General features: G+C 37.9%; 107 protein-coding genes, 4 tRNA genes and 1 riboswitch (2 of these 112 cut by a window edge). Of the genes, 44 read left to right on the forward strand and 67 right to left on the reverse strand.

The annotated features are described in order from the left end of the window. The 3 genes from ASE74_RS11285 to typA form a co-directional block, all read right to left on the reverse strand. On the reverse strand, window positions 1–476 hold the 5' portion of the coding sequence (locus ASE74_RS11285; protein WP_055908707.1) for a lysophospholipid acyltransferase family protein. 439 nt of this gene lie to the left of the window's left edge; the window shows 476 of its 915 coding nt (coding positions 1–476); the start codon lies at window positions 474–476; its stop codon lies beyond the left edge, outside the window. Window positions 477–567: 91 nt separating this feature from the next. After that, on the reverse strand, window positions 568–1,494 hold the full coding sequence (locus ASE74_RS11290) for a lysophospholipid acyltransferase family protein (RefSeq protein ID WP_055908710.1): 927 nt from the start codon (window positions 1,492–1,494) through the stop codon (window positions 568–570). A gap of 468 nt (window positions 1,495–1,962) precedes the next feature. After that, window positions 1,963–3,768 (reverse strand): translational GTPase TypA, encoded by a 1,806-nt coding sequence (typA, locus tag ASE74_RS11295; protein ID WP_055908713.1) that lies wholly within the window; start codon window positions 3,766–3,768, stop codon window positions 1,963–1,965. Between the two features lie 219 nt (window positions 3,769–3,987). On the opposite strand from typA, the gene ASE74_RS11300 reads away from it, so the two are divergent. Beyond that, the gene (locus tag ASE74_RS11300) at window positions 3,988–4,347 is read left to right on the forward strand and encodes a DUF4180 domain-containing protein (protein WP_055908715.1); all 360 of its coding nucleotides are present in this window, start codon (window positions 3,988–3,990) and stop codon (window positions 4,345–4,347) included. On the opposite strand, the gene ASE74_RS11305 is transcribed toward ASE74_RS11300, so the two are convergent. Then, window positions 4,344–4,799: a VOC family protein gene (locus tag ASE74_RS11305; protein ID WP_055908718.1), complete on the reverse strand. Its 456-nt coding sequence runs from the start codon at window positions 4,797–4,799 to the stop codon at window positions 4,344–4,346. The genes ASE74_RS11300 and ASE74_RS11305 overlap by 4 nt on opposite strands. 144 nt (window positions 4,800–4,943) lie before the next feature. Here ASE74_RS11305 and ASE74_RS11310 point away from each other — a divergent pair, with 144 nt between their 5' ends. The 4 genes from ASE74_RS11310 (at window position 4,944) to ASE74_RS11325 (ending at window position 8,579) form a co-directional block, all read left to right on the forward strand. After that, window positions 4,944–5,360, forward strand: a complete 417-nt coding sequence (locus tag ASE74_RS11310) for a hypothetical protein (protein WP_055908723.1) — start codon at window positions 4,944–4,946, stop codon at window positions 5,358–5,360. A gap of 59 nt (window positions 5,361–5,419) precedes the next feature. Next, the gene (locus ASE74_RS11315) at window positions 5,420–6,115 is read left to right on the forward strand and encodes a TIGR02117 family protein (protein WP_055908726.1); all 696 of its coding nucleotides are present in this window, start codon (window positions 5,420–5,422) and stop codon (window positions 6,113–6,115) included. A 114-nt stretch (window positions 6,116–6,229) separates the two neighbouring features. Next, window positions 6,230–7,666 (forward strand): MBOAT family protein, encoded by a 1,437-nt coding sequence (locus tag ASE74_RS11320; protein ID WP_055908729.1) that lies wholly within the window; start codon window positions 6,230–6,232, stop codon window positions 7,664–7,666. A 4-nt stretch (window positions 7,667–7,670) separates the two neighbouring features. Further along, window positions 7,671–8,579 carry a hypothetical protein gene (locus ASE74_RS11325; protein WP_157255405.1) on the forward strand — a complete coding sequence of 303 codons (909 nt, stop codon included), beginning with the start codon at window positions 7,671–7,673 and terminating at the stop codon, window positions 8,577–8,579. A 7-nt stretch (window positions 8,580–8,586) separates the two neighbouring features. On the opposite strand, the gene ASE74_RS11330 is transcribed toward ASE74_RS11325, so the two are convergent. After that, window positions 8,587–9,399 carry an esterase family protein gene (locus tag ASE74_RS11330; RefSeq protein ID WP_055908735.1) on the reverse strand — a complete coding sequence of 271 codons (813 nt, stop codon included), beginning with the start codon at window positions 9,397–9,399 and terminating at the stop codon, window positions 8,587–8,589. A 181-nt stretch (window positions 9,400–9,580) separates the two neighbouring features. Here ASE74_RS11330 and ASE74_RS11335 point away from each other — a divergent pair, with 181 nt between their 5' ends. From ASE74_RS11335 to ASE74_RS11375, 10 genes are all read left to right on the forward strand, one after another. Further along, on the forward strand, window positions 9,581–10,288 hold the full coding sequence (locus ASE74_RS11335; RefSeq protein WP_055908738.1) for an esterase family protein: 708 nt from the start codon (window positions 9,581–9,583) through the stop codon (window positions 10,286–10,288). A 101-nt stretch (window positions 10,289–10,389) separates the two neighbouring features. Continuing rightward, window positions 10,390–11,445 (forward strand): RimK family alpha-L-glutamate ligase, encoded by a 1,056-nt coding sequence (locus ASE74_RS11340; protein WP_055908741.1) that lies wholly within the window; start codon window positions 10,390–10,392, stop codon window positions 11,443–11,445. 29 nt (window positions 11,446–11,474) lie between these two features. Continuing rightward, window positions 11,475–12,575, forward strand: coding sequence for a carboxylate-amine ligase (locus ASE74_RS11345; RefSeq protein ID WP_055908745.1), 1,101 nt, complete (start codon window positions 11,475–11,477; stop codon window positions 12,573–12,575). Between the two features lie 7 nt (window positions 12,576–12,582). Further along, window positions 12,583–13,410: a type 1 glutamine amidotransferase gene (locus tag ASE74_RS11350; RefSeq protein WP_055908747.1), complete on the forward strand. Its 828-nt coding sequence runs from the start codon at window positions 12,583–12,585 to the stop codon at window positions 13,408–13,410. 141 nt (window positions 13,411–13,551) lie between these two features. Beyond that, window positions 13,552–14,739 (forward strand): hypothetical protein, encoded by a 1,188-nt coding sequence (locus ASE74_RS11355; RefSeq protein ID WP_055908750.1) that lies wholly within the window; start codon window positions 13,552–13,554, stop codon window positions 14,737–14,739. A gap of 789 nt (window positions 14,740–15,528) precedes the next feature. Continuing rightward, a complete protein-coding gene (locus ASE74_RS24395) occupies window positions 15,529–15,687 on the forward strand; it encodes a FeoB-associated Cys-rich membrane protein (RefSeq protein WP_082458743.1) in 159 nt (52 codons plus the stop codon). 11 nt (window positions 15,688–15,698) lie between these two features. Next, a complete protein-coding gene (locus tag ASE74_RS11360; RefSeq protein ID WP_055908753.1) occupies window positions 15,699–16,286 on the forward strand; it encodes a Crp/Fnr family transcriptional regulator in 588 nt (195 codons plus the stop codon). A gap of 201 nt (window positions 16,287–16,487) precedes the next feature. Continuing rightward, window positions 16,488–17,018 carry a YceI family protein gene (locus ASE74_RS11365; protein ID WP_055908755.1) on the forward strand — a complete coding sequence of 177 codons (531 nt, stop codon included), beginning with the start codon at window positions 16,488–16,490 and terminating at the stop codon, window positions 17,016–17,018. A gap of 67 nt (window positions 17,019–17,085) precedes the next feature. After that, the gene (locus ASE74_RS11370) at window positions 17,086–17,955 is read left to right on the forward strand and encodes a pirin family protein (protein WP_055908757.1); all 870 of its coding nucleotides are present in this window, start codon (window positions 17,086–17,088) and stop codon (window positions 17,953–17,955) included. A gap of 284 nt (window positions 17,956–18,239) precedes the next feature. After that, the gene (locus ASE74_RS11375) at window positions 18,240–21,644 is read left to right on the forward strand and encodes a glycosyltransferase (protein WP_055908760.1); all 3,405 of its coding nucleotides are present in this window, start codon (window positions 18,240–18,242) and stop codon (window positions 21,642–21,644) included. Window positions 21,645–21,895: 251 nt separating this feature from the next. Here ASE74_RS11375 and ispF read toward each other — a convergent pair whose 3' ends face one another. Together ispF and porV are read right to left on the reverse strand one after the other, a co-directional pair. Continuing rightward, window positions 21,896–22,375 (reverse strand): 2-C-methyl-D-erythritol 2,4-cyclodiphosphate synthase, encoded by a 480-nt coding sequence (gene ispF / locus ASE74_RS11380; protein WP_055908763.1) that lies wholly within the window; start codon window positions 22,373–22,375, stop codon window positions 21,896–21,898. A gap of 21 nt (window positions 22,376–22,396) precedes the next feature. Further along, window positions 22,397–23,584 (reverse strand): type IX secretion system outer membrane channel protein PorV, encoded by a 1,188-nt coding sequence (porV, locus tag ASE74_RS11385; RefSeq protein ID WP_055908766.1) that lies wholly within the window; start codon window positions 23,582–23,584, stop codon window positions 22,397–22,399. A 663-nt stretch (window positions 23,585–24,247) separates the two neighbouring features. Between porV and ASE74_RS11390 the strand changes: the two genes are divergently transcribed. Further along, a complete protein-coding gene (locus ASE74_RS11390; protein ID WP_055908769.1) occupies window positions 24,248–25,933 on the forward strand; it encodes an SUMF1/EgtB/PvdO family nonheme iron enzyme in 1,686 nt (561 codons plus the stop codon). Between the two features lie 115 nt (window positions 25,934–26,048). Here the strand turns inward: ASE74_RS11390 and ASE74_RS11395 are convergent, their stop codons facing one another. The 28 genes from ASE74_RS11395 to pckA all read right to left on the reverse strand — a co-directional run bounded on the left by ASE74_RS11395 (window position 26,049) and on the right by pckA (window position 52,280). Continuing rightward, window positions 26,049–26,549: an acetyl-CoA carboxylase biotin carboxyl carrier protein subunit gene (locus ASE74_RS11395; RefSeq protein ID WP_055908773.1), complete on the reverse strand. Its 501-nt coding sequence runs from the start codon at window positions 26,547–26,549 to the stop codon at window positions 26,049–26,051. A 3-nt stretch (window positions 26,550–26,552) separates the two neighbouring features. Beyond that, window positions 26,553–27,170, reverse strand: a complete 618-nt coding sequence (locus ASE74_RS11400) for a DUF4159 domain-containing protein (RefSeq protein WP_055909489.1) — start codon at window positions 27,168–27,170, stop codon at window positions 26,553–26,555. 86 nt (window positions 27,171–27,256) lie between these two features. Further along, window positions 27,257–27,961, reverse strand: a complete 705-nt coding sequence (locus tag ASE74_RS11405) for a 16S rRNA (uracil(1498)-N(3))-methyltransferase (RefSeq protein ID WP_055908776.1) — start codon at window positions 27,959–27,961, stop codon at window positions 27,257–27,259. An 8-nt stretch (window positions 27,962–27,969) separates the two neighbouring features. Further along, the gene (locus ASE74_RS11410; protein ID WP_082458745.1) at window positions 27,970–29,394 is read right to left on the reverse strand and encodes a hemolysin family protein; all 1,425 of its coding nucleotides are present in this window, start codon (window positions 29,392–29,394) and stop codon (window positions 27,970–27,972) included. Then, window positions 29,394–29,945, reverse strand: coding sequence for an inorganic diphosphatase (locus tag ASE74_RS11415; RefSeq protein ID WP_055908779.1), 552 nt, complete (start codon window positions 29,943–29,945; stop codon window positions 29,394–29,396). Before ASE74_RS11415 ends, ASE74_RS11410 begins: the two co-directional genes overlap by 1 nt. 2 nt (window positions 29,946–29,947) lie before the next feature. Beyond that, the gene (locus tag ASE74_RS11420) at window positions 29,948–30,607 is read right to left on the reverse strand and encodes a DedA family protein (protein WP_055908782.1); all 660 of its coding nucleotides are present in this window, start codon (window positions 30,605–30,607) and stop codon (window positions 29,948–29,950) included. 47 nt (window positions 30,608–30,654) lie between these two features. Next, window positions 30,655–32,028: an NADH-quinone oxidoreductase subunit N gene (locus ASE74_RS11425; RefSeq protein ID WP_055908785.1), complete on the reverse strand. Its 1,374-nt coding sequence runs from the start codon at window positions 32,026–32,028 to the stop codon at window positions 30,655–30,657. Between the two features lie 3 nt (window positions 32,029–32,031). Then, entirely contained in the window at window positions 32,032–33,495 is a 1,464-nt protein-coding gene (locus tag ASE74_RS11430) for a NuoM family protein (RefSeq protein ID WP_055908788.1), read from the reverse strand. Between the two features lie 20 nt (window positions 33,496–33,515). Then, window positions 33,516–35,417 carry an NADH-quinone oxidoreductase subunit L gene (nuoL, locus tag ASE74_RS11435; protein WP_055908790.1) on the reverse strand — a complete coding sequence of 634 codons (1,902 nt, stop codon included), beginning with the start codon at window positions 35,415–35,417 and terminating at the stop codon, window positions 33,516–33,518. Between the two features lie 13 nt (window positions 35,418–35,430). Further along, window positions 35,431–35,760: an NADH-quinone oxidoreductase subunit NuoK gene (gene nuoK / locus ASE74_RS11440; protein WP_055908793.1), complete on the reverse strand. Its 330-nt coding sequence runs from the start codon at window positions 35,758–35,760 to the stop codon at window positions 35,431–35,433. Beyond that, window positions 35,760–36,263 (reverse strand): NADH-quinone oxidoreductase subunit J, encoded by a 504-nt coding sequence (locus tag ASE74_RS11445; RefSeq protein WP_055908796.1) that lies wholly within the window; start codon window positions 36,261–36,263, stop codon window positions 35,760–35,762. Before ASE74_RS11445 ends, nuoK begins: the two co-directional genes overlap by 1 nt. A 98-nt stretch (window positions 36,264–36,361) precedes the next feature. After that, on the reverse strand, window positions 36,362–36,865 hold the full coding sequence (locus ASE74_RS11450) for an NADH-quinone oxidoreductase subunit I (RefSeq protein WP_025146332.1): 504 nt from the start codon (window positions 36,863–36,865) through the stop codon (window positions 36,362–36,364). Between the two features lie 2 nt (window positions 36,866–36,867). Further along, entirely contained in the window at window positions 36,868–37,905 is a 1,038-nt protein-coding gene (gene nuoH / locus ASE74_RS11455) for an NADH-quinone oxidoreductase subunit NuoH (RefSeq protein ID WP_055908799.1), read from the reverse strand. Beyond that, on the reverse strand, window positions 37,905–38,915 hold the full coding sequence (locus ASE74_RS11460) for a 2Fe-2S iron-sulfur cluster-binding protein (protein ID WP_029274750.1): 1,011 nt from the start codon (window positions 38,913–38,915) through the stop codon (window positions 37,905–37,907). Before ASE74_RS11460 ends, nuoH begins: the two co-directional genes overlap by 1 nt. Window positions 38,916–38,991: 76 nt before the next feature. Next, window positions 38,992–39,528, reverse strand: coding sequence for an ORF6N domain-containing protein (locus ASE74_RS11465; protein WP_055908802.1), 537 nt, complete (start codon window positions 39,526–39,528; stop codon window positions 38,992–38,994). Window positions 39,529–39,673: 145 nt separating this feature from the next. After that, a complete protein-coding gene (gene nuoF, locus ASE74_RS11470; protein WP_055908805.1) occupies window positions 39,674–41,041 on the reverse strand; it encodes an NADH-quinone oxidoreductase subunit NuoF in 1,368 nt (455 codons plus the stop codon). Window positions 41,042–41,116: 75 nt separating this feature from the next. Beyond that, on the reverse strand, window positions 41,117–41,632 hold the full coding sequence (gene nuoE, locus ASE74_RS11475) for an NAD(P)H-dependent oxidoreductase subunit E (RefSeq protein WP_055908809.1): 516 nt from the start codon (window positions 41,630–41,632) through the stop codon (window positions 41,117–41,119). Then, a complete protein-coding gene (locus tag ASE74_RS11480) occupies window positions 41,625–42,839 on the reverse strand; it encodes an NADH-quinone oxidoreductase subunit D (protein WP_055908811.1) in 1,215 nt (404 codons plus the stop codon). The genes nuoE and ASE74_RS11480 overlap by 8 nt, the downstream gene beginning before the upstream one ends. Before the next feature lie 3 nt (window positions 42,840–42,842). Further along, window positions 42,843–43,343, reverse strand: coding sequence for an NADH-quinone oxidoreductase subunit C (locus tag ASE74_RS11485; protein WP_055908814.1), 501 nt, complete (start codon window positions 43,341–43,343; stop codon window positions 42,843–42,845). Next, window positions 43,343–43,885 carry an NADH-quinone oxidoreductase subunit B gene (locus tag ASE74_RS11490; protein WP_055908818.1) on the reverse strand — a complete coding sequence of 181 codons (543 nt, stop codon included), beginning with the start codon at window positions 43,883–43,885 and terminating at the stop codon, window positions 43,343–43,345. Before ASE74_RS11490 ends, ASE74_RS11485 begins: the two co-directional genes overlap by 1 nt. Window positions 43,886–44,115: 230 nt before the next feature. Beyond that, window positions 44,116–44,487 (reverse strand): NADH-quinone oxidoreductase subunit A, encoded by a 372-nt coding sequence (locus tag ASE74_RS11495; RefSeq protein ID WP_055908820.1) that lies wholly within the window; start codon window positions 44,485–44,487, stop codon window positions 44,116–44,118. Window positions 44,488–44,571: 84 nt separating this feature from the next. Beyond that, window positions 44,572–46,293, reverse strand: a complete 1,722-nt coding sequence (locus tag ASE74_RS11500; protein ID WP_055908824.1) for a tetratricopeptide repeat protein — start codon at window positions 46,291–46,293, stop codon at window positions 44,572–44,574. 86 nt (window positions 46,294–46,379) lie between these two features. After that, entirely contained in the window at window positions 46,380–47,276 is an 897-nt protein-coding gene (locus ASE74_RS11505; protein ID WP_055908826.1) for a PstS family phosphate ABC transporter substrate-binding protein, read from the reverse strand. A 237-nt stretch (window positions 47,277–47,513) separates the two neighbouring features. After that, entirely contained in the window at window positions 47,514–48,332 is an 819-nt protein-coding gene (locus ASE74_RS11515; protein ID WP_055908833.1) for an energy transducer TonB, read from the reverse strand. A gap of 18 nt (window positions 48,333–48,350) precedes the next feature. After that, on the reverse strand, window positions 48,351–48,857 hold the full coding sequence (locus tag ASE74_RS11520) for a biopolymer transporter ExbD (RefSeq protein ID WP_055908835.1): 507 nt from the start codon (window positions 48,855–48,857) through the stop codon (window positions 48,351–48,353). Between the two features lie 3 nt (window positions 48,858–48,860). Then, the gene (locus ASE74_RS11525; protein WP_055908838.1) at window positions 48,861–49,475 is read right to left on the reverse strand and encodes a biopolymer transporter ExbD; all 615 of its coding nucleotides are present in this window, start codon (window positions 49,473–49,475) and stop codon (window positions 48,861–48,863) included. 79 nt (window positions 49,476–49,554) lie between these two features. Continuing rightward, complete coding sequence (locus ASE74_RS11530) at window positions 49,555–50,385, reverse strand: MotA/TolQ/ExbB proton channel family protein (RefSeq protein WP_055908841.1); 831 nt, start codon at window positions 50,383–50,385, stop codon at window positions 49,555–49,557. Window positions 50,386–50,684: 299 nt separating this feature from the next. Further along, on the reverse strand, window positions 50,685–52,280 hold the full coding sequence (gene pckA / locus ASE74_RS11535; RefSeq protein ID WP_055908844.1) for a phosphoenolpyruvate carboxykinase (ATP): 1,596 nt from the start codon (window positions 52,278–52,280) through the stop codon (window positions 50,685–50,687). An 850-nt stretch (window positions 52,281–53,130) separates the two neighbouring features. Between pckA and thrA the strand changes: the two genes are divergently transcribed. The 3 genes from thrA (at window position 53,131) to thrC (ending at window position 57,937) form a co-directional block, all read left to right on the forward strand. Then, window positions 53,131–55,584 carry a bifunctional aspartate kinase/homoserine dehydrogenase I gene (gene thrA / locus ASE74_RS11550; RefSeq protein ID WP_055908855.1) on the forward strand — a complete coding sequence of 818 codons (2,454 nt, stop codon included), beginning with the start codon at window positions 53,131–53,133 and terminating at the stop codon, window positions 55,582–55,584. 17 nt (window positions 55,585–55,601) lie between these two features. Further along, window positions 55,602–56,534 carry a homoserine kinase gene (locus tag ASE74_RS11555; RefSeq protein ID WP_055908857.1) on the forward strand — a complete coding sequence of 311 codons (933 nt, stop codon included), beginning with the start codon at window positions 55,602–55,604 and terminating at the stop codon, window positions 56,532–56,534. Between the two features lie 86 nt (window positions 56,535–56,620). After that, on the forward strand, window positions 56,621–57,937 hold the full coding sequence (gene thrC / locus ASE74_RS11560; protein ID WP_055908860.1) for a threonine synthase: 1,317 nt from the start codon (window positions 56,621–56,623) through the stop codon (window positions 57,935–57,937). A gap of 104 nt (window positions 57,938–58,041) precedes the next feature. Here the strand turns inward: thrC and ASE74_RS11565 are convergent, their stop codons facing one another. The 9 genes from ASE74_RS11565 to murQ form a co-directional block, all read right to left on the reverse strand. Beyond that, complete coding sequence (locus tag ASE74_RS11565; RefSeq protein WP_055908863.1) at window positions 58,042–59,466, reverse strand: sugar MFS transporter; 1,425 nt, start codon at window positions 59,464–59,466, stop codon at window positions 58,042–58,044. A 133-nt stretch (window positions 59,467–59,599) separates the two neighbouring features. Then, the gene (locus ASE74_RS11570; RefSeq protein WP_055908866.1) at window positions 59,600–60,013 is read right to left on the reverse strand and encodes a tail fiber domain-containing protein; all 414 of its coding nucleotides are present in this window, start codon (window positions 60,011–60,013) and stop codon (window positions 59,600–59,602) included. Window positions 60,014–60,090: 77 nt separating this feature from the next. After that, the gene (locus ASE74_RS11575) at window positions 60,091–60,390 is read right to left on the reverse strand and encodes a hypothetical protein (protein ID WP_055908867.1); all 300 of its coding nucleotides are present in this window, start codon (window positions 60,388–60,390) and stop codon (window positions 60,091–60,093) included. A 45-nt stretch (window positions 60,391–60,435) separates the two neighbouring features. Beyond that, window positions 60,436–61,827 carry a pyridoxal-dependent decarboxylase gene (locus ASE74_RS11580; RefSeq protein ID WP_055908871.1) on the reverse strand — a complete coding sequence of 464 codons (1,392 nt, stop codon included), beginning with the start codon at window positions 61,825–61,827 and terminating at the stop codon, window positions 60,436–60,438. Between the two features lie 64 nt (window positions 61,828–61,891). Further along, complete coding sequence (gene metF, locus ASE74_RS11585; RefSeq protein WP_055908873.1) at window positions 61,892–62,845, reverse strand: methylenetetrahydrofolate reductase [NAD(P)H]; 954 nt, start codon at window positions 62,843–62,845, stop codon at window positions 61,892–61,894. Between the two features lie 73 nt (window positions 62,846–62,918). Then, window positions 62,919–66,620, reverse strand: coding sequence for a methionine synthase (gene metH, locus ASE74_RS11590; protein ID WP_055908876.1), 3,702 nt, complete (start codon window positions 66,618–66,620; stop codon window positions 62,919–62,921). Between the two features lie 218 nt (window positions 66,621–66,838). After that, a riboswitch (SAM riboswitch) is annotated at window positions 66,839–66,943 on the reverse strand. A 113-nt stretch (window positions 66,944–67,056) separates the two neighbouring features. After that, window positions 67,057–67,800, reverse strand: coding sequence for a Bax inhibitor-1/YccA family protein (locus tag ASE74_RS11595; protein WP_055908879.1), 744 nt, complete (start codon window positions 67,798–67,800; stop codon window positions 67,057–67,059). Between the two features lie 38 nt (window positions 67,801–67,838). After that, the gene (locus tag ASE74_RS11600) at window positions 67,839–68,405 is read right to left on the reverse strand and encodes a hypothetical protein (protein WP_055908881.1); all 567 of its coding nucleotides are present in this window, start codon (window positions 68,403–68,405) and stop codon (window positions 67,839–67,841) included. 68 nt (window positions 68,406–68,473) lie between these two features. Next, window positions 68,474–69,277, reverse strand: a complete 804-nt coding sequence (murQ, locus tag ASE74_RS11605; RefSeq protein WP_055908884.1) for an N-acetylmuramic acid 6-phosphate etherase — start codon at window positions 69,275–69,277, stop codon at window positions 68,474–68,476. Window positions 69,278–69,467: 190 nt separating this feature from the next. Between murQ and ASE74_RS11610 the strand changes: the two genes are divergently transcribed. The 3 genes from ASE74_RS11610 to ASE74_RS11620 all read left to right on the forward strand — a co-directional run bounded on the left by ASE74_RS11610 (window position 69,468) and on the right by ASE74_RS11620 (window position 72,464). Then, window positions 69,468–71,075 (forward strand): S41 family peptidase, encoded by a 1,608-nt coding sequence (locus ASE74_RS11610; RefSeq protein WP_055908887.1) that lies wholly within the window; start codon window positions 69,468–69,470, stop codon window positions 71,073–71,075. A 152-nt stretch (window positions 71,076–71,227) separates the two neighbouring features. Next, window positions 71,228–71,824: a short chain dehydrogenase gene (locus ASE74_RS11615; protein ID WP_055908889.1), complete on the forward strand. Its 597-nt coding sequence runs from the start codon at window positions 71,228–71,230 to the stop codon at window positions 71,822–71,824. Window positions 71,825–71,957: 133 nt separating this feature from the next. Continuing rightward, on the forward strand, window positions 71,958–72,464 hold the full coding sequence (locus tag ASE74_RS11620) for a GNAT family N-acetyltransferase (protein WP_055908893.1): 507 nt from the start codon (window positions 71,958–71,960) through the stop codon (window positions 72,462–72,464). 144 nt (window positions 72,465–72,608) lie between these two features. On the opposite strand, the gene ASE74_RS11625 is transcribed toward ASE74_RS11620, so the two are convergent. The 4 genes from ASE74_RS11625 to era form a co-directional block, all read right to left on the reverse strand. Then, the gene (locus ASE74_RS11625) at window positions 72,609–73,118 is read right to left on the reverse strand and encodes an N-acetyltransferase (RefSeq protein ID WP_200912297.1); all 510 of its coding nucleotides are present in this window, start codon (window positions 73,116–73,118) and stop codon (window positions 72,609–72,611) included. 264 nt (window positions 73,119–73,382) lie between these two features. Continuing rightward, the gene (der, locus tag ASE74_RS11630) at window positions 73,383–74,684 is read right to left on the reverse strand and encodes a ribosome biogenesis GTPase Der (RefSeq protein ID WP_055908896.1); all 1,302 of its coding nucleotides are present in this window, start codon (window positions 74,682–74,684) and stop codon (window positions 73,383–73,385) included. A gap of 156 nt (window positions 74,685–74,840) precedes the next feature. Next, entirely contained in the window at window positions 74,841–75,347 is a 507-nt protein-coding gene (locus ASE74_RS11635) for a thioredoxin family protein (RefSeq protein WP_055908899.1), read from the reverse strand. 16 nt (window positions 75,348–75,363) lie between these two features. Further along, the gene (gene era / locus ASE74_RS11640; RefSeq protein ID WP_055908902.1) at window positions 75,364–76,260 is read right to left on the reverse strand and encodes a GTPase Era; all 897 of its coding nucleotides are present in this window, start codon (window positions 76,258–76,260) and stop codon (window positions 75,364–75,366) included. Window positions 76,261–76,374: 114 nt separating this feature from the next. Here era and ASE74_RS11645 point away from each other — a divergent pair. From ASE74_RS11645 to ASE74_RS11660, 4 genes are all read left to right on the forward strand, one after another. Next, window positions 76,375–76,450: transfer RNA gene (locus tag ASE74_RS11645), tRNA-Met, on the forward strand. A 68-nt stretch (window positions 76,451–76,518) separates the two neighbouring features. Further along, window positions 76,519–76,590: transfer RNA gene (locus ASE74_RS11650), tRNA-Glu, on the forward strand. 91 nt (window positions 76,591–76,681) lie between these two features. Next, window positions 76,682–76,757: transfer RNA gene (locus tag ASE74_RS11655), tRNA-Met, on the forward strand. Between the two features lie 67 nt (window positions 76,758–76,824). Beyond that, window positions 76,825–76,896: transfer RNA gene (locus tag ASE74_RS11660), tRNA-Glu, on the forward strand. Between the two features lie 109 nt (window positions 76,897–77,005). On the opposite strand, the gene ASE74_RS11665 is transcribed toward ASE74_RS11660, so the two are convergent. From ASE74_RS11665 to ASE74_RS11695, 7 genes are all read right to left on the reverse strand, one after another. Continuing rightward, window positions 77,006–77,581 (reverse strand): YdeI family protein, encoded by a 576-nt coding sequence (locus ASE74_RS11665; protein ID WP_055909497.1) that lies wholly within the window; start codon window positions 77,579–77,581, stop codon window positions 77,006–77,008. Window positions 77,582–77,593: 12 nt separating this feature from the next. Continuing rightward, a complete protein-coding gene (locus tag ASE74_RS11670) occupies window positions 77,594–78,046 on the reverse strand; it encodes a DUF1569 domain-containing protein (protein ID WP_055908905.1) in 453 nt (150 codons plus the stop codon). A gap of 72 nt (window positions 78,047–78,118) precedes the next feature. Then, complete coding sequence (locus ASE74_RS11675) at window positions 78,119–78,826, reverse strand: YafY family protein (protein WP_235526067.1); 708 nt, start codon at window positions 78,824–78,826, stop codon at window positions 78,119–78,121. A 153-nt stretch (window positions 78,827–78,979) separates the two neighbouring features. Continuing rightward, a complete protein-coding gene (locus ASE74_RS11680) occupies window positions 78,980–80,065 on the reverse strand; it encodes a Gfo/Idh/MocA family protein (protein ID WP_055908908.1) in 1,086 nt (361 codons plus the stop codon). Between the two features lie 8 nt (window positions 80,066–80,073). Then, window positions 80,074–81,528, reverse strand: a complete 1,455-nt coding sequence (locus ASE74_RS11685; protein ID WP_055908911.1) for a Gfo/Idh/MocA family protein — start codon at window positions 81,526–81,528, stop codon at window positions 80,074–80,076. Window positions 81,529–81,559: 31 nt separating this feature from the next. Continuing rightward, window positions 81,560–85,018 carry a family 16 glycoside hydrolase gene (locus ASE74_RS11690; RefSeq protein ID WP_055908914.1) on the reverse strand — a complete coding sequence of 1,153 codons (3,459 nt, stop codon included), beginning with the start codon at window positions 85,016–85,018 and terminating at the stop codon, window positions 81,560–81,562. 21 nt (window positions 85,019–85,039) lie between these two features. Next, a complete protein-coding gene (locus ASE74_RS11695) occupies window positions 85,040–86,326 on the reverse strand; it encodes a Gfo/Idh/MocA family oxidoreductase (protein WP_055908918.1) in 1,287 nt (428 codons plus the stop codon). 190 nt (window positions 86,327–86,516) lie between these two features. Here ASE74_RS11695 and ASE74_RS11700 point away from each other — a divergent pair, with 190 nt between their 5' ends. The 4 genes from ASE74_RS11700 (at window position 86,517) to ASE74_RS11715 (ending at window position 89,706) form a co-directional block, all read left to right on the forward strand. Then, on the forward strand, window positions 86,517–87,779 hold the full coding sequence (locus ASE74_RS11700) for an ROK family protein (RefSeq protein ID WP_055908921.1): 1,263 nt from the start codon (window positions 86,517–86,519) through the stop codon (window positions 87,777–87,779). An 88-nt stretch (window positions 87,780–87,867) separates the two neighbouring features. Next, the gene (locus ASE74_RS11705) at window positions 87,868–88,659 is read left to right on the forward strand and encodes an alpha/beta fold hydrolase (protein WP_055908924.1); all 792 of its coding nucleotides are present in this window, start codon (window positions 87,868–87,870) and stop codon (window positions 88,657–88,659) included. A gap of 54 nt (window positions 88,660–88,713) precedes the next feature. Next, window positions 88,714–89,397, forward strand: coding sequence for a GNAT family N-acetyltransferase (locus tag ASE74_RS11710; protein ID WP_055908927.1), 684 nt, complete (start codon window positions 88,714–88,716; stop codon window positions 89,395–89,397). An 84-nt stretch (window positions 89,398–89,481) separates the two neighbouring features. Then, entirely contained in the window at window positions 89,482–89,706 is a 225-nt protein-coding gene (locus tag ASE74_RS11715; RefSeq protein WP_055908930.1) for a CDGSH iron-sulfur domain-containing protein, read from the forward strand. A 120-nt stretch (window positions 89,707–89,826) separates the two neighbouring features. Here ASE74_RS11715 and ASE74_RS11720 read toward each other — a convergent pair whose 3' ends face one another. After that, entirely contained in the window at window positions 89,827–90,630 is an 804-nt protein-coding gene (locus ASE74_RS11720; RefSeq protein WP_055908933.1) for an AraC family transcriptional regulator, read from the reverse strand. A gap of 67 nt (window positions 90,631–90,697) precedes the next feature. Continuing rightward, complete coding sequence (locus ASE74_RS11725) at window positions 90,698–91,576, reverse strand: oxidoreductase (protein ID WP_055908936.1); 879 nt, start codon at window positions 91,574–91,576, stop codon at window positions 90,698–90,700. 149 nt (window positions 91,577–91,725) lie between these two features. On the opposite strand from ASE74_RS11725, the gene ASE74_RS11730 reads away from it, so the two are divergent. Further along, window positions 91,726–91,920, forward strand: a complete 195-nt coding sequence (locus tag ASE74_RS11730) for a hypothetical protein (protein WP_055908939.1) — start codon at window positions 91,726–91,728, stop codon at window positions 91,918–91,920. Between the two features lie 45 nt (window positions 91,921–91,965). On the opposite strand, the gene ASE74_RS11735 is transcribed toward ASE74_RS11730, so the two are convergent. Both ASE74_RS11735 and ASE74_RS11740 read right to left on the reverse strand, forming a co-directional pair. After that, window positions 91,966–93,621 (reverse strand): arylsulfatase, encoded by a 1,656-nt coding sequence (locus ASE74_RS11735; RefSeq protein WP_055908942.1) that lies wholly within the window; start codon window positions 93,619–93,621, stop codon window positions 91,966–91,968. A 146-nt stretch (window positions 93,622–93,767) separates the two neighbouring features. Continuing rightward, window positions 93,768–94,142: a DoxX family protein gene (locus ASE74_RS11740; protein WP_157255406.1), complete on the reverse strand. Its 375-nt coding sequence runs from the start codon at window positions 94,140–94,142 to the stop codon at window positions 93,768–93,770. Between the two features lie 101 nt (window positions 94,143–94,243). On the opposite strand from ASE74_RS11740, the gene ASE74_RS11745 reads away from it, so the two are divergent. The 5 genes from ASE74_RS11745 (at window position 94,244) to ASE74_RS11770 (ending at window position 98,608) form a co-directional block, all read left to right on the forward strand. Then, on the forward strand, window positions 94,244–94,627 hold the full coding sequence (locus ASE74_RS11745; RefSeq protein WP_055908945.1) for a helix-turn-helix domain-containing protein: 384 nt from the start codon (window positions 94,244–94,246) through the stop codon (window positions 94,625–94,627). Between the two features lie 107 nt (window positions 94,628–94,734). Further along, entirely contained in the window at window positions 94,735–95,283 is a 549-nt protein-coding gene (locus tag ASE74_RS25005) for a hypothetical protein (protein WP_200912300.1), read from the forward strand. A gap of 593 nt (window positions 95,284–95,876) precedes the next feature. Beyond that, window positions 95,877–96,179, forward strand: coding sequence for a helix-turn-helix transcriptional regulator (locus ASE74_RS11755; RefSeq protein WP_055908947.1), 303 nt, complete (start codon window positions 95,877–95,879; stop codon window positions 96,177–96,179). A gap of 12 nt (window positions 96,180–96,191) precedes the next feature. Next, entirely contained in the window at window positions 96,192–97,292 is a 1,101-nt protein-coding gene (locus ASE74_RS11760; RefSeq protein WP_055908950.1) for an NADH:flavin oxidoreductase, read from the forward strand. Window positions 97,293–97,717: 425 nt separating this feature from the next. Beyond that, window positions 97,718–98,608: a pirin family protein gene (locus ASE74_RS11770; protein ID WP_055908957.1), complete on the forward strand. Its 891-nt coding sequence runs from the start codon at window positions 97,718–97,720 to the stop codon at window positions 98,606–98,608. Here the strand turns inward: ASE74_RS11770 and ASE74_RS11775 are convergent. Beyond that, on the reverse strand, window positions 98,605–99,783 hold the full coding sequence (locus ASE74_RS11775; RefSeq protein WP_055908959.1) for a hypothetical protein: 1,179 nt from the start codon (window positions 99,781–99,783) through the stop codon (window positions 98,605–98,607). The two genes, ASE74_RS11770 and ASE74_RS11775, sit on opposite strands and share 4 nt — an antisense overlap. After that, window positions 99,780–100,418 carry an RNA polymerase sigma factor gene (locus ASE74_RS11780; RefSeq protein WP_235526069.1) on the reverse strand — a complete coding sequence of 213 codons (639 nt, stop codon included), beginning with the start codon at window positions 100,416–100,418 and terminating at the stop codon, window positions 99,780–99,782. Before ASE74_RS11780 ends, ASE74_RS11775 begins: the two co-directional genes overlap by 4 nt. A gap of 174 nt (window positions 100,419–100,592) precedes the next feature. Between ASE74_RS11780 and ASE74_RS11785 the strand changes: the two genes are divergently transcribed. Continuing rightward, on the forward strand, window positions 100,593–101,465 hold the full coding sequence (locus ASE74_RS11785; protein WP_082458747.1) for a hypothetical protein: 873 nt from the start codon (window positions 100,593–100,595) through the stop codon (window positions 101,463–101,465). A 57-nt stretch (window positions 101,466–101,522) separates the two neighbouring features. Here the strand turns inward: ASE74_RS11785 and ASE74_RS11790 are convergent, their stop codons facing one another. Together ASE74_RS11790 and greA are read right to left on the reverse strand one after the other, a co-directional pair. Continuing rightward, complete coding sequence (locus tag ASE74_RS11790; protein ID WP_055908964.1) at window positions 101,523–101,921, reverse strand: HIT family protein; 399 nt, start codon at window positions 101,919–101,921, stop codon at window positions 101,523–101,525. 97 nt (window positions 101,922–102,018) lie between these two features. Then, window positions 102,019–102,492 carry a transcription elongation factor GreA gene (gene greA, locus ASE74_RS11795; protein WP_029276724.1) on the reverse strand — a complete coding sequence of 158 codons (474 nt, stop codon included), beginning with the start codon at window positions 102,490–102,492 and terminating at the stop codon, window positions 102,019–102,021. A 293-nt stretch (window positions 102,493–102,785) separates the two neighbouring features. On the opposite strand from greA, the gene ASE74_RS11800 reads away from it, so the two are divergent. Next, entirely contained in the window at window positions 102,786–104,666 is a 1,881-nt protein-coding gene (locus ASE74_RS11800; protein ID WP_055908968.1) for a M1 family metallopeptidase, read from the forward strand. Between the two features lie 193 nt (window positions 104,667–104,859). Here ASE74_RS11800 and ASE74_RS11805 read toward each other — a convergent pair whose 3' ends face one another. Continuing rightward, window positions 104,860–105,336, reverse strand: coding sequence for an OsmC family protein (locus tag ASE74_RS11805; protein WP_055908970.1), 477 nt, complete (start codon window positions 105,334–105,336; stop codon window positions 104,860–104,862). A 287-nt stretch (window positions 105,337–105,623) separates the two neighbouring features. Beyond that, the gene (locus ASE74_RS11810; protein WP_082458748.1) at window positions 105,624–106,553 is read right to left on the reverse strand and encodes an NAD(P)-dependent oxidoreductase; all 930 of its coding nucleotides are present in this window, start codon (window positions 106,551–106,553) and stop codon (window positions 105,624–105,626) included. A 216-nt stretch (window positions 106,554–106,769) separates the two neighbouring features. Here ASE74_RS11810 and ASE74_RS11815 point away from each other — a divergent pair, with 216 nt between their 5' ends. The 4 genes from ASE74_RS11815 (at window position 106,770) to ASE74_RS11830 (ending at window position 112,165) form a co-directional block, all read left to right on the forward strand. After that, window positions 106,770–109,256, forward strand: a complete 2,487-nt coding sequence (locus ASE74_RS11815; RefSeq protein ID WP_055908973.1) for a TonB-dependent receptor domain-containing protein — start codon at window positions 106,770–106,772, stop codon at window positions 109,254–109,256. A 105-nt stretch (window positions 109,257–109,361) separates the two neighbouring features. Continuing rightward, window positions 109,362–109,916: an NUDIX hydrolase gene (locus ASE74_RS11820; protein ID WP_055908976.1), complete on the forward strand. Its 555-nt coding sequence runs from the start codon at window positions 109,362–109,364 to the stop codon at window positions 109,914–109,916. 992 nt (window positions 109,917–110,908) lie between these two features. Continuing rightward, window positions 110,909–111,370 (forward strand): IS200/IS605 family transposase, encoded by a 462-nt coding sequence (tnpA, locus tag ASE74_RS11825; protein ID WP_055908979.1) that lies wholly within the window; start codon window positions 110,909–110,911, stop codon window positions 111,368–111,370. A 36-nt stretch (window positions 111,371–111,406) separates the two neighbouring features. Beyond that, the gene (locus ASE74_RS11830) at window positions 111,407–112,165 is read left to right on the forward strand and encodes a 1-acyl-sn-glycerol-3-phosphate acyltransferase (RefSeq protein WP_055908983.1); all 759 of its coding nucleotides are present in this window, start codon (window positions 111,407–111,409) and stop codon (window positions 112,163–112,165) included. Between the two features lie 314 nt (window positions 112,166–112,479). Here ASE74_RS11830 and ASE74_RS11835 read toward each other — a convergent pair whose 3' ends face one another. Further along, a complete protein-coding gene (locus ASE74_RS11835) occupies window positions 112,480–113,229 on the reverse strand; it encodes a LytTR family DNA-binding domain-containing protein (protein ID WP_055908986.1) in 750 nt (249 codons plus the stop codon). Between the two features lie 49 nt (window positions 113,230–113,278). Beyond that, the gene (locus tag ASE74_RS11840; RefSeq protein ID WP_235526070.1) at window positions 113,279–114,313 is read right to left on the reverse strand and encodes a sensor histidine kinase; all 1,035 of its coding nucleotides are present in this window, start codon (window positions 114,311–114,313) and stop codon (window positions 113,279–113,281) included. A 262-nt stretch (window positions 114,314–114,575) separates the two neighbouring features. Here ASE74_RS11840 and ASE74_RS11845 point away from each other — a divergent pair, with 262 nt between their 5' ends. Then, window positions 114,576–114,833 carry a hypothetical protein gene (locus ASE74_RS11845; protein ID WP_055908989.1) on the forward strand — a complete coding sequence of 86 codons (258 nt, stop codon included), beginning with the start codon at window positions 114,576–114,578 and terminating at the stop codon, window positions 114,831–114,833. Between the two features lie 5 nt (window positions 114,834–114,838). Then, window positions 114,839–115,343, forward strand: the 5' portion of a protein-coding gene (locus ASE74_RS11850) for an ABC transporter ATP-binding protein (RefSeq protein ID WP_055908993.1). It continues 404 nt past the right edge of the window; the window shows 505 of its 909 coding nt (coding positions 1–505); it begins with the start codon at window positions 114,839–114,841; its stop codon lies off the right edge, out of view.

Raw genomic sequence — 115,343 nt, forward strand, 5'->3', positions numbered from 1 at the left:
CGCACTTTTTTAAACCAGTTGTCGAAAGTAGGATTAGTTAATGGCTTATAAATTGGATAATGATCTACATTAAAATTAAGTCCAATACCCAAAGTACCCCATTCCCAGTTGCCATAATGTGCAGCACAGATCAATACGCTTTGACCCCGATCCAAGTATTTTTGAACTTGCTCCTTGTTGTGAAATATAAAACGCTTTTCTATTTCCTCTTTCGAAATACTTTTCATCTTAATAACTTCGAAAACCAAAGAAGACAGATAGCGGTAAAAACGTTTTTCTATAGTGAAAATTTCCTTTAAGGCCTTATTAGGAAGTGCCTTTAATAAATTTGTTCTCACTACTTTGCGGCGATAGCCGAAAACAAAATACAGCAGTAAGTAAGCGCCATCAGCCAACACGTATAATACAGATAATGGAAGCAAAGATAATACGCCTAAAAAAAATATCCCCAGATGGGAAATCCCCTTTTTAATCATACCAGAATAAGTTGAAATGCTAATTTAAAAAGCAAGCCAAAAAATTATGCCATGAAAATGTTAGTTTTCCAGATAAGACAAAAAGATGAATTTACGCAATTGCATCCATCATATTTTCATCCTTTTGGATGATTGCAGAAATTTTTGGTTCAGGTTTGTACTTCCATCTGCGGTGGCTCCACAACCAATAAGCAGGCGCTTCTTTTATCATATCCTCTAAGAAATGTGTATGCATTTCGGTGATTTCGAATTCGGCAGTTTCAGAAGGATTTAAGCAGATCGGCACACAATCTACCTCATAATAACCTCTTTTTAAATGGTTTATCTTTAAATAAAAAACCGGACGATTGGTTTTCCTGGCGATTTTCTCTACCCCTAACTGAATCGATGATTCTTGATTTAAAAAAGTTGTCCAATAATTCGATTCCTCTCTTCCAGGGGCCTGGTCGCTACCAAAAGTAAACATGGTTGGTTTATTTTTGCTGGATTGAATAGCCCGTAACGTTTGACGCATGGATACCATATGGTTACCAAATTTACTCCTCATGGTCAAAAACCAATTATCAAAAACATCACTGCTCAGTGGCTTATAAATTGGGTAGTGTTCGCCCGAGAAGTTTAAGCCTATGGCCATACAAACCCACTCATAATTTCCATAATGGGAAGAGCAAAAAAGTACACTCTCGTTGTTTTTAAGATAAGCCTCTACCAGATCCTTATTTTTAAACCTTACTCTTTTATTCAGCTCATTTTTAGAAATACTTTTCATTTTGATCACTTCGATAAAAAGAGACGACAAAAATTTATAAAATCGCTTTTCTATTGCATAAATCTCAGCGGTATTTTTTTCGGGGAATGCATTATTGAGATTTTCTTTGACTACTTTTCTTCTATAACCAAAAACATAAAATATCAATACATAAAAAGCATCTGCCAGTAGGTATAAAATAAATAATGGCAATAGCGAGAGCATATTTAATAAAAATATACCCGCTTTGGATAACCCTTTATTAATCATGATGTGGGATAATTAGTTTGCTTTTATAAATGCAAAATTACAGTCACAGTTAAAATCAATTGCCATCAAACTGTTAGTTTTTTATTCCTACAAGTTTTATGAAAAAACCATGACAAAAAACGACTGTTTTGATTAAAAACTGCTTATTAACAGGCACTTATCTACTGTTATTGCTTAGCTTAATAGCATCCAAACTTATTTATCGGCCCACATTTTTATAACCTTCTTGTTATGGTATTCGCTGATTTATCAAAGGGGATTTAACGAAAGAAGAACCAAAATTAAAAAATCGACAGTAATTGATTTCCTAAATATTTATGCTGGTAGCTCAGAAATATTTAACCCCTATAATTAACAACCTCATCGCTGCTTTACTACAAATTATCAATGCCAAAACTATTAAACGCAAAAAAGCCCCGATTTACATCGAGGCTTTAATTAGCTATATTTTAAGTCTCCTTTAAGAGATTAAGCAAATTGCTTTCCTTTAACTTTACGTTCTTGCTCAGTTAAATAGATTTTACGTAAACGCATGCTGGCAGGTGTAACCTCGATATACTCATCAGCCTGGATGTACTCCATAGCCTCTTCTAAAGAGAATTTAATTGCTGGTGCAATACGGGTATTATCATCAGTACCAGAAGCACGCATGTTGGTTAAAGCTTTACCTTTTACCACGTTTACCACTAAATCGTTATCACGGATGTGCTCACCCATAATCTGACCTTCGTAAACATCAGTTCCCGGATCAACAAAGAAACGACCTCTATCCTGTAATTTATCAATTGAATAAGCAGTAGTTTGTCCTTTTTCCATTGAAACCAATACTCCGTTCAAACGACCAGGGATTGTACCTTTCCAAGGCTCGTAAGCTTTAAAACGGTGTGCCATAATTGCCTCACCAGCAGTAGCAGTTAATACGTTGTTACGCAAACCGATAATACCACGAGAAGGGATTTCGAATTCTAAGTGCTGTAAATCGCCTTTTGGCTCCATAATTAACAACTCACCTTTACGCTGAGTTACCAATTCAATTACTTTACCAGAAACTTCACCCGGAACATCAACAATTAGTGTTTCAATTGGCTCATGTTTTTTACCATCGATTTCTTTAACGATAACCTGTGGCTGACCAACCTGAATTTCGTAACCTTCACGACGCATGGTTTCGATTAGTACTGATAAGTGGAGAATACCACGACCGTAAACCAACCATGAATCTGGAGATGCTGTTTCAACAACTTTTAAAGCTAAGTTTTTCTCAGTTTCTTTGATCAAACGTTCTTTAATACGTTGAGAAGTTACCAATTTACCTTCTTTACCGAAAAATGGAGAGTTGTTAATGGTAAACAACATATTCATTGTAGGCTCATCGATGCTGATTACAGGTAGTTGTTCTGGTGCTTCAAAATCAGCGATAGTATCACCAATATCAAATCCATCAATACCTACAACTGCACAAATATCACCTGAACTTACTTCTGTGGTACGGATTTTTCCTAAGCCTTCGAATGTATATAGTTCTTTTACTCTTGTTTTTACAACTTTACCATCGCGTTTAATTAAAGTAACCGGTTGGTTTTCTTTAATTGTACCACGGTGAACACGACCAATTGCAATACGACCTACGAAAGATGAATAATCCAATGAGGTGATTTGCATCTGTAAAGTACCGTCGTTAATTGGTGCTGGTGGAATGTTAGCCACAACTGCATCTAATAAAGCAAAAATATCAGTAGTTGGTTTTTGCCAGTCGGTACTCATCCATCCTTGTTTAGATGAACCGTAAATTACAGGGAAGTCTAATTGCTCTTCTGTAGCTTCAAGGTTAAAGAACAATTCGAAAATCTGCTCATAAACCTCTTCTGGGCGACAGTTTTCTTTATCCACTTTGTTTACTACCACAATCGGTTTTAAACCAAGCGCTAAAGCTTTTTGCGTTACGAAACGCGTTTGAGGCATTGCACCTTCAAAAGCATCGCAAAGTAAAAGTACACCATCTGCCATTTTCAAAACACGCTCTACCTCACCGCCGAAATCCGCGTGACCAGGAGTGTCAATAATATTAATTTTTACGTCTTTGTATTGAACCGAAACGTTTTTAGATACAATCGTGATACCACGTTCGCGTTCTAAATCGTTGTTATCCAATATCAAATCTCCTGTTTGTTCGTTGTCACGAAAAATAGAACAAGAATGTAAAATCTTATCAACCAAAGTAGTTTTGCCGTGGTCAACGTGTGCTATAATAGCTATATTTCTAATCTTTTGCATAAAATGCGCCTCAAATTTGGCGCAAAGATAGTGTTTTGAAATGGATTTTCTACTATATCTCTCACTATTTAATATGATGATAATGTTGTAATTATCTCATTTTTAAATGGAACGAAAAGCAATACTTTTTTTATTTCCCAAATGATCTTTTGCAAAAACTTCTTCAAAATATTAAACTTAATTTAGCATAGCAAAACACCTATCCATATTCGAAAACAAATGAAAATTATACCCCATACCGTAAAAGATATTCAAATTGTTGAAGTAACTTCAGAAGAATTAATTATTAAGCACGCAGAAGATGGATTAGACTTATTGGGCAACCTATATTACCAGGGATTTGACAAAATAATTATCCATCAACAAAACATTATACCTGCTTTTTTTGATCTTAAAAACGGAATGGCAGGAGAAATTCTTCAGAAGTTTTCAAATTATCGGGTACGCTTAACCATTATTGGCGATTTTAGCGCATACCAGAGCAAAAGCATTAAAGATTTTATTTACGAAAGCAATAAAGGTAACCACATTAACTTTCTAAGTTCAACCGCCGAGGCTTTATCGAAACTTGCTGGTTAATCATTTGCTAATGCCAACCAATCCTTGTACGAAATTACACCCAAACCTGGCCTTGCCGCCCCTTCTAAAATGGCAATAAACTCCAATGCATGCCCGTCAGGATCATTAAAATAAATAGCCAAAGCTGGCATCCAGGCAAAAACCATCGGTTCGTGATTGCCATTGTTGAGAAAATTATAGGGCTTTAGGTTTTTAGATTCCAAAAAACCGACAGATTTGTTTAGCACATCATCCACATCGCAGCTAAAAGCAAAATGCCTGATATCAATCTCATTCTTTGGCTTTTCCCAAATCCCCAGCATAGCCTCTTTCGGCTTGCCGATCCAGAAAAAAGCAATTTTGCGTTTCTCTTCATAATGGCATTGCGTTAAACCCAAAACATTGCTGTAAAAATTTATCGATCTTGCCAAATCTTCAACATATATATGCGTTTCAAATAATCCTTTTATCATATTATGAAGGTAGATATAAGTTGTAGCCCCAAAAAATCATGTTTATCGATATACTTATCGACAAAATTGATAGCACCACATTAATTTTATTTCTAGCTTTATTGAATAAGCCAGCTGTTTATAGAAAGTTTTAATTTATGCCTGATGAAAGTTTTTAAAACCCTAGCATTTATAATTATTGCCAGTTTTATTTTAATAGTTTCTCCTGCTTACGTTTTCGCACAGAAAGCATTTGAATATGAATACTATGTAGGTAAAACCAAAGATATGACCATTAAGCTTTCCTTGGCAGATGGTTATATTGCAGCCAGCGAAATTAGAACCGTTGGTTTTAAAAGCAAAAAAACTTCCCTGTTTTTAACCGAAACAGGTTATGAACAAGCTGGCCTGAAAATGAAATTTTACCACGACTCCGCTTCACAAAAAGAATTTCCTGATTATTTTATCGTTGATAACATTAGAGATGCCTACGAGCAGTTGCCGAAAGAAATGCACGGCGAATATTATTTTAAAAACGAGGTAATTGCCTTTACCTTAAAAATTTCAGCAGGCCATCGTTAGGGAATCAATCAACATTGTGTATATTAATGGCATAGATTGAGAAGTTTATATTAAAAAGTATGCCTAAAAAGATTCTCCGCTATACCCGCAATTCGCTTTTTATACTGATAGGTTTTATCCTGTTTTACTTTCTCTGCGCCTTTTGTTTCTCCCGGATAACCATCAATAAAAACCCGGCAAACAAAAAGGAAATTGCCATTTATATCATGACGAATGGTGTACATACAGATATCATCGTTCCGGCAGTTACCCAAGAAATTAACTGGACAAAAGAAATCAGTTATAAGAATACGCTGGAAGCCGATAGCACGTACCAATACCTGGCTATGGGTTGGGGAGATAAAAAATTCTACCTCGAAACACCCGAGTTTTCGGATCTAAAACTCAGTAATGGGCTTAGGGCTATTTCTGGCTTAAGCACTTCTGCAATGCACACTACTTATTACCAAAATGTACAGATAGATGTGAACTGTAGAAAAATCCTAATCAGCAAAGCGCAATACAAACAGCTCATTAATTACATCTTAGCGAGTTTTAAAAAAAATGACGCTGGGCATTTAATCAATGTCAAATCAAACATCCATTACGATATCGGTGATGCTTTTTATGAAGCAAAAGGAAGTTATAGCATTTTTAAAACCTGTAATACCTGGGCAAATGCAGCATTAAAATCATGCGGACAAAAAAGTTGCCTGTGGACCATTTTTGACACCGGTATTTTTCTGAAATACAATGATAAAGATTACGTAAAATAGTTACACAGCATACTTTACACCTTTAAACAATTAGCCGTACAACTTTTAATAAGGTATTAACCAGATAGCTTAAAGCATTAATTTTATTCCTAAAAGAAGTATAATTTTAACGCCATGCTGTTTAACTCCTTTAGCTTTGCGGTTTTCTTACCAATTATTTTTGTGCTGTACTGGGCATTAGGAAAAGAACGCTTAAAAGCCCAGAACCTATTATTGTTGGCTGCAAGCTATTTCTTTTATACCTGCTGGGATTGGCGTTTCCTATTTCTGCTCATCTTCTCTACCCTATTGGATTATTTTACAGGTTTAAAGATGGCCGAAAGCAAAAATAGCAAGTCTAAAAAATTTTGGTTCTGGTTAAGCATCTCGATTAATCTGGGTTTTTTGGGTGTGTTTAAGTATTATAATTTCTTTGCAGATTCTTTTGCCGAAGCCATTGCCAATTTTGGCCTTCAGGTAAACCCATGGACGCTAAAAGTGATTTTGCCAGTCGGGATTTCTTTTTATACTTTTCATGGTTTATCTTACGTTATCGACATTTACAAAAACCGGATAACCGCAGAGAAAAACTTTGTTGATTATTCATTATTTGTGAGTTTTTTCCCTTTACTGGTAGCCGGGCCAATTGAACGGGCAACACATTTGCTTCCTCAAATAAAAAAGGAACGATCGTTTGATTACAGTAAAGCAATTGACGGTTTAAGACAGATTTTATGGGGATTATTTAAAAAAATTGTGATTGCAGATCAATGTGCCAATTATGCAAATTTAATTTTCAACCATTCTGCAGATTATTCAGGAAGTACATTATTGCTTGGTGCCATCTTTTTTGCCTTTCAGATTTATGGTGATTTTTCCGGTTATTCTGATATCGCCCTCGGTACAGCAAGGTTATTTGGGATAGAACTGCTGAGGAATTTTGCTTACCCTTATTTCTCCAGAGATATTGCCGAATTTTGGCGCAGGTGGCACATTTCACTATCTACATGGTTTAGAGATTATTTATATATCCCCCTGGGAGGAAGCAAAGGCGGCACCTGGATAAAAATACGGAACACTTTTATCATCTTTTTGGTAAGTGGTTTCTGGCATGGTGCAAACTGGACATTCATAATCTGGGGACTGCTGAACGCACTCTACATTATGCCTTCGATTATTTTTAATACCAACCGATCAAACCTTGATACTGTTGCGCAAGGGCGGACGTTTCCAAGCTTAAAAGAATTTATTTCAATGATATTAACATTTGCGTTAACTGTTTTTGCCTGGATATTTTTCAGGGCAAATTCAGTTCAACATGCATTTAATATCCTATCATCAATTGGTTCCGAATCATTTTTCAGCCTTCCAGAAATACTGCCTGTTAAATTATTCCTTTTACTGGCCTTATTTATCCTGATAGAATGGAATGGCAGGATGGAACAATACGCCATATCAAAATTTGCTTTATCGTGGCCAAAACCGATAAGATGGGGCATTTATTATGGCTTTGTATTGGCGATTTTCTTTTTTGCCGGAGCAGAACAGCAATTTATTTACTTTCAATTTTAACGTTATGAAAAAATTGATTAAATATATAAGCGTTTTCCTCCTTCCGATCATTTTAATGGGTTTTATTTTTGAACTACTGATCAGAAGAATTCCAAACGATTATGAATACAAAAAAAATTACCTCGATCACCATGCGGAGGAAGTAAATACCTTATTTCTGGGCAGTTCTCATGTTTATTATGGTATTGATCCTAAATATATCAAATCGAGTTTCAACGCGAGTTATATTTCACAGTCATTCGATTACGACCTCGAAATATTAAGGAAATATGAGCATAAGTGGAAAAGCTTGAAATATATTGTTATTCCGGTGGATTATTTTTCATTTTACGGCCGTTTAGAAAACAGCCCGGAAGCCTGGCGGGCAAAAAATTACCGCATTTATTACGATATCAACACCGATCATAAGATTTTCAATGGTACAGAAATGCTAAGCAACAAACTCGGCGTTAATCTAACTCATCTTTACAGTTATTACCTCAAAGGTGAAAATGATATCAGTTGCAGTAATTTAGGCTGGGGATGGAGCTATAAGGCAGTAAAACATAAAAATCTAATTAAAAGCGGTACAGCAGCAGCAGCAAGGCATACAGCAAAAAATAACCTTCAATATGCTGCCAACCTACATTTATTGGATGAAATAATTGCATTTGGTGAGCAAAAACACATCAAAATTTTATTATTTACAAGTCCGGCGTATAAATCTTATGTATCACATTTGAGTAAACAGCAATTAAATGCCACACTTTCTACCATCAAAAAATTAAACAGTGCGCATCAAACCATCAAATACTATAACCTATTGCAAGATAGCACGTTCCAGGCACAAGATTTTTACGATGGAGATCATTTGAATGAAATCGGCGCAAAAAAGCTGAGTTTAAAAATGAATGTTCTTTTGGGGAAAATCTAAATTATTATTAAACCTCAAAGGCCCAATCTAAAAAAGCAGGCATTACGCTTTCCCAGGTAGGAACATCGTGTTTACCTCCCACTTTTTCATAATAAAAAACATTTTCAGGTCTTTTATAACCTTTATTTAAAAGTATTTTAACAATATCTATAGTATCATCGATCGAATCGATAATCATATTTTTATTTCTGTCTGCCTTTTCATCCTCAGTACCTGTCATTAACCAGAATTTCATATCGGGTTTGGTAGATGAACTTTCTAGCTTGGCATGCATAATCCGATCGGCATCGGTATAACCTTCCGCAAGGTCTTTTTTCCTCCACCAAAATGCACCCGAAAAAACACCAACGGCATCAAAAGCAACAGGATTGTTCAACGCTATATCAAAAGCCGATAAACCACCTAAAGAAAATCCCGCAAAACCCGTTTTACCGGTAATTGGCATGGCAATTTTCTTTTTAACAAAAGGTAAAAGTTCTTTAATTACGAAATCGCTATATAAACCGGCTTTGGCACCACGGCCTTTAAAATCAGGCATACCTGCCACACCATACTCCATTACACGATCTTCTGATGCATTAATGGCTACAACAATTAATCTGTGGTTTCTTTTACCATGGTGGGCATCTTCTAAAATTCGCCTAAAATCCATTTTGGCCACATCCTGTCCATCATTCAATAAAAGGAGCTCTATTTTCTCATTCCCTAAAATACCTTCAGGTGTGTAAATATCTATTTCTACCTCGTGCTTTAAATAAGCAGATGGAATTTTAAAATTGCTTTTATTAACCTTTACCGATAAAATTGTTGTGTACATCATATTCAAAATCCCCTATCACATGGCTATCGCCTCAGAATTCGGGGCAAAGGTACATATCTTGCTAAACTATTAATTATCATAGGTTAATTTTTACAATACAGTTTTATTTGCTTCAATTTTAGCACTCAAACTGTTCGTTTTACAAATTTTAATTTATACCTTAAATCATTCAATTGTTATTATGGTTAAAGAAGAACATAAGAAATGGTACAGCCCGAATTTAAGTGGCGAAATCGACATGCTCATCTTTGGTCACGGTGGTATCCCTATCCTACTGTTCCCGACAAGCATGGGTCGATATTTTGAAAATAAGGATTTCAAACTGATAGATTCTGTTGAGGGATTTATCAATGAAGGAAAGATTAAAATCTATTGCCCTGATGGCGTTGATAAGCTGAGCTGGTATAATAAAAGTATTCATCCCGCAGATCGGGTAAAAAATCACATCTGGTACGACAAGTATTTACTGGAGGAAGTTGCACCATTGGCGCGGCAAGAAACCGGGCATAGCAAAATTATTACCGCTGGCTGTAGTTTTGGAGGCTATCATGCAGCAAACTTTGCTTTTCGGCACCCATGGCTGGTGAGCCACATGTTTAGCATGAGTGGTGCCTTCGATATATCCGGTCAGTTAGATGGTTTTTACAACGATGACGTTTATTTTAACAATCCGGTTGATTACCTTTTAAACAACAGCAATCCGGAGTTGCACTACATGAAAATTGTTTTGGGCACAACTGATCGCGACATGTGTAAACCTGATAACGAACGTTTATCAGAAATCCTTCATAAAAAAGGTATAGACCACTGGCTGGATATCCGCCAAAATGCCGATCACGACTGGCCAATCTGGAGAGAGATGTTTCCAAATTATATCGCACAGCTATAGGATGAGTACTGAGCCGTGAATTTGAAGTTTTGAGTTGATGACTATAATAATCAAACAATTAACCGATTAACCAGTTAAAGAATTAAACTTAATACTTACCAATGAAGAAAATAGGGATTTTATTCGGACAGGAGCGTTCTTTTCCTGAAGCCGTAATCGAAAGGATTAACCAAAAAGCAGAAAAAGGCATTACCGCCGAAGCTGTTAAAATCGACAAAATATTTCAGAACGCACCATTGGGTTATTCGGTAATTATCGACCGCATTTCACAAGATGTGCCTTTTTACCGTGCATCGTTAAAAAATGCGGCAATTACTGGTACCGCAGTGATCAATAATCCATTTTGGTGGAGTGCAGATGAGAAATTTTTTAATAATGCACTTGCAGAGCAAATTGGCGTACCCGTACCCAAAACAGCTTTAATTCCATCTAGAGAACATCCTACAGGAACAACTGGTGAAAGTTTTTCTAATTTAACCATGCCCTTAGATTGGGATGCCATTTTTGAATACACCGGTTTTCCGGCTTATATGAAACCTTATGATGGCGGTGGCTGGAGAGATGTTTATAAATTGCATGATAAGGAAGACTTTTTCGACAAACATAGCGGCACGCAACAACTCGTGATGCTTTTGCAGGAAGAAATTATTTTCGAAGAATATTTCAGGTGTTATTGCATTGGCGGTAAACACGTTCGTATTATGCAGTACGATCCGCGTAATCCACACCATTTGCGTTATGCCACCGAAGGCAAATCGCCGGATCCGAAACTGCTCAAAACCGTTGAGGAATATACATTGAAACTATGCAGATATTTAGGTTACGACTTTAATACCGTAGAATTTGCCGTTCGTGATGGTGTGCCAATCGCAATTGATTTTTGTAACCCCGCTCCCGATGCTGATATTAAAAGTGTTGGACAAGAAAATTTCGACTGGGTAGTAGAAACTACTGCTAATTATGCCATAGAAAGGGCTAAAGCCCAAAAAGACGGTCAGGATAATTTAACTTGGGGCGAATACATTAAATCTTCAGTTGGCGGCACGCCCTTAATAACCAAAACAGCACCGAAAGCAGCTAAAACCGCGGTTCCAAAAAAAGCCGCAGCAACCGAAAAAACACCAGCAAAACCTAAAAAAGCTGCAGCAAAAAAATAATTGGGATTCATATTTTAATCAAAATTAGGATGAACGAGTTTACGCTGGGCATAGAAGAAGAGTATATGGTGATTGATCCCGTTACCAGAGAGCTTACTTCTCACGACCAAAAAATTGTAGAGGCCGCACAAAAAATACATAAAGACCAGGTTAAAGCAGAAATGCACCAGGCCGTTGTGGAAGTGGGTACCGGAATCTGCAAAAATACAACCGAGGCACGTAAAGAAATTTCGCAGCTGCGTTATACCGTATCGCAGCTTGCCGGCGAGCAGGGTTTAAGAATTGGTGCATCTGGTACTCACCCATTTTCGCATTGGGAGAAGCAATTGATTACAGAACATCCGCGTTACAATGAAATTGTGAACGAGTTGCAGGAAGCTGCCCGTTCTAACCTAATTTTTGGTTTGCATGTACATGTAGGCTTTCAATCGCGCGAGTTGGCCATTCATATCGCCAACCAGGTGAGGTATTTTTTACCCCACGTTTTTGCCTTATCAACCAATTCTCCATTTTGGGAATCAAGAAACACAGGTTACAAATCGTTTAGAACTAAAATTTTTGATAAATTTCCACGTACAGGTATTCCAGATATTTTCAATAGCATAGAAGACTACGATAATTATGTAAAACTGCTCATCAAAACCAATTGCATGGATAATGCAAAAAAAATCTGGTGGGATATCCGCGTACATCCATTTTTTGATACTGTTGAATTCCGCATTTGCGATTGCCCAATGTTGATTGATGAAACAATGGCTTTTACAGCCTTATTTCAGGCACTTTGCGCCAAATTATATAAACTGCGCTTACAGAATATGGAATTTATCAGTTACTCCAGAGCATTGATAAACGAAAATAAATGGCGTGCTGCCCGCTATGGGATTGATGGAAACCTAATCGATTTTGGTAAGGAAATGGAAGTAAACTGCCGCAACCTTGTGCTGGAATTATTGGATTTTGTGGATGATGTAGTAGATGATTTAGGTTGCAGGGAAGACATTAATTATGTGCACAAAATTTTAGAGCATGGTACAGGGGCCGACAGACAGTTGGCGGTTTACCAACAAACTGGTAACTTTGAGGCAGTGGTAGATTACATTACTACTCAAACACTTATAGGCGCAAAGTAATTTTATAATGGATAAAAGTGGCTTAAAGGTAGCCGTTATCGACTTGAATAACGGTGCACCTAATCAGGGTATGCGAGGGATTCAGGAAATTTTATCCCGTTTCAAAAATGAAAATAATGTCAACCTAAGTTTCGATATTTTCGATTTAAGGCAGAAAGGCGAAATACCCAACATCGGGTATGATGCTTACATTTCTAGCGGTGGCCCTGGCAGTCCGATTGAAAGCAAAGGTGAAAAATGGGAAAATGATTTTTTTGATCTTTTAGATCAGATTGAAGCATATAATCAGCAGCATGAAGAAAGAAAAAAATACGCTTTCCTAATCTGTCATTCCTTTCAACTGGCCTGTAGAAAATATGGATTAGGCAATGTAACTGAAAGGCGTTCTAACGCTTTTGGAATTTTCCCGATTACTTTAACTGAGGATGGGGAAAAAGACGAAATTTTTAATGGCATAACTAATCCTTTCTTCTCTGTTGATAGTAGAGATTGGCAAGTGATTGAGCCAGATTTTGACGCTTTTGAGAAAAAGGGCGCAAAATTATTAGCCATTGAAAAAGAACGGAAACATGTTGATTTAGAACGCTGTATGATGTCGATCCGCATTACTGACGAAATTATCGGCACACAGTTTCATCCCGAAGCTGATCCGGTAGGCATGAAAATGTATTTACTTCAAGAGGAAAAGAAGAAAGCAATTGTTGATATGCATGGCGAACAAAAATACCTTGATATGTTAAACAGTTTAGACGATCCGGCAAGAATTGTGCTTACTCAAAGTGTTATTTTACCTAATTTCTTGCAAAAAGCAATTGGCAATTTGCAAGTGGTATAAGTCATTGCATTAAGTCGTCATTTCGACTGGCGCGTAGCGGAATGGAGAAATCTATAGAAATGCTAAAATATTAAGTTCAAAGATTTCTCCACTACGGTCGAAATGACGATATTTCTTAAGTATTGATTTAATACCCACCTTATGATACCTGCTCAACGCCAAAAATACAATCAGCAATTTACAGAAGAGAAATACCAAACTTTTTTAACAGAATTGCAACATGGTTATGCCGAAATTCCGTTCAGGGTTGCAGAAACGCCTGTATTTTTTCCCAAAGTGCTAAAAGAAAAGTTAATTGCAGCAGGAGAAGAAATCATAAATTTGATTAAACAGACCGATTTTAAAACGCTTACTCAACAGGCTATTCCATCAAATTGGAACGTGCCTAATGAAAATGAACAACCACACTTTCTGACGTTTGATTTTGGCATTTGCAAAAATGATGAGGGAGAACTTACACCTATGCTCATTGAAATGCAGGGTTTTCCATCACTATATGGCTTTCAGCACCATTTGGCCAAAACCTTTCGCGCTAATTTTGAGATCGACGGCTCCTTGAACCATTTATTAAATGGTTTTAATGAAGAGCGATATATTAATCTGCTAAGAGAAGTTATCATCGGCAATCATCAACCAAACGAAGTTGCCCTAATGGATTTAGATGCTCCAAATCAAAAAACAGCTATAGATTTCTTTGTTACCCAAAAATTGTTGGGCATTAAGATTTTAGGACTGGAAGACATCAGAAAGATAGGGAAGCAATTGTTTTATCAAGAAAACGGCCAACAGATTCAATTAAAAAGAATTTATAACCGCTTAATTTTTGATGAAGTTGCAAACAATACCGAAATATTTAATAATAGTTTTGATCCCCGCGAAGAACTGGATATAGAATGGGTAACACACCCTAATTGGTTCTACCGGATCAGCAAATATACCATGCCATTTTTAAAAAGCGAATTTGTACCCGAAACACGTTTTTTAAATGACTTAAATACAATCCCAAAAGATTTAGAAAACTATGTTTTAAAGCCATTGTTCTCCTTTGCCGGTATGGGGGTAATTATTGATGTAACTGAAACAGACATTATCAATATTAAAGATCCTGAAAACTGGATTTTGCAGAAAAAAGTAAATTACGAGCCAGCAGTACAGGCACCTGATGGTGGCGTAAAAGCTGAAATCAGGATGATGTATTTATGGCCCGATGGTGGTGAACCCCAGCTTTGCATTAACTTGGCTAGGTTGAGCAAAGGCAAAATGATTGGCGTGCGCTACAATGCCGATTTCGATTGGGTTGGTGGTACGATAGGTTTTATGGAGGAATGACTTTACTTTAATCGTAAAGACAGCGAAAGGAAGACCCAAATATTATTTATTTAACAACCGAGCGCACAGAGAAGAGGCACAGAGAACATAACAATTATTAACTCAATAATCATTCAGCCACGGAAACACGGATGTCACGGAAACTATGCTAAGTATCTCCGGTGTTCGCTTTTGCTGTGGTAAAATACACTAACCCCATTTCGATTATTAATATTTCTTTAAAAGTCTACCACAGACATTTTTGGTTCATAGCCGTCACCCTGAATTTATTTCAGGGTCTATTTAGCAATAAAGATGCTGAAATGAATTCAGCATGACGATGGCGGTAGTTTCACGGGTTTAAAATTAGTCAGTATTAATCAAAATGAGGGTACTAAAAAAAAAGGATAGTACACAGTGATACAATCCCTCCGTGTTTTCTGTGACTCCGTGGCAAAAACCGCACTAAAAACCCTCTCGGTGCCCTCCGTGTAAAACTCGGTTATCTCTGTGGTAAAATTTTAATGATTTCGTATAATCTAAGAAGTCGAAGATTAACCACCGAGTCACGAAGAAAATGGCACAAAGAAACACAGAGAAATAATTTTTCCGTGCTTTCTGTGCATCCGTAGCAAAAACCGCACTAAAAACCTCTCGGTGCCCTCCGTGTAAAACTCGGTTATCTCTGTGGTAAAACTTAATGTTTCTCTCCGAAATGCTTTGTGCACTTTGCAGTTAATTATACATAGCACTCCAATATATTTACATTCATCTGAACACCAAAATACTAAAAGCCTTTATATTTGTATTATGGATATTCAAACGATTTTAGTCTTTCTACTTTTTGCAGTAGCATTGGTATATGTTGGCCGTTTGGTTTTTAAATCTTTACAGGTAAAAAAAGATGGTTGTGGTGGAAATTGCAAATGTGGTGTAGATTTTTCCGATATTAAACCCGTAAAAAAATAACCTCACAATTTATGATTCATCAGTTCCAAAAATATTTACAGGAAAAAATTGAGATTACTGATGAACAGTTCGAAAGCATATCATCTGTTTTAAAGGTTAAAAAATTCGAAAAAAACGAAATACTTCAGTATACCGGCGATAATTTTAAACACGGATATTTTGTAGGTAAAGGTTTGCTGCGTGCTTATTCGATTGATGCGAAAGGAAAAGAACATATTTTGCAGTTTGCCCCAGAAAACTGGCTGGTATCCGACCGCAACAACATGAACAATGAGCCATCAATATTTTTTATCGATGCCATTGAAACCACAGAAGCTGTATTAATGCCCAATAATTTTATGGAAGAGGCAGCAAGGCAGGTACCTTGTTTACAACCCATGCAAATCAGGCTGTTAAATAATTCTATCCGCTTTATGCAAAAAAGAATTAATATGCTTTTGAGTGCGACTGCTGAAGAACGTTACCTCGATTTTATAAAACTATACCCCAATCTTACCCTTCGTGTACCACAATGGATGATTGCATCATACCTCGGCATTACTCCCGAATCGCTTAGCCGGGTTAGAAAAGAACTGGCAAATAAACATTTCAGGCCATAGCCAATTTTAAATGAGTGAATGGCATATTAAAAGTTGATCTGAAAATATTATCTTTCTATCCAGCCTTCAATCCTGCTTTCAATCTATCATTCAATCCTGCTTTCAATCTATCATTCCTTTCTTACCATACATCAATCTCTATTCAAAACCTGCGCTGTACTTTTGTGTTGTAAATATTAAACATCTCAAAAACAAAAAGATATGGCAACTACAAAATGGACATTAGATCCAACCCACAGCGAATTACAATTTAAAGTAAAACACTTAATGATTACCACAGTAACTGGTAATTTAAAATCTTTCTCTGCAGAGTTATCATCTGAAGGTGATGAATTCGAAAATGCAGAAATTTCTTTCAAAGGTGACATCGGTTCAATTGATACCGGAAATACTGATCGCGATAACCACTTAAAAAGCGGCGATTTCTTTGATGCTGAAAACTTTGCACACATCGAATTCAAATCCAATTCAGTAAAAAAAGATGGTGATGATTATATCGTTAGCGGTGATTTAACCATCAAAGGCGAAACCAAACCAGTAAAATTAACGGCAGAGTTTGGTGGTATAGCTACCGATCCTTGGGGAAATACCAAAGCAGGATTTACTTTAAGCGGAAAAATTAACCGTTCTGAATTTGGTTTAACCTGGAATGCTGCGTTAGAAACAGGTGGTGTAATGGTGAGTGAAGAAGTTCGCATTTTAGGCGAATTACAGTTTGTAAAACAAGTATAGCGCGTAGAGCTAAGCGTATAGCGACACTATACGCTTAGCCCCATGCCTTATTTAACTATAAAAGGTAATGGAAACAAAACAAATAGAAAAAGTATTAAAAGCCCCTGCCCCACATATGGTTGGCGATGGTTTTAGGGTACACAATTTTTTTCCAAGCGGATATGAACTCAATATGAGTCCGTTTTTTTTAATGGATTATGGCTCAAAAATCGAGTTTTCTGCAAGGAAAGAACCAAGAGGCGTTGGTGTACACCCGCACAGAGGCTTCGAAACCGTAACTATTGCTTATCATGGCGCAGTTGCACATCACGATAGCTCAGGAAACAGTGGCGTAATTTATTCAGGCGATGTACAATGGATGACTGCCGCAAGTGGTATACTACATAAAGAATATCATGAAGAACAATACAGCCTGAATGGTGGCCCGTTTCAAATGGTTCAGCTTTGGATTAATCTTCCTGCAAAGGATAAAATGGGTAAACCAAGATACCAGGCAATTAAGCAGGCAGATATGGCGCACTTCGATTTACCTGAAAATGGAGGTAAAATCGAAATTATTGCAGGCAATTATCAAGGTATAAAAGGCAATGCCAAAACGTTTACTCCGATTGAATTGTATAATGCAAGGTTAAATAAAGGAGGAAAAGCTTCTTTTAACTTTCCTGCAGATTTTAATACCGGATTTATGGTAATTGAGGGCTCAGTGATTATTAATGAGCAAGAAACAGCATCTGTTAACGATTTTATCCATTTCTCAAATAAAGGTGAAGAAATACAGCTCGAAGCTTTAGAAAACAGTGTAGTATTGATTTTAAGTGGACAACCTATTGACGAATCGGTTGTGCAATATGGCCCTTTTTTAATGAATACCGAAGCGGAGATTCACCAGGCCATTGAAGACTATAACCAAGGAAGATTTGGTTATTTAGAAGAGTAAACTGATAATTTTACGGCTGGAATAGTTTTCAGCATCTTAATATATAATCCCGATTTTTAAAAAGGGAAAAAAGCCGGCATTTTTTTTCAAAATCTGTCGGCTTTTTTATGTTTATAATTGCTGCATTCTTTTTGTTCAGCACTTTATAAACTGTTAAATAAACAGATAAAAACAGTATCTTAGGTAAGAACTAACGATCTATAATCTCAACCATATTCCTTTAAAATCATTCATCCAATCTTCATATTCGTTAGTGACATTTGATTATAAATCAGAACAGAAAAATGTCCGGAAAACAAATATTTCAAACTGAAACTAAAAGACGCTGGCACACTTTTACATGGGTAAGCCGCACATTCTTTTTAGTTTTTATAGGCGCAATAATCTGCGTGGTGTACACCCTTTCATCTGTACAGGAACCAAATTTGCCTTTCATTAATACTAATTCGCCGTTAACGCAAAAACAGCTTGATAAATTAAAGAAATCACAGCAGTACAAAGATTTTACCATCGAAAAATCGAAACTTCAAAAAATAAAGAAAGATCGTGAGCACCGCATTTTAACCCATCGGGGCAACAGCAAACGCATAAACATGGCTTTTTATGTAAGTTGGGCTTCAACCGTTGGCAAATCGCTTCCTGATCTTAAAAGAAATATCGGTCATCTGGATATGGTAGCTACAGAATCATTCTTTTTGAATGGCGATTCTATTGTGGATAAGGCTGATACCGCGGCTTTAAAAGTAATCCATACAGCAAAAAAATCAGCCATTGCCGTGGTATCAAATTACAATAAAGACCATTGGGATGGTGCTGCAGTAAGGAGATTATTAAGCGATCAGCCTGCGCAACAAAAGTTGATTTACGACCTCATCGCCATCACTAAAAAATATGGATACAATGGCATAAATATAGATTTTGAAGAACTTAACCTTCAAAATAGTGATAGCTTTAATGCTTTTATGAAAAATCTTTACAGCCAGTTTCATGCAGAAAAACTGATTGTTTCTCAGGATATTTCGCCGGAAAACGATGATTATAAACCCGAAATACTTCAAAAATATAACGATTACATTATTTTGATGGCTTATGACCAGCATACTGAACAGAGTAATGCCGGCGATATCTCTCATCAGGAATGGGTAGAAGAAAAACTGGATGACATTTGCAGTAAAGTAGATGCCGACAAGGTTATTTTGGCCCTGGCCTGTTATGGTTACGATTGGCCAAATAATAGCGTTGGCAAATCGGTAACCTACGAAGAAGCAATGACCACAGCTGTTAATTTCAAAAGTAAAATAAACTATAATCCTGCCTCAGCGAATTTAAATTACAGCTACAATGATGGTAGTGGCATTAAACATGAAGTTTATTTTACTGATGCAGCAACTTATTTTAACCTGATCCGTAAGGCTGATGATTGGGATATTGCTGGTGTGGCACTATGGCGCCTGGGTTCGGAAGATAAACGTTTATGGTCTTTTATTTCTAACGACCTAAGTCTTGATACCTTAAGGAAAAAGCCGTTCAATTTGCGAAAAATTGCCTCACTAAACATGGGTGGTATATCTTACATCGGTGATGGTGAAATATTAGACCTGATTTCTACACCAACACCAGGAAGTGTAAAATTCACTTTAAATAAAGACAACTTCTCTATCGCTGATCAAAAATATACCAGGCTCCCTGAGCAATATGTAATTAAAAGATTTGGAGAGGCTGACAAAAAAATTGCGCTCACATTTGATGATGGTCCAGATCCGGTATATACCCCACAGGTACTCAGTATTTTAAAACAGGAAAAAGTACCTGGCTGTTTTTTCGTCGTAGGGATTATGGCCGAAAAAAACATGGAATTGCTTAGGCAAGAATACAATGATGGCTACGAAATTGGAAATCACACCTTTTTCCACCCCGATATGTCTGCAATTGGTCCGAGGCGAGTAAAGTTCGAGCTAAATGCCACCCGCAGGTTAATTGAAGCGGTTACCGGCCATAGTACCATTTTATTTCGCGCACCTTTTAATGCTGATGCTGAGCCACAAAACATTTCAGAAATTTTACCCGTTGCCCAAAGCCGTAAAGAGAATTACATCAACATTGGAGAATATATTGATCCTGAAGACTGGGAACCTGGGAAAACTGCTGATCAGATTTTTAATGAAGTGGTAAAACAACAAGATAACGGCAATATTCTTTTATTGCATGATGCTGGCGGAAATCGTGAAGCTACCGTTGCTGCTTTGCCCAGGATAATTAAATTTTTTAAAGCAAAAGGTTACACTTTTACAACAGTTGGCGATTTAATGGGTAAAAAGAGGTCAGAATTGATGCCTGCAGTTAAATCTACAGCAAATAGTGGTTTTTCTGGCTCCGGAGATTATTTTTTTATTAATTTCTTCTATTATGGAAACATGATTTTAAACATCATATTTTCTGTCGCTATTGTTTTGGCTATTTTAAGGACAATCTTTATTGCATATTTAGCTATCAGACAACGAAAAAGAGCTAAAAGCAATGTTGGCAAATTAATCACAAATCCAATAGAAAAAGTAAGCATCATCATCCCCGCTTATAATGAAGAAGTTACCGCTGTGCAAACCATCAACAGCTTGCTAAAAACCACTTACCCCGATTTCGAGCTGATATTTGTTGATGATGGCTCAAAAGATAAAACCTTTGATATCATTAACGAACATTTTGGAAATCACCCGCAGGTAAAGGTTTTCAGAAAGGCAAATGGCGGCAAAGCATCGGCACTAAACTATGGTATATCAAAAGCAACTTCCGATTTTGTAGTTTGCATTGATGCCGATACCCAGCTAAAAGATGATGCAGTTACCGAGTTGATGTGCTATTTCTACAGTGATAAAATAGCTGCCGTAGCAGGAACGGTTAAAGTAGGCAATGCCAATAATATCATTACCAAATGGCAATCAATAGAATACATTACAGCTCAAAATATGGATAGGCGTGCTTTTGATCTGCTAAACACCATTACCGTTGTACCCGGTGCGATTGGTGCATTCAGAAAAAATGTAATTCTTGAAGTGGGTGGTTTTACCATTGATACCCTTGCAGAAGATTGCGATTTAACCATGCGCATTTTAAGGGCAGGTTACAAAGTTAAAAATTGTGATAGTGCAATTGCGTACACCGAAGCACCAGAAACCGTAAATATGCTGTTGAAACAGCGTTTCCGTTGGAGTTTTGGGGTAATGCAAAGTTTTTGGAAAAACAGGAAAACTTTACTTAATAAGAAATATGGCTACTTTGGAATGGTAGGAATGCCTAATATCTTAATTTATCAGATCATTTTACCGTTATTTTCACCGCTAGCCGATCTTTTCATGCTTATTTCGCTCATTAGCGGCTTGTTTTCATTAAGTGCGATCAATAATTTAACCTTAACAGGCTTTTCAGGTATATTAAGTTTACATAATGGTTTTGGCCAGGTACTTTTTTATTACATCATTTTTATTGTTGTGGATATGATTTTTGCCGCTATAGCTTTCCGGATGGAAAAAGAAAAATACACGAATTTACTCTACATCTTTCCGCAACGTTTTTTCTGGAGGCAATTGATGTATGTTGTGCTGTTTCGCTCTTTCAGAAAAGCCATAAAAGGTGAATTGGAAACTTGGGGAACAATAAAAAGAACAGGTAACGTTAAAGGGCAGCTAGTTTAATGGCTGCTAATGGATATCTGTTGCATAAAACAGATAATGATTGTCAACGTTGGTGTTAAGTTATAAAAATTGGGGTGCAAATAATATTTACACCCCATAACTTCATTCCCAAATCAATTGGATAGCTTGGTAACTTAAAGGGAAATAAGATTTTCTCTTTCGTGCGAGTTGTATACCATTAGTTAGCTTTATCCTGATTTTTGCGTCTACTTACCCATTTCAGACTTCAGCGGAAGAAAATTTCAACACCGTTATGATTTTTCAATCAGACAAACGGCATAGGCAACCACACCTTCTTCCCTACCAATAAAGCCCATTTGCTCGTTTGTAGTGGCCTTAATTGAAATATCTTCTGTAGATATGCCTATTGCATCGGCAATATGCTGTTGCATTGCAGGGATATGCGGATTAATTTTGGGAGCTTCAAGGCAAAGCATTGCATCGATATTTCCTATTTGCCACCCTTTTTCGGTCAATAACTTAACGGTTTCTTTCAATAAAATCAGGCTACTGATTCCTTTCCATCTATCATCGGTATTTTTAAAATGAAAGCCTATATCGCGAAGGTTCGCCGCACCTAATAGTGCATCGCAGATGGCGTGAAGTAATACATCAGCATCCGAATGCCCAAAAGCGCCCTTATGATGATCCAAAGTAACACCACCAACAACAAAAGGATGCTGATCTTTTAATTGATGTACATCGAATCCGAAACCTACTTTAATTTTCATGTATATTTTGCTTTAGTCTTATTATCTTTTGCCTTTATTTTCGCCAAAGTTAAACAATAGACCAAAACGAAGGGTATTTGCAAGCGGACTGCTTTGCGCATTTGCAATTAAATAAGAAAAATCGATATTAAAAATATTATACTTTAAGCCAAGGCCCAAGGTAAAATAACGGCTATCGCCCTTTTTAGGGCTTTGATAATTGTAACCTGCCCGAACAGCAAATTGCTGGTTATACCAGTATTCTAAACCAGTAGAAATTCCTACTTCTTTCAATTCTTCGCTAAAACCACCTGGTGCATCGCTAAAAGAACCAAAAATACCTGCAGGCACCGAACGGTTTGGATCTTTTCCGCTTACGATATTATTGTTCGAGTCATAAATCGGTTGTGTAGGTACCAAAAGCTTGTTAAAATCCAATGCAAAAGTGATCGTACTAAAATCATCTACGTTTACAGTAGATGCACCTCCAATCTTGAAATTGGTAGGTAGAAAGAAATTTTCGCCACCATCAGAATAACTCATTTTTGTCCCGATGTTCGAAATATTGGCACCAGCCGAAAGAATAGCCGGTTTACCAAATAATGTGGATGTTGTTTTGTACAATCCTGATACATCAACGGCAACAGCATTTCCTGAATGTACCTGACCCGAAGATGAAAATTGCCCGGAGGCCAAATTGGAATAAATATACCGTAGAGAAGTTCCGAGCGAAAACTCTTCACCAAAATTACGCGCAAAAGAAACATCAAAAGCCAGTTCATTTGGATTGGAAATCCCAAGATCCTGCTGGTTGATATCGGTAAGCTGAATTGATCCTAAAGAAAAATAACGCAATGATGCACCAATGGTATTGCGGTCGTCTAATTTATAAAACCCACTAAGATAAGCGAGGTTAATATCAGGAACCAAACTTTTTAACCACGGACTATAGGAAACAGAAAAACCGTAAGGTTTATCCAAAAAAGCAAGTTTAGCGGCATTTATACTGGCCGAATTTACATCACCTGCAACAGCTACGCCGGCATCACCCATTGCGCCAGCACGGGCATCGGGAGTAATAAGCAGAAATGGAACTGCCGTTACAATATTGTTTGCCTCGCTACCATTTGTTTGGGTATTGCCTATGGTTACCTGAGCATTTGTTTTACCAAATACCAAGGCCATTGAGAGTGCAGAAAAAGCAAGTTTACTGATGTACTTGAAATTCATCCTTTAAAGGTACGTAATTTTAGATTTTGGTATTTAGCAATAACTGGAGAATATATCCTTTAACGTAAAACCAAAACTTATATTTCACCAAATTACGAATTCTATGATTATTTACTAATTAAACCTACGATTTTTACATACCAGTGTGACTGTAGATAATGTAAGTACAAAGCCAGTAGCAGTTTAGCTAAATTATTGAATTCATATTTCTCAAATTTTATCTTTTAACCACTTGGGATATTGCCCTGATCTATAAAAACCAATAAATCAAATATGGTTAATTTATTGATAATCTCCATCAAATAATTATAACAGAACATTTAATTTTCAATTATTAAACCCATCAACAGCTCCATAGCCGAAATATATTAATAGATCCCTTTATTTTATTGAGGTTGATTTGTAGAATTTTTACACCACAACTTAAATTACTTTCTTTAAACAGACTACACAATTTTAAGATTAATTTATTTTATCTAGCTTATTTATAAATATTTAGCTAAATTTATACTTCAAAACTAAACAGACACAATACCACGTAAAATAATACGCTATGCCTTAAAAATATATTCAATATTTTATTCTCACATTATTTATATATTCATTTAAAATTGTTTAATTTTATCGGTTGAATCCCCGTAGGAACGACATCGAACGTATTATATGAAAAAACTATTACTATATTCTTTTACCTGTTTGTCATTAGCAGCTTTACTTTCGGGTTGTAGCTCAAAAAGTGCCAGCTCAAGCAAAACAGGTATTCCTTATGCCGATAGGAAAAGCAAAAACAACCAATCTGGTGCGTTTGCTGTAGCAACACAATACAAAAGGGCACCAGGACCGGGTTTAATTCCGATTGAAGGCGGAGTTTTGGTAGTAGGTGGCAGTGCCATTGAAGTACCTGGTGTAGAGCCAAATATTTATAATTATAAAAGGCAGGTAACGGTGCCGTCTTTTTATATGGATGAAACCGAAGTTTCGAATACCGACTGGTTAGAATACCTGCACTGGATCCGTTACAACTTTCCAGAAGATCGCGAATTTTACTACAATGAGCTGCCGGATACTTTAGTTTGGCGCCAGGCTTTATCTTATAACGAACCTTATGTAGACAATTACTTAAGACATCCGGCTTATCGCGATTATCCTGTTGTAGGTGTTTCGTGGGAACAGGCTTCACGGTATTGCGAATGGAGAACGTCCAGAGCAAATGAATTTATTTTACGTGAGAAAGGTATCTTAACAGATTACAGAACTTTAGCTGGCAACGGAAGAGGAAACAACAATGCAACCGCGGCGGCTACGCCAAAACCATCTAAACCTTTTAATACTGATGCTTATTTAAATAACCAGTATGATGATAAGGGTAAAAATGCACCGATTGATTACAATACTCAATCTGGAGCGGCTACTTCAACTGCTGGTGGTACAGCGGCTACAGGCGGAGGTAGAAACAATCAGCCAAGAAGAACTGCAACACTTGAAGATGGTGTAATTATGCAGCCTTACCGCCTACCAACAGAAGCCGAATGGGAATATGCTGCTTTGGGTTTAATTGGCAATACAGAATACGAAAACATCAACCAAAACAAAATTTACCCTTGGAACGGTTTGGGCGTGAGTTCTGCAAAAAAGAAAACCAGAGGTATGATTCAGGCCAACTTTAAAAGGGCTCCTGGAGATTATATGGGTGTTGGTGGTTCATTGAATGATAAAGGAGATTTAACTGTTCCTGTTATTCAATATACGCCAAATGATTTCGGTTTGTATAACATGGCCGGTAACGTAAATGAGTGGGTAAATGATGTTTACAGAACTGCTACTTTTACTGATGCTGATGCATTTAACCCATACCGTGGTAACTATTTCACCAATAAAAAATTAGAAGATTCGCAAAGCGGCAAAATTGCCCTTGATAAATATGGCAATCCGATTAAGGAAAATGCATATGCAGGCAGAAAACAAACCTGGGCAGAAAAACAAGCTCAGGCAAAACGTTCTGATTCAATTTCAAAATCGACAGATCCTCAAGCTACATCAGCTACTGCTTCAACAAGTTATCAGGCCGATCAGAGGGGTTACCGTGATAGACAAAACACTTTATTGAATGAAGAAGGCGTTACACTTGTGAACGATAAATCCAGAGTATATAAAGGCGGTTCATGGAACGATATGGCTTACTGGTTAAACCCTGCAACACGACGTTTTATGCAACAGGATGAATCATCTGCAGAAGTTGGATTCCGTTGTGCCATGACAATGCTTGGTGCGCCTGAGATTAGTACCGCAGGAAAAAGAAGTTTTAAAAACCCTCCACAAAAACCTTACAGGGTTAGCAGAGGTAAATAATAAAAAAGTCCCGATGAAAATCGGGACTTTTTTTATGTCTTATAGTTTGTAGTCTACTTCGACTAATTTAAATGAAACTCGTCATCTCGACTGAAGCGAAATGACGTATCTTGAATTACTTAAACTGAATCAAGATCTGATTTTTCTCTACCTTATCACCTTGTTTAATTAGTATTTTTTTAACTACTCCATCCGTTGAGGATTTTAATATATTTTCCATTTTCATGGCCTCAAGGATAAGCAGGTTGTCGCCTTTTATTACTTCGGCATTTTCTTCTACCAAAACTTTAAGTACCAAGCCAGGCATGGGGGCTTTAATTTCAGACACTTTATTTGTGGCTAAATTATCTAATCCAAGCTGCTTTAATAAAACATCAAACTGATCTTCGATACTAAGCTGGTAAATATTCCCATTGACTTTTATTTTACAGGTTTTATCTGTTTTATTAAGTTCTATAAGCTCAGTATTAAAAGATTTATGCTCATATAAAACATGGACATTATTATTTCCCAAGGTGCTTAAATCAAGCTGCACAGGTTGGCCATTAACCAAAAAAGCTGAATCTTTTTGCTCAACTTCAAATACAAATTGATCATTTACTTTTATTTTATGCATAGCTTATTGAGTTAAGGCGTACTGAACCAAATTCGCGCCCATTTTAAGCGCTTTAGTTCTCGTTTCTTGTGTATCTTCAGGGTAAGTACCAAAATCTTCCCAGCCGTTACCTAAATCGCACTCATAGGTGTAATAACAAACTACCCTTCCTTTATATACTAAAGCAAATCCTTGTGGCCTTTTATTATCATGTTCATGAATTTTCGGTAAGCCGCCCGGAAACTTAAATTTCTGGTTGTATATAGCATGATTTGCAGGCAATTCGACAAAATTCAGCTCAGGAAACACTTTTTTCATTTGTGGCCTAATAAATTTGTCCAAACCGTAGTTATCATCAATGTGCAAAAATCCTCCCCCGGTAAGATACTGTCTTAAATTTTTCACTTCCTGATCGCTAAAAACCACATTTCCATGCCCGGTCATATAAACAAAAGGATAATTGAAAATTTCTTTAGAGCCAACTTCAACTATGCTTTCTTCGGCATAAAAATTAGTTCTCAAATTAGCGTTACAGTATGCTATTAAATTTGGCAACGCGGTTCTGTCTGCATACCAATCGCCACCACCACTGTATTTTAATTTTGCCATCCGGTAGGTTGGTGGAGTAAAAGCGAAAAGCATAAAGCTAAAAGCTAAAAGACCAAAGCTGAAAGACCAAAGCTGAAACCTGGAAAACTGAAAATTAAAAATTGAAAACTTCAAATTGATTATCGGTTAAGGTAATTGATTTCAAAACAAACAGCTAACGCAGCAGTTTCAGTGCGTAATCTGTTATCACCTAAAGTTAATGCTTTAAAGCCTTTGTTCAAAGCTAAATTAACTTCATCAGGTGTGAAATCTCCTTCGGGACCAATAAGAACCAGATATTTTTGATTTGGGGTGATAAGATTGGAGATGTACTGCTTTTCACCACTATCAATGCAATGTGCAATTAACTGCTCTCCATCAAAAGGAATTTTTAAAAACGTATCGAAAGAAACAGCATCGTTTAATTTTGGATGATAAGCTTTTATCGACTGTTTTACGGCAGAAGTAATTACCTTGTTCAAGCGGTCTTCTTTAACCACTCTACGCTCTGATCGATCGGTAATAATTGGTGTAATTTCATCAATTCCCAATTCGGTGGCTTTTTCTAAAAACCATTCCATCCGATCGATATTTTTTGTGGGGGCAACGGCAATATGCAGATAATGGTTTCTTTTATGAAACTCGGTTTCTACACTTAATATTGATAAGGTAACTTTTTTTGGATTATCGGAAGTAATTTCAGCAGTGTAAAAACCACCCTTTCCATCAACCAGATTCACAATTGTACCAACGGCCAGCCGAAGTACCCTAACGCAATGCTTGCTTTCTTCTTCGTTAAGGGTATAGGTATTTTGGGTAATATCCGGTGTATAGAAAATATGCATAGTTGAAATTAGTGATTATCAACCATATCTTCTTTACTGATAACCAACTCTAATTTAATGGTTTCGATGTTCTGCTCTGTCTTTTTTAGAATAGTGAACAGATAACCATAAGATTCGTTGCTTTCGCCAACCTCTGGAATACGTTCAAAAACGTGGGAAACCAAGCCCCCGATAGTATCGAAATCTTCGTCTTCAGGCAAATCATGAGGCAGATATTCATTAACATCATAAACCGTAGCAAATGCATTCACGATAAATTCGTTATCGGATACTTTTTCTACCAATGGTTTCTCTTCATCGTATTCATCCTGAATTTCACCCACCAATTCTTCAACAATATCTTCCAAAGTAACCATACCTGCTGTACCACCAAATTCATCGAGCACAATAGCAATCTGAATGCGGTTGCTTTGCAATTCACTCATTAAATCGTTGATTTTTTTGGTTTCCGTTACAAAATAAGGTTTACGGATAATGTCATTTAATGTCCAATGTTGATTACCTGCTGCAACCAATGGCAAAATATCTTTTGCGTGGATAATCCCAACAATTTTGTCCATAATTTCATCGTAGACAGGTAATCGCGAATAGCCTTCCTTAATAATGGTATCAATTACTTCCTCTTTAGGCGAAGTAAGTTCAATGCCTGAAATTTTGGTTCTTGGCACCATAATATTCTTAACCACACGCTCATTAAAATCGAATACGTTTTTAATCAATTCATGTTCGTTATTGTCCAAAGCGCCGCTTTCCTTACCCTGATCGAGCAGGTATTGCAATTCTTCAGTGCTGTGGATTGATTCGTGCCCGCCTGAGGTATCGATACCAAAAGGTTTAAGGATTATTGCAGCCAAACTGTTCAACGTCCATATTGCGGGCCTTAATACTACGTAAAATATCTGTAGCGGAATGGCAACAAAAAGCGTTGTGGCTACCGGCCTTTGAATAGCAAACGATTTAGGGGCAAGCTCACCAAATACAATGTGCATGATGGTAATGAGCGAAAAAGCCACAATTGTTGATGCGGTATGGATGGACGCATCACTTAAGCCCCATTGTAAGCTATCGAAAAGATTTTTAAAGATGGTATGCATAACGCCTTCACCTACCCAACCCAGGCCAAGAGATGCAAGCGTTATACCTAACTGTGTGGCGGCCAGATATCCATCAAGATTGTGGATAATGCCTTTGGCCATTTTGCCGACACGGCTGCCTGTTTTTGCCTTAATCTCGATTTGTGATGCGCGGACTTTTACAATTGCAAACTCTGCAGCAACAAAAAAACCATTAAGTAACACCAAAAATAATGCAAAGAATAATCGCCAGCCAACAGAACCTGTATCGGGTTCTTGTAAAGCAACCAAAACTACGTTTGTGGGCAGGATTGCACTTAACTCAAAATTTAAAAACAAACATACCGTGGGTAAATCCATTAAGCCAATTCTCTAAATGTTGTGTTATAAAGTTCTATGCTTTCTTTAATTACTTTATGCGCATAACGAACACCAAGTAAATGTTCGATAGTTACATTTTTATCTTCTAATGCTTTATAATCCTGAAAGAAACGAACAATTTCTTTCATTTGATGCGGAGGTAATTCATCTAAATCGTTGATGTAGTTTACAGACATATCGTGAGCTGCAACTGCAATGATTTTATCATCCTGCTCTCCATTATCTACCATGTGCATTACACCTACTACTTTAGCCTCAATCAATGTCATAGGATATACATCCACTGAACAAAGCACTAAAATATCTAACGGATCTTTATCATCACAATATGTTTGTGGAATAAAGCCATAATTTGCAGGATACATTACTGACGAAAAAAGAACCCTATCCAATTTAATCAGACCTGATTCTTTATCTATTTCGTATTTTGCTTTTGAACCTTTTGGAATTTCAATAATTGCATTTACAACCTCTGGAAGGTTTGAACCAGGAGATACGCTATGCCACGCGTGATGATCGTCTTTTGCCATTTCTAATTTAAATCTGTTTTATCCTCTTCAGGGCCACTTACTACTTTACTTTTTACAAAGGTAATTAATAATGGTATAGTTGTAATAAGGATAAAGCCAATAATAATATATAATAAATAATCGTTAATTTCTTTTTCAAACTTTCTGCCCAAAAAATAACCGAGCAAAGTTAAGGAGCAGATCCAAAGTACGCCGCCAACAATATTGTACAAAGCGAACTTTTTAAAATCCAGCCGTACCACGCCTGCAAAAATCGGTGCAAAAGTTCTTACAATCGGCACAAACCTTCCCATGATGAGCGCAAAGGCACCTTGTTTATGGTAATAATCTTCTGCTGCCTTTAAATATTTCTTCTTAAAAAAGAAACTGTCTTTTCTGGTATACAGTACAGGACCTGTTTTACGCCCGAACCAATACCCGGTAAAATTACCTGAAATTGCAGCTACACACAATCCGGCTAAAAGTACAGCAATGTTAACATCCAGTTTACCTGTTGCAACAAACATTCCTGCTAAAAACAATAAATAATCGCCGGGAAGAAAAAAACCAAAGAACAGGCCCGTTTCTGCATAGATTACGAATATGACTAGATAGAAACCGCCCTCCCTCAATAATTTCTCGGGGTCAAGTAGTTGATGCAGGTTATTCCAAAAATCGTGCATATTCAATTATTCGTAAAACTACAAATAATTATTAAAGAACAGCATACCTATATCACGTTTAAAATAATTGCAGGGTAAATACCTAAAATAAGTGTGATTATTACTGATACGAGCAGCACAACTTTATATTGTGCAGGTGTAGAAAGCTCAGTTTCAGCACCATCTTTAAACCACATGGCAACAATTACCTTAAAATAGTAATAGAAACCAACCAACGCGTTTAAAATCGCAAATGCAACCAATAAGGTATTATACTCTGTCATTACATTGAGAAACATTAAATATTTCCCGATGAAACCTGCAGTTAACGGAATTCCGGCCAGAGAAAGCATTGAAATGGTTAGGCATAATGCCACCAGCGGATTTTTCTTTCCTAAGCCATTAAAACTCTCAAAGCTATCGCTACCAGTTTTTTGTTTAACCAGGATGAGCACAGCAAATGCGATAATTGATGCAAAAGTATAAGCCGCGGCATACACCAAAACATTGTTGCCTGAGTTTTTGGTTAACACAATAAGTGAAAACAATAGATAACCTGCATGTGATATACTGGAATAAGCCAGCATGCGCTTAAAATTCTTTTGGAAAAGGGCAGTTACATTTCCGATAAATAACGTTAAACAAACGATAACCATCAATGGTGCAACCCAGAAATCGTGTAATGGGGCAAGAGAACCAGCAAATAACCTTAAAAATGCCGCAAAACCAGCTGTTTTAACCACTGTACTCATGAAAGTAGTGATCAGGGATGGTGAACCTTCATATACATCGGGCGTCCAGAAGTGAAAAGGAGCAGCACCGATTTTAAAGCATAAACCGATCATCATTAAAATTACACCCGGATAAAAAATTGGCGAAATTGATGTGGTATTATCAACAAGATATGATTGGATTTTATCTAAATCGAACGAACCTGTTGCACCATAAATTAAAGTGATGCCAAACAATAAAAAGCCTGTTGAAAAAGCTCCCATTAAGAAATACTTCAGAGAGGCTTCGTTTGAGGCAAAATCTTTTTTACGGATACCTGCGAGGATATATAAGCTTACCGACATGATTTCCAGGCCTACAAACAACATGGCCATATTTTTATAAGATACCATCATGATCATTCCGGCAAGCGCAAAAAGGATCAAAGTATAATATTCGGCTATGTTATCGCTTTTGGCGTGAAAATAGTTTTGTGTGAGTAAGAAAATCAATAAGGTGCCAACAATACAAACCGCTGAAAATGCAAGGGCGAAATTATCAGTCTGCATCATTCCGAAATGAACTGCATTGCCATTCCATGCAGAAAACGTAAATCCTAGCGCAGTAAGTAAGCCAACAACGGTAAGTGGTAGTAATGCTTTATTTGCCTTAAACAAACCTGCATAAAGCACTATAAAAGCTGTTATACTAATGGTTATAATAATATTCATTGCTTAATTTACTGTGTTTAATTTTTGATTTACCTGTTCTAATAAATGTTGTACAGATGCCTCTGTTAAGTGCAAAACTGGTTTAGGATAAACTCCTAAAATAATAATTAATGCACATATGGTATAAAGAACCAATTTTTCGGTTCCTTTAATATCAGTGAAGGTGATGGTTAAACTATTGGTTTCGCCCAGCATTACATTTTGGTACATGCGCAACATATAAACCGCGCCAAAGATGATGGTTAATCCTGCAATTGCAGCTGCCCAGATGCCATAGTTATAAACGCCCATTAGCAATAAAAATTCGCCAATAAAGCCATTTGTACCTGGCAAAGCTACCGTTCCTAAAACTATGATTAAAAAGGTAATGGCCAATTGAGGTGCTACTTTAGCAATCCCACCCAATTCTTCTATTTTATTTGTTTTTACGCGGGAAAAAATAATATCCAAAACGAAGAATAATCCTACTACGTTAATACCATGACTTAACATTTGTACCATTGCACCTTGCATGCCTTGTTGGTTAAAAGCAAAGATACCAGCAGAAATTAATCCTACGTGGGCAATAGATGAGTAAGCCACTAAACGTTTTGCATCTTTTTGTGTAAATGCAATTATTGATGCATAAACAATACCTATAATGGATAAAATAATAGCTAGCTGACCCCAATCGTGAACTCCTGCCGGAACAATTGGTAATAACCATCTAATTACACCATAAATACCCATTTTTAACATGATACCCGATAATAACATGGTTCCTTGTGCAGGAGCTGCTGTATATGTATCTGGCTGCCAGGTGTGGAAAGGGAAAATTGGCATTTTTATCGCAAAAGCAATAAAGAAAGCCCAAAAAATCCATCCTTGTTGTGCACTGTCTAAATTTAAAGCGTAAAATGCCTGAATATCAAAATTGTGTGCCGGGTTTTGAAGGTATAGATAAATAATCCCCATCAACATAAACAATGATCCTGCGATGGTATACACAAAAAACTTCATGTTGATACGGACGCGGTCTTTTCCGCCCCAGATGGCACAGATAAAATATATCGGAATTAATGCTGCTTCCCATCCAATGTAAAATAGAAAAGCATCTAATGCAGTAAAAACCAACAAAAGACCACACTGCATGAATAGAATAAGGGCATAAAATGCAGCCGGGCTTTTATATTCATGGTTGTAGCTTGATAGAATGATAATTGGCACCAGTAAATTGGTGAGCAACACCACGAGCATGCTGATACCATCGATACCCGCATGAAAATTGATACCCAAATCAGCAATCCAAGGCAAATTAACCTCAAACTGAGTACTTGCATTTGGAATGAAATTGCAGGCGATAACCAAAGCCAGGCCTAAAGAAGCAACCGAAAATACGGTTGAAACTATTTTTGCCGACTTACCCGCAAATGCTGTGATAATTGCACCTGCCAGCGGAAGAAATATAAGTAGTAAAAGTTGTTCCATTATTTAATTTTGAACCCTTTTTATATGTAATAAAATGTATAAGCAAGCAATGCGATGATACCGAATACCATCATAAATATATAGAAACCTACGTTTCCACTCTGTAACAAACGGATTCCTTTACTGGCTTCATTAGTGCTCCACCCTAACCCGTTCACAATTCCATCGATAAACTTGTTATCGATAATTCTATAAAAGAATTTCGAAAGTGCATCCAAAGGTTTAGTGATGATGAAATCGTAAATTTCATCTAAATAAAATTTATTGTATGATAGTTTTGCCAGTGCAGAGCGCGGTGCTTCATCAGCAACAGGAACGCGAGCTCCTCTTACATATCTACCATAAGCATAAAATAAGGCTGCTACAGCGGCAGTTACAGATATTCCCATTAAACCTATTTCAGTTGAGTGACTTAAATCTAATTCGTGTTGTGCTACTCCAGCTCCTGATAACCAATGAGCCAACCACTCGTTTCCACCAAAAATATGAGGGAAGTTGATTGCACCACCAATTGCGGCAAGAATAGCCAAAATGATTAAAGGCAAAGTCATCGCTGTTGGCGATTCGTGTACATGACTTTCTTCATGGTGTGTTCCACGGTATTTGCCAGAGAAAGTTAAGAACATCATTCTGAACATATAAAAAGCGGTCAAAAAAGCTGTTAATACTCCAACTCCCCATAAAACCGGACTAGCCTGGAAAGCGTGTGCTAAAATTTCATCCTTTGAGAAGAAACCCGAAAACGGTGGTAAACCTGAAATGGCAATTGTACCGATCATCATGGTTAAAAATGTAACCGGAAGTTTCTTTCTCAATCCACCCATATGGCGCATATCCTGCTCATGATGCATGGCGTGGATAACCGAACCAGCACCTAAGAATAATAATGCTTTAAAGAATGCGTGGGTTAATACATGGAAGAACGAACCCGTGTAAGCACCAACACCTAAACCTAAAAACATATATCCCAATTGCGATACTGTTGAATAAGCCAATACTTTTTTGATATCTGTTTGCGTAAGCGCAATAATTGCTGCCACTAATGCTGTTGCTGCGCCTACAATTGCGATAATGTGTTGTGTTAGTGGCGCAAGATCGAACAATACACTCGAACGTGCAATCATATAAATACCAGCTGTAACCATGGTAGCTGCATGGATCAAAGCCGAAACCGGCGTCGGCCCGGCCATTGCATCTGGTAACCAGGTAAACAATGGCAACTGTGCAGATTTACCGCAAGCACCTATAAATAATAAGATGGTAATTAAAACCAAAGGATTATGGCCTGGTAACATGTTTGCCGCCTGAGGAAAAATTTTAGAGAATTCGACACTTCCGAAGAAATTGAAAATCAAGAATACACCAAGCAAAAATCCTAAATCGCCGATACGGTTCATTACAAAAGCTTTTTTTGCTGCCGATGCATAAGCCGTATTGGTGTACCAGAAACCGATTAAAAGGTAAGAGCATAAACCTACTCCTTCCCAACCGATAAACATTACGATATAGTTTGAACCCAATACCAATAAAAGCATGAAGAATACAAACAGGTTAAGGTAGCTAAAAAATTTACCAAAGCCAGCATCATCGTGCATGTAGCTGGTAGAATATAGGTGGATTAAAAAACCAATTCCGGTAATGATTAAAAGCATGATTGAGCTTAAAGGATCTACCAGAAAAGATAACGGAATGTGCAATTTACCAGCACTAATCCAATCAAATAAAAATACTTCGTGAGATTTTTGTGTGTCGCCTTGTAAACTAAAGAAAATAACTACGCTGATAATAAAAGAAGCCAGGATTACTCCACTTCCAATTATGCCAACAAGTCCTTTAGATAAAGAGTTTCTGCCCAGTCCATTAATTACAAACCCTAAAAGAGGCAGTAACGGAACCAACCAAATCAATTGTTCTATTGTCATTCTTATTATATATTTACCACTTAAGGCGATTTAAAACATTAATATCTATCGATTTCGTATTCCTGTATACCATTACGATAATCGCCAAACCTACTGCAACTTCTGCAGCGGCTAAAGCCATAATAAAGAATACGAAAACCTGTCCGGATGGATCGTTGCTATGAACCGAAAACGCAGTTAACAGTAAGTTTACAGCATTAAGCATCAGCTCAACGGACATAAAAATTACGATGGCATTTCTGCGTGTTAGTACACCTATTACGCCAATAGAAAAAATGATGGCACTTAAATAAATGTAGTGGTTTAGCGGAACGCCTTGAAGTTGTGATGTTAAATTTTCCATTATGCTTCTACTTCATCTCTTTTAGATAATAAAACGGCTCCAACCATTGCTGCCAACAGTAATAGAGATGATAATTCGAATGGTAATAAAAATGGGCCGAAAAGTTCTTTACCTAAATTTTCTACCAGTCCTAATCCTGGATTTTTTAAGATCAATGGACTTGTAATGCTTGCTGATTTTAGCGAACCGATTAAGGTTACTACCAAACAACCGCCTGCAATTACACCTACAATTTTAATTAGCGGTGATTTACTAGGCTCAGTTTCATTGTTCAGGTTAAGCAACATTAATACGAAAAGAAAGAGTACCATAATTGCCCCCATGTAAACAATAAAGTTTACCACTGCCAAGAATTGTGCATTTAAAAGCACATAGTGAACAGTGAAGGTAAAAAAGGTAAGAATTAAGTAGAGCACGCTGTGGATCGGATTTTTTGCAAAAATCACAAGCAGCGAAAAGATGATACTTAATGTGGCTACGAAATAGAATACTTGTGTACTCATTAATTGTTTATTTATTTATTTGTTTTCGTCACCCTGAATTTATTTCAGGGTCTTGCTTAAGAGATGCTGAAATAAATTCAGCATGACGATTCTATATACTATTTTTTCATTTCCAACGGAGCCTCTACCAACTTATCTTTCCCGTAAATAAAATCTTTACGTAAATAATCAGCCGGAACAATTGGTCCATCTAAATAAATTGCTTCTTTAGGGCAAGCTTCTTCACATAACCCACAAAAAATGCAACGCAACATATTGATTTCATAAGTTGCTGCATATTTTTCCTCACGGTATAAATCCTTCTCTTCAGGTTTACGTTCGGCTGCAATCATTGTAATGGCCTCTGCCGGACAAGATAAAGCGCATAAACCGCAAGCAGTACAACGCTCTTTACCGTTTTCATCACGTTTTAACGAGTGCATCCCTCTAAAGTTGGTAGAAAATTCGCGTTCTACCTCGGGATATCTTATTGTAGCCTCTTTTTTAAATAAGTGACTGATGGTAATGCCCATACCCTTAGCAATTGCCGGCAGGTACATACGCTCCATAAAGCTCAATGGCTTTTGTTCCAGTACTTTTTTCTTATTACTTAATGATTCCATAATTAAAACTTCTCAATAATCGCAATCACAACACCTGTTATTATAATATTGGCAATTGCCAAAGGTATTAAACCTTTCCAACCTAAATTCATCAATTGATCGTAACGGAAACGAGGGATTGTCCAACGTACCCACATGAAGAAAAAGATGAATATGCATATTTTAGCAAAGAAAACTGCTGTACCAAAAAGGGGTGCCCAGGTTGGTCCTAACCATACCGCCATAGAATCCATACCGGGATAATTGTAACCACCCCAATATAAGGCTGCCATAACAGCAGATGATACAAACATATTGATATACTCCGCAAATAGGTAAAAACCCAATTTCATTGAAGAATATTCGGTATGATAACCACCAATCAGCTCAGTTTCACACTCGGGTAAGTCGAACGGGGCACGATTGGTTTCTGCAAAAGAACACACCATAAAAATGATGAATCCAAGTGGCTGATATAACACATTCCATCTCCAACCATGTTGCTGATCAACAATTTCTTTTAAGCTTAGCGTATTCGTCATTAAAAGCAAAGCGATAATTGATAATCCCATTGCAATTTCATAACTGATGTTTTGTGATGCTGCACGGATTGCACTTAATAATGAGTACTTGTTATTTGATGCCCATCCACCGATCATTACACCATAAACACCTAGGGAAACCACTCCAAAAATATACAAAACACCTACATTGATATCAGCTACCTGTAAGGAAACCGTTTTGCCTGCAATTAAAACCGGGCTTCCCCAAGGAATTACTGCAGTACCAATACAGGCACAAAGCAATGCCAAACCCGGGCCGGCGATAAATAAAAATCTGTTTGATGATGTTGGAATAATTTCTTCTTTCATAAACATTTTAACACCATCTGCCAGCGGTTGTAAAATACCAAAGGGGCCAGCTCTGTCTGGTCCTAAACGATCTTGTAAATATGCGGCAACTTTACGTTCTGCATAAGTAGAATACATGGCAATAACTAAACTGATGCCGAAAATTACAGCTACCAGGATAAATTTTTCTATAACAAAAGCGCTATCCATTAGTATTTAACTGTTTTATGTAATTCAATTTCATTTGCAGCTTGTAGTGCCTCATTTGGCTGAATAACGTGCAAAGGTTTTAATGTTTCGTAGTGGTTTGATGCAATTACCGAAGTATCATCAATATGAGTAGGGTGTTCGATTACCCAATCAGCCGTTGCTTTTTTATCAAAGCGGCAAGTATTACAGATAAACTCTTCTACTTCTCCAAACTGATCTTTACGTGCAGTAACACGTAAAACATCTGCTCCTTTATACCAAAGGGTTACTTTACCATTGCATTTTTCGTGATCGCAATCGCGGTGTGCGTCAACAGGTTTGGTAAACCAAACACGATTTTTAAAACGGAAAGTTTTATCTGTTAAAGCACCTACAGGGCAAACATCAATTACATTTCCTGAGAAATCGTTATCAACTGCCTGGGTAATATATGTAGAAATTTCTGAGTGATCGCCACGGTTTAAAATACCGTGAACACGTTTATTTGTAATCTGATCAGCTGTGAAAACGCAACGGTAGCATAATATACAGCGGTTCATGTGCAACTGGATCTTATCACCGATATCGATTCGCTCAAAAGTACGGCGCTCAAACTCATAACGTGTTTTTTGCAAGCCGTGCTCGTAACCTAAATTCTGTAAATCGCACTCTCCTGCCTGGTCACAAACAGGGCAATCTAACGGGTGGTTAATCAATAAGATCTCTACAACTCCAGCACGCGCTTCCAAAACTTCTGGCGAAGTAATGTTAAGCACTTCCATCCCATCCATTACCGTTGTGCGGCAAGAAGCCACTAATTTAGGCATAGGGCGTGGATCTTTCTCCGAACCTTTAGTCACTTTTACAATGCAGGTACGGCATTTACCACCACTGCCTTGTAATTTAGAGTAATAGCACATTGCTGGCGGAACAATATCCCCTCCGATTTGCCTTGCAGCATTCAGAATGGTTGTTCCGTTATCAACCTCTACTGTTATCCCATCTATCGTAACCTTAACTTTTTCACTCATGGTTAATGATATTCTTTTTATTTTTTATGCTCATGCCGTCATTACGAAGCACGAAGCAATCTTTTTTTATAATTTATTACTTCTCTTTCGAGACTTTGTAACCAATTTGCTTTCTTGGTTCTGCTTTCTGTTCCAGTAATTCATCAAAATATCTGAATATGACTTCAATATTTTTATCTTGATTATCTACTTCCTTTTTAATCTTTTCTACTTCTAACCGTAATTCTGCATTGCTTAAAACCATTTTACGTAGTGCAACAAAAGCTCTCATAATAGAAATATTTATTTCTCTTGCTTTTTTACTTTTAAGAATACTTGATAGCATTGCCACACCAGTTTCTGTAAATGCAAAAGGATTCGCTCCTCCCAAACTTTGTCTTGAAGGTATCACATTTTGTGATACCATAATCTCAACTTCTATTTCTGACAAGATGAACATGAAATCATCTGGAAACAAATCTAAGTTTCTTCTTACAGCCTGTTTTAAAGCTCTATTTTCTATATTATAAAATTCGGCCAATTGAAAATCAAGCATCACTTTTTCCTCTCTGAGTAGAAATATCTTATTAAGAATCATTTCTGTTGGAATTAATGATATATCTTCTTTTGGCATATATTAATACTTTTATTTCTAAGATCAAAAATTGTGACCTTAGGTTTTAAATTTAAATATTCAAGGTGGTCGCAAATTGCGACCAGTTCAATACACCAAAATAACGAACTAAAATTCTAAAATCGCAAAATGCGCCCTTATGATTTTATTTCTCTTCAGTTACCGGAGCTTTCTCAATCGGATTTGCATAATTTGCAATACCATAATTCTGGCTCTGGCTCTTAACCGGCTCTTTAATGTGCCATTCAAATTCATCTCTGAAGTGACGGATTGCACTGGCTACTGGCCAGGCTGCAGCATCTCCTAATGGGCAGATGGTGTTTCCTTCAATTTTACGTTGGATATCCCACAATAAATCAACATCTTCCATTTTTCCATGGCCGTGTTCGATTTTGTGCAACACTTTCTCCATCCATCCAGTACCTTCACGGCAAGGTGAACACTGTCCACAGCTTTCGTGGTGATAGAAACGTGCGAAATTCCAGCTATTACGAACAATACACTGATCCTCGTCAAAAGCAATAAAACCACCAGATCCCATCATGGTACCAGTAGCAAATCCACCTTCTGATAACGATTCATAACTCATTAAACGAGGTTCACCGTTAGCATATTTTAAAGTTAAATTAGCTGGAAGGATAGGCACAGATGATCCACCTGCAACTGTTGCTTTTAAGCGTTTTCCATTGGCAATACCACCACAATATTCGTCAGAGTAAATAAACTCTTCAACTGGTAATCCCAATTCTATTTCATAAACGCCAGGTTTTACTAAATTACCTGATGCAGAAATTAACTTTGTGCCTGTACTTCTACCAATACCTATTTTTGCATATTCATCTCCACCATCATTGATAATCGGTACCACTGCAGCAATCGATTCAACATTGTTTACCACTGTAGGGCAACCGTACAAACCTGCAATTGCAGGGAAAGGCGGTTTAATGCGGGGATTACCCCTCTTGCCCTCTAGCGATTCTAACAAAGCAGTTTCTTCACCACAGATGTAAGCACCTCCACCTGGCTGAACATATAACTCTAAATCGTAACCTGATCCTAAAATGTTTTTACCCAACCATCCGGCAGCTTTAGCTTCAGCAATTGCTTTTTCTAAAATGCGGATCTGAGGCATCATCTCGCCACGTACGTAGATATAAGAAACCTTAGCACCTAATGCGAAACTCGACACGATCATTCCCTCAATTAATGCATGGGGAATATAAGTCATTAAATAACGGTCTTTAAAAGTTCCTGGTTCAGATTCGTCAGCATTACAAACTAAATAGCGCGCAACACCTTCTGGCTTGGCCAAAAAGCTCCATTTCATCCCCGTTGGGAAACCCGCACCTCCGCGACCGCGTAAGCCTGATTTCTTAACTTCTTCAACAATCTCTTCAGGAGTTAAAGTTTTAAGGGCTTTTTCCACAGCACGATACCCGCCTTTTTGACGGTAGACTTCAAGTGTATTGATGCCTGGTACGTTTATATGCTCAAGTAACAGTTTTCGAGACATTTTAATTAGTCTATAGTCTGTAGTCCATAGTCCATAGTCTTAAGTCATAACGACTCTCAACTTAAGACTCTCGACTTAAGACTTAATTTTCAAATCTTCAATCAATTTATCTACACTTGCCTCGGTAAGGTTTTCGTAGAAAGTATATTCCGGGCTAATTTGTAATACCGGACCAAAACCACAGGCAGCTAAACATTCAACTCCTCTAAAGCTGAACAAACCATCGGCAGTAACTTCACCTTCTTTAACACCTAACTTGTTTTCCAAGTGGTTTAATATTTTTTCGGCACCTACCAGGCAGCAAGGCCCTGTACGACAAACCTCCAAAGCATATTTACCTTGTGGCTTTAAAAAGTACATGGTATAAAACGTTGCCACTTCGTAAACTTCAATCGGCTGAATACATAAATACTCGGCAACTTTATCCATAGCCGATGTTGGTACCCAAAGAAATTCAGCCTGTACCAAATGCAAAAGTGGTAGTAAGGCCGATTTGCTCTTATCTGCCGGATAACGGCTTTTTACCTCATCAAATTTGGCTATCAATTCTGACGAAAACACTACAGGTGTTTGTTCTTCTACTTTAAGCATCTAATTCTCCTGCAATAATATTCATACTACTCATATTGATAATGGCATCAGACAATAACATGCCTTCGCTCATTGGTGCAAACATCTGGTAGTTTATAAAACTTGGTCTGCGGAAGTGCAAACGATATGGGGTACGGCCGCCATCATTAATAAGATAAAAACCTAACTCGCCATTTCCACCTTCAACAGCATGATAAACTTCAGCTTTTGGGGCATCAATTTCACCCATCACAATTTTAAAGTGATAGATCAATGCTTCCATATTGTTGTAAACTTCTTGTTTTGGAGGAAGATAAAACTCAGGAACATCTGCATGAAAAATACCTTTTGGCTCTGTTTTTAATTTCACAATTGCCTGTTCGATAATGCGCACACTTTGCCACATTTCTTCATTACGCACCAAATATCTGTCGTAAATATCACCACTTGTTCCTACAGGTACTTCAAAATCGAAATCCTGATAAGAAGAATATGGATCACTTACACGCACATCATAATCTACACCGGTTGCACGCAGAAGCGGGCCTGTCCAGCTGTATTCTAAAGCAGTTTCTTTGGTTACCTCTGCTACACCAGCCGTTCTATCAATAAAAATACGGTTACGGCTTAACAAGTTTTCGAACTCCTTTAAAGCCTTTGGAAATTCTTTTAAAAACTTATCAATTTTAGCAAATGCGATATCATTGAAATCTCTTTCAAAACCACCAATGCGGCCAATATTTGTAGTTAAACGTGCTCCGCAAACTTCTTCAAAAATCTCGTAAATATGTTCACGAAATTGGAAAAGATACAAGAAAGTGGTAGTTGCTCCGGTATCCTGACCAATAATGGTGTTACAGATAATGTGATCGGCAATACGCGAAAGCTCCATGATGATTACCCTAAGATAATCTACACGTTTCGGCATTTGAATATTTAACAATTTCTCAACCGTCATGTGCCACCCCATATTGTTAATAGGCGAAGAGCAATAATTTAAACGGTCAGTAAGTGGTGTAATTTGGTAAAATGGGCGATGCTCGGCAATCTTTTCGAAAGCACGGTGGATATACCCAATTGTAGAAACGCCGCTAACAATACGTTCGCCATCTAATTGCAAAACGTTTTGAAAAACGCCGTGTGTTGCAGGGTGAGTTGGACCTAAGTTTAGGGTTACCAGCTCACTTTGCGGATCGTTATCTGTAAATACCGGATGGTTATGATTCATAATTTACCTTCCAAAAAATTCGTCTTTTTTATCTACTCTGTTCGGATCTTCCAATGGATATTGTTTCAGCATCGGGTGTACGCCTAAATCGTCCATATTTAAAATACGGCGAAGATCAGGATGCCCTTCAAACTTAACTCCAAATAAATCGTAAGTTTCGCGCTCCATCCAATTGGCACCTTTCCAAACATTTGTTGCGGTTGGAATGGTTGGATTTTGTTCTGAAATAAAAACTTTAATCCTGATCCTTTGCTTCTCTACCATGTTGTGTAAATGATAAACAACGGCAATGCCATGTTCTTTACCTGGATAGTGAACTGCAGTAATATCAGTAAGGAAATTAAATTTTAATTCTTCTTTTAGATGTGAAAGCACATTGATGATAACATCTTTGTAGGTTACAAAGGTTAATAAACCATACGGCTCAGAAACAGCAGTAACTTTTTCGCCAAACTTTTCAGTTAGTTTTACGTGGATGTCGTTATTTAACGTCGTTTCTTCCATTATTTAATGCCGTATTGACCTAAAAGATCTTTGTAATAATCAGAATTTCTTCTTCTGCCAGATTCGTTTTTCACCAAATCCTGAATACGTTGAAAACCATCTAAAATGGCTTCTGGTCTTGGTGGGCAACCCGGAACATAAACATCCACAGGAATAACCTCATCAATACCTTGCAGAACGGAATACGTATCGAAAATACCACCACTACTTGCGCAAGCACCAACAGCCATAACCCAACGAGGCTCTGCCATTTGGATATAAACCTGCTTTAATACCGGAGCCATCTTTTTAGCGATAGTTCCCATAACCATTAAAACATCTGCCTGACGGGGAGAAAAACTCAAGCGTTCGGCACCGAAACGACCAAGATCGTAGTGAGAACCCATGGTTGCCATAAACTCAATTCCACAACAAGAGGTTGCGAAAGGCAATGGCCATAATGAATTTGAGCGAGCCAAACCGATCACTTTATCAAGAGAAGTGGCAAAGAAGCCAGATCCTTCTATTCCTGGAGGCGCATCAACTATATTAATTTCACTCATGTTTATAAACAAAAAATGCTCATCCCTTTGCAGAATGAGCAACAAATTTACAATATTTTAAAGGCAATTAAACTAGGATTACCAGATTTAGAACCTTTCTAAATAACTTGAAAACAGATACAGTTAGTGTTCAGGATACACATGCAGTTTTCGGTTCTTAATTTTCAGTTTACAGTTTCAAAACTGACAACCGTAAACTGCCCGCTGCAAACTGATAGTTGCCGACTGAACTAGTTCCAGTCTAAAACTTTTTTCTTAATTACGTAAATGAAACCAAGTAATAATGTACCCATAAAAATAAACATTTCGATCATGCCATCCATCTTTAATGCACGAAAATTAACTGCCCATGGATACATAAAGATTACCTCCACATCAAAAAGCACAAATAAGATCGCTACAACGAAATATTTGATGGAGAAAGGCTGACGGGCATTACCAACAGATTTAACACCAGCCTCAAAAGTTTCCAATTTATCGAGTGTTTTACGCTTTGGACCTAAAAAGTGTGTAGCAACCAATGTGGTTACCACGAAACCTAAAGCTACAATTACTTGAAATATAATTGGTAAAAAATCTATGGCCGAACTTTGCGCTTGCATATTATTTATTTTTTTGTTGCAAAAGTAAAAGAAAAAGGCAGAGTAACCAAACTCTGCCTTTTCTAAATTATTTAACTTTTTTAATTATTTACCTTTACCTTTTGCTTTTGGAGCAGAAGCAGGTGACTGCAGTTCTTTTAATCTAGCTGCTGCGTAAGTATCTGCAGGATCAAGTGCTAAACTTTTAGTGAATGCATCTATTGCTTTTGCCTTATCCTTATCAGAATACCAAGCACCAATATTGTTATATGATTCAGATAAATTTGTTTTGTTTGCTGCTACTTCCTCAGGCTTAACTAAACTCACATATTTTTCAAAATATGGGATACCAGTTCCTTTAGGATTAGTTTTATCATCAATTAAATTGGCTATTCTTCCTCTAGTGAAATAACCCAAAGCAAAGTCAGGAGAAACTTTAGCTAAGTGACTTAATGCAGAATCCGCTTCAACTAAAGCTGCTGTATTAAAAGGTTTTTTCTCTTTTTGAGCGATATAAGCTTCGTAAAACCTAGTTTGACCTAAATAGTAATAATTGGTAAGTGAACCTTTTCCGTTAGGATTATATTTAATAGCCATTTGGAAAATTTCAGCTGATTTAGCATATTTTTTAGCTTTCATCAAAGATAAACCAGCCTCAGCTAAAGCATCTGCATTTGTTGAGTCTATTTTAGCAGCCTCAATAATGTTCATTACAGCTAAACTATCCTGACCAGCTTGCAATTGAGATTTACCCAAATAAAGGTAATCATTACCTAAAATTTTAGACTTATCTTTTTCTTTGGCAAAAAACTCAGTCATGTAAGTTAGCGCTTGAGGATAATTTTTGTTTTCGTAAGCGGCCCAACCTTTTAATCTTGAAACAACAATTCCTTTAGGATCATTTGCTGGAACCTGTAAAGAAGTAGCTACTTGCTCAAGAGTTTTAAAATCTTTTGCATAAAATAAGAACTGAGCATAACGCAATTGAGATTCCAAAGATTTATCAGTTAAATCCATGTATTTTTTATAATTCTCGATGCCTTTTGCTGCTTTTTCTTTATCAACACCAAAGCTACTCCATTGTAAATATAACTCACCTAATTCGCGATAAGCCGGACCATAATTTGCGTCAGCAGCAATTACATCCAACAATTCTTTTTCTCCTTCAGGAAAGGCCCTTGATTCTTTATACATTTTACCAATCTGAGTTTTGGCTCTTCTGTTGTTTGGATCCACATCACCAACACGCATATACGGACCTAATGCTTCAGAATTTTTCTTTTGCAAAGCATAAGCATCTCCCAATGCCAAGAAAACTTCTGCATCCTTGTCTTTCGAATCTAACTCATCTGCTTTTGTAATATTAGCTAAAGCATTTGTAAAATCTGGTTTAGATACATCATCACTAGGTTTATCCTGAGCTAAATATGCTTTACCGATATACAAATAGGTTTTGTAGTCCTTTGCAGCTAATGCTACAGCTTTATCAAAATTAGTTTTAGCAGAAGTAGGGTTGTTAGACAACATATCTGCTTCACCTAAACCAATAAGGTTTAAGTTGTTTTTAGGATCAGCGGTAATACCTTTGGTAAATACGGCTCTTGCTGAGTCGATATAACCGGTTTTCAAATAAACCAAACCAAGATTGTAATAGTTATTACCATCTGATGCTTTTGAGCTCACCAATGATTTAAGCATTGATGATGCTTTCTGATACTGTTCAGCGTCAATGGCTTTTTTCGCGTCATTTAAATCTTGAGCAAAAACTGCAGAACCCATCAACACTAAACCTACATTTAAGGTTATTGCTTTCTTTAAAATTTTCATCGGATATTCTGTTTTTTTATTTAATAAAAATGAAGTGTCTCTTTAGATTTACTTCGTGGTTCAATTTATAGTTTTCTAATTTAATTCTATTTTGTCAGGTTAATTTGTCTTGGCATTAATTTATGTGGACCAAGTCCTGATTTAAGTACAATCAATTGCCCTCTCTGACTTCTTAACCATGTTGCAAATCCTGTGCCTAAACCATCTCTTCCTTCGCAATCTATGATATTTATATTTCTTAAGAAAGGATAAACGCCATTAATCAGATTATCCTGAGTTGGTTTATAATATTTATCATCACCTGGAGCACCTTTCACATTCTTTACACCTAACACTTTCACCTGCGAGAGGTATTCACTCACTTCAGTATTCTTATTGGTAATCCAATTTACGCCCAAAATACCAATAAAATTTTTATCTTCTGCAATAAGTTTGATCACTTCGTTGCTAGAATTTTTAGAGTAAACGCCTGTAGTAGGAAATTGACTGATTTTAGCCAGTTCTTTAAAATACTGAAAGGTACTTGAATAAGCGTTATCAAAGACCAATTTTTTATCTGATTTCTTCCCCTGTAATATATCAATCACATCTTTAACGTTTATTGTACTATCAATATTGCCCTGATTTGTAATTAAAGCAATACCATCTACAGCAAACCTTGAGGTATTTATTTTGATATTACGTTGGTTGTAATATTTTTCTTCAGCTTTAGTCAATAACCTTGGCAACACAATTACTCTTACGCTATCGTTTAAAAAGGCAGGCAGAAGTTTTTGTTCGGGTTTTACTGTGGTCTCAAATTTCGCTTGTGGGTAATCAAGACTAAATATATCAATCTGGTCTTTTACAATTGGCCCAACGCTTTCATCAACCAGCATTTTAAGTGTACCGCTTGTTCTGGTTTCTTTAATTGCTTCAGCTTTGTTTTTACGTTTGCAAGAAACAAGAGCCAGAATTAGAAATATAAATAGGAAGTTTCTCATTGATTAATCTCGCCTGCTCAGGCTTAAAAGTCTTACAAAAGCATAAATAATTAAAAAGATCCCTATTGCGATTCTACCCCATTGCGGAATCCCTGGTAAACGTAATGCTATCGGTTCCCAGAACATGAAGGCTAGCCCCAATACCACGTAAAAGACAAACATGACAAGGCCTAAAATGAGCAAAAACCGCTGTTTAGGCGATTTTTGCTTAAAAATATCAAAATTTAACATCTACTATTAGTTCAATGTAAAGTTAACGTTGATGTTGTATTTTACCCTTACCGGCTTACCATTTTGGATACCTGGGTTCCAACGTGGACTAGCTTTCAATACACGGATAGCTTCTTCATCAGTTCCGCTACCCAAACCACGGGTAACCTGGATATCTGTTAATTTACCATCTTTTTCTACAACGAAAGATAAAAATACTTTACCCTGTACGTTGTTTTCTTGTGCCATTGGTGGATATTTAATTGCTCCTCCTAAGTACTTATAGAATTTTGCAATACCTCCTGGATATTCTGGTTGTTTCTCGATACTAACAAAGTCATAAACTTTATTATCATCAACTGCAACAGCAGCTTCTCTTTTTGGTCCTTCACCTACTGGTTCAGCAATAACAATATCTGCTGTTGGGTCACCTTTGATATCTCTCTGACCTGGATCTGCTTCCTTCAATTTTTCTACCGTAGGTGGTTCATCACGAACCTCGATATCCGGTTTTACAATTGGAGGTGGCATTTTCACCTGGTCAACTTTGGGTGGCGGTGGCTCTACCGGTGGTGGAGGTGGTGTTTTAGGATCCACTGGTGGTGGCGGCGCTAAAATTACTTCCTGTGCTTTTAATTGCTCATCTTCATGCTCCATAGAACCTTTGATAAGGCTATAGATTTTCGGAGAGAAAAATAACACTAGAAATATTATAGAGCCAATAATTAATGCTTTTGAGGTATTTGCACCATTGGTTTTACGCAACTGGTACGCACCATAGGTTTTGTTTTTATCTGCAAAAACCACTTCAAGCCATTCTTTTCTGAATATATCTAACTTCGACATAACTATTGGTTTTATTGATTATAAAATTCCTTGCTCTTTCATGAAATTTTTCTCGCTATCAAGGATATTATCATCATCAATCTGACGAACCTTAATTTTAAGAATTTCCAGTTCATCCATAATGTCAACAAAGTTCTGGAAAGTTGATCCTGTAGTTGGTTTAACCAGTACTACGAAATCTCCCGGAACGCCTGATGCATCTGCTGTTTTTCTATTTTTAACAATAGCAGCTTCCACTTGTGAGCCTGATTCGATTGTTGGTGCTGTTTCACCTGCAACGCCCATGTACCAAGCTATCTTATCCTTTTTACCTAATAAGATAGTCATGGTTTTACTTGCTTTCAGCTCTAGTCTGTTTTCAGGTAACTTCTCATTCTTATCTGGTTTTGCAATATCCATCGCTTGTGGTGTAGATATTGATGTAGTTAAGATAAAGAATGTTACCAAAAGAAACATTAGATCCACCATCGGAGTCATATCAACCCTTGGTGTGGCTTTCTTCCCGCCTGTATTTAATTCTGCCATTTCTTATTTCTTTTTAGCTTCAGAGTTAGTAACCAATAAAAATTTGTTTACACTTTGTTTCTGAAGCACATCAATAATCTTTTTCACAACTGGATATTCTTCTTTAGCATCACCTTTGATACTAACGCGCATATCCTGATTATTTATTTCTTTAGTTGCTTTACGAGCATTTAAAACCCATGAGTTTAATTGGTTATCGGTAGAATCTGTAGGGATACCAGTTTGTACGCCTGGTTTCATACGATCCGATCCATTCATAGCGATAAATCCTTTTAAACTTGCAAACGGCACACCGAAAGTTGATATTACTGAGAAACGTTGAAGTTCATCAGGTGTAAACTTTACACTGTATTGCTCGCCCATTAGTTCTAATGTTCTTCTTCTTACATTATTTCCTGCTACTTCAAAGAAAACCTTACCCTGGCCGATGGTTAAAATCGCATTGTTTTCTGCCGGCACCTTAAATTCATATGTAGATGAAGGTGTAGAAACGGCTAGTGGTTCTGGTTGCCTTGCAGTAGCAGTTAAGATGAAGAAAGTAAGTAACAATGAGGCCACATCACACATGGCGGTCATATCTGTTACTGTACTTGTTCTTTTAACTTTAATTCTAGGCATAATATTTTTTACTAGTTTTTAATAATGATGATCTTTTTTCCGGTTTTCCATAAAGCCGGTAAAAATTTTTTCAAAATTCTTATTTATGCGAACTAGCGTATGTTTGAACGATGCTGAAACCAGCCTCATCGATTGCGTAAGTTAACTTGTCAATTTTAGAAGTTAATATGTTGTACATGATAATTGCTACAGTTGATACCAAGATACCTGTTGCAGTGTTGATCAATGCCTCAGAGATACCTACCGCTAATGCTGACTGATCTGGAGCACCAGAGTTTGCTAAACCGGCGAATGCACGGATCATACCTGTTACTGTACCCAATAAACCTACCAATGTACCGATTGATACCAAAGTTGCAATTACAGTTAAGTTTTGCTCTAACATTGGCATTTCTAAAGCTGTAGCTTCTTCAACCTCTTTTTGGATTGCAACGATTGATTGCTCAACATCCATGTTGGTATCTGCTTCAACTTCGCTGTATTTTTTCAAGCCTGATTTAATTACATTAGCAACTGAACCTTCTTGTTTATCACACTCAGCTTTTGCAGCTTCGATGTTACCTGCGCTTAATAAACCTTGTACTTTGCGGATGAAAGTATCTAAGCTAGATTTTCCACTTGCTTTACCAATAACGATGAAACGTTCGATAGAGAATACAATTACTACTAATAGTAATCCAACTAAGATGGCCACAATCGGGCCTCCTTTGTATGCTGTTCCAAGATAGTTACCAGGTAATGGTAATTTCTCTCTGTCGCCATCGATAAAGTTACTTCCTTCTCCGAATACGAATCTCCAAACACAGAATCCAATAACAATACAGATTGGAATAACGAATGTTGCAAATACATTTGAAGCACTAGAAGAGCTCTCTTTTTTAACAGTTGTTGGTTTTGGTGCGTTTGCCATTTTTTTTGAAATTTTAGTTTTAGTTCTTGTTTTTAATTTTTAGCTGTTTTTTTTCTTTTGTACTACACACAACGTTTCTTATCCGAAATTGTTGCGAAAAACAAATTTATAAATTGATTTTAAATTACAAATTAATAAATCAATAAGCAATTAAATCGTTACTTAGAATTTAGTTTCGGTAAACCACCAAGGGTGTATAACAAAAAAATTGCCCCAGCCGAGGCAATTCTTTCACAATAAAAACTAAAAAAAAATCGAATTGCAAATTTTTCTCTCAAAAAATGCATTTTAAAGTGCATTTAACATAATTTTAACGCTGCGTGTCTGCTTTTTGATACTTTTGTCAGTTCGAACTGCCTGAAATTTTCTGAAAAGGCATCTGCAAGTTGATAAGCCTTAAAATAATATTCTTCCTGATTATCCCATGTTTTGGAGGGGTCTAAAATATCATTCGGAACTCCCGGACAATTTAACGGCATCATTAATTTAAACACATGGTGCTGTTTATAATTATTGTGTTCGAGATCTCCGTTCAATGCCGCACTGATCATTGCCCTGGTATAACTCAACTTCATTCTTTTGCCCACGCCGTAAGCGCCTCCACTCCATCCTGTATTTACCAGCCAAACATTTACTTCGTGTTTCTTCATCTTTTCGCCCAATAAATTAGCGTATCTTGAAGGGTGTAATGGGAGGAACGCTTTACCGAAACAGGCTGAAAAAGTTAATTGTGGCTCGGTAACACCGGTTTCTGTTCCTGCAACTTTAGCGGTATACCCACTCATAAAGTGGAACATGGCTTGTTCTACATTCAGTTTAGAAATTGGTGGCAACACGCCGAATGCATCTGCTGTTAAAAAAAATATGTTTTTAGGAACTGAGGCTATGGAAGGTAAAATTGCATTGTCGATATAGTTTATCGGGTAAGCTACGCGGGTATTTTCCGTTTTGGAGATATTGCTATAATCAACGTTTTCAGTACCTGGGAAAAAATTGGTATTCTCTAATAAGGACCCAAATCTGATTGCCTTATATATCTGCGGTTCTTTCTCTTCCGTTAAATCAACACATTTGGCGTAGCAACCACCTTCAAAGTTAAAAACAGAATCATTGCCCCAACCATGTTCGTCGTCTCCGATAAGCCCTCTTTCGGGATCGGCAGACAAAGTTGTTTTCCCAGTGCCCGAGAGGCCAAAAAATACAGCGGTATCTCCATCTTTACCCACATTGGCTGAACAATGCATAGAAAGTGTATGCTTATATACTGGAAGAATAAAATTTAAAACTGAGAAAATCCCTTTTTTAATTTCGCCGGTATAACCTGTTCCACCGATCAAGATCATTTTCTTTGTAAAATTGATTATAGAAAAGTTTTCCTGCCTGGTGCCATCAATTGCAGGATCGGCCAAAAAGCCTGGTGCAGCAATGATGGTCCACTCTGGCGTTATACCAAGCTGATCTTCTTCAGGGCGGATAAATAAGTGATGGGCAAAAAGATTCTGGTAAGCGGTTTCTGTAATCACCCTGATGGAAATCGAATAATCCGGATTGGCACAGGCAGATGCATCGCGAACATAGATTTTTTTATCTTCAAGATAGCTGGTAAGCTTGTAAAACAGCTGGTCGAATTTTTCAGGACTGATTTTAATGTTTACATCTCCCCACCAAACCTCATCTTCTGTAACTTCGTCGCACACAATAAAGCGGTCTTTAGGCGATCGCCCGGTAAATTTTCCGGTATCAACCGCCAATGCTCCGGAAGAAGCCAGCGTACCTTCTTTATTTAATAAGGCGTCATCAATTAATTCCGTTGGAGATAATTGGTACTTTACAGCAATGTTTCCGCCTAGATTTAAATAGCTTAAATCCGGCGTTTGCAGTTTCTTTTTGCTCATAACAATAAGTTAGTTAGTACAGCAAAGGTAAAGACTTATCTTCCAGAAAAGCTAGTTTTAAAGCGTAAATTTTTACATATTGTAGCAAATACACTATTATGTAAATATTTTATTTACAGCTATTTACAACTGATTTTACAAGCATAAAAAATATTAAAAATTACACTAAGTACAATTTGGTAAATGGTTTTAGTTTGCTAAAATTTTGATGATAGCCGGAGAGCAATGTACTTATAGGTTGAAAATCTGCTTCGAGAGGAAGCTTGTATGTAGAAATGAATTAAAAGATTGTAAAGAGGTAATGTTAATTTCCAAAAATTATTTGAAGTACGATAAGGGTTCAATTGTTATTTGTGAAAATGGAATTGAGCTTGATTTTTTAGATTAAAACTGTTGAAAGCTAAACGTATATATTTCCGCTGTTTCCAAATAACAGATTTAGCATATCTAATGCCTAAAGTAGGCATCAAAAAAAGATCTTTTGGGCACCTTTCCATTATTAAAAAATAATTCGTCTATTTCATCTACTTAAACGTTTTAATAAAAATTTCGAAATAAAAATCAAAAAACATTTGCATTTTAAAAAAATAATCTCCTACTTTACGGTGTACAAAGTACACAAAGACAAGATGAATTTTAACACTTCGATTATTACAACGATTATTATTACCACCGGTATAAACCAGCGGGGCTAATTTGTTGTAAATTGAAAAAACATAAAACACAGAGAGCGTCCCGATGAAAATCGGGACGCTTTTTTTTTAACCCAAGCTGATTGAAAGCTGTACGAGCACCCTTAAACAATGAAAAAATTTACACAGTATCAAACAGTTAAAACCAATATAAACTAATGAAAGTACTTAAATTCGGCGGCACATCCGTAGGTTCGGCCGAGAACATTAAAACGCTCTTGCGCCTGGTTGGCGAAGAAAAACAGAAGAATAGCCCGGTAGTTGTATTATCGGCAATGAGTGGTGTAACCAATCTGCTTACCGATATGGCCGAAATGGCTGAGCGTGGCGAGGATTACGACACCCATTTAAAAGAAATTGAAGCAAAACATTTTGCTGTAATCCGCGCACTTTTACCAGCTGCTGCACAAAACCCGGTATTTACCCGCTTAAAGATCTTTTTTAACGAATTGGAAGATTTGTTGCAGGCGGTAACCAACTTGCGTGAACTAAGTTTGCAAACCAAAGATCAGATTTTAAGTTATGGCGAGCGCTGTTCTACTTTCATGATCAGCCATATCGCCTCGCAAAATATTGGCGACGCACTTTATGTTAATGGATCTGAGTTGATTAAAACTGACAGCAATTTTGGTCAGGCGAAAGTGGATACGGAATTAACCGAAATGCTCATCAACAATTTTTACCAGGAAAATAAAAATAAAGTACTTTTTGTTACTGGTTTTATTGCGAGTAATGCCGCAGGCAGGGTTACTACTTTAGGTCGCGGTGGTTCTGATTATACAGCAGCGGTTTGGGGTGCAGCTTTAAATGCGGAAGAAATAGAAATCTGGACAGATGTAAACGGCATGATGACGGCAGACCCACGCATTGTGAAAAAAGCATTTTCTTTGCCAGAGTTAAGTTATACCGAAGCCATGGAGCTGAGTTATTTTGGCGCGAAAGTTATTTATCCGCCTACAATGATTCCAGCTTTTATGAAGAAAATTCCGATTGTAATTAAAAATACTTTTGAGCCAGATTTTGCCGGAACAAATATTAAAAGTGATGTTAAAGCATCAAGTTTACCAATAAAAGGTATTTCATCTATTGATCATATCAGTATTATCAACTTAACCGGAAGCGGTATGGTGGGCAAGGCAGGCTTTAGCGGCAGGTTATTCTCGCTTCTATCGCGCGAGCAGATCAATGTGGTGTTGATAACTCAATCTTCATCAGAGCATAGCATTACTTTCGCAGTTAAACCAACAGATGCTTCGCAGGCAATTGCTTTAATCAAAAAAGAATTTGAGCTTGAACTGGACGCAAAGAAATTAGAGTTGCCTGAAGTTGAAAACAACCTGGCAGTTTTGGCAATAGTGGGCGAAAATATGAAACGTACACCAGGCATGAGCGGACGTTTGTTCAGTGCTTTAGGGCGTAACGGTATTAATGTGAGGGCCATTGCACAAGGTTCTTCTGAATATAATATCTCGGTAATTATTAGTAAAGATGATTTATCGAAAGCGGTTAATGCCGTCCATGATGCTTTTTTTACAGACCTGAAAAGAACATTGAACGTTTTTTGTTTAGGTACAGGTAATATTGGAAAAACATTGTTTAATCAGTTAAAAGAGCAGATGCCTTTCTTAGCAGCAAATAACGATTTACAGGTAAAAGTAGCTGGTATAAGCAACACCCGTAACATGATTTTCAATGCTGATGGCCTTTCACTGGAAAATTGGGAAACTGAATTAAACACGCAAGGTGAAACTGCGGATTTAGCAGGCTTTGTAGCCAAAATGAAAGCTTTGAATCTCCCAAATTGCGTATTTGTGGATAATACTGCTGCGGAATCGCCAATTGAATTTTACCAGGACATATTCGAAAGCAGCATTTCGGTGGTAACCTGTAATAAAAAAGGTAACTCAGCTGATTTTGCCCAGTATAAATCATTTAAAGATACAGCCCGTAAGTTTGGTGTCGATTTTTATTATGAAACCAATGTAGGTGCAGGTTTGCCGATTATCCGTACTCTGCGCGAGTTGATGATGAGCGGTGATAAGGTTGCACGCATTGAAGCCATTTTATCAGGAACCATTTCTTACATCTTCAATAATTTTAAAGGTGATGCGGGTTTTTACGAAACGGTAAAGGAAGCGCAGGAACTGGGTTATACTGAACCAGATCCACGTGATGACTTAAATGGAAAAGATTTTATGCGTAAAATGCTGATCCTGGCCCGTGATGCAGGTTATCCATTGGAAGCGAGCGATGTAAAAATCGACAACATTTTGCCTGAAGCTTGTTTAAATGCAACTTCAGTAGAGGATTTCTATTCGGAACTGAAGGCAAATGCAGCTTATTTTGAAAATTTAAAGAATACCGCAGCCAATGATGGAAAAGTTTTGCGCTACATCGGCAAGTTAGAAGATGGAAATGTAGAAATCAGCCTGCAAATGGTTGATGATAGTCATCCATTCTATATGTTATCAGGAAGCGATAATATTATCTCGTTCACTACTGATCGATATAAATCGCGGCCGTTGGTGGTAAAAGGCCCTGGTGCAGGTGCCGAAGTTACGGCTGCTGGTGTTTTTGCCGATATCATTAATGTAGGTACTTTAAATAAATAGATAAGCCAATAATAATAATGAAAAATAGTATAAAAGTTTTCGCTCCGGCAACTGTTGCAAATGTAGTTTGTGGCTTCGATGTACTGGGTTTCGCTGTAAACGAGCCTGGCGATGAAGTTGAAATGCGATTTATAGATACTCCTGGTGTAGTGATTAAAAAAATTACTGGCGATGATGGCCGTTTGCCTTTAGACGCAGCGAAAAATACCGTAAGTGCCAGTGTTCAACATTATTTACAGCATATCAACCGCTTAGATATTGGCGTAGAGATTGAACTCCATAAGAAAATGCCAATTGGTAGCGGATTGGGATCGAGCTCAGCCAGTACAGTTGCAGGACTTTTTGCCATTAACAAATTAATGGGCGATTTATTAACTGCAACTGAACTTGTTCCATTTGCGATGAAAGGTGAAGAACTGGCCTGTGGTTATGGCCATGCCGATAATGTTGCGCCTGCCCTATTGGGTGGTTTTGTACTGGTAAGAAGTTATGAACCATTAGATGTGATTTCTTTACCTACACCAGCTGGCATGTATGCCGCGATTGTATATCCGGAGGTGGATGTGCCAACCAAAGATGCACGCCAGATGATCCGCAGTAAAGTGGCCTTAAAAGATGCCGTTACACAATGGGGAAATGTGGCGGGTTTGGTAAGCGGATTGTTTATGAACGATTTCGACCTGATCGGACGAAGCATGAAAGATGTTCTGGTAGAGCCAACACGTTCGATCCTGATACCAGGTTTTGAAGAAATGAGGAAACTGGCGATGGAAAACGGCGCAATCGGTTTCGGAATTTCGGGTTCTGGTCCTTCTGTTTTTGCCTTAACTAAAGACGAAGAAACCGCCAGAAAAATAACCAAATCACAACAACAGCACTTACATAAAATAAATATTAACAGCAAAGCTTTTGTGTCTCCGGTTAATGCGGAAGGACCACGAGTGATGTAAATAAGGCTTAAGGAGAAAGCTTAAGGCGTAGGCTTGTACTCTGCGCCATAACCCTAAACCTTACACCCTAAACCCTAAACCTTAGAATGAAACTATACTCAACTAACAATAAAGATTTACGTGTTTCTTTCAAAGAAGCCGTTTTTAACAGCATGCCCCAGGACAAAGGCTTATATATGCCTGTAGAAATTCCGCAGCTTGATGCAGATTTTATCGAAAATATCGAGAAATATTCGCTACCAGAAATTGCTTACAAAATAGCTTCAACTTTATTAAAAGATGAAATTCCTTCTGAAGATTTAAAAGCTTTAATTGATGATGCCATTAACTTTGAAGCACCTGCAGTAAAATTGGATGATAAAACTTTTGTGCTCGAATTGTTCCACGGACCATCGTTAGCATTTAAAGATTTTGGCGCCCGTTTTATGAGTCGTGTGATGGCATATTTTTTAAAGGATGGCGAACAACTTTTAGATGTTCTGGTAGCTACATCAGGCGATACCGGTGGTGCTGTAGCATTGGGTTTCTTAGGTGTACCAAACACGAGGGTAACAATTCTTTACCCTGAAGGAAAAGTGAGCCCGATACAGGAATTACAGTTAACAACCAATGGCGAAAACATTAGGGCCGTGGAGGTAAAAGGAACTTTTGACGATTGCCAGGCTCTGGTTAAACAAGCATTTGCAGATACAGAACTGAATGCAAAATTCAGATTAACCTCTGCCAATTCGATTAACATCTCCCGATTGATCCCACAAACATTTTATTATTTCAATACGTATGCCCAACTGAAAAAGCAAGGTTTAACTGATGTAGTATTTTCGGTGCCAAGTGGCAATTTCGGAAATATTGGTGCTGGCTTATTGGCCTATAAGCTGGGTTTACCTGTTAAACAGTTTATAGCAGCCACTAATGTAAACGATACAGTACCACGCTTTTTAGAAAGTGGTGTTTATGAAACTAAACCATCAACACAAACTTACTCCAACGCCATGGATGTTGGTGCACCAAGTAATTGGGTACGCATTATGGATTTGTTTGATCAGGATATTGAAAGCATTAAAAAGGTGGTTACCTCATATCGCTTTACTGACGAAGAAACACTGGAAGGAATAAAAGTGCTAGATGGTAAACTCAATTATGTAGCCTGTCCGCATACTGCGATAGCTTATTTGGCTATTGAAAAATACAGAAATGAAAAACCAACTGATGAAAGTGCTGCTGTTTTCTTATCTACTGCACACGCTTGCAAGTTTCCTGATATATTTCCTGTGGGTATCGCTGCTAAAATTGAAATCCCTGAACAGGTAAAAGCTTTAGAAAATAAACCTAAACATGCTGATCAGTTGGGTGTGGATTTTGAAGGGTTTAAGAATTATTTGCTTAAAGGAATAGTCACCTAGACACATACCCAGAGAATCGTCATTCCCAACTTGATTGGGAATCTTAATGCCAGTTAATTATGCATTAAGATTCCCGCCTGCGCGGGAATGACGTAAATAGAATATTAATGTCCAGATTTTATACTTGTTTGCTCAATGCCTTTTAATCTTTTTGAGCAATAAATACCGAAATACAAAATAAAAAGGTAGCACACCAATGGCAGAATAAATGAATGGTGAACACCAATTTTATCGGCTACGGCACCTTGAATAAGCGGCATAATGGCACCGCCTAAAATGGCCATCACCAGTAAAGAAGAGCCCTGACTGGTATATGCACCCAATTTAGCAATTGATAGCGTATAAATGTTGGAGAACATAATGGAGTTGAAAATTCCGATACCTAAAACGCTGTACATCGCCAATTCACCTTTATTTACCATTGCTGATACTAACAACAACACATTAATGGCAGAGAAAATAGCCAAAGTTCTGGCTGGCGCTGATTTTCCGATTAAAAATCCAAGGAAATTTAGTGCGATAAATGCCAAAAAGAAACTGATCTGTGCAAAAGTTAAATCTACAATACCATAAATTAAGGCAAAAACCGAAATAGCTGTACCCAACATGTAAATGATTTTTTTTGACTGACTTAGGGTGTGGTTTAGAGAAATTGACCCTACAAAACGGCCAATCATTGCTCCACCCCAGTAAAGTGACAGGTAATTTTTACTCACCACCTCATCCAATCCGGTTATTTCAGGCAACCTTAAAAAGCTGATGATAAAGCTACCCACAGCCACCTCTGCACCAACATAGCAAAATAAAGCTACGATTCCCCTGGTTAAATGTGGAAATTTTAATACGCCCAAACCTTTTACTTGTTCCTCTTCTTCAGGCTGGAAAGATGGAAGTTTTACATAAAAAATAAGCAAACCCACAAGCAACAAGATGCCTGCAAATATTAAATAAGGAATACGTGTTGCGGAAGCACTGAAACTGCCATCAGCTTCAGAAAAGAATTCAAAAATAAGATGACCACCTAAGATTGGGGCAATTGTGGTTCCGAAAGCATTAAAAGCCTGTGTTAAATTTAAACGGCTGGATGCACTATCCTCAGGTCCTAATAAAGAAACATAAGCGTTGGCCGTAATCTGTAAAACAGTAAAACCCAATCCAAGTACAAATAACGCACCTAAAAACAGTGGATATACAGAGTAGGTAGCCGCAGGAAAAAATAAAGCACAACCGATTGCTGCAAGTACAATACCGAATAAAATTCCTTTTTTATAACCCACTTTATTAATTGGGTCGCCTTTGGTATAAGAAATTAGGAAATAAATTAATGATCCGACGAAATAAGCTCCAAAGAAACAAAATTGCACCAGCATAGATTCAAAAAAGCTCAATTTAAAAAGCTGCTTCAAGTATGGAATCAAAATATCGTTCATGCAGGTGATGAATCCCCACATGAAGAATAAAAGGGTAATGGTAACTAAGGGAACGGCGTAATTTGATCTAGACTGGCTTTCGGCAATTTTGTTATTCATTTATTTTTAATATTAATATGGTAAAGCTAGTCCAATAATAGCACTGGGTGGCTTTAACCACAGATTAGTTACCATTTTTTTACTTTCAGTAATTATTTTTAATAAAAAATCCCGATTTACATCGGGATTTTTTCTATTTGGCATTTTGTGATTTTAACGCTCTTAATTCATGCTGTAATTGTTCAATTTGCTGTTGTTGCTCTTTTATACTGGCCACCAAAAGCGGAACTAAATTTTCGTAATCAACCCTGGTTATGGTAGCGTTTTGAAAAGCATTTTTACCGGATGGATAACTTTTTGCCTGAACGGAAACAAGTTCAGGAACGGCAGCTTTAGCATCGGCCCCTACAAAACCATATTGTGGTCTGGCAGATAATTTCAATTTCTCTGCCCAAACTTTATCATAGGTAAAACTTACTGGTTGCAGCTTTGTAACCTGTGTTAGGGCATTTTCTACTGGTTTAACATTATTTTGCACAACCTCTTGTGCACTGATTTTTAACGAAGCAGCGATTAACAACACTGCGAATGAAATTGCTCGTTTCATATATATAATTTGTAATTTTTAAAATAGATAATTGTTTCCGTTTCTTAGAAGCGGAGTTGAACGGTAAAAATTTATTCTTATACGGAAGGTGGAGGAGTTAAAACCTCAGGAAAGTAAGCTAATTTAAAAGAATGATCGGGGATGATGACCTTTTTTGAACTTTGAAAAGGGAAATTTATCTCATATTGAAACATCATCTGCTGCACAGCATATTCAGTTTCTATTTTTTTTTCTTCTTTCTCTGTCGCGTCATCATTGGTTGATAAAACTTCAATATCAACAGAATAGCTTAAATACGAAACCAGATTGCTTACTTTTAAGAAAAAAGTTAGGGCAATGCAGCTGATCAAAACGTATTTAAAGGTATTAAACTTCATTGTTGCAAATATAAGTCGTGTACCTTAAAAACAATAAAATTATGGTTAAAGTTCTGTAAGAATTTGGAGCATGGTTGTAGTAACTGATTTCACATCACTAGCTGATGTACGCCAATTTACGAAAGCAGCCCGGATTCCTTTTTTCCCATTGTAAAATGTCGGGGTCAAAAATACTTTACCACTCGCATTTAATTTATTCAGAAATGTTGTTACTAAATTTTCATCGGTTAATGAGAAACAAACAGTATTTAAACGCACGGGTGCCAGCAATTCGAAGTTTGAATTTTCATTAATGAAATCGGCAAACTGTAGGGCCATTTCAACGTTACTTTCTACAATATCCTGATACCCTTGTTTTCCGTAACTTGTTAAGGTAAACCAGGCAGGTAAGGCCTTGAGGCGGCGTGAATTTTCTGGCAGAAAGTTTAAATAGCTAAAATTTTCAAGCGGATTACCTAAATAAGCAGCATTGGAGTTTTGGAACGTTTCTACCTGTAGCAGCTGATGCTTTTCTTTAACAAAAAATACCGCACTTTCGTAAGGCACATTTAACCATTTGTGGCAATCTACTGTAATGCTATCGGCATTTTCCCAGCCTTTAAGCAGGTGTTTGTATTTGGGCGAACAAGCTGCGAAACCGCCAAAAGCAGCATCAATATGCCACCAAAAATTATACTTATCTTTTAATACATTAATGGCTTCAAAATCATCAAAATCTACCGTATTTACGGTACCTGCGCTAGAAATTAAGATGAAAGGCTCGCCATTTAAAGCTTGTATTTTAAGCTCAAGATCTGCAACATCCAAAGCTTCGCGATTACCTTGCAATACATTTACCTGTATAACATTGCTGCTGCCTAAACCAAGCATGGATAAGGATTTAATGGCAGATGAATGTGGCGTGGCAGATAGTATCTTTACATTTCCCGAAATGCCTTCCCTAGCAAAATCTTTACCCATCTGTTTTCCAATCCATTGTCTGGCTACCGCTAAACAAGTAAAATTAGATAAGGTAGCTCCTGTTACAAAACCACCAAAGAAATCTTTCGGCAGGTTAAATAAGGAAAGTAATAACTGAATGGTTTCGAGTTCGATTTTAGCGGAAACATCGCCATTACCATTTGCGCTTTGGGTGTTTTGATCGTAGATGGTGGCAAGCCAATCGCCAGCAATAGCAGCAGGTGTGGTTCCTCCGGTAACAAAACCCCAGTACCTTGGGCCAGAAGAGGCCACCATAATGGGTTCGAAACGTTGGTTAAATTGAGCCATGGTATTTTTGGCACCAATCCCCTCTTCGTTTAAATTGATAACCGTTTCTACGTTACCCGAACTGGCTGTTGAGCGTTCATGAATGTGATTTAAATAATTTATTCCCTGTTGTTTAACTTCTGTTAGTATAGCATCAAGGTTTTGTTGATCTGTATGTAAATTGTTCATCGCTAACTATTTTTGCCATGGAAACACAGATTACCACGGAATAAGGGATACTTGGTAAATAATATTAAAATATGGCCTTTGCAATTTTTTTGGTCTGCTCAGGGCGGCCCATTGTGTAAAAGTGTAATACCGGAGCGCCAAAATCTATCAATTCTTTACATTGTTTAATCATTGCTTCTGTACCGATCTCTTTTGCCTCATTATTATTTTTGGCATGCGATAATGCATCAGTTAACTCATCGGGTAAATCTATATGAAAAATCTTTGGCAAAACATTTAGCTGTGATAAGGTGCTAATCGGTTTCAAACCAGGTATAATTGGCACATTGATATCATGTTCCCGGCATTTTTTTACGAAATCGAAATACTTTTGGTTATCAAAAAACATCTGGGTTACAATAAATTCTGCTCCGGCTTCTACCTTCTTTTTCAAAAATTTAAAATCGGTACTCATATTGGGTGCTTCGAAGTGCTTTTCGGGATAACCTGCCACGCCGATACAGAAATCACTTTTAAAAGTTTCTACATCTTCGTGCAAAAATTTACCCTCGTTATGGTTTTTAATGTGTTCGATCAAATCTGTAGCATAACAGTGTCCGCCAGGAGTTGGAACGAAATTTCCATCAGCTTTACGGGCATCACCACGCAAAGCCAAAACATTATCTATACCTAAAAACTGTAAATCAATCAGTGCATTTTCGGTTTCTTCTTTGGTAAAGCCACCGCAGATCAGGTGTGGAACGGCATCAACTTTATATTTGTGAATTATGGCCGCACAAATAGCAATGGTACCAGGACGCTTGCGGTATGATACTTTTTGCAACAAACCATTTGCCTGTTCTTTATAAATGTAATCCTCACGGAGCGAAGTCACATCAATAAATGGCGGATTAAACTCCAAAAGTGGTTCTATGGCATCGTAAATCCATTGGATGCTCTGTCCTTTTACTGGCGGTAATAATTCAAATGAGAATAAGGTTTTACCCTTTGCGTTTTTTATATGGTCTGTAATCTTCATAGCCTAATCCCGAATAATCGGGACTTTAAGTTTTAATTGTAATACGATTCCTCTCCTCTGTTATGGATTGGGGTTAATAAGCTAAATTCGGACTTAACCACCGCTCCACTTCTTCAATCGGCATGTTTTTCCTGATGGCATAATCCTCTATCTGATCTTTGGTAATTTTTCCTAAACCGAAATATCTTGAATCAGGGTGTGCGAAATAAAATCCACTTACCGCTGCTGTAGGATACATGGCATAACTTTCGGTTAAATGTAATCCGATTTTATTCTCTGCATCAAGCAATTCGAATAAAGTGCCTTTTTCAGTGTGTTCCGGACAGGCAGGGTAACCTGGTGCGGGACGGATACCTGCATATTCCTCTTTAATTAATTCCTGATTGCTTAAGTTTTCATCTTGTGCATAACCCCAGTATTCTTTTCGTACACGTTCGTGCATGCGCTCTGCAAAGGCTTCAGCTAAACGATCGGCCAGTGCTTTAGCCATAATGCTATTATAATCGTCGTAATTGGCCTCGAACTCATTTACCAATTCATCAATACCGATACCTGCTGTTACTGCAAAACCGCCAAAATAATCCTGAATACCGCTTTCTTTCGGCGCAATAAAATCAGATAAGGCATAATAAGGCTGCCCCTCTACTTTTTCTGCCTGCTGGCGGAGGGTGTGGATGGTTACCAGTTTGGAGTTCTCAGCTTTCAGTTCAGAGTCATTTGACAACTGATCACTGGCAACTTTCAACTCAATATCATCTCCTACTGCATTTGCTGGCCAAAAACCAATTACGGCTCTTGCTGTTAATAGCTTTTCATCAAGGATGCGTTTTAACAAAGTCTGCGCGTCATCGAAAAGCTTTTTCGCTTCATCGCCAACATTTTTATCATCGAAAATTTTTGGATAGCTTCCCCGGAGCTCCCATGTATGGAAAAAAGGTGTCCAATCGATATATGGTACCAGTTCTTCTAAAGGATAATTATCGAAAACCCTGGTGCCTGTAAATTCCGGCACCGGCAGGTTGGGTTGAAAATCGATCTTAAATTTATGCTCACGTGCTTCCTCAAGTGTTTTAAAACGTTTATCCGATCTTTTATTTAAGTGTGCTTCTCGGGCTTTATCATATTCGGCTCTAATACCAGCAATGTAATCGTCTCTTGTTTCAGGGTTCATCAAGGTGCTGCAAACGGTAACGCTTCTTGAAGCATCCAACACGTGAATGGCAGGCCCTGAATAATTTGGTGCTACTTTTACCGCAGCATGGATTCTTGAAGTTGTAGCTCCTCCGATAATTAATGGAATGGTAAAACCTTCGCGTTCCATTTCTTTGGCAAAGTGAACCATTTCATCTAATGAAGGTGTAATTAATCCACTTAAACCAATAATATCTGCTTTTATTTCTTTGGCCTTTTTAATGATTTCCTGTGCAGGAACCATCACGCCCATATCTACAATTTCGAAGTTGTTACAAGCCAATACCACACCCACAATATTTTTTCCAATATCATGTACATCACCTTTAACTGTGGCCATTAATACTCTTCCTGCTGATGAATTTTGATCCTGATCGGGATTATCCAATTTCTCTTGTTCGATAAACGGCAATAAGTAGGCTACGGCTTTTTTCATTACCCTTGCTGATTTTACCACCTGGGGCAGGAACATTTTCCCGGCACCGAATAAATCACCTACAATGTTCATTCCATCCATCAATGGCCCTTCGATAACCTGGATTGGGCGGGCATATTTTTGCCTTGCTTCTTCTACATCATCATCCAGGTATTCTACAATTCCTTTTACAAGCGAGTGTGATAACCTTTCTTCAACCGGGCCTTTTCTCCACTCTTCATCTTTAACTACTTCTTTTCCTTTTGATTTTACCGTATCTGCATATTCTACCAATCGCTCTGTAGCATCGTCTCTTCGGTTTAAGAGTACATCTTCTACCCTTTCTAACAATTCAGGTGGAATTTCCTGGTAAACTTCCAACATCCCTGCATTAACGATTCCCATATCTAAACCTGCCTGAATGGCGTGATAAAGAAATGCAGAGTGCATTGCTTCTCTAACGGTGTTATTCCCTCTAAAAGAGAAAGAAATATTGGAAACCCCTCCGCTTACTTTTGCATGAGGAAGGTTCTCTTTAATCCATCGGGTGGCATTAATAAAATCGACAGCATAATTATTATGCTCTTCTAAGCCGGTTGCAACAGTTAAAATATTCGGGTCGAAAATGATATCCTCTGCGGGGAAACCGATTTCGTTTACTAAGATATCGTAACTTCTTTTACAGATTTCTTTTCTGCGCTCATAATTATCGGCCTGCCCTTGCTCATCAAATGCCATAACAACTACGGCTGCACCATATTGCATAATTTTGCGGGCACTTTCGCGAAATTTATCTTCTCCTTCTTTTAGTGAAATGGAGTTTACAATTCCTTTTCCCTGCAAACATTTTAAGCCATTTTCAATAACCGACCATTTGGATGAATCGACCATGATAGGCAATTTGGCAATATCAGGTTCAGAGGCAATGAGGTTTAAGAATTTGGTCATTGCTGCTTCCGAATCCAACATCCCTTCATCCATGTTCACATCAATTACCTGTGCACCACCTTCAACCTGCTGTAAGGCAACGGCCAGAGCGGCTTCGTAATCACCACCTAAAATCAATTTGGAAAATTTTGGCGATCCGGTTATATTTGTTCTTTCTCCTATATTTACAAAAATGCTTTCTGGAGTGATGGTTACAGGTTCCAATCCGCTTAACCGCATGTAGGGTTCAAGTACAGGGATTTTCCGTGGTTCGGCTTTTCTAGCATTTTTGGCAATACAACCAATATGATCTGGCGTGGTACCGCAACAGCCCCCAACAATATTAACAAAGCCTGATGCAATAAAATCATCTACCAAATGGGCTGTTTCATGCGGCTGCTCATCGTATGCGCCGAACTCATTTGGTAAACCTGCGTTTGGATAGGCCGATACATAGCAACCTGCTTTTGCAGCAAGTTCTTCTATATGCGGACGCATTTCTTTAGCTCCTAAAGCACAGTTAAAACCGATACTTAAAGGTTTTGCATGCATTACAGAGTTTAAAAAAGCTTCGGCAGTTTGACCTGAAAGTGTTCTGCCGGAAGCATCGGTAATGGTACCAGAAATCATAATTTCCAGTTTACGACCAATAACTTCCTCATATTTTTTAATGGCTACAATAGCCACTTTAGCATTTAAGGTATCAAAAATGGTTTCGATTAATAAGACGTCTGAACCTCCATCTACCAAACCACGTACCTGCTCGTAATAAGCTGCTTCGAGTTCATCAAAATAAACCGCTCTAAAACCAGGGTCGTTTACATTCGGCGACATGGAAAGGGTACGGTTGGTTGGGCCTATAGCACCAGCAACGAAACACTTACGGTCTGGATTTGCAGCCATAAATTCGTTTACGGCATCTTTTGCCACACGCGCCCCTTCGAAACTCATTTCATAAGAGAGATCTTCCATCTGGTAATCGGCCATAGAAATGCGCTGGGTACTGAACGTATTGGTTTCGATAATATCGGCACCAGCTGCCAAATACTCCAGGTGTATGGTTTTAATAATATCCGGACGTGTAATGTTAAGCAAATCGTTATTGCCTTTTACATCACAGGGATGATTTTTAAATCGCTCGCCTCTAAAATCTTCTTCTGTTAAAGTATATCGCTGAATCATGGTACCCATTGCACCATCAATCACCAAAATACGTTTCTCTAATTCTTCTCTTATGTTCATTCTTGTTGTAAGATTTGAGATATGAGATACGGGATATCAGATATCAGATATGAGATATGCGATATGAGGTGTCAGATATATAAAATTGGGTAGACGCTATGTCTCAACTTTCAAATCTACGGTCTCAAATCTATGGTCTCAGATCTATAGTCTCAAATCTATAATCTCAAGTCTCTAAAAGGCTTATTTAAAAAGTTGGTACGTGAATCGTAATCCTAAACTTATCTGGTCCCGAATAATTCAGGATAGAATTTAGCACCTTGTACGGTTACAGGTTGCTAAGACTTCGTTGGGTCTAATCCCTCCGTCTTTCTTAATAAGCATACAAAAATGCAACAAAGCTACATCAATTCCAAAATTTATCGCTTTGCTGCCAAATAAAATTACAAAGGCCATGCAATTCTGCACGGCCTTAAGAATATTGTTTTGTTAATGTCTATTTTCTGCTTCCGAAAATACGTAGTAAGAAAAGGAAGATATTGATGAAATCCAGATATAAATTTAAAGCCGCCATTATTGCCAGTTTTTTAGTATCTGCTTCTGGAATTGCTTCTCCACTCTCTTGGATTCCCATCCCAATTCTTTTGATTTTCTGCACATCATATGCAGTTAACGCAGTAAATACTGCAATACCTACAAAGGCCATAATCAGGCTAAATTGTTCGCTTTTAATAAACATGTTAAGAATGCTCGCAATAAATAATCCAGCAACACCTACCATTAAGATAGGACCAAACTTACTTAAGTCGATATTAGTAGTATAGCCCATAAAAGCCATAATGCCAAAAATACCAGCAGCAGCGGCAAAACAGGTAATGATTGAGGCTCCTGTATAAATTAAAAGAATAAAGCTTAAACTCACTCCTAATAAAATAGAGAAAAGCACAAAAACGCCTAATAGTGCACCATAAGATAATTTGTTAAAACCCGCGCCCATTAATAAAACTAATCCAAGCGGCGCAAACATGGCTACATAACCTAAAGCTGTTCTTCTACCTGTTTCAAAGTCGATTAACGACCTCAATGCACTCTCACTATTCGAAATGTAAAAAGCTGAAAGCGTAGATAATAGCAATGCAACGAACATCCATAAGAAAACGTTTGCAAAGAATTTTTTAGAAACAGATTTTTCTTGTACAAAAACACTGTTGTCTTGATATTGATAATTTTGTTGTTCCATTTTAAATTTTGTGTATTTAACTATATAAAAATAAATATTTAGTTCAATCTTTTTGTCAGCAGTTCTTCAACTTTTTTAAAGAATTGTAAGGGTTTTAATGTTCGCCATGGCAGATGGTCAAAAGCACCCCCAAAGTTAATGTAATAATCGATGTTATTATCCCTGAACTCGGTAATTACATGCTCCTGAAAATTGACGCCAACAATCCATCCATCTTCTACTTCCTGAAACCACTCTTCGTAATAGCTATCGTCGGATGCATGGAAATTCAGTACATTTTCACCGATAAGGATAAATTTATTAATGCCTTCATCCATCATGAGTTCTAAAATATCGCGCTTCATTAACATTATATCGTTGTTAATGGCATCGTTCCACTCACCTATAAATTCAATAATGGCGTAACTGCGGTCGTAATCGGCATACAACACTTTCATATAAAGTGTATTAGAACCAAATTCGTCCCATTGCGGATGCAATAAAAAGTTATATATCTGCTTATCGAAGTAAAGTTCAGAATATTCGGTATTGTAAAATGGCGACCGCTCATCTTCTGCCGAAATATAATCATCTCTCCACTGGTAATAAGGCTCTATCTCGTGCATAATTTTTATTTATTGAATAGATAAATTATTGAATGATTAAATTCATTCAATCCATTTTTCTATCATTTTTAATGTCCTGCTTCTACTGCTTTACGTACACTTCCGTAACGGGTTAACAATTCTGCGGCTTCATCGTAACCAATATTCAGCTCATCGGCAACCATTTGCGTCCCTCTATCTACCAATTTGTGATTGGTTAACTGCATATCTACCATTTTATTGCCAACCACACGCCCTAACTGCACCATAACTGTAGTGCTTAACATATTTAATACCAGTTTTTGCGCCGTGCCCGATTTCATTCGTGTCGATCCGGTTACAAATTCTGGTCCAACCACCACTTCTACCGGAAAATCAGATTCTGCTGCAATAGGTCCGCCAGTATTACATACAATACATCCGGTTAATATGCCATGTTTGCGGGCAGTATTTAAACCCCCAATTACATATGGTGTAGTACCTGAGGCAGCCAAACCCACCAGGCAATCTTTCTCATTAATATTAAATTCCTGCAAATCTTTCCAGGCTTGCTCGGCATCATCTTCAGCAAATTCTACAGCTTTCCTAATGGCGGTATCGCCACCGGCAATAATGCCCACAACCCAATCAAATGGAACGCCATAAGTAGGTGGACATTCGGATGCATCTACCACGCCCAAACGGCCGCTGGTACCTGCGCCTATATAAAAAAGACGACCACCTTTTTTCATCCGCTCGGCAACTGCCGATGTTAGTTTTTCGATCTGAGGCAAAGATTTTTCTACTGCAAATGCAACTGTTTTATCTTCGTTATTAATGCCCTGCAGAACTTCTAACACCGACATCTGATCGATGTGGTTATAATTAGATTCTTGCTCGGTAACTCTGTTCATAAATTTAATTTTGATAAAATTCGGTAAATTCTTTTTAAAAACTGCCTTAAAAATCCAAAAATATGCGCTATAAATTTCAATATATACCCAGGTTGGGTTAATTTATGTTAATTATTATAAACAAAAGACACTAAAAAGCAGTTAAAAAATATATCAACCCGCTTATTTTCATAAATTTGCAGTAACGCCGATGAAAAAAAATACCCGTAACAACATGTTGATTGCTTTGAGCTATTCTGTTATTTTAATAGCGGGCATGTTTTTGGGCATAAAATTTATTAAAGATCAAGGTTTTGGCGTAAAAAAAAGTCCTCAGCTTGCCAGCAATAGCGATGAAAAATTAAATGAGATTTTACACATCATCAACGGAAATTATGTTGATGACATCAATACAGATTCGCTTCAAAATTTACCGATAGATAGTGTTTTACACCAACTCGATCCGCATAGTGTTTACCTGCCACCAACTGATGCGCAGGATATGACAGATAACCTTGAAGGAAACTTTGAAGGGGTAGGCATAGAATATTATATGCTTAATGATACCATGATGGTTACCGGAGTGGTAAAAGAGGGCCCCGCTTACCAGGCAGGCATAAAACTGGGAGATAAAATTTTAAGTATTGATTCTACCACAGTAAGTGGAAGAAATTTACCAAAAGACCAACTTACCGGCCGGTTTAAAGGCAGGTCGGGCACAGGAGTTAGCGTGGTTCTTTTACATCCTGGTGCACCACAAACCAACCGGATTATGGTTACCCGTGGCAAAGTAAATATTAGTAGTATTGATGCGGCTTACATGATCAACAATGAAACCGGTTATGTAAGAATAAGTAAATTTGGTGCCAATACAGACAATGATTTCTCTGTTGCTGCAAATAACCTGAAAGCAAAGGGAATGAAGAAGCTCATCCTCGATCTCCGGGATAATGGTGGTGGTTATTTTACCGCTGCAACTGGCCTTGCAGATCAGTTTTTGGCTGAGAATAAACTTATCGTGTATACGCAGGGAAAACATGAACCACGAACCGATTATTTTTCTACAGGAACTGGTGCTTTTCAAAATGGCAAGCTGGCGGTATTAATTAATGAAAATACAGCTTCGGCCAGTGAAATTGTAGCCGGGGCAATTCAGGATTTAGGTCGCGGAATTATTGTTGGCCGCCGATCTTTTGGTAAAGGATTGGTACAGGAGCAATTTGCCTTTGGCGATGGCTCTGCGCTGAATTTAACCATCGCCAGGTATTATACTCCATCGGGCCGTAGCATTCAGAAATCTTACAAAAAAGGTTATGATGCCTATAAACACGAACTTGATGAACGCATGATGGATGGGGAATTAACTGGCGACCGTACTTCTTTTCAGGATTCGATTGAAAAAACTGAAGGTGTAAATATCCAGCCTACAAAAAAAGTTAAACCTTTGGGGGGCATCCAGCCCGATATTTTTGTAAAATTGGACACCACCGGCTATAATAAATTTTACAGCAATCTGGTGAGTAAAAAAGTACTTTCTGATTACGTTTTTAATGTACTCACCGCAAAATACAGTGCCTCATTTGTGGAGCAGAATATCAATATCTTCACTATAAACGATAACGACTTTAAAGATTTTATAGGATTTTTACAACGTAAAAATGTACAAATAGATCGATTTCAGTTATACAATTCAAAAACGATTATCCTTAATGATTTAAAGGCTTTACTTTGCCGCTATTATTTGGGTGATGTGGGGTATTACAAAGCCGCAAACCAAACCGATAATGCGGTAAGGCAGGCACTTCTTAACCTTCAATAAAGTCTACATTCCTTTAGATTATTTAATTAGATGGCTCCTCAAATTCTGGTAGCTACAATTGTATTGAATACCTCCTTGCAACACAAACATTTCAAGCTGATTGATGTTTAATACCGATGCTGAATAAGTGTTTTTAAATTAAATCAATTAACATGAAAATAGTAATTATTGGCGCAACAGGTACGCTCGGTAAAAAGGTGGCTGAAGCATTTGCGCAAAAGCATGAAGTAATCCGTGTGGGAAATACTTCTGGTGATGTTCAGGTAGATATTACGGATGAAACATCTATAAAAGCCATGTTTGAAAAGATTGGCGAGTTTGATGCCTTAATTAGCACCAGCGGAAAAGCACCATTTGCACCTTTAAACCAAATGACGGGGGAAGTATTTAAAAGCGGATTGCTGGATAAGTTATTAGGGCAGGTTAATTTGGTACTTATCGGCCAGCATTACATTAGCAAGGGTGGTTCTTTTAGTTTAATATCGGGAATATTGTCTGATCATCCTGTTGCGGCAGGTGCTGCCCTAAGCACAGTTAACGGAGGTTTAAATGCTTTCGTTATTGCAGCAGCACCCGAACTTGATAATGGCATTCGCTTAAACGTGATCAGTCCAAATGTGGTTGAAGATTCACCTGCCTATTTTGATTCGTTCCCGGGAGAGATTCCGGTAACGATGGATAAAGTGGTTAAGGCTTTTGAGAAAAGTGTTTTTGGAATTGTTAGCGGCCAGGTAATAAAAGTATTCTAATTATAGAAAAACATTGATTCACGGTCTCTGATTGAGATAAATTTTGTTTTTTATAGAATTCACCAAAACTCATGCTGTTTTTATTGTTATTAAAAATCCATAGCATATATTGGTCTGTTTAATACTCTCGAAAATGATAGAAAATGAACGCCTCATTTTAAAGCCTTTAACACACGATCAACTTTTAAAATACATTAAAGACGATCATTCGCTGGAAAAAGAATTCGACCTTTTACCAACCAAAAAAAATATTTCCCCCTCTTTGCAGTCTGCTCTTGAACAAACGATTTTACCCCATGTTTTTGATAAGGATAAAGACTATTTATACCACACACTTTGGACAATCATTTCCAAACCCGACCAAAGAATGATTGGTGAAATTAGTTTTGTTGGTGAACCTGATGCGAACGGTGAAATTGAAATTGGTTACGGTACTTATGAAGAATTTAGGGGCAAAGGATTTATGACGGAGGCAGTAGGCAGATTAATTCAGTGGGCAAAAGCGCAACCAAAGGTCAAATCTATTTTCGCAGCCACTACAAAAGATAATGTGGCATCCTATTCTATATTGGAAAAGAATAACTTTAAACATATTGGCGAAGTAGATGATATGTTGAGCTGGAAGATTGAGTTGAAGTAAGTTTTACCGACACGAATTAAAAATATGTCTGAATAGAATCTATGTAGTTACCGTCATCCTGAATTTATTTCAGGATCTATCCAACAAGGTTATTTTTTACATGAAAGATACTGAAACAAGTTCAGCATGACGACCGTTTTATAATTACACCAGAATCTCAAATAAACTCAAACTAATGCCTTCGTAATGCTTAGGCAAACCATCTGTTTGTTCCATTGTTACAACGCCAACATAATTGAAACCCGATCCGGTGTAATATTTGAGCAATTTTTCATTATCGGCCCAGGTATCCATTCTGATAAATTTTATGCTGTTCTGAAGAGCGTAAACTTTTGCCCATTTGATAATTTCCTTAACAAAAGCATAACCCCGAAACTCGGGATGTGTAACTATACGGTGGATATAAATGGCATCGTGGTCGCGATCGCCCCAAATTAACTTATCATTGAAAGTAACAGCAAAAACACAGGCTACAATGCCATCAACCAATATTTTATATTGGCGGCTCTCATCAATTTCATTTTGGACCATCTCTCTACTGAAGCCCTGCCAATGTTTATTGAATACTTTTTTTTGATGGGCTACAGCCATATCATAAAACTCGAAAATGGTATCGATATCGCTTGAAAGACTATTTTGAACTTGGATTTGCATTTGCCAAAGTTACCGATAAATTACAGATTGTGGCTCCCACGGATGGGAATCTTAAAGGTTAGTGCATTAAGATTCCCAACCCGATAGCTATCGGGTTGGGAATGACGACCTCTCTATAAATGCCGCTTCAGTCCAAATGTTCCGTAAATGCTTATTCAGAATGACAAAAACAAAACAGGGCCGCTTCCGCTATGGAATGCAGCCCTGTTTTAATAATATTTCTTGGTATTTTCTCCTTAAGATATGTACCTTGAAGCCCCTAACCTATTTCTGTCTGAAATAAATTTGGATAGGTGCCCCAGAGAAATCGAAGTTTTCTCTTAATTTATTTTCAATAAAACGTTTATATGGATCTTTAATGTACTGTGGCAAGTTGCAGAAAAAGGCAAACATTGGCGAAGTGGCATTAATTTGCGTGATGTATTTAATTTTAATGTGTTTTCCTTTTAGTGCCGGTGGTGGAAATTTCTCGATCAACGGCAACATTACATCATTTAATTTAGATGTAGGAATTTTCTTACTGCGGTTTTTATAAACTTCTAAAGCGGCTTCAATTGCTTTGAAAATACGTTGTTTGTTTAATACAGAAGTAAAAATAATTGGCACATCAGTAAAAGGACGGATGCGTTCGTGAATCTGGTCTTCGAAAGCTTTCATGGTTTGGGTATTTTTTTCGATCAAATCCCATTTGTTTACCAAAATTACAATCCCTTTTTTGTTTTTTTCTGCCAAATGGAAGATATTTATATCCTGACTTTCGATTCCTTCAACAGCATCAATCATCAATACCACAACATCAGCTTCTTCTAAAGCTTTGATGGTACGCATTACCGAATAAAACTCTAAGTTCTCTTTAACCTTCGTTTTCTTACGTAATCCGGCAGTATCAATTAACATAAACTCATGTCCGAATTGATTGTAATGAATTTTAATCGAATCGCGGGTGGTACCTGCATTAGCAGTAACGATGTTACGCTCTTTACCGATCAATGCATTTACCAAAGAGGATTTACCTACATTAGGCCTGCCTGCTATGGTAATCTTAGGCAACTGATTTTCTTCTTCAGGAATATCTTCGAAGTTTTTAACAATCTCGTCCAGCAATTCTCCTGTTCCAGAACCCGTCATTGATGATAATGGGTATACTTCTCCTAATCCGAAACCATAAAAAGTATGGATTTCATTATATAAAGCAGTATTATCTACTTTATTGGCACAAACATAAACAGGCTTATTACTTCTGCGCAATACCTGGGCAATGTCATCATCAAGATCGGTTATGCCTGTAGTTACATCCACCATAAAAACCAGCACACTGGCTTCTTCAATGGCAATCATTACCTGCTCACGAATGGCTGCTTCATAAACATCTTCCGAGTTGGCAACATAACCACCGGTATCAATTACGGTAAATTGTCTGTTCGTCCATTCGCCCACTCCATAATGCCTGTCGCGGGTTACACCGCTCATGTCATCAACAATGGCCTTACGGCTTTCAGTTAGTCTGTTAAAAAGGGTACTCTTGCCTACGTTTGGCCTGCCTACGATGGCTATAATATTACTCATGGGTGTTCTATTGATAGTTAATGGCTTATAGTTAACGGTCGTGGTGTTTGGGCAAGCTGCTCAAAACTATTTGGCTATCAGCCATTGACTATCAACTACTAACCGATTTATTTCGGGCTGCAAAGGTACGCTTAATTTTCGTAACCTCCATTAATATTAATTTTTATACTTATCTAAAAGTCCTTTTATTACTTCTTCGGTCAATTGGTTTCCTTGCAACAATGGAAAGCCCTCCCACCTTACAATTCCTTTCGGATCGATTAGAATGGCATGCGGAATACCTTTTACTTCAATTAAATTTTTCACTGTTCCTTTGGTATCAATGGCTTCAAAATAATTGATCTTTGGGTTGTTAAAAGCTTCTACTTTTTCTACAGTTTCATCAGAAACACCAATAATTACCAATTTATCAGCATATTTTTTCTGAATATCGTTCAAAGTAGGAATGTACGCCCTACACGGGCCACACCAGGTTGCCCAAAAATCAATCAGTACGAATTTACCTTTGGTATCTGGCTTTTGTGAAATCCATTTCTCCACCACAAGTTCTGGTGCTTTTTCATTGAGGATGGATTTTGCCCACAATTTTTTCCCATTATTCGATTCCTGGGCGAAAACTGTTGTACAGATCAGTAGTAAGAGAAACGTTAAACTTTTTTTCATACAATAAAAATCGAAATTAATTGTCGTAACCAAAGCTTTTTAAGTAATTCTTTTTACTTCTCCAATCTGGAATTACTTTGACAAACATTTCCAGGAAAACCTTAGTATCCAAAAACTTTTCAATTTCTAAACGCGCTTCGGTACCTACTTTCTTTAACATACTACCGCCTGTGCCTATCAAAATGTTCTTCTGCGAATCGCGTTCTACCACAATTTCTGCAGTAATCCTCACCATTGCACCTTTACCATTTTTCATTTCCTCTTCTTTAAAACTTTTCACAATTACCTCGGTACTGTAAGGAATTTCTTTCTGATAATTAAGGAAGATTTTTTCGCGGATGATTTCTGAAACAAAGAAACGTTCTGAACGATCTGTCAAATCTTCTTTGTCGTAATATGGTGGATGTTCTGGCAACATTTCCAGCATACGGTCCAATAATCCGTCGACATTGTGTTTATGTAAAGCAGAAATTGCATAAATCGCAACCGGATTTAGCTTCTCCTGCCAGTAAGCAATCTTCTCTTCTACCTTTTCCTGCTCTGCTTTATCAATCTTATTAATGAGTACAATTGTTGGGATATTGCGGTTCAGAATTTTCTCCAGAACATCTTCTTCATCATGCTCTTCATTAATGTCGGTTACGAACAAAAGTACGTCGGCATCGGTCAAAGATCCGTTCACAAAGCTCATCATACTCTCTTGTAAACTGTATTTTGGCTTGATTATACCGGGTGTATCAGAGAAAACAATCTGATATTCTTCTTCATTTACGATCCCTAAAATGCGGTGCCTTGTGGTTTGTGCCTTAGGAGTTATAATGCTAAGTCGCTCGCCTACAAGCACATTCATGAGGGTAGATTTACCTACATTTGGTTTACCTATTATACTAACAAAACCTGCTTTATGCGCCATTAAAATATTTTTTAAAAAAAATTTGCAGCACAAAGAAACGAATTATATCTTTGCATTCCAATTCGGAAACAGAGTTAAGGATTTAATTCAAACAAAAAAACGAGTTGTATAGAGTGCGGGGTGGAGCAGTTGGTAGCTCGTCGGGCTCATAACCCGAAGGTCGCACGTTCGAGTCGTGTCCCCGCTACCAATTCAGTTGGTAGTGCTCAATTGGCAGTTTTAATTGCAAATTGAAAACTAAAGATTAAAACTGAAAATGGCCCGTTCGTCTAGGGGTGAGGACGCCAGATTTTCATTCTGGAAACAGGGGTTCGATTCCCCTACGGGCTACGAAACCGCAGCAGATGCCAAGCGGTTTTTTTTATCAGTTTCAATACTGCAAAATTGGAGGTTGGTATTACCTTTAAAAAATACATGAGAGTGCGGGGTGGAGCAGTTGGTAGCTCGTCGGGCTCATAACCCGAAGGTCGCACGTTCGAGTCGTGTCCCCGCTACCAATTCAGTTGGTGGTTCTCAATTGGCAGTTAATTGCAAATTGAAGACTCAAATTATAAAACTGAAAATGGCCCGTTCGTCTAGGGGTGAGGACGCCAGATTTTCATTCTGGAAACAGGGGTTCGATTCCCCTACGGGCTACGATCCCGCTTTACGATAAGTAGAGCGGGATTTTTGCTTTTAAACACAACCTGTAAACCATCTACTAAAGGACGAGTACTCAAATAAAATTACCAATTTACTATCCCAATCAAAACTGTTTTGGTTTGAGCTTTTGGCCTGCCAGTATTGCAATTTCATTAATTCTTTTTTGCCTGGTTTCAGGTTTTTTAGCTAGTACGAGCCAGTGCAAGATGCTTTTTTGAACAGATTTACTCAAACTTAAGAAAAAAGGTTTTGATCCCCGTTGCACCTTAAAGGCTGCCGATAAATCTTTCGGGATTTTCAGCTCTTCAACTCCATCCAAAATTATCCAGGAGCCGTTCTGTTTTGCTTTTTCGATACTGTTAAACCCTGCCTGAGTCATTAATCCCTCATTAATCAAACGTTCAACTTTCGCTTTGTTAATTTTCGACCATGCACTATTTGGTTTCCGTTTACAAAAGAATTGCATAAAGGTGAGTTCATCTATCGGCCTTGCGGTACTATCAATCCAGCCAAAACAAAGTGCTTCATCTACTGCCTGACTCCAGGAAATAGATGGCACATTGGATTTTATTTTGTGGTAAACAAGCCAAACAGATTGTTTTGCGGTATGATTTTCTATTAACCATTTCCTCCAATCTGCCTGACTGGCCGGACAAAAAGTTTCAATTTCTTTTTCCATATCCATTGCTAATTAATTTCCGAATTGACGCAAATGATGATCAAAATGCTTCCACTGCATCAGTGCCCATTCTTCGGGGGTTAGCGGACCGAAAAATGCCTGAGGATGTTTGGTACATTTGGTCGGACCTCCTGAAGAAAATGTCTTGATCTGTTCAATAACCTTTGCTTTTTCAGTTTCAAAATCGGGATTGCCTTTTATGATATAACTTTTATCGGTTGCACTATTTTTAGGGAAAGGCACTTCACTAAAAAATTTTGGTTTCAATAGTTTACCGAACAAGCGGCCAACAAAACCTAATCTTGCTGGGTTATGCAGGCCCATGGCCGTTTCTAGCGATGCATTACAGTGTGCAAGCATTTGATTAACGTTCATTTTGCCCCATTGTTTTTGTGCAGCAGGTGTAAGTTTTTCGATCCGCGCTAAAATGGCTGTGGTATCAGATGGGTTGAAAAGGTTGTTCATGTTCATTAATTTTGTTTATACTGCAAAACTAATGCGGGCGATTGACAGCCCTATGTCAGGGGTATACGCCTGTTAATGATTTTTATCGAAATATTCCTGCAAAGTCATTTTATGGGGGCTGAATTTCTCAGCAAGCATCTCCAGTTTCTTGATGCGATCTAACCGGAAGAACCTAAATTCATGCCTCAAACGGCACCAAGCCACCAGCAACCAATTTTCTTGCGTACTCAAGAGTGCAAAAGGTTCGATCAAGCGGCTGCTGGTTTGGTTGGCTTCATTGGTATAATCTATCTGGGTAAGGTAGAAATTGGTAAGTGCAAATTGTAAATCAGACAGGTTGTTACTGTTGCGTTCGTTATTAAAATTTTGAGTAAAGCGGGTACGTTCAGCCAAAAGATTCACATTATCCTTTACCTGATGCCCCAAAACAGCTTTAATTTTATCGATGGCTTCTAGGTAATCTTTAATAAAGGAAGCGTCCTTATTTTTAAGCACCAATTGCTCGGCCAAAATCAAGGCATTTGCCTGGCTTTCGGTAAACATTACCGGGGGTATTTTATAACCTTCCATCAACCGATAGCCTTTCCCTTCTTCGGTGTAAACAGGAACACCAGCCTGTTCCAGTGCTTTAATGTCGCGATATATTGTTCTAACGCTAACCGAAAAGCGTTTGGCCAGCTCTGGTGCAGTTAAAAGTCGCTTCGTTTGCAATTGCGTTAAAATTGCGGTAAGCCGTGATAGCCTGGTGGTATCGTTATCGTTCATGTTCCTGATTTTCATTTAGACTAACGAAGTTCTTCCATAACGTAATCCCAATTCTGACTTCGTAAGTCAATGATACAAAAAACCAGGCTTTTTTGACTCAAGCACCACATGATAGATGCTGAAACAAACTTAACAGGACGATCAAGAAAATAGAAATGACGCGAAAAATTACGATAACCGGATCATTTCACCTATTTTTACCGATTCATCGCAGGCAAAGGCAATCCTTAAACTGTTCACGGCATCATCAGTTGCATCAGTTAAATCAAGATCTTCGGTTATGGCCTTTAAAAAATAACGTTGTTCGCGGTTACAAAGTTCCTGGTGATCGGGCTCATCGGTAAGGTCTATCCATTCATCAGCTTTGCTAAACTCATCCTCGGCATTTAAATCAGCATGGTGTACCTTGATTGATTCGGTTTTGGTATGTGCATCTATGTTATCAGAGTTTCCAGCTGCTCCTGCTGTTTTCGCCATTATGGATACTGATCCCCTGGGGCCGAAAACATCTTTAATAAAAAAAGCATTGTCGCTTACCATCGGGCCCCAGCCTGCTTCATACCAGCCGATAGATCCATCATCGAAACGGATCTGCAGCTGCCCGTAATTGTAATTCCATTCGGGAATATCGTCTGTTAGCCTTGCACCAATGGCACTTACCTGCACGGGTTTAGACCGCGTCATCTGGCACATAATATCAATGTAATGAACGGCACAATCCACAATCGGGCTTAAGCTTTTCATCAGGTTGCGGTGCACCGTCCATTTTGGTCCATGGCTTTGTTGGTTCAGGTTCATGCGCATTACTAGCGGTTTTCCCATTTCCTGGGCCAACTGTGTAAATTTTTCCCATGATGGGTGATAGCGCAGAATATACCCGACCAATAATTTTTTACCGGCCTTTTTCGCGGCCTCTGCCACTTTAATTGCGCCTTCAACGCTATCGGCTAAGGGTTTTTCGATAAATACATGGCAACCACTTTCGAAGGATTTGATTGCATAGGCTTCGTGGGTATCGGGGTAGGTAGAAATGCAAACGGCATCTGGCCTGGTAGTGGCGAGTGCTTCATAAAAATCAGTATAAAGCTCATATTGACCGCCCAATTTTTGGTTGAGAATTTCTTTACTTTTTCCGGTTGATACAAGGCCGCATATTTCAAAACCTGGCAATGTATGGTAGGCAGTTGCATGTGATGCACCCATGTTACCGCAGCCCACTACTAAAACTTTTAAGTTTTTATTTTCTTTTAACATAATCAATCCTAAACACCTAATGACCAACCTTTACGGTATTCGCGTTTCACAAACTGGTTTACTTCATCAAAATTGGTAACTTTCATATTTACCTTATCCCAAAGCATTTTAATATCCCTACCAGGGTAACTGATTTTGCCTGCCGTATCCCTTCGCTGCACATCGGTTCCCCTGATGGCGAGGTTAGCAATAAGCAAGGTTTCGGTAAGCGGACCGGCAGTTTCAAATGGCGAACTGAGCTGCATTTTGCCGTATCCGGCAATTGCTGCTTCGGCAAACTGTGTATAATGGCCTTCTTCCTGGTTTATGATACGTGGAATGGTAATTTTGGTTTTATCTGATTCGTTGCGCGACAGCGGCAATAACCTTGGGTTTTTGCCATAGGTTTCGCAAATCATTTTTCCTTTCGTACCGATAAAAAGCACACCGTTATCGCCGAAACTTTCATTTGCACCCAGTTCTTCCGGACGTTCGGGTTTAATGCCTCCATCCATCCAATGCACCTGCACTTCGTGTTTGGTTTTTGGTGTTTTGGCGAAAGTTAAAATAACATGGCTCGATGGCGGGCAGCTTTCTGGCAGATAGGCCCGTTTAAATTCATCCACATAAACACTGCCCACACTGCATTCTACACTGATCGGTGTATCCAACTCCAACACTCTTAAAGGTGGTTCTACCAGGTGGCAGCCCATATCGCCGATGGCCCCGGTGCCGTAATCCCACCAACCCCTCCAATTAAACGGAACAAGTTTATTGATATAATCTTTATATGGTGCACTGCCTAGCCAAAGGTCCCAATCCAGTTCTTTCGGCACCTCTTCTTTTGCTGTTGGCCACGAAATGCCCTGGGGCCATACCGGCCTGTTCGTCCAGCAGTAAACCGTGTGTACTTTCCCTATTCTACCTGCATCATACCATTCTTGGAGTCTTCTTACTCCATCGCCCGATGCACCCTGGTTACCCATCTGTGTAACTACCTTGTAGCGTTTTGCTGCTTCAGTGAGCATCCGGGCCTCATAAATATCGTGTGTAAGGGGCTTTTGTACATATACATGTTTGCCCAGCTGCATGGCCGCCATGGCTATTTGTGCATGGGTATGATCGGGAGTAGATACGGTAACGGCATCAATATTTTTGCCCTCTTTATCCAGTAACTCACGGTAATCTTTATAATATTTTGCCTTTGGGAAATTTTTAAGGGAGTTTGCAGCCCTTCTATCGTCTACATCGCATAAAAAAGCGACATCTGTTTTACCACCTCTTACAATACTGGCAATATCGCCCTCTCCTTTTCCACCTGCACCAATACCAGCCAATTGCAGGCGATCGCTGGGGGCCAAAAACCCCGGCCCACCCAATACATGGCGGGGTACAATCATAAATCCGGCTGCTGCAAGTGCCGTTGTTTTAATAAAGTTTCTTCTCGAATTTTCGGTTTTCGAATTTGCCTTATCTTCTGTCATTATTCAGGGATATTATAATGCTAAATTTAAATTATTTCTTTTTAGTTGAGGCTTTAGGGGCAGTTTCTTTTTTGCTCAAATCTTTAATTCTGATGTTGCGGAACTGCACGGGCGAGCCATGACCAAGGAAGCCGATATGACCACTTTGGCGCAATAAGCCGGGGTGCTCCTGATGATCGGGAGTACCGTTTTTCTTAAAAGGTTCTATATCGCCATCTAAAATAATGGTACCATTTAATATAACTTTAATTTTAGATCCTTTTGCAATCACTTCTTCATCATTCCATTCGCCTGTTGGTTTCAAAAATCCTCTTTTAGCAGGGATAGTACCGTAAACGGAGCCATGGTACTGGTATACTTTAAGGTCTTTATAAATCGGGGCATCATTGTCTAAAATTTGCAATTCCATACCTGCATAGGCGGCATCGCCTTCTAAAGGTGCTCTTATGCCCAACCCATTGTTTGCGCTCGGGGTTAATTGAAACTCGAACCGGTAAACAAAATCACTGAACTCTTCTTTGGTAAATAAATTACCGCCAGATCCTTTGCCGGGTTTCGGACGGATGGCAATGTTTCCATCTTCGATCACATAATCAGTTGTATTGCCTGTCCAGCTGTGCATATTGGTACCATCGAACAATACTTTATAACCTTCTTTTTTTTCTTGTGCACTTAATTCGAAAGGTTTAGGGCGGGGAATTTCTTTGATGTAAATATCTCGATAGGCCACAGGCGATCCATGTGCCTGTAACTCAATCTGCTCTTCGGCAAAAATAGGCAAACTTCTATCCCAGTAATTTTCCAAAATTACGTTATCGGTAACCAGCTGGCCGTTAAGGTAAACGGTAACACGGTCGCCTTTCATTATAATCCTGAAGGTGTTCCATTCATCTAACTTATTATCAGCTACTTTGAGCGGTTTGCTTTCGTTCGTTTGGTTGTTGTACAAACCACCAGAGCCTACCTGGGCACCAACTTTGGTACGTGCAAGATCCCAGATTTGCACCTGAGGCGTTCCGCGTAAGTAAATACCGGCATCGCCTTCCCCTTTTTTATCGTCGATGATTTTCCAGTCTACAAGCATTTCAAAATCACCATATTTTTTAACTGTAGCGAGGTTATTGCCGTGGCTCTGAAATTGCAATTCGCCGTTTACTACTTTCCAGCTTTCCTGTGCTTCGGCATCGGCTTTGCTTTGTGCCTCCGCTAAAGTTTTGGCATCCATTTTTGATCTTTTAATCGGATCGGCTACAAGGCCTTTCCAACCAGATAAATCTTTGCCATTAAAAACCTGAACAAAACCTGCGCCGGCTTTCATTTCTGAAATATACTTCCTCATGCCTTCTTTCTGGTACCCGGCATCGCCACCGGTAATTACGGCAATGGTTTTGGTTAATAGGTTTTTTACTATATCACCATTGTAAGTTCCAGCCATGGTAATATTCATCACTGCATTTGCCGCCGCCTGTTGTAAAGGGGCATTATCCAAGTACATACCTGCAAAAACAATGGCATTAAAACATTTGGCCTGTTCGGTATCTTTAAGTATCTGTTGCTGCTGAGCAGGAGTTTTTGCTACTGCCATTGCATTACGTAATAACAACAAACGCTGTTCGGCAGGGTAGTTCGTTTTTCTGATTAAATTAAGGTAACCGGTAATTGCCTGATTTAAAAATTCAGCATTGCTGGTGTTGCGTGCAATACTGATCAATTCATCTGTTGAGGCAGCATCCGACCATGAAGAAAGTGCTTCAATTGCGGCCTTTTTTGTGGCCTCATCACCTGTGGCATAAGCTTCGGAAACAGCATTTAATGATTTTTGCCCGCCCAAACTGCCCAATACTTTATACAGTAACAGTTTTTTATCAGCTGGTGTATTTCCCATTTGCTGAAGAATTGCATCCGTTTGCGCATCCTTATCTGTTGTTCCCTTTACAGAGGCTATAATGGCATCCTGCAGGGCAGTAAGTTCGCCAGCATCAGTAGTTTTGTTTAAAAGCTCAAACAATTGTGCTTTATTTTCGGCTATAACAACATGTTTAAGTGAATGGAAAGCTGCTTTGCGCACTTCAGAATTTTTACTGTTCAGGGAGGTATATATTACAGCAGTTTGGTTTGTGGCTGCGCGGGCAGCTAAAATATTAATTAACGCAACCTGAACTTCTGGTTTGGCTTTAGGGATAAATGCAGCAACTTTGGTGGCTACACCATCACCTTTTATTCTTAAAATACCATTGGCGATACCTGTAATATCTGCGGCATTGGCCTTGGTCATTAGTTTTAAAAACTCCTCCAATACTTCTTCCTGGCCAAGTTTTACAGCTGCATTAATGGCTGCCAGTTTAACTTGCTGATCATCACTTTTAATCAGTTTTAGCACATCAGGCAGTGCAGATTTTGCCTTGCTGTTGGCAAGCATATCCAAAATGGAAACCTGGGTAGGTGCATCTACCTTTTTAAGTTGATTTACCCAGGCTGCGCTATTGGCATCATTTACGCCAGCCGCAGCTAACTTAACAGCAGCTGCGCGATACTCAAATTGTTTATCGCCCATTGCGGCCAATAATGCCTGCTGATCGCTTTGTGTAGCTGAAAGCAATTTTAATGCTGCTACGCGTTCGTTTACCTGATCATCAGCTGTTGCCTTAGCTAAAATTGTTTTGGCAATACTTTCTACAACGGCTTTATCTGTTGCTATACTTTTTTGTGCATACTGCAACAAGGCAGCAACGGCATTGGTTGGATCATATTTATACCCCGCCTGTTCAGCTGCTTTTATCAAAACCTCTTTTGATGCTGCATCGCCAATATTGGCCAGGGCATATAGGCTTACTTTGCTTAATGATTTATCGTTACTTGCAGCCAGCGGGGCAATAGCTGTTGCTGCTGCTTTATCATTGGTATGCCCAAGGGCTTCTACAATGGCAATTTTAGCTTTACCATTAGCTTTAGTTAAGGCACCAACCAATGCATTTGTTGCAGCAGCTGTTCCGATTTTGGCCAATGCCCGCGAGGCTTCGTCTGCCAGCTGATCATCTGTAAGGTAAGCAGTTAAACAAGGTACTGCAGCATCATTCCCAATTAAATCAAACTGACTGATGATAAATGCCTTGTTCTGTTTATCGGTTAGTTTAGCCAGCGATTTGCAATAGGCAGCAATGGCCATGCTTTTTAAACTTTGCTGATCACTTTTTGTGGCATAAGCGGTAAAGCCACCAACAGCGTACTCAATTGCCGCATTATTTCCCTTTTCAGGAGGGGTTAGGCCGCTGATTAAAGTTACATAACCTTCTTCACCCAGCGCTGCAACTTCTTTCATGTTGCCTGCTAACTGTACTGAGTTTCTGGCAGGTAATTGTGCCAATAAATCGGCAATACGGGTGGTGGTGGTTCTTTCGTCTTTTTTATCCTGAGCAAGTGCTCTTGAGCTAGCTAGCATGTTCGAAAGCATTACAAGAGCCAAAAGCACCAATAGTATCTTTTTATTCATGATAATTGTATTTGGAAGGTTTTAAATGGAAAACGGTGCCCGCATTACAGGATTAATTAATCTGTTTGCTGCCTCATCATCGATGAACTCTTGTTTTACAGGGTCAAATTTTAATGATCTCCCCAAGCGCAGAGCGGCCAAACCAATATTTACAATGTTACATGAGCGGTGTCCGTTCTCTTCATTCAGCGCAAATTTCTTTCTGGTTCTAACCGATTCGGAAAATTCTACAATCTCCGGGTCGGGATCAGGAAATTGTGCCAGTTTACGCTCGAGATCAGGAATATCAGATTTAAAGCCGGGATACAATTTACCTTTTGGGCCTTCTATATAAGGTACATTGGTATCTTTACCTTCACCATCCAAAATAATCTGGCAGCCATCGGCGTAGGTATAAGTTATCCGCCGCCAAATGCCAACAGCATCGGTATGTTGCTGTGGTGCATCAACCTCTACTGAAATGGGGTTGGTATCGTCTTTCCCTAAAAAATATTGAATCGGATCGATATAATGCTGCCCCATATCGCTCAGCCCACCACCATCATAATCCCAATAACCCCTAAAAGTTTGGTGTACACGGTGTGCATTGTAAGGTTTATATGGCGCAGGCCCCAGCCATGCATTATAATCCAGTTCTGGTGGTACTGCCTGAGGTTCCAAATGATCTTTCCCTACCCAGTAAAATTTCCAGTCGTAGCCAGTATGCTTGCTAACGGTTACCTTTAAAGGCCAGCCGAGCATTCCGCTATCCACCAGCTTTTTAATGGGTTTGACAGTTGTACCCATCCCGTAAAAAGTATCTTTAAACCTAAACCAGGTGTTTAACCTAAACATCCTGCCGTTTTGTTTCACTGCTTCTACCACCCTTTTTCCTTCACCAATGGTATGTGTCATTGGTTTTTCGCACCAGATATCTTTCCCTGAATTTGCAGCATCTACTGCCATTATCCCGTGCCAATGCGGCGGGGTAGCAATGTGTACAATATCCACTTCTGGTAACTGTATCAGTTCTCTATAATCACTAAATGTTTTTACACCTTTATCCAGCATTCCTGCGGCTTGTTTAAGGTGATTTTGATCAACATCGCAAATGGCCACTACTTGTGTACCTTCGTATTCGAAATGCCCGCGGCCCATGCCCCCAACGCCAATTACGGCTTTGGTTAATTTATCGCTTGGGGCCAGGTAGCCCTGTCCGCCCATAACATAACGCGGTACAATGGTAAAAGTAGCCAGTCCGATTGCCGATTTCTTGATAAAATCGCGCCTGGAATTTTGATTTTTTTGTGGTTCTTCTTTAGTTTTCATCTTGGTTATCTGTGTAGTAGAAACAGGGTATGCCGTGGTTAGTCGGCATATTAAGGCTTATCTATACTTTAATGTTAGCAAGAAATTATTGTAAAGACAAAACATCACTAATTTCTTTACGCATTAAAAAAACTTTAATAAATTTTTAATAGAAGTTATCTATATTTATCAAAATAGTATCATTAACCTCATGAATCTTAATCTATTAAATCATTTAATATCAGACCGGAACGATAGGCAATCGGTTTATAAACTTAAACTCATTAAACATCTTTTTAATTTAGGGGCATCATCAGTTTCTGTCTTGTGTGAAGTGATGGATATGAGCACGCCGAGTTTATTAAAGCTCTTACTTGCTTTGATGGATGAGGGTTTGGTTGAAAAGAAAGGATATGGGTTATCAATTGGTGGGCGAAAACCTGATCTTTACCGTTTAAAGGATAAAAAAATATTGATCCTTTGTATTGATATTGAGTTATTTAATACTAAGATTAGTGTTATAGACAATAATTATAATTTTATTCTTGATGTTAAAACCATCCCGTTACCCATCTCTAAAAGCAGGACAGATTTTTTTGGCCTTTTGCATGATCATATTGAGGATATCTTATTGTCGGCAGCGATAGATCCTAAGCAATTGATTGGATGCAGCGTGGGCATGCCTGGTTTAATCGATGCAGAAAAAGGTGAAAACTATAGCTATTTCCTAAGTGATGGCGAAAATATTTCATTAACAGCAGCCTTTGAAAAAATATTAAACATACCTGTAGTAATACAGAATGATGTAAATGGATCATCGATGGCTGAATTTACACATGGAATGGCCAAAGGCCGGAGAAATGTGCTGGTATTGCTAATGGATTGGGGCGTAGGCCTCGGTATTATTTTAGATGGCAAGCTTAGGCAGGGTAACTGCGGCTTTTCGGGAGAATTAGGCCACATGCCTTTTGTTGAAAATGGTGCTTTGTGTTACTGCGGCAAACATGGTTGCCTTGAAACCGTTGCCTCCGGAAACGCATTATCTGAAATGGCCAGAGAAGGCATTTTATCGGGTAAAAATTCAATGTTAAGTAACCTCTCTAACGAAGAACTGGAAAGGATTGAACCTGCACTGATTATTAAAGCGGCAAATAAAGGCGATCAATACGCCATACAATTACTCTCCAATGTTGGTACACACATGGGTAAGGGAATTGCAGTACTTATTCAGCTGTTTAACCCTGAACTAATTGTTTTGAGCGGCAAAATAGCCGGTGCAAAGCAATACATTACGCTCCCTATGCAACAGGCTATTAATACGTATTGCATGACGCAGATTAGAGAAAAAACAACAATCGTATCATCCGAACTCGGCGAAGACTCCAGATTATTGGGCTACGCAGCAAGTGGAATTGATCAATTTTTGGATGCTTTTATAAAAAATACAAAAAAGTTGAAGAAGGCAAGTGCTTAATTGGCTCAAACTACCCTAAACTTGTCTGTTATTGATACCTAATTTTCTTTTAGCTTATTTAGATTTGTAAAGCAAACACTTAACAATAATGGAAACCTATACAAAAGCAGCCTTCGAAAAGGTTAATGGCATTAATATGTATTATGAAGTTTATGGCGAAGGTGATATTCCGCTGGTTTTGATTCATGGTGGCGGTTCTACCATCCAATCTTCATTTGGCAGACTGATTCCTTTTTTGGCAAAAACAGGAAAAGTTATTGCCGTTGAACTCCAGGCGCACGGGCGTACGAGCGACCGCGATCAGGAAGAATCTTTCGAACAGGATGCGAAGGATGTAGCCACTTTATTAAATCAGTTAAATATAACCAAGGCCAATTTTTTGGGTTTTAGCAACGGCGGAACAACGACTTTGCATATTGCAGCACACCATCCGGCTATAGTGAATAAAATCATTGTGATTTCGGCGAATTATCAACGTGAAGGTTTAATTGATGGCTTTTATAATGGTTTTGGAGATGCCACGATCAACCATATGCCAGAGCCACTTAAAACTGCTTTTTTAGCGGTAAACCCTAATCAAAACGCATTGCAGACCATGTTTGAAAAAGACAAACAGCGTATGCTGGATTTTGTTGACCTGAGCGATGATGACTTAAAGGGAATTACAGCCGATACACTTTTAATGGTGGCGGATAAGGATGTAATTAAACCCGAACATGTGGTTAAAATGTCGAGGTTGATTGCAAATGCCCAACTGGTTATTTTACCTGGGGTACATGGCACCATGATTGGCGAAAACCTTAACCCCGAGGTAAGCGATAAAACAATTGAGATTACAGCACACTTAATAGAAACGTTTTTGAACCAACAGGCAGTTTAAAACCCTTATTTAAAAATTACCTTCGCTTGATTTAGCATTGAATATCTTTGCCAGATGGAACACCTATTGGATAATCCAATTTATTATGCCTTAACATCCGGCCATAGCCACCTTGCAAAAGGAATTGATGAGGTAAAATATTATAAGGAAGACATTACGGCATTTGCCGGCTTAAAAAATAATTCGCAAGAGAATCTAAACACCCTTTATCAAATCAGCCCTGCGGAAAGCTTGTTTGTATTTTTCTCGAAAACGCCAGTCGAAATACCTACGCAATGGAAATTGTTAACGCACATCAATATGCTGCAATTTGTTTTTAGTGGGAAAGGTATCTCTACAACAAAAGCAACAGGAATTACAGACCTTAATGCAGAACATGTTACTGAAATGATCGACCTGGTAGAACTGACCAAACCCGGGCCTTTTCTGTCAAAAACCATCGAACTCAGCAATTACACAGGTATATTCGTTGATGGGAAATTGGCTGCCATGGCCGGACATCGGTTCCATCCCAGCCCGTATCGTGAAATAAGTGCAGTTTGCACCCACCCCAATCATTTGGGCAAAGGTTACGCTTTTAAGGTTTTGCAAGAACAGATTAAAAGAATAGTGCAGCGTTCGGAAATACCTTTTCTACATGTTAGAAATGACAATCAAGGTGCCATTAAGCTTTATCAGAAACTCGGTTTCGAAATCAGAACTGATATGATTGCTTATGTGATAAAGAAAGAATTATAAGCAAACAAGAGAATGTTTCTAAATAGAAAACTGATCAGAAATTGCGGTTAATATGCGTTAGTTTTGCGGTAAACAAACATATACATGTCTAAAACAAAACTTACCATTAACAATAACGGCTCTGTTAAAATAGAGGGCGATTTCGAAATTGTAGATAGAAACGGAAATACTTATGGCTTACAAGGTAGAGAAATAGTATCAATCTGCCGTTGTGGTTTATCTAAAAACAAACCTTTTTGCGATGGCGCACACAATGGCCATTTCGAGCATGAAGCGATTGCATTCGATCTTCCTCCAAAAAAAGTATAATTGAAGATATTCTTTTTAAAAAGGTTGTATCATAAAGGCGATTTCACCTTAATGCCATCATTTTAATGAACTATCCCTAATAATGATACAACCTTTTTTATTTTTTAAAAGCATAATAAATTAAATACTTATTCTGGAAGGGGCCATGCCGTAAGCTTTCTTAAAGGCGAATGAAAAGTGCGACAAATCTTTAAAACCAACCTCAAGATACACATCTGAAGATTTCCAGCCCTTTTGTGTAATAAGGTAATAAGCATCATTTAACCTTTTTTTCTGCAACCACCGATTGGGCGAAAGATTAAAAATCTTTTCAAAATCTCTTTTAAAAGTAGCCAAACTTCTGCCTGTTAAATAGGCAAAACGGTTAATATCAACATTAAACTTGTAATTGGCATTCATATAGGCTTCCAGATCGATTTTTCCCGGCTCAGAAAAATCAAAAAGCACATCCTTTAATACAGGGTTCGTCTGCAATAAAATCATCACCACTTCTTTAACCTTTAGGTTGATTAAAGCCTGATTAAATCCATTTTTACCATCGAGGTATGGCCATAAAGAATCAATATAATTTTTCAGCAAACTATGGGCTTCCAGTGCCAATCCTTTTAAGTCGTGATTGGGTTTTTGCATGTGCAAATCGTATTCATTGCTAATGCTATGCAAAATTTCCTGATCTATATTGATACTGATCGACTTAAACTCTCCACCTGGAGGTGGGTATTTGGTATACCTCGCCAATTGATTGCGACGAAAAAAGCGGAAGTCTCCATCTGAAAACACAAATTTTTCTCCCCCGATAAAAATCTCAGAAGTACCCGCAATAACCAAACCCACAGAATGATTGGGGATAAACTGTTCGCCTTCGCTGCTCTTCTGCGCATAACAGGAGTATAAAATATCCGGGCGTTTTTCTGGGTTTGGCATCTTAATCAAATTTATAGTTTTATGGCGAGATTTGTCATTCCCGTTTAAAAGGAATCTTAATACGTAATTATTTTTTAGTAAAAGATTTACCTAAATCAGTATCCAAAAAATTCTCGGCTTCATCATGGTCTGTAGATAAACTAACTTCCATCCATTTTTCCATTTCAGCCGTTCTTGCAGCATCTGCATGCTTAAGCATTCCAATGGCTTCGCTTCCTAATACCAAATGAATTGGTGGTTCAGGGTTTTCAACCAAACTAATCATTGCTTTGGCAGCTTTCTCCGGATCGCCCATGGGCACAAAATTACCACTTTGGAAAAAATCAGCACGTTTTTCAACCGTAGATTCATATCCCTCAACATGGGCTGCATAGGTCATCGAAGCACCGGCCCAATCTGTGCGGAAACCGCCAGGCTCTACACTGGTTACATATATCCCCAAATCAACTACTTCTTTAGCCAGGGCTTCGCTAAAGCCACTCAATCCAAACTTTGCCGCCTGGTAAACACTAACGCCGGCATTACCAACCCGCCCTCCAATAGAGCTAACCTGAAGAATTCTACCCGAACGTTGTTTGCGCATAAATGGCAATACAGCCCTTGTAATTTCAATCGGTGCATATAAATTGGTTTCTAACTGACTGCGCACCTGCTCTTCGGTAAAAGCTTCGGCGGCACCCACAATACCAAAACCCGCATTGTTAACCAAAACATCTATTTTACCAAAACGGGCCACAGCAGATTCTACTGCCAAATGTACTTGATCATAATCGGTCACCTCCAAAGTAATTGGAAAAATCTGATCAGGATATTCCTTCACAAAATCATTTAAAGCAGCTGTATTTCTGGCGGTTGCAGCAACTAAATCGCCTTTTGCCAATACTTGTGCTGTTAGGTCACGTCCCAACCCGCGGGAGCTACCTGTGATAAACCAAACTTTTTTCATTTTTCTATTTATTTAATGAATCAAAGGTAGCGGGAATGATGAGTATGAGCTTTGCTAAGCGGCTCAATTTACTTTGTTAAAAAGCTCATCTTAGTTTATCAGAACTTTTAGTTAGCGTTATATGTTACTACTCAATAAATATATCTGTTATGGCGAAAGAAAAGAAAAAGGGTAAAAAGAAGAAAGACAAAAGAAAAGGGAAGAAAAAGAACAAGTTAGGTGTTAAAAACTCCCTTGTTAACAACATCAATGCCCGTAAGAAAAAAGGGAAGTCAAGGTCGAAAAAGAAATCTAAAATCAGTAAAAAAGCTTATAAAAAAATGAAGAAGGGGTGGAAGAAATAAAGATTCCACCCACTATTCATTTAAGCTTAAAACAATCTTACAGTTTTACTTAGTTTTTGGCAAAACATGATTTTCTTTCGCCCAGGCCTGCCATTTGGAGCTTAGCTCTTTTACCTTATCAGGGTGTTGAGCGGCTACATCATTCAACTCCGTCTGATCATTTTTTATGTTGTAAAGGTGCCAGGTAGAATCACCAGAAAGATTGACCATTTTCCAGTCACCTGAACGTACAAAACTGGCATTAAAATGTTCGTTAAATAGCATTTCGTGCCCGCTGGTAGCTTTTCCTTTTAAGGCAGGCACCAAACTCAAACCCTGCATCGGTTTAATTAAATTACCATGATAGCTGTGTGGGTATTTTGCATTTGCAAGTTCCACAAAAGTGGTCATAAAATCCATTACATGCCCTACCTGGTTGGTATAACTGCCTTTTTTTGCTGTTAAGCCTTTCGGCCAAAAAGCAACCATGGGCGTATGTACCCCACCCTCATATGATTGCGCTTTTGCCAGTTGATACGGTGTGTTTGCTACATTTGCCCAGATTGGCCCTATTGAAGTATAACTTGTTTGTGTACCCGGCATTACCTTTTTATAAATTGGATAGGCAATTTTTTCACCTGCCCTGGTTTCACTTGGCCTGTCAAAACCCGGCCCATAACGCATTGCATCCTCAGGACTTGCACCATTATCACTCAAAAATATAATTAATGTATTATCCAGTTGCTTGGTTTCTTTTAAGGTTTTAATAATCCTGCCAATGCCCTGGTCCAACCGATCAATCATGGCGGCATGTACGGCCATGGCCATCTCATCAAAGGCCTTGGTTGGATTATCTTCCCAACGTACGGTAGATTGACGCGGAGACATCGGGGCTGTTTTAGGATCGATCAAACCCATGGCCACCATACGTTTATACCTTGCCTCGCGGATAGCATCCCAACCTACTTTGTAAGTATCTTTATATTTTGCAATATCCTCTGGCTTTGCCTGTAATGGCCAATGTGGTGCATTTTCGGCTACATATAAGAAAAATGGTTTATCGCCTTTGCCAAAATCACGGATGTAAGCAACAGCAGTATCGTTTATGGCATCTGTATGGTAATAATCTTTAGGCACATTTTTTATGGGTGTGGTTCCACTTACCAGGCTAAAAGGATCAAAAAAATCGACCACTCCCCAAAGTGTACCAAAGAATTTTTCGAAACCCCGGCTTGTTGGGTATTGATCAATCGGAGAAAATAAAGGGAAAGAGGTTTTATGGTTCAACCAATCCAACTGTGCCTGAGGTGTTGGCTGCTCAATTGTATTTGATACATGCCATTTGCCCGACATTGCTGTTCTGTAACCTGCATCTTTTAAAACCTCGGCTAATGTTACGCTATTTTTGGTTATGGCCCCGCGATAACCTTCAACACCCCTATCAGTAGTCATTTCACCAATTCCTGCATTGTGGTTGTAAAGGCCGGTTAGCAATGCCGCCCGCGTAGGGCAACAGCGTGAAGTATTATAAAAATTTTTAAACCGCACACCCTGACTTGCCAGGTAATCTATATTAGGCGTTTTAATTTCTCCTCCATAACAGCCAATATCAGAAAAACCCAAATCATCAGCCAGAATAACAATGATATTAGGTCGCTTATCAACAGCTTTTTTAGGCTTTGGCTTATCAATAAAAGCAGTTAAAACGGTTATTGCAGCAATAAAAAAAAGTGTTGAATATTTGGTCGGTTAGTGCATAATAATCCAAATTAAAATAAAAAAACGGAAGTTCTTATTTCATCAGTTATTTTGTTGCAAATGCAGCTAAATCGATTTAAAGCTCAAGTTTTCCTAGTGCAACCTATCGATTATTGTTGCTCCGTTTTGGATTTGTGGTAGGTGAAGTAAGATAGCAACAATACAATCATAAAGACAACCGGACCAATGCGGTTACTGATGGGATCGCCAGAAGCACTGTGTGCTATAAAGGCAGATATAAACGTAAATGCAAAACCCGCATACGCCCATTCTTTCCATTGCCCTTTTACGGGAATCAACAACACAAGGGCTCCTAAAATTTTAGCAATGGCCAGTTCAACCCTAAAGTAATCGGGAAAGCCGAGGTGATGAAAAGCTTGTTTAATGGCATAGTTTGTAAGGTAAGAATATGCAGAGAAAGTCATCATTAATGCAACTAAGGCTGTTGATATCCAATAAACAATTTTGATTGTTTTTATTTTCACTGTATTTTTTTTTATGCAAACTTATGTATTTTTGCTATCCAAAAGATACTAGTATCCCAAAGGATAGTGCTATCCTTTATGAAAGCGTTTAACTTTGTACCATGGGACCAAGAAAAGAACATCGCAATAAAGAAACCTGTATGGCAAGCTTAAATGCAGTTAAAGACGCACTTTACGTATTAAATGGCAAATGGAAACTTCCATTAATTATCTCCTTACAGGAAGGCCCTAGGCGCTTTAACGAAATTCAGAAATCGCTTGGTGAAATCACACCAAAAATATTATCGAAAGAACTAAAAGACCTCGAATTGAATGAATTTGTAGTGCGCAAAGTATTTTCTACAACACCGGTAACCGTAACCTATGAGCTTACGCCATATAGCGAATCGTTGGATAAAGTAATTGACGAGTTACGGGAATGGGGATTAAAGCACCGTGAAAGGTTGGTTAAAAATAGAAAACTGAGCCTAATGCAGCAGCAATGAGTGCTTAATTACTACTCTATATCAAACTGAAAAACTGCGATATTGCCCTAAAAAAGCAAAAAACGGATAATGATAAAATTCGGCTATCTTTGTACAAATTAAAATCAATGGCGGTATTACATAAAAAAGAAGAAAAAATTCAGGCAGTGCTGGGTAGGTTGCCTAAAAAATATACAGACGAACAATTTGTAGAGATGTTTATTAAACTTTATTCTAAAGATTGGGGCAAAATTAAATCAGCTTACATTAAGCAATCTCAGGATAAAGAACGAGGATCAATCATCAATATGCCTAAACCCGAGGTGTATTTACGCCAGGTTTTAGCCAATTACCTGCAACAAGAGCATGCTCCAAAAGCTGTTGAGGTTAAAAAAGAGGAAATTATTGAACCGCCCGTTGTTGAAACTCCAGTTGCCGAAGTTAAAAAAGCAAAAACACCTGCTAAGAAAAAAGAAACTGTAGCTGAAGAAGCACCTGTTGAAGTTAAAAAAACAAAAGCACCTGCAAAAAAGAAAACAGAAACCGCAGCAGAACCTGTTGCTGAAGTGAAAAAAGCGAAAGCACCAGCCAAGAAAAAAGCTGAGGTGGCAGAAGAAACTCCAGCAGTTGAAAAGAAAGCAAAAGCAGCACCGAAAAAAACAGCAGCAAAAAAATAAATATTTTACATCGTATATAATAAATCGCCTGTTTGGTTGTTTATGTATATGAGAGCGTTAATTTAGATGACGGGGATAGGTCGGTATGATTTATCCCCGTTCTTTTTTGAGCAATTTTTCGAAATAAATTTCCAGAATTTACTGCTTACCAAAAGCTTACAAAATTTTTAGAAAAAAAAATAAATTCAAGATAATAAATTGCCTTTTTGGTTGTTTATATATACGAGAGCGTTAATTTAGATGACGGGGATAGGTCGGTATGATTTATCCCCGTTCTTTTTTGTCCAATAAACCAGAAACAAAACCTTGAAAAATTTTCATTTGTTCAACCTAAAAAAATAAAAATATTTTCACTTCGAGATAATAAATCTTCCTTTTGGTGGTTTATATATTCGAGAGCGTTAATTTAGATGACGGGGATAGGTCGGTATGATTTATCCCCGTTCTTTTTTTCAGTTTTTATTTTATTTCTTTCTTATATCACGCTTTCTGATACGCTGCTAAAAACAGGTGAAATCCTTTCGTTTTACACACCATTGTAAACTTTGACCTTTTAATTGGCATATCGGGAAAAGTCGATATACATTTGTGCCATGGATCAGGTAGAGATATTTAAAGCCCTTTCAAACAAAACCCGTTTACAAATTTTAGGCTGGCTAAAAGAACCAGAGCTAAATTTTCCTGAACAGCAAAATGCCGATTTTGAAAACGTTGGTGTATGTGTTGGTCAGATTCAGCTGAAAAGTGGCTTGTCTCAAAGTACCATCTCCGAATATCTTTCTATCCTGCAACGTGCAGATCTTATCAGTTCTACCCGGGTAGGCCAATGGACATACTACAAACGCAACAAGGAAGGTTTAGAAAAATTAAGTGAAATCATCAATACCGCATTATAAATTTAAAAAAATATGAACACAGATAGTTTATTCAGGCCGTTTAGCCTTAAAACATTAAATATTAAAAATAGAATCGTAATGGCTCCGATGACGCGGTCGTTTTCTCCTAACGGAGTACCAACACCTGAAGTTGCAGCGTATTATGCAAAGAGAGCAGCTGGCGAAGTGGGGTTAATCTTATCAGAAGGAACCGTAATTAACCGCCCGTCTTCATCTGCAGACCCCAACATTCCTCATTTTTATGGTGCTGAAGCACTTGCAGGTTGGGAAAATGTAATTAAAGGCGTTCACCAGGCTGGTGGCCAAATGGGTCCACAGATCTGGCATCAGGGTGTAATGGAAAATCATGCCTCAGGATGGTTGCCAAGTACACCTTTTGAAGGTCCGTCTGGCTTAAACAAACCAGGTTTCGAAAACGGCGTACCGATGACAGATGCTGCTATTGCAGATACCATTGCTGCATTTGGGCAGGCCGCTGCAGATGCCAAAGCTTTAGGTTTTGATACTGTAGAAATTCATGGTGCGCATCAATACCTGATTGATCAATTTTTTTGGGATGGAACAAACAACCGTACCGACATTTATGGTGGCAAAACTTTAGCAGAACGTACCCGCTTTGGCGTTGAAGTGATTAAAGAAGTACGTAAAAGAGTTGGCGAAGATTTCGCATTAATTATCCGTTTATCTCAATTTAAACCCGCAGCTTACGATTTTAAACTGGCTAAAGATGAGCAGGAAATGGAACAATGGTTAACTCCTTTAGCTGATGCAGGGATTGATATCTTCCACTGTTCTCAACGCCGTTTCTGGGAGCCTGAGTTTGAAGGTTCTGACTTAAACTTTGCAGGTTGGGCTAAAAAAGTAACCGGAAAAGCAACCATTTCAGTAGGTTCTGTAGGTTTGGATGGCGATTTCTTTGGTGCTTTCGCAGGTCAAAGTTCACAGCCAAGCTCTTTAGATGAATTGGTACGCAGAATGGACCGCGGTGATTTTGATTTGGTAGCCGTTGGCCGTCCGCTTTTAGCCGATCCAAACTGGGTAGAAAAAATTAAACACAACCGTACAGAAGAATTAAAAGGATTTACCAAAGAAGCTTTAATGGAATTGGTTTAGAACCATATTTTTTCTTTTTAAACTTAGAAAAGCATCTCGAAAGGGATGCTTTTTTGATAAGCCTTCGTCCTTTCGATCCGATAGCTATCTGATAAAGCGTAACGAAATGGAGAAATGTGCCCGTGCTGGCAGGTGAAACATTATGCTGAGTTTAGAAATAATATTTATACCATGGAAGCACAGAGGAAACGGAAATTTACTTAATAATTTGAAAAGCAATAGCTGCAATACTTCGGCTGCTTCAGCCCCGCCCCTTTGCTTAATCCCGACTGAAAATTAGGAATAACGCTGTCGGTCGGGTTTATTTTACCTCTAACAGTAGCAATGCCGTGCCACCTAAACCCGATCAAAGCGGAATGCCAATTTCCTTCAATCCAAATCCCGCCCTTTTTCCTTAAATTCACCTCTTTAAAATTAACCATCACATGTCGAACATTAAACTTATTATTGAAGAAAGACCCGCAAATATTGGCAATTTTATGGTTGGCAGACTGCTTCCTTTCAGAGAAAAAAGGATGGTTGGACCATTTTCATTTATCGACCATATGGGACCAGCGGCAATGAGTGATCATGAAAATCTTGATGTTCCGCCACATCCGCACATTGGATTATCTACTTTAACTTTTCTATTTGAAGGTGAAATTACCCATAAAGACAGTTTAGGATCGGATATTGTGATTAAACCTGGTCAGGTAAACTGGATGACTTCTGGTAGTGGCATTGTACACTCTGAAAGAACGCCTGAATATTTACGCCATACCGATAAAATGCTCCATGGCCTACAGATTTGGGTAGCCTTACCTAAAGATTTAGAACAAATGGATCCTGAGTTCTGCCATGTTGAAGGTGCCGATATTCCGACCTGGACGCAAGATGGTGTTGAAATTAAATTAATCGCTGGTGAAGCTTTCGGTCATAAATCGCCAGTTCCGGTATACAGCCCATTATATTTTTTAGAGTTAAAAAGCACCACAAAACAAAAGGTAAGCATTGGCGATCACCTCTTTGGCGAAAGCGCACTTTATATTTTAGAAGGAGCAATTGAAAGTGATGGCAATATTTTCGAACCACGCCTGATTCTGATCGCAAACGACGCTAAACTTTGTGAGTTTACCATGCACGAAAACACCACAGTTTACATTTTCGGAGGTGAACCATTCCCTGAAGAACGTTTTATTTATTGGAATTTTGTAGCATCAGATAAGGATCTGATCGAGAATGCAAAGCAGAAATGGCTAAATCAAAGCTTTAAGCCTGTACCTGGTGAAACAGATTTTGTACCCCTACCCGATCCAATCAGAAACATTAAACATTAATTCCTGTTAAACAAATTCATATTTACTGAAACCGCTACACCAGTCGACATTAATTTAGAGTTCCCATAACCAATATCGGTTAATGGAATTTTCATAAAGGGTTTTGCACTGATGCTTAAGTTATTATTTATTTTACGTTGAAATTCTACACCAACATTGGCTATACCTAAATAATGCTGGTTACGCCCTTTTACTTCAAAACCTTGTGGGCCCTCATAGCCACCGGTGTATGAATAGCTATATTTCTCTTTTAACATGATATAACTCGAAAGCCCGGTACTTACCGAAATTGCATTTCTGTTATTCCCAAAAACCTTATAGTTTACATTTAAAGGAATATCAATCACATCGCAATTGGCGTGGATGTTTGAGGGTGCTACAGTAAAAAGATAACTGGTATTCGGCCTGTACAAACTAAAATCAGAATCGTAAATTTTCTTGGCATAAGCGGCTCCCGTGGTTATACTTAGTTTCTTGGTCAAAATATAGGTAGCTTCTACACCAAAACCACCACTTAAGCTACTTTGCCCCGATTTTTGAACACTGGTTAAATCTGGAGCGGCTAAAATACTAAGCACAAATCTTGATTTTTGTTTTACCAGCGATGGTTTAATCCGCTCAGGCCTACCTATTGCAACACTAGAACTTAATTTTTGATCTCTAAATTCAACAGGATCAGTTTTAGTGCTTAAGTTTGGATTATAAGTCACATCAGCCAAAATACGGGATTGATCAACCACAGTTTCATTTACTTTCCGCACGGTTTCCCTTTCGTAAGCGGCGGTTACGCCTGTAGCAACTGTTTTTTTACCTGCATTCTTCGCTACTGCTGATGCTGAATCTGTAGTCGCTCCGCCATCATTAACGCTTTCAGGCACTTTAGTTACACTTTCCGGGTTATTTTTTAATTGATTATTATTTTGATCACTCTTGTTGGTTTTTACCACTGCTTTAACATCGGCTTTATCAGCCCCTGGCTTAACCAGTAAAAACACCACAAGTAACATAGCAGCTATCCCCGCCACGGCGGTAAGCCAGATTAGCGGTACAATACGCCTTTTTGGTGTTGGATGCAATCTTTCCTCCAGATCATCCCAATCTAAATCATTAAAAGGTAGATCGGGGTTTTCCAATCCGTCTTTAAATAATTTATCTATATCTTTTCCATCTTTCATTGCATGTTTGTATTTAACCTAACCTCTAAAAGGTTTCTATCTACTCCCGAACTCCTTACCTGGTAAGTTTTCGCTTCTGTAGCTTTTAACATTTCCTGTAATTTTTGCCTCGCCTTAAACAGGTTCGACTTTGATGTGCCCACCGATATTCCGAGCATTTCGGCAATTTCCTCATGCGCATAGCCATCTATAGCAAAAAGATTAAAAACCGTTCGGTAGGCGGGAGTTAATTTTTGAACCAGTGCCAATAAATCGTGGTAAGCCAGTTTATCGTACACAGAATTTGTTTGGGCAATATTTTCGTGATCCTGAATATCAACATGATCGGCAAATTTTAAATTGGTACGATAATAATCGATCGCCGTATTGGTAATGATCCTGCCAAGCCATGGTAAAAAAGCTTTGGAAGTTTCATATTTGGCAATATTTTTAAAGGCTTTAAAAAAACCATCATTCAGTATCCCTGCGGCATCCAACCTATCATTTGCATAGCGTAAACAAATACCCATAGCAAAGCTGTAGAAATGTTTGTATAGTGCTTTCTGACTATCCCTTTCATTTCTAATGCATCCCTGAATATACTTTTGTATAATATCTTCTCTATCGCGGTCAGCGCTCACAAGGTCTCCTTTCAACACATATTACGGTAAGAAATTACAAATGGTTGCCTCAAAATATATTTTTTTGATAATAATTTTCTTTTGTTCGTTTTGGTTAAAATTCTTTTTTCTGCAAGCAACCATTTACAACCTGGCGGCGTAATAGCGGCATATCATTTTAATAAAGTTAAAATTTAAAACAAAAATCTTATGCTAATCTACTTAAAAAAAAATCTATTGGTTATGCTTTGTATAGCCATGGTATTTACTGCCTGTAAGAAAAACAGTTCAGACGATCCAACAAATCCACCTGCTGCTAACAATAATAAAGGGATACAACTGGCAGCTGATGCGAAGTTTGGATCGGTACTAACAGATAAGGATGGCAAAACTTTATACTTTTTCTCATCTGATGCAGCTGGTACACCAACCTGCGTTAATGGTTGCGAAACAATATGGCCGCTTTATTATTCTGCAGATGCCAGTACAGATTTAAACTTAAACAAAGCCGAAGTTGGCGAAGTTACCCGTGCCGATGGCCGTAAACAAAGTACTTATCGCGGTTATCCACTTTATTATTACTCGGGTGATGCCTCAAAAGGCGAAATTAAAGGAGATGGTGTTGGCGGAATCTGGTTTGTAGCCAAGCCTGATTATTCTTTGATGCTGGCCAATGCACAATTAACATCTAAAAATATTAATTACACCAGCACATATGCTGTTGGAGATGGCAAAACCATTTACTTAACGGATAACAAAGGCCGCACCTTATATGCTTTTGCTAATGATAAAAATGGTGTAAATAATTATACTAAAGGAACCACGCAAGAAGGTATCTGGCCAGTTTATGAGTCTGAAATCCTTAACGTTCCTTCTGTAATATCTAAAACTGATATCGGGGTCATTACCGTTGCTACAGTGAATAAAAAGCAATTAACCTTTAAAGGGTGGCCTTTATATTACTATGTTCCTGATGTAAACAGAGGTGATAACCAAGGCTTCAATGTAAAGCCACCAACTGCAGCAGTTGGTTCAGTTTGGCCGGTATTACAGCTTAATTCTACTGTTGCTCCGGCACCATAAAATTCTTTGGGTAAGGCGGGTTGGAATGGTCGGCTGTTGTTTTCACAGCCGGCCTTTTTATACTTCTAATAAGGCTTGTTTAATTTTCTCAGCTGCCTCAGCCAATTCTTCGTCGCTTGGCTTTAGTTTTTCTTTACTAAAGTTCATATCGCTAACATTATTCATTGGTATTAAATGAATATGTGCATGTGGCACTTCCAATCCAATTACCGAAACACCTACTTTTTTACAAGGGAAAGCTATCTTAACTCCTTTGGCTACAATTTTGGCAAACATCCAAAGACCTACATATAAATCTTCGTCCATATCGAAAATGTAGTCGGTTTCTATTTTTGGAATTACCAGAACATGGCCCGCTGTTAAAGGCTGAACATCCAAAAAAGCTAAATATTCTACAGTTTCAGCTACAACATGTGCAGGGATTTCGCCTGCAACGATTTTTGAAAAGATAGTCATTTGAGGGTTATGGTTTAGGGTGTAAGGGCTGGGCGGTTAGCGTTAAGTGTTTGGCGGCAAGCGATTAGTAAAACGCTCATCGCCAAACGCTATCCGCTTATCTCGATATTTCGAGTACTTCGAACTGCATTTTACCTGCAGGCACTTCAATTTCGGCAAATTCGCCTACTGATTTACCCAATAAACCTTGCGCTATCGGCGATTTAACAGAAATTTTTCCTGTTTTTAAATCAGCTTCTGTTTCGGCTACCAACTGATAAGTCATCGTGGCACCGTTTTTAACATTTTTTATCTTTACGATAGATAAGGCAAGCACTTTCGACAGATCAAGTTTCGATTCGTCAATTAAACGGGCATTGGCTAACGTATTTTTTAATTTTGAAATTTTTGCTTCATGCAAACCCTGCGCCTCTTTGGCTGCATCGTATTCTGCATTCTCCGATAAATCACCTTTATCCCTCGCTTCTGCAATTGCTTTAGATATTAGCTGACGACCGGTGGTTGTTAAATAATGAACTTCCTCTTTTAATTTATCTAACCCCTCTTGGGTGTAGTATGTTACCTCTGTCATTGCTCTATTAATTTTTATTCAAACGCTATAAAAAACAAACAAGACTATATAGTTGGTTTGCTACATAGTCTTGCTTCAATTATAACGAAGATAAATTGTGGAAATTACAAAAGCAAATAAATACTCATGATTTTTATGATTTAAGGTTTTATATGCCTTATAATGGGATGATTAGGAACAGATACCACAGAGTACGCAACTTAAGATTTAGCCACTGAAAACGTAACATTCGATCATATACGCATTCAAAATTCAATCATTAGTTTTAATTTAGCTAAAATTATTCTTAAAAAATGAAAAAGATATTGTCTATTGCCCTACTGATCTGTTTGGGTGGGTATACTGTTTCTGCCCAAGAACTTTATATGCCGCGCAACATTAAGGCTGCATATGCCAAGGGTACCCGTTCAATGAGCGGAAAACCTGGCCCCAATTATTGGCAAAACCATGGTAAATACAACATGGCTATTAAAGTAGATGCCAACACGAAGGTGGTTAGCGGTACCGAAGAAATTTTATACAGCAACAACAGTACAGATACTTTAAAAACACTCGCCATCCGCTTTGTAAACAATTTACACAAACCAACTTCTCCAAGAGGCGGCGCAGTGAGCGAAGATTTTTTGAGCACCGGTTTAAATATTACTGCTTTTTCGGTAGATGGCGAAACTTATCAGGTTGATAGTAAAAGCTGGGGAACAGTAGGCAATGTAAGATTAAAAAAACCTTTGTTGCCTAAATCGAAAATAACAGTAAAAATCGACTGGGATTATCCATTATCAAAAGAAAGTGGTAGAGAAGGGCAAATTGATCCAAATTCGTTCTTCGTGGCATATAGTTATCCTCGTGTTTCGGTATTTGATGATTATAATGGCTGGGACCGCATTCCGCATACGGATAGAGCCGAGTTTTATAACGACTTTAACGATTACGAATTCTCCATTAAAGCACCTAAAAACTATGTGGTTTATGCCACAGGCGATTTCCTGAATCCTGATGAGGTTTTACAACCTGAAATTTCTGCCCGTTTAAAAAAATCGTACAATGGGGATGAGTTCATCCACATTGCTACCGAACAAGAAATGAAAGATGGGAAAGTAACCCAGCAAAAAGACTGGAACACCTGGAAATTTGCAGTAAACCACATTACCGATGTTACCTTCGCCTTAAGCAACCACTATGTATGGGATGGTGCAAGTGTAGTTGTAGATAAAAAAACCAGTCGCAGAGCAAGTGCACAAGCTGCATATAACCCAACCACAGGTAAAGATTTTGTAAACTCGGTTAAGTATAACTTGAATGCTTTAGATTGGTTTTCTAACAATTGGCCAGGTATCCCTTATCCTTATGTAAAAACAATTGCTTTCCAGGGTTTTGCAGATATGGAATATCCGATGATGGTAAATGATTCGCAATTTGGAGATCCGGTTTTTGCTCAATTGGTTCAAGACCATGAGGTGGCACATACTTATTTTCCATTTTATATGGGCATTAACGAAACCCGTTACGCTTACATGGATGAGGGTTGGGCTACCACATTTGAATATTTAATTGGTATTGCAGAACATGGAAAGGAAGCAGCAGATAAGTTTTATAAAAACTTTAGGGTAAACCAATATATTAATGATAAATCTGCAGAAGAAGATCAACCTGTAATTTCGATGTCTGATCAGGTATCGGGTGCAGGTTACGGAAATAACTCTTATGGAAAAGCTTCGCTATCGTATTTAGCACTAAAAGATATGCTTGGTAATGATTTATTTAAAAAAGCATTGCATAACTATATGAGTAACTGGAACGGCAAACACCCAATTCCATGGGATTATTTTAACTCAATGAATGCGGGTTCTGGACAAAACTTAAACTGGTTTTTTCAAAACTGGTTCTTCAGCAACAATTATCTCGATTTAGCCATTACTAAAGTTACCGCTGCAAAAGGTAAATCTACGTTAACAGTTAAAAATACAGGTGGGTTTGTCATTCCTTTTGATGTGGTGGTTACTTATACAGATGGAAAAGTAGATACCATCCATAAAACCCCGGCAGTTTGGAAAGCAAATCAGAAAGAAGTTGTGGTAACAGTGAATAGTGCTAAAAAAGTAAAATCGATCAGTTTGGATAACGGCATTTATATGGATGCCACACCAGCAGATAATGTTTGGTTAGCTAAATAGTTTTCAGTTGGCAATTTTCAGTTGGTGGTCCGATACGGCTACCAACTGAAAACTGTTAACTAATAGTCCTCGTTTGTAACGAGGATTATCAAGATTCGCATTTGTAATGCGACATAAACAAATTAATGGCGATAAAATCGCCTATCTCCTACATCCTCGTTACAAGTGAGGACGATATATCAACTGAAAGCTGTTAACCGTTTTCTGCTTTACAAGTTGGTTCATGTTTTACCGGAAAATTTAGCGAATTAGCAATAAAACACATTTTATTTGCTTCATGGTGAAGCGATGTTGCAAGTTCGTAATGTGCTTTATCTGCAATTAAAACCTGTGGATGTAGTGTAACTTCTTTAAACTTACCACTACCATCCGCACCTTCTTCCATTGTACCTGTGGCTTCATCTTTATAATCGATAACTACAATCTCGTTTTTTGAGCATAAATGTAAATACCAAAGCATATGGCAACTTGAAATGGAGGCCAGCAACAAATCTTCGGGGTTATATTTAGATTTATCACCCAAAAATGCAGAATCTGATGAACCGGAGATATCGGCTTTACCCTTTACCGAAATTACATAATCGCGATCGTACGAACGGTAATCCATTGTACCCGAGCCTTTATTGCCCGTCCAGGTAACAGTAGTAGAATATAAATGATCTTTCGGCATGATAAAATTGGTTAGATTGTATAGCCAATTTAAGAAAATAAAATTGAGATTTCCTTGTTTTTTCGCGTACTTTCAGACAAAACATTAACCTTTTTATCACTAAGGTGGCTTAAGTGGTAAATATTAATTTGAAAAGCAGGGTTTGGTGGTGCTCCGGTTCCGAAAGCCCTGCTATCTCTCCAAGTCCTCGCTGCGCTGTGGGCTTTCCGCTCTATCAGGTTTAGTTAACAAAGGGTTTCGAAGTCCCCAAATACACCTTGAAGCTTTAAAAACCTGCGAGGTCTTGATCAGCTAAAACTAAGCCCCTTTAATTTCTCAGCTAAAACTTCCGAGATCTTACGGTACGAATCAAAAGTCCAGCCACCCACATGTGGGGTTAAAATTACCTTTTCGTTATTCTTTAATTCATCATACCATGACTTTTCACCTAAGGCGGGGAATTTTTCTGTCTGTAAAACATCTAGTCCTGCCCCTAATATCTTTCCTGTTTTTATGGCATTCAATACTGCTGCTGTGTTTACAATTTCGCCCCTTGCGGTATTGATAAAGAAAATAGGCTTTTTAAAATGGAAGAAATATTCATCATCAACCATTTGTTTGGTTTCGGCTGTTAACGGAATATGCAGACTCAGCACATCGCTGTGTTTCACAATTTCTTCCATGCTCACCTCGCGGGCAAAAGCATCAGAAAAACCAGTTTTATATTTATCATAAGCCATTACATCTACTTCGAAGCCAGCGAGCTTTTTCGCAAAACTTTGTCCCATAAAACCATAACCGATGAAGCCAACTTTTTTGCCTTTCAATTCGTAGCCACGGTTTCCTTCCCGGTCCCAAATGCCATTCCTGATTTCGATATCCGCCCTGCGGAAGTTGTTCATCAACGATAATAGTAATCCTGTGGCATGTTCGCCAACCGCATCACAATTGCCTTCGGGGGCATTTATTAAGGCTATATTCTTTTCAAAAGCAATTTTATCATCAATATTATCCAGGCCCGCACCTGCCCTTGCCACAAACTTTAAATTTGGTGCAGCAGCAAAAATTTCGGCATCAATCCTAAATTTTGTCCTTACGGCAATCCCAGTATAATCTTTTATTCTATCTAATGTTTGTTGTCGGGTAATCTGTGGTTCATCGTCTACCTGGTATCCCATGGCAGTGGCCTGCTCTTTAAATGCAGGGTGCAGATCATCAACAATCAATATCCTTTTCATCATAAACAAAAGTAACATTTTGCAAATTGATCAATTGTAATATTCCTCATTGTTTTATCAAAACGAAACCTACTGATTTGTTAAAGTATTAACAGCACGTTACCACAAAAATATTACTATAAAATGGCTGTAATAAAATAGTTACGGCTCATTAATTAAACTTAGTTGCCGTTACTTTGTCTCCCTTTATAAAAACACACGAAATTTTATTTTTTAATGAGACTTATACATTCAAGAACAATACAGATTACCCTCTTACTTTTGAGCTTAACATTTAGCCTTTTTGCCCAAACAGGTGGAAAAGCAAAAATTACCGGAATACTTAAAGATGCAAAAACACAGGAAACCATTCCATTTGCTACGGCCGTTTTAATAGATAAGGCCACTGCTAAAAATGCTAAAATTGTACAAACAGATGTAAACGGTGCATTTGTGATGGCCGATATCCCTACAGGAAATTTTACTTTTAAGATAAGTTTTGTGGGTTACCAAACGATGGTGAGGGATAACATAGCCATTACTGCGGCAACAGGCACATTAAACTTTGGTGAGATCAAAATGAACCCAGCTAAAGGAAATGTATTAAGCGAAATTACTGTAACTGGCCAAAAACAGGGGATGCAGATGGGAATTGATAAAAAGATTTTCGCTGTAGATCAAAGCGTAATCAGTGAGGGTGGCTCGGCAGGAGATTTATTGCAGAACGTACCTTCAGTTTCTACTGATATGGATGGTAACGTAAGTTTACGTGGTTCTACTGGCGTAAAAGTATTAATTGATGGGAAACCCTCGTTAATTGCAGGCGGTAACGTTGCGCAGATTCTTCAATCTATCCCGGCAAGCTCTATTGAAAGTGTTGAGGTAATAACAAATCCATCAGCTAAGTACGATGCTGAAGGTCAATCAGGCATCATTAACATTGTGTTGAAGAAAAACACAAAACTTGGCTTTAACGGTTCAGTTGCGTTAACTGCTGGTAACCGCGATAATTACAATGCAAATACCAATTTAAGTTTCCAAAACAGTAAAGTAAATATTTATGGAAATTATGGCTACCGTTACGGCAACCGAGTTGGTGGCGGTTTTCAGGATATTTATTACAAATCGGATTCTTTAAGAACAAGATTTGCCAACCAGAACACGGTTTCCAAATCATTGGATAAAGGCCATAATGCCAAAGCGGGTATCGATTATTACCTTACGCCTAAAAGTGTAATCAGTTTATCAGGAGGTTTTAACTCAAGAGAAAATGACCGTAATGAGCAGCTCAACATCAGGCAATTGGATAAAAACCAGTCGCCGGTTTTATTAAGCAACAGAACCAATAGCACCGATGGTTTCGGAGATAGTTATGATGCCAATTTAGATTATGTACAAAAATTTAAAAAACCTAAAGAAGAACTTACATTCAACTTCGGCTATTCATACGGCACAAACAATAGCAACCAGTATTACAGTACCAATACCATTAACCGCAACGGTGTGCCCATTGATGAAACTTTAAGTTTACAACGCGTATTCAATACCGGCAACAATACCAACTATAACATACAAACAGATTACGCTCTGCCTGTTGGTAAAGCTGGTAAAATTGAAGTGGGTTACCGCAGCCAGATCCGTTTAGGAGAAAATGATCAGTATGCGGATTCGATCCCTACAAACACAAATATTTACATCAGTAACAATAAATTAATTAATGGATTCGATAGTAAAGATCAGGTGCATGCACTTTATTTCAACTACCAGAACCAGATTAAAGATTTTGGATACCAAATAGGGTTAAGGGGCGAAGATGCACGTTTAGATACCCATTTAGAAGGTTATACCGGCAATGTATTAACCGCTGCAGAAGGAAACATCCACTACAAAAGAATTTACCCAAGCGTTTTCTTAACACAGAAATTAAAAGGAGATAATCAGCTGCAATTGAGTTATACCCGTCGTGTAAACCGTCCACGCCCATGGGATACCAATCCGTTTTTAGATGTTTCAGATCCTTTAAATTATAGAGGTGGTAACCCGAATTTATTGCCGGAAGATGTACACTCTTTCGAGTTGGGGTATAGCAAATACTGGAAAAAAGTAACCTTAACATCGAGTTTGTATTTCCGCCAAACCAATGATGTGATTCAACGCGTAAGAAGTACACCTGTTAATGGAATTATCACCTCAACCCCTCAAAACTTAACCAATCAGATTAATAGTGGTTTAGAATTAATCGGCCGTTTCGACTTAATTAAAGCTTTAAACTTTACAACCAACGTTAACCTTTACCAGGCGAAATTTGCGGGAGATGCCAGGTTTGATATCCCATCGAGCAGTGGCTTTAGCTGGAATGCCAACCTAACTGGAAATTTAACCGTAGTTAAAAATCTATCATTACAAGTGCGTGGCGATTACCGTGCACCAGAAGTAATGGCACAGGGTAAACGTAATGCCATGTATGGAATTGATGGTGGAGCCAAATATGATTTCCCAAACAAAAAAGCATCTCTAAGCTTCAATGTGCGTGATGTGTTTAACACCAGAAGATGGAGCATGACCACTGAAGATAGAGCAACAATTGTTGATTTCGAACGCCAGTTTCAAGGAACAATGGGCAACCTAACCTTCTCTTACCGCTTCGGAAAAACCACTTTTACAGGTACAAATAAAAAGAAGAAAGAAGAGCAGGACAACCGTCCTGATGAAGGATCGTTTTAATAACTTAAGGTGCTTAGAAATTTTTAAGCACCTTTTTTTTTACTAAATTTTATTCAATACAATTCCTTCCTGTGTAAAAGCTATTACAAGTTATTATCTTGCAGCATGGAAGAGATAAATCCCTGGAAAACGCTAGATAGCGATGTAAAATACGATAACAATTGGATCCGTTTAACCGAGCACCAGGTCATCAATCCATCTGGCGGAAAGGGAATTTATGGTACCGTTCATTTTAAAAATCTCGCCATCGGCATACTTCCTTTGGATGTAAACCTCAATACCTGGCTGGTTGGCCAATACAGATATGCACTAAATTCCTACAGTTGGGAAATTCCGGAAGGTGGTGGACCATTTTATGAAGCACCGCTTGAAAGTGCCCGGAGAGAATTATTGGAAGAAACGGGCATGAGTGCCAGAAACTGGCAAGAGATTCAAAGAATGCATCTTTCTAATTCTGTAAGCGACGAACTAAGCATTATTTACCTAGCTACCGATTTAATACATGGCATTGCCATGCCCGAAGAAACCGAACAACTAATTGTTAAAAAATTACCTTTCGAAGAAGCCTATCAAATGGTTTTAGATGGTAAAATTACCGATTCCATGAGCGTTGCCGCAATTTTGAAAGCAAAGCTGATGATGATTAATGGTGAATTGTAATTATAAACACCAAATGTTCCTACGGAACATTCAAAATATTGCATATTTTTTCTACCCAGCATATGTCCCGATGGGACATTAAACAAAATTAATGTCTAACACCTTTTTAGAGATATTTTTTTTTATAAACCTGCTGATTATTCTACCAATTTTCAGAAACAAGAGCTATATAATTAAATTTTCCGACCTTAAATCCAGATAAAAAAAGATTAAGATTGATATTATTTAAAAAATCCATTCCTTGTTCCGTAGGAACAAATCCTAGAACTACTAACTTGCATATTTCCCGAAGGGACATCCAACAATATGAATATCTAACAGCTTTTTAGAGATATTTTTTTTTATAATCCTGTAAAGCACTCATTCTAAATCTTCTCAAAGAAACATTTTAATAATGATGAATATTTTAAAATAGGGTATTTTCCTATGGAATATTATTATTTATAAAATCCGTTTCTTGTTCCGTAGGAACAAATCATAGAACTACTAACTAGCATATTTCCCGGTGGGACATTAAACTATATCAATGTCTAACAGCTTTTTAGAGATATTTTTTTTTATAACCTATTGATTATTCTACCAATTTTCATAAACAAGCGTTATGTAATTAAATTTTCCGACCTTAAATCCAGATAAAAAAAGATTAAGATTGATATTATTTAAAAAATCCGTTCCTTGTTCCGTAGGAACAAATCCTGGGTAGAACATTACGAATTGTAATTTTCGTTCCGTAGGAACGTTTCGTGCTCCAACAAAAAGATAAAGTTTTATAGAAAAATTAAAAAATAATTGCTAATTTGATTAACGCCTTGCTTGCAATGCAAGATTGCTTATTTAATAAGCACATATTAAAACGTTTTTAAGTATCCCCTAAATATTAAATCATTCCATTTTCTATTATCCCCTAGTGATAAACCCTCGGCAGCAAAAATTTCGCTTTGAAATTTTGGTTTCCATAGGAAAATTATTGTTGATTTAATTTTTATAACGCTATGCCAAACACATACACGCAGCTGCATATCCAATTTGTTTTTGCTGTTAAATTTCGTGCTTCTTTAATCAAGGCAGAATGGAAAGAAAGACTGTTAAAATACATTACCGGAATATTCCAGACAAACAATCATAAAATGATTCAAATTAACTGTATGCCTGATCATATACATATCCTAATTGGAATGCGGCCTCATCAATCTATTTCCAGTCTTATCCAAAATGTAAAGACCGAAAGTTCCAAATGGATTAATGAACAGGGATTCTGTAAAGTTAAATTTGCACGGCAAGAAGGATATGGTGCTTTTTCATATTCAAAAAGCCATATTCAACAGGTTATTCAATATATTCAAAACCAGGAACAACACCACAAAAAGCAAAATTTTTTAGAGGAATACACTAGCCTTTTGGAGACCTTTAAAATTGAATACGAAGAAAAATACATCTTCAAAGAACCAGAATAATTTATTATTATCTTTGCAATCTATTAAACCGACCAGATGAGCAAGCTTTTTGGATATATTTTAAGCCCTATTTTTTATATTTTTTTTGGATTAACCCTCTGCATCTTCCACCCCATACAATGGCTTAGTTTTAAGCTTTTTGGCTATAAAGCGCACAAGGTTTCGGTAGATATCCTTAATTTTTTTCTCACCTATTGCCAGGTTTTCCTTTTCAATTCGATCAGTTTTAAAAATGAATATGATTTGCCAACCGACAGACCGATTATTTTTGCGGCAAATCACCAGAGCATGTACGACATTCCCTCATTGATCTGGTTCTTAAGGAAACACAGCGCAAAATTTATCTCCAAAATTGAGCTTACCAAAGGTATTCCATCCATCTCCATTAACCTCCGTTTGGGCGGTGGAGCAAATATTAACCGTAAAGACAATAAGCAGGCCATTTCAGAAATCATTAAACTTGGCCGTAGAATGAAGGAAAACAACTGGAGTACGGTTATTTTTCCGGAAGGAACAAGAGCGAAGGATGGGCAATTGAAAACATTTCAGTTTGGAGGCATCGCAACCATCTTAAAGGTTGTTCCTAATGCACTAGTAGTACCGGTAGCCATCGAAAATTCATGGAAAATTGTTCGCTTCGGCATGTTTCCGTTAACCACAGGCAACGCCTTAAAATGGACGGTTTTAAAACCCATTGAACCAGGCATAAAAACGCCAAATGAGATCACGCTGGAAGTTGAAAACGAAATCAGAAAAGTTTTAGGTCAACCAGTGGCGCAGCCAGCTATTTTATAATTTTTATTAATTTCTTTAAAGATCCTTCGACTCCGCTACCATTGACAGGCTCCAATAGAATGGTCGTCATCTCGACGGTAGCGCAGCGAAATGGAGAGATCTTTGTACCAAGTTATTTGAAATCAAATTTAAAAGATTTCTCAACTACGGTCGAAATGACGATACTTCAAGACTATTCACCTGCTTTATTTATCTGTCATTTATATTGATTTTTAAAAAACAAATTATCCGGCAGGATCATTCGGTGGTTTCTGTGCTTCCTTGGCAATAAAATTAGTATCCTTTTCAGCGCTAAACGCTTGGCGTCAAATGATCTAAATATTTTTATTCCCTATTACCCTGAAAAATTCATCACGATAAGTATCGCCTACTGGGATAATTTTCTGATTAATGGTGATGCGGCTACGCTCAATACTTTCAATCTTATCAACCGCTACAATGTATGATTTATGCACCCTGATAAACTGACTCTGAGGCAACGCCTCTTCCATCTTTTTCATACTTTGCAGGGTAATAACGCGCTCATCTTTGGTAAAAATCGAAATGTAATCTTTCAAACCCTCAATAAACAAAATATCGTGCAAGTATATTTTTTGGATCTTATGTTCTGTTTTTACGAAAATGTAATCCTGAACCGGATTTGGCGATCCTGAAAATGGTGCTGGTGTAACAATTGGTTGCGCTACACTCGCAGGAGTTTCAACAGGTTTTACCTGGTTGTGAACTTTTTCTACCGCTTTATAAAAACGGTCGAATGCAATGGGTTTCAAAAGATAATCAGAAACATTCAGATCATAACTTTCCAAAGCATATTGCGGGTATGCGGTTGTGAGGATGTAATGGCATTTATTACCTGCAATTTTCAAAAACTGGATGCCGGTTAGCTCAGGCATTTGGATATCTAAAAATACAAGATCAATTCCCCCACCCTGAACAATCTGCAAAGCTTCAATAGGGTTTTCGCACCTTTTAACCATCGTTAAAAACGGTACTTTAGAAATATAATCCTGCAAAATATCAAGCGCTAAAGGCTCATCATCAACAACAATACAGTTTAAGTTCATTTTTGGTTATTATTTAATTCGAGATGATAATTTATATCTGGTTTACAGATTAAATATCAATCATCAGTTCACAGGTATAATGAGTAGCCGAATTTACAACATTTAATTTATATCTATCAGGATAAACCAATTGTAACCGTCGTTCTACATTGGTTAAACCCACACCACCCTGAGCATCTTTATTTTGCTGGTTCTTTTTATTTATCACGCTAAAATGCAAAATTTTCTGATTGGCAATGATATTGATTCTAACAGGCTCTGCCGGATCGGTTACCACACCATGTTTAAATGCATTTTCTACAAAAGAAATCAACATTAAAGGCACAATTTTCTGATTATCAATTTCACCATTTAAAGTAAGCTCAATATAAGCCCCATCTTTAAACCGTATTTTTTGCAGTTCGATATAACTGGTTAAATAATCTACTTCTTTGCTTAACGCCACGGTTGGGGTATTGCTTTCGTAAATCATGTAACGCATAATTTCCGAGAGTTTCATAATGGCATCGGCAGTTTTATCCGATTTTTGATAAGCCAGCGAATAGATATTGTTAAGCGAGTTAAAAAGGAAATGCGGGTTTAACTGCGATTTCAAAAACTGGAGTTCCATTTCGCGACGCTCACTTTCTAAGTTCCGCTGGATCCTTTCACTTGCAAACCAATCAATGGTAAATTTGATAATACAGCTGCAGATTAAGAAAAAACCTGATAAGAAAGTAACCATAATCACAAAACTATGTACTGGAATCTCCATCCGTTTTCCCTTAGCACTAACATTGGTCAATACATCATCCGGGTACAAAACAGCGATTGCTGTTTTAGCCACAACCGCAACTGCAATCAATATTAAAAATGCCAATACGTAGATGAAATATTTCTTCCTTTTCTTGATTAGCTCAGGGATCAAGAAAATATAATTAATATAGAAAATAGAAATATTTATTATTCCATATGCGATATAGCTAATAAAATAATCTTTTGCTGTATGTATTGATGTATCAAAAATATTTAGCCCAACAATTAGCATCACGATAATTGTCCAGAAAATAGCATGCAAGATTAAAGGCCCCTTACTTTGTTTCATTAGAAATATATTAAATGGAATATGAAATTGATATACGTACAATAGACGCATATCCTATCATGCACACAAAATAAATAAAGTTTTATCGATTTACTTACACAATCTACCAACGGGCATTTTTTTTCTACCAACGGCCCAATAGGCAAATTTTATCGACAAACGCCAAAAATGGCCGTTGATCTAGAATCTTGAACACTTGGTATAATAGATTTTAGCAGCTTGTTTTTCTTGAGTTTCTTTGAATCATCAAAACGAAAACAAAATGAAAACATCATCAGCAATCAACTTCAATAATCAAGCAGTAATGGCTGATGATCAATTCACAGCCGCTCAATTAAAACAAAACATCATGAAAAAGTTAGGAAACACATCGCCATTTTTACTTTTATTATTACCAGTATTTATGATGATCATTTTAACACTTACTGTAAGCACCAATCAAAACGATGCCGAAATTGTGATAAAACCTGCAAAAACATCAAATACGATCGTAACAAAAGCCACCGCTATTTTTAAATAATAGCCATGAATAATTACGCTATCGAAACGGTAGGCTTAAACTTTAACTTTGGCAACCAGGTTATTGTAAAAGATCTCTCTCTACAAGTACCAAAAGGCAGTATTTACGGTTTTCTTGGTCCGAATGGAGCAGGTAAAACCACAACCATAAAAATTTTGCTAAACCTGCTGAAGTCGCCTTCAGATCAGGTTTTCATATTCGGCAAAGAAATAAACAGCAACCGGATAGCTACACTTAAGCGTATTGGTGCCTTGGTAGAACAGCCTGCTATTTACGGTCACCTTTCGGGAAAAGAAAACCTGATTAACCGGTGCATTTTACTGGGCATAAAAAAAACAAAGGCAGATGAAATGTTGGCCCTTGTTGGCTTAACAGAGGCTGCCAATAAAAAAGCAAGCAAGTATTCGTTGGGCATGAAACAGCGCTTAGGCATTGCCCAGGCATTAATTTCAGATCCGGAATTACTTCTTTTAGATGAGCCAACCAATGGCCTCGATCCAAACGGCATTA

The organism is Pedobacter sp. Leaf216 (assembly GCF_001421515.1).
Taxonomy (GTDB): domain Bacteria; phylum Bacteroidota; class Bacteroidia; order Sphingobacteriales; family Sphingobacteriaceae; genus Pedobacter.

Coding starts and splice junctions, on each gene's coding strand:
- ASE74_RS11290 (WP_055908710.1), bottom strand. CDS start 1,494: ATGATTAATAAAGGGTTATCCAAAGCGGGTATATTTTTATTAAATATG.
- typA (WP_055908713.1), bottom strand. CDS start 3,768: ATGCAAAAGATTAGAAATATAGCTATTATAGCACACGTTGACCACGGC.
- ASE74_RS11300 (WP_055908715.1), top strand. CDS start 3,988: ATGAAAATTATACCCCATACCGTAAAAGATATTCAAATTGTTGAAGTA.
- ASE74_RS11305 (WP_055908718.1), bottom strand. CDS start 4,799: ATGATAAAAGGATTATTTGAAACGCATATATATGTTGAAGATTTGGCA.
- ASE74_RS11310 (WP_055908723.1), top strand. CDS start 4,944: ATGAAAGTTTTTAAAACCCTAGCATTTATAATTATTGCCAGTTTTATT.
- ASE74_RS11315 (WP_055908726.1), top strand. CDS start 5,420: ATGCCTAAAAAGATTCTCCGCTATACCCGCAATTCGCTTTTTATACTG.
- ASE74_RS11320 (WP_055908729.1), top strand. CDS start 6,230: ATGCTGTTTAACTCCTTTAGCTTTGCGGTTTTCTTACCAATTATTTTT.
- ASE74_RS11325 (WP_157255405.1), top strand. CDS start 7,671: ATGAAAAAATTGATTAAATATATAAGCGTTTTCCTCCTTCCGATCATT.
- ASE74_RS11330 (WP_055908735.1), bottom strand. CDS start 9,399: ATGATGTACACAACAATTTTATCGGTAAAGGTTAATAAAAGCAATTTT.
- ASE74_RS11335 (WP_055908738.1), top strand. CDS start 9,581: ATGGTTAAAGAAGAACATAAGAAATGGTACAGCCCGAATTTAAGTGGC.
- ASE74_RS11340 (WP_055908741.1), top strand. CDS start 10,390: ATGAAGAAAATAGGGATTTTATTCGGACAGGAGCGTTCTTTTCCTGAA.
- ASE74_RS11345 (WP_055908745.1), top strand. CDS start 11,475: ATGAACGAGTTTACGCTGGGCATAGAAGAAGAGTATATGGTGATTGAT.
- ASE74_RS11350 (WP_055908747.1), top strand. CDS start 12,583: ATGGATAAAAGTGGCTTAAAGGTAGCCGTTATCGACTTGAATAACGGT.
- ASE74_RS11355 (WP_055908750.1), top strand. CDS start 13,552: ATGATACCTGCTCAACGCCAAAAATACAATCAGCAATTTACAGAAGAG.
- ASE74_RS24395 (WP_082458743.1), top strand. CDS start 15,529: ATGGATATTCAAACGATTTTAGTCTTTCTACTTTTTGCAGTAGCATTG.
- ASE74_RS11360 (WP_055908753.1), top strand. CDS start 15,699: ATGATTCATCAGTTCCAAAAATATTTACAGGAAAAAATTGAGATTACT.
- ASE74_RS11365 (WP_055908755.1), top strand. CDS start 16,488: ATGGCAACTACAAAATGGACATTAGATCCAACCCACAGCGAATTACAA.
- ASE74_RS11370 (WP_055908757.1), top strand. CDS start 17,086: ATGGAAACAAAACAAATAGAAAAAGTATTAAAAGCCCCTGCCCCACAT.
- ASE74_RS11375 (WP_055908760.1), top strand. CDS start 18,240: ATGTCCGGAAAACAAATATTTCAAACTGAAACTAAAAGACGCTGGCAC.
- ispF (WP_055908763.1), bottom strand. CDS start 22,375: ATGAAAATTAAAGTAGGTTTCGGATTCGATGTACATCAATTAAAAGAT.
- porV (WP_055908766.1), bottom strand. CDS start 23,584: ATGAATTTCAAGTACATCAGTAAACTTGCTTTTTCTGCACTCTCAATG.
- ASE74_RS11390 (WP_055908769.1), top strand. CDS start 24,248: ATGAAAAAACTATTACTATATTCTTTTACCTGTTTGTCATTAGCAGCT.
- ASE74_RS11395 (WP_055908773.1), bottom strand. CDS start 26,549: ATGCATAAAATAAAAGTAAATGATCAATTTGTATTTGAAGTTGAGCAA.
- ASE74_RS11400 (WP_055909489.1), bottom strand. CDS start 27,170: ATGCTTTTCGCTTTTACTCCACCAACCTACCGGATGGCAAAATTAAAA.
- ASE74_RS11405 (WP_055908776.1), bottom strand. CDS start 27,961: ATGCATATTTTCTATACACCGGATATTACCCAAAATACCTATACCCTT.
- ASE74_RS11410 (WP_082458745.1), bottom strand. CDS start 29,394: ATGGATTTACCCACGGTATGTTTGTTTTTAAATTTTGAGTTAAGTGCA.
- ASE74_RS11415 (WP_055908779.1), bottom strand. CDS start 29,945: ATGGCAAAAGACGATCATCACGCGTGGCATAGCGTATCTCCTGGTTCA.
- ASE74_RS11420 (WP_055908782.1), bottom strand. CDS start 30,607: ATGCACGATTTTTGGAATAACCTGCATCAACTACTTGACCCCGAGAAA.
- ASE74_RS11425 (WP_055908785.1), bottom strand. CDS start 32,028: ATGAATATTATTATAACCATTAGTATAACAGCTTTTATAGTGCTTTAT.
- ASE74_RS11430 (WP_055908788.1), bottom strand. CDS start 33,495: ATGGAACAACTTTTACTACTTATATTTCTTCCGCTGGCAGGTGCAATT.
- nuoL (WP_055908790.1), bottom strand. CDS start 35,417: ATGACAATAGAACAATTGATTTGGTTGGTTCCGTTACTGCCTCTTTTA.
- nuoK (WP_055908793.1), bottom strand. CDS start 35,760: ATGGAAAATTTAACATCACAACTTCAAGGCGTTCCGCTAAACCACTAC.
- ASE74_RS11445 (WP_055908796.1), bottom strand. CDS start 36,263: ATGAGTACACAAGTATTCTATTTCGTAGCCACATTAAGTATCATCTTT.
- ASE74_RS11450 (WP_025146332.1), bottom strand. CDS start 36,865: ATGGAATCATTAAGTAATAAGAAAAAAGTACTGGAACAAAAGCCATTG.
- nuoH (WP_055908799.1), bottom strand. CDS start 37,905: ATGGATAGCGCTTTTGTTATAGAAAAATTTATCCTGGTAGCTGTAATT.
- ASE74_RS11460 (WP_029274750.1), bottom strand. CDS start 38,915: ATGAGTGAAAAAGTTAAGGTTACGATAGATGGGATAACAGTAGAGGTT.
- ASE74_RS11465 (WP_055908802.1), bottom strand. CDS start 39,528: ATGCCAAAAGAAGATATATCATTAATTCCAACAGAAATGATTCTTAAT.
- nuoF (WP_055908805.1), bottom strand. CDS start 41,041: ATGTCTCGAAAACTGTTACTTGAGCATATAAACGTACCAGGCATCAAT.
- nuoE (WP_055908809.1), bottom strand. CDS start 41,632: ATGCTTAAAGTAGAAGAACAAACACCTGTAGTGTTTTCGTCAGAATTG.
- ASE74_RS11480 (WP_055908811.1), bottom strand. CDS start 42,839: ATGAATCATAACCATCCGGTATTTACAGATAACGATCCGCAAAGTGAG.
- ASE74_RS11485 (WP_055908814.1), bottom strand. CDS start 43,343: ATGGAAGAAACGACGTTAAATAACGACATCCACGTAAAACTAACTGAA.
- ASE74_RS11490 (WP_055908818.1), bottom strand. CDS start 43,885: ATGAGTGAAATTAATATAGTTGATGCGCCTCCAGGAATAGAAGGATCT.
- ASE74_RS11495 (WP_055908820.1), bottom strand. CDS start 44,487: ATGCAAGCGCAAAGTTCGGCCATAGATTTTTTACCAATTATATTTCAA.
- ASE74_RS11500 (WP_055908824.1), bottom strand. CDS start 46,293: ATGAAAATTTTAAAGAAAGCAATAACCTTAAATGTAGGTTTAGTGTTG.
- ASE74_RS11505 (WP_055908826.1), bottom strand. CDS start 47,276: ATGAGAAACTTCCTATTTATATTTCTAATTCTGGCTCTTGTTTCTTGC.
- ASE74_RS11515 (WP_055908833.1), bottom strand. CDS start 48,332: ATGTCGAAGTTAGATATATTCAGAAAAGAATGGCTTGAAGTGGTTTTT.
- ASE74_RS11520 (WP_055908835.1), bottom strand. CDS start 48,857: ATGGCAGAATTAAATACAGGCGGGAAGAAAGCCACACCAAGGGTTGAT.
- ASE74_RS11525 (WP_055908838.1), bottom strand. CDS start 49,475: ATGCCTAGAATTAAAGTTAAAAGAACAAGTACAGTAACAGATATGACC.
- ASE74_RS11530 (WP_055908841.1), bottom strand. CDS start 50,385: ATGGCAAACGCACCAAAACCAACAACTGTTAAAAAAGAGAGCTCTTCT.
- pckA (WP_055908844.1), bottom strand. CDS start 52,280: ATGAGCAAAAAGAAACTGCAAACGCCGGATTTAAGCTATTTAAATCTA.
- thrA (WP_055908855.1), top strand. CDS start 53,131: ATGAAAGTACTTAAATTCGGCGGCACATCCGTAGGTTCGGCCGAGAAC.
- ASE74_RS11555 (WP_055908857.1), top strand. CDS start 55,602: ATGAAAAATAGTATAAAAGTTTTCGCTCCGGCAACTGTTGCAAATGTA.
- thrC (WP_055908860.1), top strand. CDS start 56,621: ATGAAACTATACTCAACTAACAATAAAGATTTACGTGTTTCTTTCAAA.
- ASE74_RS11565 (WP_055908863.1), bottom strand. CDS start 59,466: ATGAATAACAAAATTGCCGAAAGCCAGTCTAGATCAAATTACGCCGTT.
- ASE74_RS11570 (WP_055908866.1), bottom strand. CDS start 60,013: ATGAAACGAGCAATTTCATTCGCAGTGTTGTTAATCGCTGCTTCGTTA.
- ASE74_RS11575 (WP_055908867.1), bottom strand. CDS start 60,390: ATGAAGTTTAATACCTTTAAATACGTTTTGATCAGCTGCATTGCCCTA.
- ASE74_RS11580 (WP_055908871.1), bottom strand. CDS start 61,827: ATGAACAATTTACATACAGATCAACAAAACCTTGATGCTATACTAACA.
- metF (WP_055908873.1), bottom strand. CDS start 62,845: ATGAAGATTACAGACCATATAAAAAACGCAAAGGGTAAAACCTTATTC.
- metH (WP_055908876.1), bottom strand. CDS start 66,620: ATGAACATAAGAGAAGAATTAGAGAAACGTATTTTGGTGATTGATGGT.
- ASE74_RS11595 (WP_055908879.1), bottom strand. CDS start 67,800: ATGGAACAACAAAATTATCAATATCAAGACAACAGTGTTTTTGTACAA.
- ASE74_RS11600 (WP_055908881.1), bottom strand. CDS start 68,405: ATGCACGAGATAGAGCCTTATTACCAGTGGAGAGATGATTATATTTCG.
- murQ (WP_055908884.1), bottom strand. CDS start 69,277: ATGAACAGAGTTACCGAGCAAGAATCTAATTATAACCACATCGATCAG.
- ASE74_RS11610 (WP_055908887.1), top strand. CDS start 69,468: ATGAAAAAAAATACCCGTAACAACATGTTGATTGCTTTGAGCTATTCT.
- ASE74_RS11615 (WP_055908889.1), top strand. CDS start 71,228: ATGAAAATAGTAATTATTGGCGCAACAGGTACGCTCGGTAAAAAGGTG.
- ASE74_RS11620 (WP_055908893.1), top strand. CDS start 71,958: ATGATAGAAAATGAACGCCTCATTTTAAAGCCTTTAACACACGATCAA.
- ASE74_RS11625 (WP_200912297.1), bottom strand. CDS start 73,118: ATGCAAATCCAAGTTCAAAATAGTCTTTCAAGCGATATCGATACCATT.
- der (WP_055908896.1), bottom strand. CDS start 74,684: ATGAGTAATATTATAGCCATCGTAGGCAGGCCAAACGTAGGCAAGAGT.
- ASE74_RS11635 (WP_055908899.1), bottom strand. CDS start 75,347: ATGAAAAAAAGTTTAACGTTTCTCTTACTACTGATCTGTACAACAGTT.
- era (WP_055908902.1), bottom strand. CDS start 76,260: ATGGCGCATAAAGCAGGTTTTGTTAGTATAATAGGTAAACCAAATGTA.
- ASE74_RS11665 (WP_055909497.1), bottom strand. CDS start 77,581: ATGGAAAAAGAAATTGAAACTTTTTGTCCGGCCAGTCAGGCAGATTGG.
- ASE74_RS11670 (WP_055908905.1), bottom strand. CDS start 78,046: ATGAACAACCTTTTCAACCCATCTGATACCACAGCCATTTTAGCGCGG.
- ASE74_RS11675 (WP_235526067.1), bottom strand. CDS start 78,826: ATGAAAATCAGGAACATGAACGATAACGATACCACCAGGCTATCACGG.
- ASE74_RS11680 (WP_055908908.1), bottom strand. CDS start 80,065: ATGTTAAAAGAAAATAAAAACTTAAAAGTTTTAGTAGTGGGCTGCGGT.
- ASE74_RS11685 (WP_055908911.1), bottom strand. CDS start 81,528: ATGACAGAAGATAAGGCAAATTCGAAAACCGAAAATTCGAGAAGAAAC.
- ASE74_RS11690 (WP_055908914.1), bottom strand. CDS start 85,018: ATGAATAAAAAGATACTATTGGTGCTTTTGGCTCTTGTAATGCTTTCG.
- ASE74_RS11695 (WP_055908918.1), bottom strand. CDS start 86,326: ATGAAAACTAAAGAAGAACCACAAAAAAATCAAAATTCCAGGCGCGAT.
- ASE74_RS11700 (WP_055908921.1), top strand. CDS start 86,517: ATGAATCTTAATCTATTAAATCATTTAATATCAGACCGGAACGATAGG.
- ASE74_RS11705 (WP_055908924.1), top strand. CDS start 87,868: ATGGAAACCTATACAAAAGCAGCCTTCGAAAAGGTTAATGGCATTAAT.
- ASE74_RS11710 (WP_055908927.1), top strand. CDS start 88,714: ATGGAACACCTATTGGATAATCCAATTTATTATGCCTTAACATCCGGC.
- ASE74_RS11715 (WP_055908930.1), top strand. CDS start 89,482: ATGTCTAAAACAAAACTTACCATTAACAATAACGGCTCTGTTAAAATA.
- ASE74_RS11720 (WP_055908933.1), bottom strand. CDS start 90,630: ATGCCAAACCCAGAAAAACGCCCGGATATTTTATACTCCTGTTATGCG.
- ASE74_RS11725 (WP_055908936.1), bottom strand. CDS start 91,576: ATGAAAAAAGTTTGGTTTATCACAGGTAGCTCCCGCGGGTTGGGACGT.
- ASE74_RS11730 (WP_055908939.1), top strand. CDS start 91,726: ATGGCGAAAGAAAAGAAAAAGGGTAAAAAGAAGAAAGACAAAAGAAAA.
- ASE74_RS11745 (WP_055908945.1), top strand. CDS start 94,244: ATGGGACCAAGAAAAGAACATCGCAATAAAGAAACCTGTATGGCAAGC.
- ASE74_RS25005 (WP_200912300.1), top strand. CDS start 94,735: ATGGCGGTATTACATAAAAAAGAAGAAAAAATTCAGGCAGTGCTGGGT.
- ASE74_RS11755 (WP_055908947.1), top strand. CDS start 95,877: ATGGATCAGGTAGAGATATTTAAAGCCCTTTCAAACAAAACCCGTTTA.
- ASE74_RS11760 (WP_055908950.1), top strand. CDS start 96,192: ATGAACACAGATAGTTTATTCAGGCCGTTTAGCCTTAAAACATTAAAT.
- ASE74_RS11770 (WP_055908957.1), top strand. CDS start 97,718: ATGTCGAACATTAAACTTATTATTGAAGAAAGACCCGCAAATATTGGC.
- ASE74_RS11775 (WP_055908959.1), bottom strand. CDS start 99,783: ATGAAAGATGGAAAAGATATAGATAAATTATTTAAAGACGGATTGGAA.
- ASE74_RS11785 (WP_082458747.1), top strand. CDS start 100,593: ATGCTAATCTACTTAAAAAAAAATCTATTGGTTATGCTTTGTATAGCC.
- ASE74_RS11790 (WP_055908964.1), bottom strand. CDS start 101,921: ATGACTATCTTTTCAAAAATCGTTGCAGGCGAAATCCCTGCACATGTT.
- greA (WP_029276724.1), bottom strand. CDS start 102,492: ATGACAGAGGTAACATACTACACCCAAGAGGGGTTAGATAAATTAAAA.
- ASE74_RS11800 (WP_055908968.1), top strand. CDS start 102,786: ATGAAAAAGATATTGTCTATTGCCCTACTGATCTGTTTGGGTGGGTAT.
- ASE74_RS11805 (WP_055908970.1), bottom strand. CDS start 105,336: ATGCCGAAAGATCATTTATATTCTACTACTGTTACCTGGACGGGCAAT.
- ASE74_RS11810 (WP_082458748.1), bottom strand. CDS start 106,553: ATGAAAAGGATATTGATTGTTGATGATCTGCACCCTGCATTTAAAGAG.
- ASE74_RS11815 (WP_055908973.1), top strand. CDS start 106,770: ATGAGACTTATACATTCAAGAACAATACAGATTACCCTCTTACTTTTG.
- ASE74_RS11820 (WP_055908976.1), top strand. CDS start 109,362: ATGGAAGAGATAAATCCCTGGAAAACGCTAGATAGCGATGTAAAATAC.
- tnpA (WP_055908979.1), top strand. CDS start 110,909: ATGCCAAACACATACACGCAGCTGCATATCCAATTTGTTTTTGCTGTT.
- ASE74_RS11830 (WP_055908983.1), top strand. CDS start 111,407: ATGAGCAAGCTTTTTGGATATATTTTAAGCCCTATTTTTTATATTTTT.
- ASE74_RS11835 (WP_055908986.1), bottom strand. CDS start 113,229: ATGAACTTAAACTGTATTGTTGTTGATGATGAGCCTTTAGCGCTTGAT.
- ASE74_RS11840 (WP_235526070.1), bottom strand. CDS start 114,313: ATGAAACAAAGTAAGGGGCCTTTAATCTTGCATGCTATTTTCTGGACA.
- ASE74_RS11845 (WP_055908989.1), top strand. CDS start 114,576: ATGAAAACATCATCAGCAATCAACTTCAATAATCAAGCAGTAATGGCT.